Below are 105,074 nucleotides of genomic sequence, written 5' to 3'. Positions count from 1 at the left end.
CTGCACAGACGACGGTTCGGGTCGAACGGGAGGACGCACCCGTCGAGTGGTACGCCGACGCGACGCGGGTGGGGACGGTGACGCCCGACCAGCCGGTTCGCGTTCGCCCGGCCGGCGTCGTCCCGTTCGTGCGCCCGCCGGGGCAGTGATTTTGGAAAGGCTCTAATGGGTGTGTCTCCGGGTGTAGAGTATGGACGCGTTCGCCTCACTGTTCGGTGTGGTCGACACGGTGCTTCGACCGTACATCGGATTCGTCGTACTCGCGCTGGTGCTCGTCAACATGGGTGCCAGAGCGTTCGAGTACCGCTCTATCGTCAGCCAAGCACGTGACGGGGGTGTCGAGGCCGTCTCGCGGAACGCGATTCGCGTCGCGACGAACTTCCTGCTGGTCGTCGCTTCGTTCTACTTCGCCAGCGTCCAGTCCCACGCCGGCACCGTGCTGTCGGTGCTCGTCGTCGGCATGGTCATCACCGACCTGTTCGAGTTCGAGTCCCGACTCGTCGAGATTCGCCAGGAGTTCACCATCGACCGGCCGAAGGCCTCCATCGCCGCGTCGGTGCTCGTGTTGATGTACATCAGCTACCTGACGCTGTTCGACTTCGTCAAGCCGCTCTGGACGCAGGTCGTCTGAACGCGGCCCCGCGGTCCGCAGCGGTCCCCTCCTCTGCTCGTCCTCCGCGCCCCTCCACTCTCTCCACCCACCGCTGCTGCCCTCGCGCTCTCCACCCACTCTCGCTCTCCTCGCTCCTCCGTTGTCTCCGTTCTCCACCACTGCCCGCCGCCCCACTTCTCGCAGTCCCGTGCGTCCTCGTGCGCCGTGTCCCGACGCATCGCCCGAACGGAGGCCCAGTGTGGTCCAGAACTGACACGACGGATACAGCTATCTCTCGGGGCGGACAGGATGAGCCATGGACGACGCACAGACGACCGACACGTCCGGCAGACTCGTCGTCGGTGCCTTCCTCACGCTCGACGGCGTGATGCAGGCTCCGGGTGGTCCCGACGAGGACCGCGCGGGCGGGTTCGAACACGGCGGGTGGTCGGTCGACTACTGGGACGAGACGATGGGCGAGCGTATGGACGAGCAGTTCGCCACGGCCAACGCCCTCCTCCTCGGGCGACGAACCTACGACATCTTCGCCGGCCACTGGCCGAGCGTCGACAGCCGGGACGACCCCGTCGCGGCGAAACTGAACCGGATGCCCAAGTACGTCGCCTCGCGGACGCTCGACACCGTCTCCTGGGACAACAGCCGACTCCTGTCGGGCGACGTCGCGACGGCCGTCACCGACCTCAAGACGGAGCGGGGCGACACCATCCTCGTCCAGGGGAGTCACGACCTGTTGCAGACGCTGCTCGCACACGACCTAGTCGACGAGTTGTGGCTCTGGGTGTTCCCACTCGTACTCGGCGAGGGAAAGCGACTGTTCGGAGCGGGCACCGTCCCCGCCGCGTTCGACCTGACGAGCGCCGAGACGTCGAGCACGGGAGTCCAACTGCTCACGTTCGAACGTGCGGGCGAGATTCCCTACGGGTCGTTCGCACTCGACGAGGACGGAGCGACCTGAGCGACGAATCGCGGTCGAAACGAGACCGTGTTCGGAGACGAGGCGACAGAGAGAGAGCTGCGGGCCGGTTCAGGCGCGCATCCGGCGACTGATGGGGATGAGAACCCAGAACGTGAGCGGGCCGAGGATGGCCGCGTAGAAGAACCCCTCGCGGAGCGCGTAGCCGATCTGGTCGTAGACGGTCCCGGCACCCGACGTTTCGGCGAACAGCTGTGCCTCCTCGAAGCCGGCCGTGTTGTACCACCCGGCCAGCACCATCCAGAGGAGTCCGCAGACCATGAGCAACGCGAACCCCTTCATGAACTCGTCAGCCATTGTCGGAACTTAGTCAGCGTCGTCTTTAGGGTTTCCCATTCCCTCGGTGCGAAAGCGCGTGCCGAGGATGTAGACGCCCGCGCCGCCGGCGATGAGCGCCAGGCCGCTGACGCCGAACAGCACCTGATACTGGCTCTCGCTGAGCGCCGCCGCGTCCAGCGCCCCACGGACGAGTTCCGGGACGCCCGGCACGCCCGGGACACCGATACCGACGACGACGACCAGCACCGCGCCGACGAGCAGTCGTTCGAGCGTCCGGGCGTTCGAGCGCAGCGTCAGGTAGCCGAGGTAGCCACCGACGATGAGCGCGAGACCGACGAACCAACCTAGGAGGGCGACCTGTCGCACCGACCCGGTCGCCGCGTCGAGGAACAGGAAGCCGAGGACGACGAGCGCCACGGCGATGAGCGTCGAGAACACCGTGACGACCTTGTAGAGGGAGACGGGGACGACGACGTCCCCATCCGTGTCGCGGCGTGGCTGGTCGGTGTCGGAGGCCATAGAAGAATCGAGGGGTCGCGGTTACTTCACTTCGGCGGACGGAGCCGGTAGTACCGCCGGTTGAGTTCGAACATGTACCCCTCGCGCATCGTCCGCAGGACGGCGTAGGCGATGAAGCCCGCGACCGGCGGGAGCAGGAACGTCAGGTCGAACAGCAGGTGAGGGTCCATCGGGACGAGGTTCTTCACCGACAGCGCCGCGATGGTGATGGAGAAGACGACCCCGAACACACCGACGGCCGCCCAGAACGGCTGCTCGACGGGTCGACGGGCGCTTCCCTTGTTGAGGAACGGCACGATGGCGATGAAGCCGACGACGACGAGGTTCGCCAGCACGCCGTACGTCCGGTCGGCCATCAGCTTCTGCCCGCCGAGGATGGCGAGGTCGGGGTTGAGCGGGCCGAGCTTGAGCAGCCCGAACGACCAGTAGAGATACCAGTCGGGCAGGATGACCGCGGGGGTCTGACTCGGGTTCGCGGGGGCACCGATGTGCGGTGGTAGCGTCGCCGCGAGGAAGATCATCATCCCGACGAAGAACGAGGTGATGGCGAGATTCCGGATCATCTCGTGGGGCCACGTCGGGAAGCCGAGCACGTCACGCTCGACGTAGCTCGACTCCATCCGGAGGTCCTGGTCCTCTCGACGGGAGCGTTCGAAGTACTCGTAGGTCAGACGAGACAACCCCTGTGAGCGAGCCTTCCGCTCGCCCCACGTCGGGGTCTCGTCGTCCGGGGGGACGATACCGGTCCCGTCCGCCCGGACTTCCTCGTCCGTCTCGTCACTCGGCGCCATTACTACGCTATGCTAGCGACCGGCCGAGTATCAAGGTTGTGTTAGGCGGCTCGCCGGTTCCCGACGAAACGCCCGGCCACGGGCGGTTTTCGTGGGTCTGTCGAGGTCGAAAGAGGTGAAGAACACCGTCGATGTTCGGGTGGGGCGGAGAGACGTCGCGAGAAGGTGAGTCCGAAATCGGACGACCGGGCGACCGAATCAGTGGGGTTCGGCGATGCCCTGCATCCAGACGATGCCGATGTGGATGGCGATGAGCGTCGTCGTGATGAACGGCAGGAAGAACACGTGCAGGATGTAGAACCGCTGCAGCGTGGACTGGCTGAGCGAGAACCCGCCGAACAGCAGCTGGGCGACCCACTCGCCGGCCAGCGGGATGGAGAGGCTCATCTCGACGCCGATCTGGCCGGCCCAGAACGCCAGCTGGTCCCACGTCAGGATGTAGCCGGAGTACCCGAACACCATCGTCAGGCTGATGAGGACGATGCCGAGGATCCAGTTCAGCTCACGCGGCTCCTTGTACGCGCCGGTGAAGTACACCCGCAGCATGTGCAGGAACACCGCCGCGACCATCACCTGTGCGGACCACCGGTGGAGACTCCGGAGCAGGAACCCGAAGTTCAGCTCCGTCATGATGAAGTCGATGGAGGCGTACGCGACGGTGGCGCTGCCCTCCGCGCCGGCGGCGGCCGTCGACGGCGAGTAGTAGAAGCCCAGTAAGGCCCCCGATATCGCCGCGACGACGTACGCGATGGTACTGAACGACCCGAGTGCGTACAGGGGGTACCAGTACCAGAACTTGTTGTCGAGGTTGTACTGTTCGGTGTGACTCTTGGGCATCTGGAGGTTCGCCTTGTAGTAGAGGTCCTCCAGAATCTCCAGGTAGTCGACGAGGCGGAGGCGCTTGTCGAGCCAGATGAGCACCGTCAGGTACCCCCGCTCGACCGGCGAGAGCTCGCGGCTCTTCATCCAGCCGCCGTGGTCGTGGTCGTCTTTGCGTTCCAGACTCATTGTGTAGTACTAGGGTGGGTGTGGTTTGGTTATTCCGGACGTGGCAGCGCCACGAACTGCTTCTCGACGATACTGAACGGGTCGTAGATGGACTGGTGACACTGGCAGTACACCGCGTCGCCGGCACCGAACGTCTGCGAGCCCTCGTAGCCCTTGAACGCCGGCACACAGCAGAAGTGGGTACACTTGTCGAGCCACGCCATCACACCCTGGGAGGTCGCCGCCTCCATGAACGGGTCGTTGGCCGCCAGTTCCTCGACGCGCGGCGAGCGGAGGACCTGGACGGGGATGGTGTTCTCCGCCCCGTCGGAGCGCCACGTCGCCATCGCTGGCTTGCCGAGACCGCTCCGACCGATACCGTTGCCGTAGGTCTCGTAGTCCTCGAAGTCGTTGACGTTGAGCGCGTCGCCCTCGGAGTACACCTCGGTCTGCCACTCGTAGGCCGGCGGGGGTGAGGGTGCCGACTTCAGGACGTTCTCCTGGTCGGCGTCGGGCTTGATGCCCTCGTACGTCTGGACGCCACAGTACTGGAACCACTCGGTGCTGTAGGTGACGCCGCCGATGTCCTGTCGAGCGACCTGGATGGTCTGGCCACCCTGGTCGACCTCCTGGACCTCGGGCCAGACGCCCGAGATGGTGCCGTCGCTGGCGATCTCGATCGGGACGATGGGCATCCCGCGCGGGGCGGGGCCGTCGGTGTTCTCGATGCCTTTGAACGTCGTGATACCACCACCGGACCCGGAGCGGTTCGTCGCCGTGCCGACGGCGGCCGCCGCCCCCGTCGCGACACCGGCGAGTGCACCCGCCCCGACGACGCCCTTGACGAAGCGTCGGCGTCCGGTCTGACTCGGATACTTGTCGTCGTCTGTCATCGTTATTTCTTGTAGTAGGGGTAGACTGCGCGCTTCACGTTCTCCCACGCGTTACCGCCGAACTGGGTGCCCTCCATGTCGGACTCCTTGATGTAGAGGTCCTCCCACTTGCGTCGACGCTTCTTGACGATCATCACGTCCGGGAGGAACTCCTTGCGGTAGAGCAGGAGGATGAACGCGAGGTCGACGAAGATGACCGCGAGCAGCGCGCCGAGGAACATGTTCCCGAACTCGTCGAAGCCCCACCCGGTCGCCAGCCCGTAGCTGAACATCCCGACGAAGGCGACTTCGATGAGCGTCAGCAGGACGATGGCGATGGCTGCGGCGGTCGACTCTCGTGGCGGTTCGTAGCGGTGGATGTCACCGTAGCTGTTGTTGCCTGAACTCATTAGGTACCACCCTTGGTGTTGGCGCTCTCGCCGTACTTCAGGAGGAAGAAGGTGAAGATGAGCGACGAGACGATCATGAGCACCGTCGCGATGCCGACCCAGTGCGCCTGGATGGGCACGCCCATGTGCTCGGGGTTCGGGTCCGCCTCGGCGGCGGCCGCACCGCCGACCGGTGCGCGCGGCACGTCGGAACCGACGGCGAGCGCGCCGAGCATCCCGCTACCGGCGTGGGGGTCACACTGGTACTCGACGATGCCCGAGACGTCGTCGGGCACCGTCCACTCGAAGGTGCCGCTGCCCTGCAGCGGACTCTCGAACTCCGCACCACTGGTCGCGTGGACGTTGTGGCCCGACGACTGCCACTCCCAGACGATGGTCGTGCCGGGGTCGACGTGGACCGCTACCGGGTCGAACGAGTACTCGTTCGGCCCCACACCCACCTGGATGGCGACCTCCGACTCCCCGGTCGCGTCCGTCCCGCTCTCGGGACCGTCGTAGCCGTTGGCACCGGAGATGCCGTAGTCGACGGGGCCACCCCCGCCACCGCCGCCGCCACCGGACTCGTTACCGCTTCCGGAACTCGCGTTCCCGCCACTGGTGTTCCCACTGGCGTTCCCGCTCTGGTTACCCTCTTGTGCGAGGGTGGTTCCGGTGGCGGCGGCGAAGCCGGTCACACCGCCGGCCGCCAGGAGAAATTCCCGTCTATTCATGCACACGCAAACTCGGGACCGTGTTCGTATAAACCCACCGAACACGTTTACAGGGTCGCTACCGGCCTCAGGCGGCGTCCTCGGAGGTTTCGTCTTCGCCGCTCGGAAGCCGACCGTCGCCCTCCAACTCGTCGAGGAACGCCGGCCGCTCGTCGGAGTCGAGTCCCACCGCCCGCAGGCGGTTGCGGTACTCCTCGGCCCGGAACCTATCGGAGAGTCGGGCGTTGGCGACGACCACGAACAGCAGGAGGCCGATGACGACGAACCCGAGACCCGCGACGACCGAGACGATCCACGACTGGCCGAGGTCGACGACCAGCGGCGAGAGGACGAGACCGACGCCCATCAGCAGTTGGATGCCCGCGACCACCTGCAACACCTGGTGGCCGAGGTCGCCGCCGCCGTCGGGCACGTCCATCGGTCGCGGGAGAGTCTCGCCGTCGGGCATCTCGGGCACCTCGTACTCCTCCATCGACGCGAGCGCCACCGACGGTTCGACGTCCCGGAGCACGCGGCCCGTCCCTTCGACCGACCCGTCCTCGTAGACGACGGCGTACCCTTCGTCGTCGTACGCGACCAGTCGACCCGGCTCCTCGAACCGCTCGATGCGGGCGAACACGTCGCGGTCGACGACCCGACGTTTCAGGTCGGCTTCGAGGCGGTCGAGCAGTTCCGGCCCCGTGATCCAGGAGTCGGGGTCGAAGACGGCGTCCCACTCCTCGGCGGTCATCTCCGCCATGTCGCTGGGGCCGAAGTTGTCGAAGTCGTACTTCTCCTCGACCTGGGCTCGAAGCTCTTCGAGCGAGCGGTCGTCGGTGGAGTCGGGCGTGTCCACGGGAGCGCCCTCGCGCCCGTCGGCAGTCTCGTCCCCGCCGCCCGCGGCGCTCTCGGCGTCGTCGGAGCGGGCGGTGGACGGCCCTTCAGCCATACCCGCGGGTAGGGTCGGGCGGCCTAAAGACGTTGCGACGACGCCCGCTGTCGGTTTCTGGGGCCGGAGAAGACCGACAGTGGGGGACGGCGGGGCGACCGGCGGGCGCCGAATCCGGCACGCTGATGCGACCGCCGGTCGAATATCGAGTATGTTCGGTTTCAGCGAGACCCAGATCGCGACGCTGGTCGCCGTCTCCGTCTCGCTCAGCTTCCCCCTCCTGTGTTACGGCGCGTGGATCATGATCGACGCCGAGGCCGTGACGTGGGGGGTGCTCACCCACCACCTCTCGTTCATCTTCCCGGCGCTGGCGCTGACGACGGTCCCGCTGGTCGTCTGGATGCTCCCGCGACTGTTCGAGCAGTTCGGTGACGGCCTCGCGATGGTCCACGCGTTCCTCGGGTTGCAGGCGTACGCGATGCTCGCGTTCGGCGCGACAGGCATCGTCCGCATCTTCCGCGCGAAGTGGGAACACGACCTGTACCACGACTACGACGAGGACGTCCTGCTCGACGAGATCGGTGACGAGAACATGCGCTTCTGGCGACGCCGCCTCCGTATCGGCGTGTTCGGCTACCTCGTCTTCTGGATACTCGCGTACGTCGTCGGCATCGCTCGCTACTTCGTCCGGTACAACATCGTCGGCTGACCGGGTCGTCCCCCGCCGTCGCGACGTCGGTGACGCCCGGCCGCTCACCACGCCTCGCCGCTGGCGAGGTCGACGTCCGAGTCCAGTTTCGAGGAGGGACAGACGTCCTCGAGGACACACGCCGAGCAGTCGGGGTTGCGAGCGTCACACACCGCCCGTCCGTGGTCGATGAGCAGGTGGGTGAACTCCTGCCAGTGGGCCTCCGGAACCAGCGGGAGCAGGTCCCGCTCGATGGCCTCGGGGCGTTCCTCCTCGGTCAGCCCGAGTCGCCGCGAGAGGCGCTGGACGTGCGTGTCGACGACGATACCCTCGACGACGTCGTGGCCGTGCTGGAGGACGACGTTGGCGGTCTTCCGACCGACGCCGGGGAGGTCGGTGAGCGCGCTCATCGTGTCGGGCACCTCGCCGTCGTGCTCCTCGACGATCTTCTCGCCGATGCCCTGGAGGTAGCCGCCCTTGTTGTTGTGGAACGTGATGCCGTAGATGGCGTCGGCGAGTTCCTCCTCGGTCGCGTTCGCGTAGTCCGCCGGCGTCCGGTAGGTCTCGAACAGGTCGGCGGTGACCTGGTTGACCCGCTCGTCGGTGCACTGTGCGGAGAGCACGACCGCGACGAGCAGTTCCAGTCGGGTCGAGTAGCGCAGCGAGATGGTCGAGTCCGGGTACTCCTCCTGAAGTCGCTCGACGACTTCTTCGGCCTGTGCTTCGCGCGAATCGAGAGGGACGCCCATGTGGCAACCGAGGACGGCCGCGACTTCGGTGTTGTCGTTCCGAACTGTGACGAGCCTCGGGAGTGAAGCGACCGACCCGACAGTCGGACCTGTCGGATAGACCGACTGAAACCGACGTCAGCCATCGTGTCGCCCATGGGACCGTTGTTCCTCGCTGGCGACCGTGTCGAACTGCGAACCGTCGAGGAGGACGACCTCGACTTCCTCCAAGAGTGCACCAATCGCCCCGACGTTCGGCAGAACCTCGGTAGTTCGAGACCGACGAACGGTCACGCAGAACGCGAGTGGTTCGAGTCGACGAGCACCGACGAGGACGCGCAGTTCCTCGTCTGGGCCGACGACGAACGCGTGGGGACGGTCGGTCTCCACCGGTTCCACCCGGACTGGGGCCTCGCGGAGACGGGCTACTTCTTCCACCCCGACCACTGGGGCAACGGCTACGCCACCGAGGCCGTGGACCTCGTCTGTCGGTACGGCTTCCGCGAACGGCGGTTGAACAAGGTCGCCGCCCGGACGTTCGAGTTCAACGAAGCGTCGGGGCGCGTTCTGGAGAACGTGGGCTTCCAGCGAGAGGGCACCCACCGGAAAGAGGCGTTCGAGCGCGGCGAGCACGTCGACGTGCTGTACTGGGGTCTGCTCGCCGAGGCGTTCGACGGCTGACCGACGACCTCAGAGCAGGACGGTGCTCGGGCCGAGAGTGAAGGCGACTCCGAACAGTGCGATGAACGCGCCAACGATTCGCTGGACGAGCGCTCGTGTGTCGCTCGGTTCGACGTCGCCCTGCACGCCGTACTTGTTCTTCACGCTCCAAGCGAGCATCTCCTTCGGCCGGAGGACGTTCAGCACCCCGATGGCGACGAAGAGCAGACCGAACAGTCGAAAGACGAGTGGGGGGCCGCCACCGAACGGGAGAGCTATCGGGACCATACGTCCAACGGAGGGGACGACGACAAAAACGTGTCGGGAGTCGAGAACGAGACGGCGTTACAGGCCGAGTTGCCGACCGATGACGAGGCGCTGAATCTCGCTGGTCCCCTCCCCGATCTCCATCAGCTTCGCGTCGCGGTAGAACCGCTGTGGGGCGAAGTCGGTGGTGTAGCCGTAGCCACCGAGCACCTGCACGGCGTCCTCGGCGACCTCGCGGGCGGTCTCGCTGGCGTCGTACTTCGCCAGTGCGGAGGAGTGCGTGACGTCCTCACCGTCGTCGTACTGCGTGGCGGACTTGTGGGTGAGCAGGCGCGAACGCTCGATTTTCCGGTCCATCTCGACGACCATGTCCCGGACGGCGTCGAACTTCGAGATGGGCTTGCCGAACTGCTCGCGCTCGGTGGCGTAGGACTTGGCGGCTTCGAACGCGCCCTGTCCGAGTCCTACGGAGAGCGCGGCGATGGAGATGCGCCCGCCGTTGAGCGTCTTCATCGTCTGCGTCCAGCCCTCGCCCTCCTCGCCGAGCAGGCGGTCCTCGGGGATACGGCAGTCCGTGAACTTGATCTCGCAGGTCGGCGAGGCGTTGAGACCCATCTTCTCCCACTCGGTGACGACCTCGAACCCGTCGTCCTCCTCGGGGTCGACGATGAACGTCGAGATGCCGTCGTAGCCCGCGCCGGGGTCGGTGACGGCCTTCACGAGGATGGAACCGGCGACCGAGGCGTTCGTGATGAACTGCTTGGTGCCGTCGATGACGTACTCGTCGCCCTCCTTCTCGGCCATCGTGTCCATGTCGCTGGCGTCGGACCCGGAACTCGGCTCGGTGAGCGCCCACGCGCCGAGGTACTCGCCGGTCGCGAGCGGTTCGAGCCACCGCTCTTTCTGGGCGTCGGTGCCGAACATCTCGATGGGTTTCGTCGCGAGGCTGGTGTGGGCGGCGTACGAGAGACCGATAGAGCCCGATACCCGGCCGAGTTCCTCGGTGACGAGCGCGTACATCAGTTGGTCGCCGCCGAGCCCGCCGTACTCCTCGGAGACGGGGACGCCCATCATGTCGAGGTCGGCCAACGCGTCGAACACCTCCTCGGGGAAGCGGTGTTCCTCCTCGATGTCCCATGCGATGGGTTCGATTTCCTCGTCACAGAACTCCCGGACGGTGTCGCGAATCATCCGGTGTTCCGAGGGTAGCTCGAAGTCCATGGCAAAATTTGACCGGGGAACCGGCATAAACACTCCGACAAGCGGGACGGCGCGAAGGCACGAGGGAGAGAGGGTGCGACGCGACGAGGGCGCGAGCGAGGGGTGGACCGTCCCCGAAGGCGACGACCGGGCCGACGCTACGTGTCGAGGTCGAACCGGTTGCCGTGGGTGAGCGTCGTCCACCCGAGCAGTCGTTCGTCGCGGACCGGCCGTCCCGACGAGTCGATGGCGTCCTGATGCTGGGCGACGTACGTCGGTTCGTTCGTAATCTCGCTTCCGCCCGACTCGACGACCTCCAGATAGCGTTCGTCGCCCCAGTAGGAGTACGCCAGTTCGTACGCGGAGGTTCCCTCCTCACGTTCGCGGGCCGCGAAGCCGCCGGCCTCGCCGTACTGCTCGTCGAACGACTCGGGGTCGAAGAAGAACTCGGCGTGCGCGTCGAACATCAGCTTCAGCGCGCTCTGGCCGTGCCGTTCGTACTCGTAGAGCGACTCGCCGTAGTGCCGCCCGAGTTCGGCCGCGGTGACGAACGCCTTCAACGCGTACAGCGAGTACGAGAGGCCCTCCGCGCGCCCCAACTCCTCTTCGAGCAGGCCGTCCGAACGCAGTTGACCGAACGCGGTCTCGCGCAGGCGGTCGAAGCAGCCAGCGACCTGCTCGTCGTCGCCGACGAACACCGCACCGGCGGCGTGGGCGACCTCCCGCCATACGAACATGTTCTGAACCCAGTCGGGCGTCCCCGTCCCGAGTTCGCCGAGGTAGGTGTCGACCCAGTCGACGAGTTCGGAGTACTCCCCGTCGACCTGTTCCCACGCGGCGTGGTCGCCGACGAGTTCGGCCCCGTACCACAGTTTCGGGAGCGTGATGAACTGCTCGATGCTGTCGGTCAGTTCGGGGGTCATGTAGGTGTCCGACGCGAGGAACCAGTGGTCGAGGAACTCGACCGCACGCTCGGCGTAGGCGTCGTCCCCGGTGAGTTCGTAGGCCAATCCGAGGTCCCGCACACGGTCGCCCATCTCGATGGCGGCGACGTAGTCGGTCCGACTGTCGTCGTCGGGGTCGCTCGGTTCGAACGCGTGGCCGCCACCGTCGTCAGTGACGCTCTTGGGGCTGGCGTCGAGCGACTCGTCGGCGTCGGAGAGGAACGCTCCGTAGGCGCTGGCCCACGGCTCCTCGCCGGCGTCGACGCGGGCCGCGACGGCCGCGAGTTCGTCGCGGTCGACGAACATCGCCGGCCGACCCCCTCCGCGCTGGTGAGGGCCGGCCCGACCGTTCGCTTCGCGCGAGAGACAACCCGCGACGGCACCGACGCCTGCCGCGCCGACGGTCGTCAGCAGTCGCCGGCGCGACCACCGCCTACTTCGCCGCTCGTGTTGGTCGTCCGTCATTCGGTGTCGGACGGAGTTCGCGGACACGAATGGCCCTTGTGGTCGGGGGCAACACACTGATAGCGCCCGCCGGAGTGGGGATGAGTATGGCCTTCCGGCGGTTCCTGAGAGGGCAGGTCGAGTGGGACCGCCTCGAGAGCGTGATGCGCGAGGTGGCCCGCCGCTACGACCAGACCGACCTCCGCGTGGAGTTCCTCGACGCGGACAACTGGCTCTCGACGCCCTGCGTGGTCAACGACCGCTGGTTCGTGAAGGTGATGACGCCCCAGCACTCGCTGCTCCACGCCGTCCTCACGACGGGCCGGAACCTCGGAGCGTTCTCCAGCGGTCAGGAGGGGTTCTTCGAACACGTCGCCGACCCCGTCGAGATGGCCGACCGTGAACTGGAGGCGACCCGGCGGATGCGCTCGCTCGGCATCAACGTCCCCGAACCCGTCGAGGCGTTCGAACACGACGGACTGGGCGTGCTCGTCGTCGAGTACCTGCCCGCGTTCCGGACCCTCGGTGCTCTCGACCACCGGGAGGTCGTCCGCTACGCCCCCGACCTGTTCGACGCGCTCGCACGACTCCACGCCGCCGGCCTCGCCCACGGCGACCTGCGCGCGGAGAACGTCCTCGTGGCACGGGACTGCCTCTACCTCATCGACGCGACCAGCGTCCGCGAGGGAGCCATCGAGCAGGCCCGCGCGTACGACCTCGCGTGTGCACTGGCCGCGCTGGAACCGCTCGTCGGGCCGAAGACCGCCCTCGACGCGGCGCGCGAACACTACCCGACCGAGCATCTGCTGGCGGCCGAGGACTTCCTCGACTTCGTCAACATGCGTCCGGACCACGACTTCGACGCCGCGAGCGTCAAGGGCGAGATCGAGAAACAGGCGACCGCGGAGGGGGCCGAGGGCTGAGCGCGGCGAAGGTCGAACGCGACGGCTCGGATGGCGGCAGACCGCTCGTTCCGACTACTCGGTGACGTCGATACGGATGGGTCCGTCGTCGGCGTCCTCCGCGTCCCCTTCGGCCACCTCGGGTTCGGTCGGCGTCGGGCCGAACGCCCGCCGTTCGCGGTCACGGTGGTGTTCGGTCGCCAGGAACTCCTCGACGAGGTCGACGTTCCAGGCGTTGGCCTTCCAGAACGTGTCGAAGATGGTCCCGACGACGGGTATCGACCCCGTCGCCACGTCGACGGTGACGTTCGCGAGCATGCGGACCACCGTCGCGAACGGGACGCCGAGGTTCGCCGCTTCCAGCACGATGTACAGCGAGATGCCGGCCGACAGCGCGGTCCCGACTCCCGGGATGGCACTCACGAGCGGGTCCAGACCGACCTTCACGTCGGTGCCGGGGATGGTGACCGCCTCGTCGAGCAGGTCCGCGACCGTCCGCATCCGTCGCAGCGCGTCCTCGTCGACGGACTCGGGGACGTCGAAGTCGTCCTCGCCGATGTCGTTCAGGACGTCCTCGCCGAGCACCTCGCCCACGTCGGGCGACTCGTCACTCTCGTCGGTCGGGCTGTCGTCCATGCGCCCACCCACTCGCGGCGACCACAAAGCGGTGACGCCCGTCGCGCGGGCGGAGAGTCACGTGCACCGAGTAGTGCTGCCGCGAAAGACAGGGCTTTATACCACGTCTCGGTCAATCGCCAGTCGTTATGAGCCAGCAAGTCTCCGAGACGCACCGCCACTACATCGCCGGTGGCTTCGACGACGGCGACGGCGACGAGACGTTCGACTCCCGGAACCCCGCGACCGGCGAGTCCATCGCGACGTTCCGCCGCGGCACCGAGAGCGACATCGACCGTGCGGTCGCGGCCGCCGAGGACTCCTTCGAGGAGTGGCGCGCGCTCTCGCACATCCAGCGCGCGGAGTACCTCTGGGACATCTACCACGAACTGCGCGAGCGCACCGACGAACTCGCCGAAGCCGTCACCAAGGAGTGTGGCAAGGAGATTTCGGAAGGTCGCGCCGACGTCATCGAAGCGTACCACATGGTCGAGTGGGCCGCCGGCGACGCCCGCCACCCGAAGGGCGACGTCGTCCCGAGCGAGATTCCCGCGAAGGACGCCTACATGCGCCGCAAACCACGCGGCGTCGTGGGCTGCATCTCGCCGTGGAACTTCCCGGTCGCCATCCCGTTCTGGCACATGGCCGTCGCGCTCGTCGAGGGCAACACGGTCGTCTGGAAGCCCGCCGAGCAGACGCCGATGTGCGGCCAGATCATCGCCGAGATGTTCGAGGACGCCGGCATCCCCGAGGGCGTGTTCAACATGGTCCAGGGCTTCGGTGACGCCGGCGCACGCATCGTCGACCACGAGGACGTGAACGGCGTGCTGTTCACCGGGAGCGCCGAGGTCGGCCACGAGGTCGCCGAGAAGGTCGCCCAGCAGCCCGGCAAGCTCGCCGCCTGCGAGATGGGCGGGAAGAACGGTATCGTCGTCACCGAGGAGGCGGACCTCGACGTCGCAGTCCACTCCGCCGTGATGTCCTCGTTCAAGACGACCGGCCAGCGCTGTGTCTCCTCCGAGCGCCTCATCGTCCACGAGGACGTCTACGACGAGTTCAAGGAGCGCTACGTCGAGATCGCCAAGGAGGTCTCCGTCGGCGACCCGCTCGACGAGGGGACGTTCATGGGGCCGGCCATCGAGCCCGAACACGTCGAGAAGATTCAGAAGTACAACGACCTGGCCCGCGAGGAGGCGACCGAGGTGCTCGTCGACCGCACGGAGCTCGACGACAGCGAGATTCCCGACGGTCACGAGGACGGTAACTGGGTCGGCCCGTTCGTCTACGAAATCGAGTACGACGACGAGGGCGAACAGCGCTCCATCCGCGAGGAGGTGTTCGGCCCCCACGTCGCGCTCATGAAGTATAGCGGCGACATCGAGCGCGCCGTCGACATCCACAACGACACGCCCTACGGACTGGCCGGTGCCGTCATCTCCGAGAACTACCGCCAGATCAACTACTACCGCGACCACGCGGAGGTCGGCCTCGCGTACGGCAACCTCCCGTGTATCGGCGCGGAGGTCCAGTTGCCGTTCGGCGGCGTCAAGAAGTCCGGGAACGGCTACCCGAGCGCCCGCGAGGTCATCGAGGCCGTCACCGAGCGCACGGCGTGGACGCTCAACAACTCGAAGGACATCGAGATGGCACAGGGCCTCTCGGCGGACATCAAGACGTCCGAGGACTGAACGACTCGCCCCGCCCGACCAGTTCGACCACTCGACCGACTCCCGACCTTTTTGCGGCATCACGCGACCAGCGCCAGCCGTGAGCTGACCGCAGCTACGGGCGGTTCCGGGGCGTCGACCCGTACCGCGCGACACACCCGTCCGTGTCGAGCACCGGCCGCGCCGAGCGCGTGTCGGGTGTCGCCTGTCCGCCAACCGGTCGACTCCCGCGGACCTGTCGGTCCAGTGGGGCAACCAGATTAAGGTCTCGCCCGACGAACCGTCGGGTATGAGCGAATCGGACGACGCGGTCCGGGAGTACCTCCGGAAGGTCGACGGCGTGTTCCACGAGTACGAACAGGGCTACATGGACGCCGACGCGGCGATGGACGCCATGGAGCTGTACGTCGGCGAACTGCGCGAGGAGGTGGAGTGAGCACGAGGCACCGTCGACCGCTACTCGATTCCCACCGGACACCGGTGCCGTCCGGCCCTCAACCTTCTTGTCACGGCCCGTCTCGCTAGTGAGTATGACGACGTTCTCTCAGCGGGTCGAACAGGTCTCCATCAGCGGCATCCGGAAGGTGTTCGAGGCGGCGGGCGAGGACGCTATCAACCTCGGGCTGGGCCAGCCCGACTTCCCGACGCCCGAACACGCTCGAGCGGCCGCTATCGAGGCCATCGAGTCGGGGAAGGCCGACGCCTACACCTCCAACAAGGGGACCCGCGAACTCCGGGAGGCCATCGCGGCGAAACACGACCGCGACAACGGCTTCTCGGTCCACCCGCGGGACGTCATCGCCACCGCAGGAGGCAGTGAGGCGCTCCACCTCGCGCTGGAGGCCCACGTCGACCCCGGCCAGGAGGTCGTCTTCCCGGACCCCGGGTTCGTCTCCTACGACGCGCTGACGCGCATCGCCGGCGGGACGCCCAAGCCGGTCGAACTCCGCGAGGACCTGACGATGGACCCGGCGGCCGTCGAGGAGTCAATCACCGACGACACCGCCGCGTTCGTCGTCAACTCGCCGTCGAACCCCACGGGAACGGTCCAGTCCGAAACCGACATGCGCGAGTTCGCCCGCATCGCCGACGACCACAATGTGTTGTGCATCTCCGACGAGGTGTACGAGCGACTCGTCTTCGAAGGTGAACACCACTCGCCGATGCGCTTCGCCTCCTCGGACAACGTCGTCGTCGTCAACGCCTGCTCGAAGACGTACTCGATGACGGGGTGGCGACTCGGGTGGGTCACCGCCAGCGAGGACCGCATCGAGCGGATGCTCCGCGTCCACCAGTACGTCCAGGCGTGTACCTCCGCGCCGGCGCAGTACGCCGCCGAGGCCGCGCTCTCGGGACCACAGGACGTCGTCGAGGAGATGCGCGCGGCGTTCGAGGAGCGCCGCAACGTCCTGCTCGACGGGTTGAACGACATGGGCCTCGAGACACCCACGCCGGCGGGGGCGTTCTACGCGATGCCCCGCGTGCCCGACGGCTGGTGTGACGCGGTCATCGAGGACGGCGTCGTCGTCGTCCCCGGCGACGCGTTCGGCGACGGCGGTGCGGGTCACGCGCGGATCTCCTACGCGGTGAACGTCGAGACGCTGAAGGAGGCGCTCGACGTGATGCGTGGCGCGACCGCCAGTCTCCAGTGAGGCGGCGGACCGTCGTCGGTCGGCGGTCGGCGGTAGCCACCGGTTCGTCGACCCCAGAGCACTGAGGCGACGAAACCAAGCCCACAGACCCCCTACCGTGGCCGTGGACTCACTCGCACCGTCGAACGTCCCGCTGTACGAGACCGACGAGGAGCGAGCGCGACTCTGGACACGCTGTGGTGAACGCGGACTGCCGGTGGTCGCCGTCCGGGTCGGCGAGCGTGGCTACGTCGTTCGCTACGACCTCGGCACCGTCGACCGCCGGTTGACCGACGCCGCCCTCCAGCGACTTCGCGAACAGGTGCTCGCGTTCCACGACCGGGCGCCGGGCGTCGACCGCGACTCGCAGGTCGACCGCGTCGGCGGCGAGACCGGCCGCCACACCGGGGAACTCCACGCCGACACCGAGCGGACGGCACGGCGACTCGCCTCCCACGTCGCCGAGACGGTCCTCGACTCGTCGAGTTGGCACCGCGACTGAGCGGTCGCGACCGACCCCGACCGCGCAGCACCGAACATCCAAACGACCTGACGATTTATCCACCTGCCCGCCCACCCGTGGGTATGAGTATCGCTCGTCACGGTAGCGGAGTCGGGGCCGCCCTCGGGGCGCTCGCCTCACAGGTCCATCCGGTCTTCATGCTGCCGCCGGTCGCCGCGAGCGCGTTCGGGGCGGTGCTCGCCGAGTCGTTCGACCCGGTGGTGGCGACGCTGTACGCGGTGGTCGTGTTCAGCGCGCTGTACGTCGCCCACGTCAAGGACGGCTACGTCGACTTCCACGTGCGCGGCGAGGACGACGACCACCCGCTGACCGTCCGTGGCTGTCGCCTCGCGCTCGCCGGCGCGTCGACGGTGTTCTTCGTCGGTCTCGCCGGCGTGTACGTGCTCGTGGGGCCGGTCGGTGCGGCGCTCACGCTCCCGGGGTGGCTCATCGGCTACCTCCACGCCCCCCAACTGGACATGAACCCCGTCACGGCCACGACGGGCTATCCACTCGGCATCGGGTTCGCGTTGCTCGGTGGGTACTACGTCCAGGCGGAGGCGCTCTCGGCGACGGTCGTCGCGTTCGCCGCGGTGTTCGTCGTCGTCCTCTCGGGCATCAAGGTCATCGACGACGCGAAGGACTACGAGTACGACCGCTCCATCTCCAAACGGACCGTCGCGGTCGTCCTCGGTCGCGAACGCGCCCGGACCGCCGCCTACGCGCTGATGGCGACGGGGCTGTTGGTCGTCACCGCCCTGGCCGTCCTCACGCCCGTCTTCCCGACGAGCAGCGTGCTCGCGGTGGGGGTGTTCGCGGCCGTCGCGTCGCTCACCAGACGGATGGACCCTGCGACGTCGACGGCAGTGTTGATTCGCGGGTCGTACCTGTTTCTCGCCGTGCTGGTCGTCGCGGTGTGGCTCCGGCCGCTCGGGTGAGGTCGCGGAGACGTCGTCGGAGACCGAGGGCCGAAGAGCGTCAGCGGTGACCGAACGTGGCCGTCCGAAGGGGGAGGGGACCCGCCGGGTGCGAGCCCGTGTGCATCCATGGCACACGATTGAACCGAGGACCTCACCGGTCAAAAGCGTGTTTCAAACTCAGCGCCGAATCTCACCCGAATTCCGCTCCGACGGGCTGACAGTCGGGTCGAGAGGGTAGTTTCATCCCGCCCGCCGTGGTCGGTCCACCGATGACCGACTGGTGTGACGACCGCGAGGCGCTCGCCGAGCAGTACGGCGACGCCTCGAACCTCGACGCCCGTATCGCCCTCCACGAACGGTTCTCGACGGCCGACGTCGACCTGAAACCGTGGCTGTTCGAGCAGTTCGACCTGCCCGACACACCGCAGGTGCTCACCCTCGGTGGCGGCCCCGGCGACCTCTGGGTCGAGGTGGGTGTGCCCGACGACTGGACGGTCATCCACACCGACGCCGCACCCGGGATGGTCCGGGAGGCACGCGAGGACCTGGCGGCCACCGTCGCCGTGGCCGACGCCGCCTCGCTCCCGTTCACCAGCGACACGTTCGACGCGGTGACGGCCAACTTCATGCTGTACCACGTCCCCGAACTTCGTCGGACACTCCGCGAGATTCGGCGCGTCCTCCGGCCCGACGGTGCGCTGTACGCCGCGACCAGCGGGATGGACCACCTCGGTGAACTCAACGAGGTGATGACGGCCGTCTGGGGTGGCCCCATCGACCGGGCGGACGGGTTCCGACTCGGGACCGGTCGTGAACCACTCGAAACCGTCTTCGACCGCGTCGAGTGTCGTCGCCACGAGGACGCGTTGGTGGTCTCCGAGGTCGACGCACTGGTCGCCTACGCCGCCTCGCGCGAGGAGTTCGAGTCGGCTGACGAACCGGCGCTCCGGGAAGCGTTCGAGGAGCGATTCGAGGACGGCGTGTTCCACGCCGAGAAGGACGCTGGCCTGTTCGTCGCGCACGTCGGCGAGTGAGCGAGTCGCTCAGGACGCCGTCGAGACTATCTTCACGACGTCGCCCTCTTCGAGTTCGTGGTCCTCTGCGATACGGAGGTTCCGGCGGGCGTCGACGGCGTGGAGGTACCCGTCGCCGATGTCGGAGTGGACGGCGTACGCGAGGTCCTTGGGCGTCGAACCACGGGGGAGCAAGAACGCGTCGGGGAGGACGTTGCCCTGCCCGTCGGCCCACTTCGACTCGTTCTGGACGGGGTAGGCGGTGAAGTGGTCGAGGAAGTCGTAGACGGCGGTGTCGAGGGCGGTCTGGACGCCGGTCCCGCCCCACTCGTCCATCACGGTGCGAATCTGTTCGAGGCCGCGTTCTTGCTTCTCGGAGAGGTCGCCGGTGATGGTGAAGTCGGCGTCGCCGGGGTCGTAGTCGACGACGCCCGCCTTCGCGGCCTGCCGGAGCGCGAGTTCGCCTTCGGCGGTGGCCGGGACGACCACGTCGGCGGCCTCTCGGAGGCGCTCGAGGTTCTCTTGGGGGGCCACGTCGGCCTTGTTGGCGACGACGATGATGGGTTTCGAGCGCGCTCGGAGGTCCCGGGCGAGGCGTTCGTGGTCGTCGTCCTCCCACTGGATGGGGTCTGCGGGGTAGTCGACGCTCCGGAGCGTGGCGGCCACGTCGTGTTCGCTCGCGCCGATTCCAGTGAGGAGATCCGTGAGGGCCTCTTCGAGCGAGAAGTCCGGCGAGCGTGACTGGCGTTCGACGGACTCCCAGTTGCGCGAGACGATGCCCGCCAGCCAGAGGTCCATCTCCTCCTCGACGAAGTCGACGTCCTCGACGGGGTCGTAGCTGCCGACCTCGACCGGTTCGCCCTCGGCGTTCGTCCCGCCGGAGGCGTCGACGACGTTACAGATGACGTCGGCGTTCGACAGCGCGTCGAGGAACTGGTTGCCGAGGCCGCGCCCCTCGTGTGCGCCGGGGACGAGACCCGCGACGTCGAGCAGTTCGATGGGGACGTACCGCTTCCCGTCGCGGCAGTCCTCGTCGTCACAGCGCTCCTCCCGGTCCAGACAGGGGCAGTCGGTCCGAACGTAGCTCACCCCCCGGTTCGGGTCGATGGTGGTGAACGGGTAGTTGCCGACGTCGACCTCCGCGAGCGTCGCCGCCCGGTAGAACGTGGACTTGCCGGCGTTGGGCTTGCCCGCGAGCGCGACAGAGAGCATACCTCACACACCACAACGACGGTGGTGTGCCTTTCGGTCGCCGGTACCCGAACGTACTTAATTGCTGACTTCGCCGACCCTAGTTTTATTACAGGACGGTGTTTGTGATTGCCTGTTCCATGCCCCGGAATAACAAGACACGACGCAACGTGCTGAAGACCATCGGTGCAGGTGCGGCCGGGACGACGCTGCTCGGAACCGCGAGCGCGCAGGCTGCCGAGAAGGGTGACTACGTCGTCGGTGTCACCGACGGGAAGGCGAAGGGACTCGCGAAGCGGAAGGCGAACAGCGTCAAACACGAACTCGACTTCGGCGCACAGGGCGAGGCCGTCGCGGGTAACTTCCCCGAGCAGGCGGTGGAGGCTCTCCGGAAGAATCCCAACGTGAAGTACGTCGAACCGGACGGGAAGATGCACGCCATCGCCCAGTCGACGCCGTGGGGCGTCGACCGCGTCGACGCCGAGGTCGCCCACGCTAACGGGTCGACCGGGAACGGCATCGACGTCGCCATCGTCGACACCGGTATCGACTCCGACCACCCGGACCTGCAGGCGAACCTCGGCGAGGGCGTCGCCATCACCGGGTGTGGAGACGGCGGGTTCACCTGCTTCTTCTCGGGCAACTCGAACTCCTGTAACGAGGAGTGGGACGACGACAACGACCACGGCACCCACTGTGCGGGCATCGCCAACGCGGTGAACAACTCACAGGGCGTCGTCGGCGTCTCCACCGAGGCGACGCTCCACGCCGTCAAGGTGCTCGACTGCGCCGGCTCCGGAGCGTTCTCCGACATCGCCGCCGGCATCGAGGCCGTCGCGAACAAGGGCTGGGACGTCGCCAGCATGAGTCTCGGCGCGTCCTCCGGGTCGCAGGCCGTCAAGGACGCCTGCCAGTACGCCGCCGACAACGGCGTGTTCCTGGTCGCCGCGGCGGGCAACTCGGGGCCGTGTTCGGACTGCGTCGGCTACCCCGCAGCCTACGACACCGTGATGGCGGTCTCCTCGACCAACGAGAGCGACGGCCTGTCGAGTTTCTCCTCGACCGGTCCCGAAGTCGAAATCGCCGCGCCCGGGAGCAACATCAACTCCACCGTCCCCGGTGGCTACGCCGAGTTCTCCGGCACGTCGATGGCCTGCCCGCACGTCGCCGGCGCGGCCGGGCAACTGCTCGCCGACGGCTACACCGCCGGCGAAGCGCGCTCGCGACTGAAGAACACGGCCGAGGACATCGGCCTCGCGGAGAACGAGAGCGGGTCGGGCCTGCTCGACGTGGCCGCGTCGCTCGGCTACGACTCCTCGGACGACTGACTCGGTACGGACGTCCTGCTGGTCCCTGTCTCCTCCGCTCGCTACCCGGCGAGCGACGCATCGCGGGTCGAGCCGTCGGTCCGTCTCTCGGTCGGCGACACGTCGTCACCCACACGACCCACACGACCCACACGACCCACACGACCGCTAAGTAGTCACTCGGCGTACAGGACGGAGCGAGATGGCGACCGACCGACCCCCCGTCGACCCGACTCGACTCGTCGCACTGAGCGACGGCGTGTTCGCCATCGCCATCACGGTCCTCGTGTTGAACGTCGACCTGCCGAGCGAACCGGCCCGGACCGCCGTCACCGAGACGGTCGTCATCGGCGAGTGGCGCGACGTGTTCAGTTACGTCCTCAGCTTCCTCGTCATCGGGAACTTCTGGGTCGACCACCGCCACGTCTTCGACCACGTCACCGTCCACACCCAGCGCGTGACGTGGCTCAACATGGTGTTTCTCATGTCGGTCGCGTTCCTCCCGTTTCCGACGGCGCTGCTGGGCGACGACGGCGGCGTCGTCAGCGTCGTGTTCTACGCGGTGTCGATGACCGTGACCGGGGCACTGCTGTACGTCCTCTGGTGGTACGTCTCTCGACACGACGGGCACCTCGTCTCGGGAATCAGCCCCGACCGTGCGCGGCTCTACGGACTCCAGTACCTGCTCACACCACTCGCGTTCGGCCTGTCGATACCAGCCGCACTCTTCGTCGACCCAGCGCTCGCGTTCGTCTGTTGGGGTCTGCTGTTCGTCTCGCTCGTCGCGCTGAAGGTGTCCCTCGAAGGTAGTCGGTACGGCCGCACGGACGACTAGTCCGTCCTCACTCGAGTTCGCGGGCGAACTCGCGGACGATGGACATCTCGCCGCGAGCGCGAATCGCGCCGTCGACGGCGGCGTCGTCGTGCAACGAGAGGTCCTCGCAGGCGACGTCGCCCAGCACCTCCGCGCCGGGCGCGATGCGGACGGTTCCCTTGCGGGTCGTCACGTCGCCGTGGATGCGGGTGCCCTCGCCGACGGTGATGTCGCCCTTGGCGCGGAGGCTGCCGAAGACGTTGTTGTCCTCGCCGACGTCGAGGTCGGCGGCCCGGAGGTTGCCGTGGATGCGACAGCCGTCGCCGACGGTAGCGGGCGTCGAGACGCGCCACGCATCGTCCGAGACGGTCGCGCCGCGCGGGATGACGAGCGGACGCGGCCCCTCGGCCTCGTCGGTCGACTCGTCGTCCTCGGCGTCGGTATCGGCGTCGGAGGCGTCGGTATCGGCGTCGGAGGCGTCGGTCCCCTCCTCCTCCTCGTCGCCCAGCAGTTCGTTCGCGGCGCTCTGGGCGGCCTCCTCCTCGCCGATGCGTAGCAGGTGCGAGAGGTAGACGAAGAAGAACGTGATGGTGGGCATCGGGTTGCGGATGACGATCCAGCCGTTGGCCTCGAACCCGCGGTCGATGTCGACGTCGTCGCCGATGTCGAGGTCGCCCGACACCATCAACTGCCCGCCGATGTGGGTTCGCTCGCCGATGTAGGCGTCCTCGCCGACGAGGACGTTGCCGGCGACGTCACACCACATGTCGAGTCGGCAGTCGGCCTCGGCTTCGATGTCGCCGCCGAAGGTGACGCGCTCGCCGGCGACGACGCCTCGTCCGCGGACCCCGAACTCGACGGTGGACTGTCCCCCGATGACCACGTCTCCCGCGGTCACCAGGTCGCGCTCCTCGACGGTCGTCCCGTCGGGGATGGCGAGTCGGTCCAGCGGGTCCGAGCGGAGTGGCACGGCTACCCGTTACCGTAGCTGCTAATAAACCCCCGGAGAACGTCTGCCGGACGTCTGACGGCGCGTACGGCGAGTGACAGGTTCCGACGAGAGCGATGCGACTTTGGTCACCCCCGTGTTCTGGTGAGGTATGACGGTTCTCTCGTTCGACGAGTCGGGCGTCGACGTGGTGTACAAGGGCACCGAGTTCCGACTGGAGAAGGCGCTCGTCGAGGACGCGGTCGGCAAATCGTACCCCGACGTCACCGACCACGAGGTGCTGAAGATCGTCGAGGAGGACCCCTCGCCGACCGGCGAACCGCGACGCATCGGCGACATCGTGAACTGAGTCGTGAACCGAGCCCACGGAATCACGGGCGACGAACCGGCCGCCGTCGGGTTACAGGACCAACGATAGACCTTTAGACCGAGGCGCGCACTCGGCAGTATGGAACTCCCGCAGCGGTTCGCCGAGTACGAACACCCGACGTGGCTCACCGCCGTCGCGACCGCACTCAGCTACGGCCTCATCCTCGCGGCGATGACCGTCGTCCTGTTCGTCGTCCCGTACCTCCTCTTCACGCAGTTGGGCTGAGCGTCGACGCGTTCGACGCCGGTCTCGTCGACCCGTCACAACAGCAGGTTCACGACGGCCCAGAGCAACAGGAATCCGAAGTAGACCAACACGAGCGCGAGCGCCGCCTTCAGCCGGAACTTGCGCAGTTCCGCTTCCTCCTCGTCGAGCGCCGCGTCGTACGCCGCGCGCTGGTCGTCGTCCAGCGACGCCTCGTGGTCCAGTCCGTAGTGCAACGCCCGGTACTCCGCACGGGCGAACGGCCGGCCACAGAACCGACAGGCGAACACGTCGTCGGTCGTCTCGGGAGCGGCGCGCGTCTCAACCTCCTCGCCCCTCATAGGTAGGGCACCTCGACGGCCGGCTGGGAGACGATGAGCAGACTCGTCATCGTGTACAGTATCATCACCGCCGTCAGCGGGTACTGACTCCGGATGGCCTGCAACCGACTCGGGAAGACGTCGAATGCCGTCGTGTGGGCGACCCAGATTGCCAGGACGTGACCGAGCAGGACGAACGCCAACCCGACGCCGCCGAACCACGCCGGGAGGACGAGCGCCAGCGCGGGGGCGGGCGGCGACAGCGGGTTCGACAGCGCCCCGAACAGCGACGGCGACAGCGAGAGGAAGTACCCGAGGTAGTGGGCGACGTGGTAGCCCGCGGCGATGGCGAGCAGCGAGGGCGCGAACCGCCGGGCGAGTTCGTCGGTCGTGAGCAGCGAGTCGGCGTACCGTCGCCCGTACTTCGCCGCGAGGCGGTACGCACCGTAGAACACGCCGAACCCGACCGCGAGCGCGAGCGGATAGAGCACCGGCGCGGGGAGGCCGGCCTCGACCAGCGGCGTGACGACAGCCCGCCACGTCGGCGTGGCGACGAACCCGTCGTAGGTCGTCGCCCAGAGCAGCGCGACGACGAACGCCACGTCCCCCCGTCGGGTGAGCCACGACGCGTCGGAGAGCGCCGCACCGGGCAGGCGCGCTCGGACTCGACCGTCCTCGGCGTACAGCGGTGCGACCCGACCGTAGGCGGCGAACACCCGCGAGATGGGGTCGACCGTCCCGAACCACGTCTCCTCGCCGAACACGGCCGCCCCGACGAGCGTGACGGCGGTGTAGGCGGCCACGACCGTCGCCAGTTGCACCGGCTCATCGGCCAGCGGGCTGACGACCTCGACCCAGACGAACGCCAGCAGGAAGACGACGCTCGGCCACGATCCCAGCGACTCGGGGTAGTGACGGTCGAGCGAGGGCAGGGCGCGCGCGGCGGTCCGCCACGGGTTGAGTACGGGCCACGTGTTCCCGAGAAGGTACGTCGTCATGGTGAACCCGGCCCACCAACCCGCCCAGACGAGGACGACCGCGAGGTTCCGGAGCGGTTCGGTCGGGACGAGCAGGGCCGGCGGAAGGACGCCGGCGAGCGGTCCACCCTCGACGGCGAACCCTGTGTAGAGGACGGCGACCAGACCGAGCACGCCCAGCGTCCGCCCCGCGAGGACGAGGGGTCGAGTCGGAAACGAGACGGAGCGACGGACGTCGTGGAGCGAGGCGACGAACGCCCGGTCGGTGACGAAACTGGCGAGGATGAACGAGACGCCGACCGCCCCGCCGCCGGTCATCAACACGAGCCAGCGGGGTACCGAGAGGTTCTGTCGGGTGCCGCCGAGCGACCCGCCGTGGGCGAGCGCGGTGCCGACGAGCGCGACGGAGGCGGCGACGCAAGCGACGCCGAGGAGGGCGATGCGACGGGGCGACACGGCGCGGAGACGACGAGGGAGGGCCGGCCGGTCCATGGCGGTGGTAGGGGGAGCGTCGTGGAGTCGTTTTCGTCTCGCGACCGACGGCGCTTTGGGAGGGCTTTTGTCCCTCCGCTCGGTATCGCATCGTATGGCGACTGAAGAATCGGACGACCACGGTGGGCACCACCTGCCCGCCGTCGAGGACTGGCCTCGCGGCTTCGGTGAGGCGAGTTGGTGGCCGTTCGTCACGGCCATCGGTGGGGCGGGCTTCTACATCGGCGCGGCACTGTTCCTCCTCGGCACCGGCGAACAGCCACTCATCGGCTCGATGGTCGGGCCGGCGGTGTTCATCGCCTCGACGGTCGTCTTCCTCGTCGGACTGTACGGCTGGCTGTATCACGCGTTCATCGTCGACTTCTGGGGCGGCGAAGCGACCGAACACGGGTCGCCCGGACTCAGGATGGCGATGATACTGTTCCTCGGTACCGAGGTCGCGACCTTCGGTGCGGGGTTCATCTACTACTTCTTCATCCGCGCCGGGGCGTGGCCCCCCGCGGGTGCGGAACTCCCACACCTGGTCGGAAGCCTCGTGCTCATCAACACGGCGCTGCTGGTCGCGAGTTCGTTCACGCTCCACTACGCACACGTCGCGTTGCTGAACGACAACCGCTCGCGGTTCATCGGTCTGCTCGTCGCGACGCTCGTGCTCGGGACCATCTTCATCGGCGGGCAGGTGTACGAGTACTACGAGTTCATCGTCGGTGAGAACTTCACCATCACCGAGGGCGTGTTCGGGTCGGCGTTCTACGGCCTGACGGGGCTTCACGGCCTGCACGTCACCCTCGGCGCGGTGCTCATCGGCATCGTCCTCATCCGGGCGCTGTTCGGGCAGTACTCCTCGGAGCGTCACACGTCCGTCTCGACGGTCTCGATGTACTGGCACTTCGTGGACGTCGTCTGGATCTTCCTCGTCGTCGTGCTGTACGTCGGCGCGGAGTTCACCATCTGAGACGGCGCGACTCCTCTCCGTTCTCCCGACCCCCGAGCGACCGCCGTCACACACGACGTGCCCGACAGTCGCTTCCGTCACCCTTCTCAGCGAACCGCCACTCGCCGCCCGAGCACTCGCCGCAGGTCGTCTCGGTCCCGAACGTCGGGCGACGAGAGGCCGCACAGCTACCGCCGTCGCCTGCGGCCCGCCGTCCGCTCCGAGAGACGTGATGCTTCTTGCAGGCGACCGGACCCGTACACGCCGTGACGGCTCACGACCGCGCACGGTCGTCGAGTGCCGTCGGGACCGCTCCGACACAGCGAGCGCTCGGCGAGCAGGGACGACGGCCGCAAGTGCGGGCCACGACGGACGCCGGGGAACTCGCCTCGGCGACGAGAGGCGTCGCTCGTCTGTAGTCAGTGCGCGCCCGTTCGTGCGGCGGTCGTTCTCCCCAGAGCGGTCCGCCGTCGGACCCGTGTACCGCGCGGCGTGGCGAGTGCGAGGCCGTGGGCGCGAGACGGCCTCGGCGGTCGCGCGTGTCGTGGGCGACGACGTGCGCGGGCCACGCAAGTCCAGACGGAGTGGTGCCGGTGCCAGCGCCACCGACTCCGCGTGAAGCGGTACGGGTAGACGGTTGCCATCGCCCTGCGTGGATACACCCGGCGGAGCGACTCGACCAACATCCGCCGGTCCGACGCAGCTAGCGACGCGACCGTGCCATGTCACTACTACACACGTCGATAAAAGTGTTGTGGCAATGAACTGTCGTCGTGCAGAGAGAAACAGACGGCGCAGACAGTCCCGGCCCGGACCCAGTCGCGCCGCTCACGGGTCCTGAAAGACGGTGAGAAGTCGGCCGCTCAGGCCGCCACGAGGGACGCGCTGGTCGCGTTGCCCGACGCGTTGGTGCTGTTGCCCGTGCTGTTACCCGACGCGTTGCCGCCCGAACCGCCCGAACCGCTGTTCTCTTGGAGGTACTGCTGGTACTCCTCCTGGCTGACGACGCGCACCTCACCGAGCATGTTGGAGTGGCTGATGCCACAGTACTCGGCGCAGTAGAGCTGGTAGGAGCCCTTCTCGGTCGCTTCCGTGATGATGGTGTTGTACTGACCGGGGAAGGCGTCCTGTTTGAGTGCGAGCCCCGGCACGTGGACGGCGTGGAGCCAGTCCTTGGAGGTGACGTGGAGGTACACCGTCTGGTTTGCCGGTATGACGAGCGTATCCGTCGCGGTCACGTTCTGTCCACCGGGGTTCTGGTGGTTGATCTGCCAGAAGTACTTCTGGGCCTTCACCTCGACCTGGACGGCGTCGTCCGGGTTCTCCGGAGCCTTCGCGCCGGGCTTGTCGAAGCTGAGCTCCATCAGGCCGTCGTTGGTCGTCTCGGCGGTCGCGGTGCCGCCACCGATGAACGGCGTGCCGAGCACCTGGTAGGACGCGAGGCCGACGAACAGCAGGATGATGGCCGTCGCGACGGTCCACGTGATCTCGAGCCGGCGGTTCTCCTGGGTCGGCTTCGGGGTGTCGTTGTCCCGGAACCGATAGACGGTGTAGATGAGGATGCCCTCGACGAGCACGGTGATCGGCACTGCGACGTACAGCAGCTTCCGATTGAGCCCGAAGATGAGCTCCTCGTTCACTGACGACTGGGCAGCGACCGGGTCCGCGAGGATAACGAGCGCGAACAGCCCGGTCAGAACCCCCAGCATTCTCCGCGCCTGTTGCATGAAACCGAGTTAGCCGGTTCGACGTAAATACCTGCTGACTGCGGCCTCGTGGCGAAAAGCGCGGGGTCTAAGTGCGAACGCACCCGAGGTTCACCCAATCGTGTCTCGCCCTCGATTCACCTCCCTGCTCGCGGCGACGCTCGTCGGCGTCTACCTGCTGGTGGTGGTCGGCGCGACGACCTCGCTCGCGGACGCCGTCGCCGCCTGCGGGACGTGGCCCACCTGCTCCGGCCCCGTCACCGACCCGCAGGTCGCCGTGGCGCTCGGCCACCGCCTCGTGGCGGTCGTCGTCGGCCTCCTCGGCCTCGCGACGGCCGTCGTCGGCTGGTCGGTCGCCACCACGCGCGTCCGCCTCGCCCTCCTCGTCGCCGGCGTCGGCTACCCCATCCAGGCCGGCGCCGGCGCGTTCGTCGCGCTCGAAGGCGCACCCGACCTGCTCACCGGCACCCACCTCCTCGCCGGCACCGCCATCTTCACCGCGCTGGCGCTCGCACTCGCCTGGCAACTCGAAGCAGAGACCGGCGACAGTGACGAGTCGCCGGTGCACGCCGCCGACTCGTCCGTCGGCGACGCCTCGGACGACCCCGTCGACACCCCACCTGCGGCCGTCCCGACCGGAACGGTCCCACCGGTCGACCGCGCGAAGCGCGTCGTCTGGGCGTACTTCCAGTTGATGAAGCCGCGACTGATGTGGCTGCTCTGTCTCGTCGCCTCCGCCGGGATGGCGCTGGCCGCCGGGTCGAACCTCCGCCTCGACACCGTCGTCCTCACGCTCCTCGGGGGTGTCCTCTCCATCGGCGCGAGCGGGACGTTCAACCACGTCCTCGAACGCGACGTGGATAAGAAGATGAACCGCACTAGCGACCGCCCGCTCGCGAAACACGAGGTGCCCGTCCGCAACGCCCTGGCGTTCGGTGGAGCCCTGACCGTGCTCTCGCTCGTCGCGTTCCTGCAGGTGAACGTGCTGGCGGCCGCGCTCGGGTTCGTCGCCATCGTGTTCTACAGCGTCGTCTACACGCTCATCCTCAAACCGAACACCGTCCAGAACACCGTCATCGGCGGGGCGGCGGGCGCGCTCCCCGCGCTCATCGGCTGGGTCGCCGTCACCGGGACGACGAACGACGTCCTCCCGGGCCTCGCACTCGCCGGCGTCATCTTCCTCTGGACGCCCGCACACTTCTACAACCTCGCGCTGGCGTACAAGGACGACTACGCCCGCGGCGGGTTCCCGATGATGCCCGTCGTCCGCGGCGAGACGGTCACCCGGAAACACATCCTCTGGTACCTCGCGGCGACGCTCGTCGCGGCGACGGCGCTCACCGCGCTCACCGGCCTCGGCTGGCTCTACGCCGGCGCGACCGTCGTCTTCGGCGGCGTGTTCCTCTGGGCGGTCGTCAGACTCCACCACGAGCAGACCGAGTCCGCGGCGTTCCGCGCGTTCCACGCCTCGAACGCCTACCTCGGGACCGTCCTCGTCGCCGTCGTCCTCGACGCCATCGTCGTCTGAGCCGACGCCCTCATGAGCACCGCCCACCCACTCCGTCGGTTCGTCCCCCGCCGCGAGACGCTTCGCTACGGCGGCTTCCTCGTCGTCGCCGAGGTGCTCCTGCTCGCGGTGTACTTCGACACGACGGGCATCACCCCGACCAGCGCGACGAGGGACCTCTACCTCTACCCGTTCGTCTGGATCAACGTCGCGCTGTGGGGCGTCTGGCGTGCCGAAGTGCCGGACGCCCCCACGAGTCGGCGCGCGTTGGCCGCGCTCGTCGGCGTCGGCTACTTCCTCCTCCTGGGGTACGTCGGCGGTCTCTACGCCGTCGTCGACGCGCCGTTCACGACGGGTGTCGACGTGCGCTTCTGGACGCTCCCGCCGGGGTGGTCGCCCGCCATCCTCTACACCGGGTCGTGGCTCACCGTCGCGCTCGTCCCCTTCCGTGTCGTCGGCTACGCGGCGCTGGCGTACCTCGTCTACGGCGTCGTCCTCGACGCGACCGGGAGCGGCGGTGGTGCGATGGCCGGCGTCGTCGGCCTGTTCTCGTGTGTCTCCTGTACGCTCCCGGTCGTCGCGGGTATCGTCAGCGGGTTCGTCGGCGGGGCGGGCTTCCTCGTCTCTGCGACCGACAGCCTCACCTACGGTGCGTCGACGGTCGTGTTCGTCGTCACCGTCCTCCTCCTCGTCTGGCGACCGACGGCGGCAGACGTTTCACGCGCCCGGACGTGGCTCGGACGATGACAGCCGTCGAAATCGAGTACTGTGTCCCGTGTGGCTTCCTCGAACGCGCCGAACAGGTCCAACACGCCCTCTTGAGCAGTCTCGGCGAGCGTCTCGACCGGGTCGCGCTCGTCACCGGCGACCACGGCATCCTGGAGGTCAGAGTCGACGGGACCGTCGTCTTCGAGAAGGAGAGCGACGAGTTCGACGTCGACGCCATCGTGCGAGCGGTGCGTGCCGAGACGTTCTGACTCGACCTCGCGAACCGAGCGAACCCGGAACCCTTAGGCGGAAAACGGCCCGACTGGGCACATGGTCATCGTCGCCGAGGACGTCCGCCGGGAGTACGGCGACACCGTCGCGCTCGACGGCGTCTCCCTCTCCATCGACGACGGCGAGGTGTACGCGCTCATCGGCCCCAACGGCGCGGGCAAGACGACGCTCGTGCGAGCACTGCTGGGCACCACCGACTACGAGGGGCGGGTCTCGCTGTTCGGGACCGACCCACGTGACGCCGACCCCCAGCGCGTCGGTCTCCTCCCGCAGTCGTTCTCGCCACCGGAACGCCTCACCGCCCGCGAACTGGTCGACTACTACGCCGGCCTCTACGACAGCGCCCGTCCGACCGACGACGTGCTCGCCGACGTAGGGATGGCCGAGGACGCCGACACGTGGTACGAGAACCTCTCGGGGGGCCAGCAACGCCGGACGTGTGTCGCCATCGCGCTGGTCAACGACCCCGACCTGCTCGTGCTCGACGAACCGACGACGGCCATCGACCCGGCCGGCCGACGCGCGCTCTGGGACCTGCTCGACGCACTCGTCGAAGGCGGGACGACCGTCGTCCTCACGACGCACTCGATGGCCGAGGCAGAACGCCTCGCCGACCGCGTCGGGTTGCTCGCGGACGGCGACATCGTCGCCGAGGGCACCCCCCACGAACTCGTCGAGGCCTACGGCGGGCAGTCTCGGCTCAGCGTCGACACCGAGGGCGCGGCGACCGAGGCGGCCGCGAGCGCCGTCGAGTCGGCCGGCTACCGCGTCGTGACGACCGGTCGCGGTGTCGTCGTCCGCGACGCGATGCCCGAGGACGTCGGCCCCGTCGTCGACGCGCTGGGGGCGGCGGACGTCTCGTACCACGCGCTGCGCTGGGAGCGCCCGGACCTCGAATCGGTGTACCTCACTCTCACCGGTACGGGCGTCACCGAGACCGGTGAGGCGGTCGAGCGAGAGGAGGCCGCTGCATGACGCTGACGCGCCGCGTCCGTTCGGAGACCACCGCCGCCGCTCGCGGGTTCCTGCGTCGCCGGACGGCCGTGTTCTTCACGTTCTTCTTCCCGGTCATCATCATCCTCATCTTCGGAGCGCTGGTCCAGACGAACCCGACGGGTGGCGGCCTGTTCGCCGAACCGCCCGTCTACTACCTGCCGGCGTACCTCGCGGTCGTCGTGCTGTTCACGCCGCTGTCGCGGGTCGGCAGCGAGGTGGCTCGTCACCGCGACGGCAACCGCTTCGAGAAGCTAGCGACGACACCGCTCGCGCGCTGGGAGTGGCTGCTCGCCCAGACGCTCGTCAACGTCGCCATCATCGGGACGGCGGCGCTGCTCATCTTCGCGCTCGTCGTGTTCGTCACCGGCGCACAGGTCGCCGTCGGCCCGCAGTTGCTCGCGCTCGTCCCGTTCGTCGCCCTCGCGGTCGCGCTGTTCTGCGGCCTCGGCGCGATTCTCGGGCGGGTCGCGGACTCCCAGGACGGCGTCATCGCGGCGTCGAACGGCATCGCCATCCCCCTGCTGTTCCTCTCGGAGACGTTCGTCACGCCCGACCAGCTCCCCGAGTGGTTCCTGCCGGCACTGAACCTCTCGCCGCTGACGTACTTCTCGCGGGGCGTCCGCGCGGTGACGACCCCCCAGGCGACCATTCAGGTCGAGGGCACGGCCGGCGTCGCCCCGTGGCTCGTGAACCTCGGGGTCCTCGGAGCGCTCGCCGTCGGCTTCTTCGCCGTCGGCGCGTTCGCCCTGCCACGGACGGACTGAGCGGAGGCACCACGGTCACTCCGAGGAGGTCACGGCCGCTCGGTGGAGCAGTTCTGACAGTTCCGTGAGACGCTCGCGGACGCTTATAACAGCGGCCCTCGTGGCCCGACGCATGAGCCAGGACGACGAGGGGCCGTTGGCGACGATGCTCTCGCAGATGCAGCGAGCACAGGAGTACGCACAGGTCGACGAGGGCATCTTCGAACGCCTCCAGTACCCCGAACGGACGCTGAAGGTGACGCTGCCGGTGCGGATGGACGACGGCAGCGTCGAGGTGTTCGAGGGCTACCGGTGTCAGTTCGACAGCGCCCGTGGCCCGTACAAGGGTGGCGTCCGGTTCCACCCGAGTGTCACGATGGACGAGGTGTCGGCACTCGCGGGGTGGATGACGTGGAAGACCGCGCTCGTCGACCTCCCCTACGGGGGCGCGAAAGGCGGCGTCGTCTGTGAACCCAAGCGAATGAGCACAGACGAGATGCGCCGCCTGACCCGCCGTTACACCGAGGGCATCCGGCGGATGATCGGCCCGCACGTCGACGTCCCCGCTCCCGACATGAACACCAACCCCGAGGTGATGGCGTGGATGATGGACACCTACTCCGTCTACGAGGGTCACACCGTCCAGCAGGTCGTCACCGGGAAGCCCGTCTCGCTTGGCGGGACGCCGGGGCGCGTCGAGGCGACGGGGCGCGGCGTCGCCATCACGACCGAGAAGGTGTTCGACTACCTCGACCGCGACCTGGAGGACGCCAGCGTCGCCATCCAGGGGTTCGGGAACGTCGGCTCGTGGGCGGCCCGCCTCCTGAGCGAACGCGGTGCGAACGTCGTCGCCGTCAGCGACGTCTCCGGAGGACGCTACGACCCCGACGGCCTCGACGTGCTGGACCTCTACGGCCACGCCGCCGACGGCGGGCGGATGGCCGACTACGACGGGGAGGCCGACACCATCTCGAACAGCGACCTGCTCGAACTCGACGTCGACGTCCTCATCCCCGCGGCCGTCGCCGAAGTCGTCACCGAGGAGGTCGCGAAGAACCTCCGGGCGTCGGTGGTCGTCGAAGCCGCGAACGGCCCGACGACGACGCCCGCCGACGACGTCCTCATCGAGCGCGACGTCCCCGTCGTCCCCGACATCCTCGCGAACGCGGGCGGCGTCGTCGTCTCGTACCTGGAGTGGGTCCAGAACACCCAGGAGTACGCCTGGACGCTCGAACAGGTCAACGCCGACCTCGAACGTCGCCTCACCAGCGCGTTCGACGAGGTGGTGACCGCCTACGACGAGGACGGCATTCCGGACCTCCGGACCGCCGCCTACTCTATCGCGCTCGAACGGACCGCTCATGCCCACGAACTGCGGGGCCTGTTCCCGTAGCGAGGTCGGTCCTCACCGAATCGGGATGTCCGTTCCGCGCTGCCGGCGCTGTCCCCGGGGTCCTCGAGGCCCACGCGGCCCACCGGGACCTCTACCACGGCCCTCCTGGTCGCCGCGTCCGCCCGGCATCGGCCGTTCGCCGAGTCGGACTCGTTCTTCGACCCGCCGCCCACCGCGGAGCAGTTCCAGCGTCACCTCCTGGCCGGGCCGGGTCTCCAACAGCAGGTAGCGCATCAGTTGCTCGTGGGCGTCGACGGGTTCGCCGTCGATGCTGACGACGACGTCGCCACCGGCGGGGACGTCGTGGCCCCGGACGCGCCGCGAGTCACGCGAGCCACGGAGGATGCCGTGGGCGGGTCCGTCGTCCACGTCGACGACGAGGACGCCGCGCGGTCGGTCGAGGCGGTTGGCTTGCGCGACGCTCGGCGAGACGTCGAGCGTCCGGACCTTGAGGTAGGGGTGGCGGTACTCGCCGTCGCGGACGAGCGTCGGGACGACGCGGGCGGCGACCTCCGCGCTGACGGCGAAGCCGATGTTGTCGCCGCCGCGGGCGCGGTTGACGCCGACGACGCGCCCCGAGTGGTCGATCAGCGGACCCCCGGAGTTGCCGGGGTTGATGGGCGCGTCCGTCTGGACGGTGTCGGGGATGACGAACCCCGACTGAGTGACCATCGACCGCGACGCGCCGCTGACGACGCCAACCGACAGCGACCCGTCGAGACCCATCGGGTTGCCGAGAGCGGCGACGTGCGTGCCGGGGACGGGGTTCTCGGGGGCGAACACGAGCGGTTCGACGTCGTCTGGGAGGTTCGGGACGCCGACGACGGCGAGGTCCGTGTAGGCGTCGCTGCCGACGACCTCGCCGACGCGCCACCGGCCGTCGGCGAAGCGCACGTCGACCTCCGTCTCCCGGCCGACGACGTGCTGGTTGGTCACGACGACCCACTCGCCGTCGGCCGTCTCGTGGACGAACCCGGACCCCGCACCGCCCGGTCTGCGCCCGTTGCCCGCGATGTAGATGGAGACGACCGACGGGATGGTCGTCCGGTACAGTTCCTGGTAGCGTGTCTCCTCGCTCATGGTGTGCCACCGCCGCGGAGAATCGACCGCCGCCGGTGGACTAACCGGAGGTAAGCGACGTCGACTGATAACGAGCGTGCGAGTTGGTGTCACGCACGCACTGACGGTCCGGACGACAGGTCCGCAGTCGGAGCCGTCGACCTCCGAGCGCTACTCGTCGTCGCCGCGGCGCGTGGCGTACGCGGGGACGGCCAGCAGGAGGAGCATCGCCTCCTCGCCGCGGGGCACCCAGGAGTAGACGTGGTTGAGCATGACGTAGGTGACGACGCCGAGGAAGAGACTCAGCGACCACGAGGCGACGGCGATACGGCCGACGCGGGCGTGGGCCGTGTTCCGGAGCTCCTCGGGCGTGTGGGTCAAGCCGAGGACGATGGCGTACAGCACCACGGGCACCGCGAGCACGCTCAGGAGGATGTGGATGGCGAGCATCACGAGGTAGAGCGGTTCGATGACGCCGGCGTACCCCGCGAGGAACTGGCCCTCGCGGACGACGAACGACTTCTCGAAGCCGCCCCCGACCTTCCAGAGGTAGAGGACGAGGAACAGACAGATGAGTCCGAACGCGGTCAGCATCGCAGCGCGGTGTCTCCGGACCTCGCCGCGCCGGATGAGCCACCAGCCGACGAGCAGCGCGGTCAGCGCCAGCGAGTTGACGACGGCGATGAGGTCGGAGAACAGGATGACCGTCTCGCGCGAGAGTTCCGGGAACAGCGGGATGACGCCCGCGAACGCACCGAGGACGAGTGCGTAGCCGACGACGGAGAGCACCGCGGTGACGGCACGGGGGTACTCCTTGAGGACGCTCTCGGAGGAGGCAGTTGCCATACGTTCCCTCCGACCGGGGGAAGTATGGCCGCTTCGCTTCCGGTCGCCCCGCGGCCAGACCGCACGCTCGACGGTCGGACCTCGCGACTCGATGACCCTTAGTCGGTTCGTTAGAGTCAATGTCCCACCCCGTGAACCGGGTGCCATGAGCGCAGACGCTGACCAGCGGACCATCCGCTGCCTCGTAGCGAAAGTCGGACTCGACGGCCACGACCGCGGCGCACACGTCATCGCCCGCGCGTTCCGCGACGCCGGGTTCGAGGTCATCTACTCCGGTCTCCACCGCTCGCCGGACGAGGTCGTCCAGGCCGCCGTCCAGGAGGACGTCGACGTGCTGGGCATCTCCATCCTCTCGGGCGCGCACAACACGCTCGTCCCGAAGATTCTGGAGGGTCTCGACGAGTACGACGCGCTCGACGACACGCTCGTCGTCGTCGGCGGCATCATCCCCGAGGACGACCGCCCCGAACTGAAGGAGGCCGGGGTCGGCGGCATCTTCGGCCCCGGCGCGTCGATGGAGGAGGCCGTCGAGTTCGTCCGCGAGAACGCCCCACAGCGCGACTGATGGGCGACCTCATCGACGACCTGCTCGCGGGCAAGCACCGAGCGCTCGCCCGCGCCATCACGAAGATAGAGAACCGCTCGCCGGGCTATCGCGACCTCGTCAGCGACCTCTACCAGCACACCGGCGACGCCGACGTCATCGGCATCACCGGGTCGCCGGGGGCGGGGAAGTCGACGCTCGTCGACAAACTCGCGAAGACCTACCGCGACGAGGGCCTCACCGTGGGCGTCATCGCCATCGACCCCTCCTCGCCGTTCACCGGCGGGTCCGTGCTCGGCGACCGTATCCGCATGGCGTCGGTGTCGGGCGACATGGACGTGTTCTTCCGCTCGATGAGCGCCCGAGGCAGCCTCGGTGGCCTCTCGACGGCGACGGCGGACGCCGTGAAGGCCCTCGACGCCTTCGGCAAGGACAAGGTCATCGTCGAGACCGTCGGTGCGGGTCAGAACGAGATAGACATCGTGAAGACCGCAGACACGGTCGCCGTCCTCGTCCCGCCGGGGAGCGGCGACGACGTCCAGATGCTCAAGGCGGGCATCCTCGAGATCGGCGACGTGTTCGTGGTCAACAAGGCCGACCTCCCCGGTTCGGACCGCACCGTGATGGAACTGCGCGAGATGATCGACACGCGCAACGACTACACCCAGACCGCCGAGCACCACGACGCGGACGCCGCCAGCGAGGCCGCCGCCGTCGAGGCGATGGCGCGCGAGACCGACGACGAGGGCTGGACCCCGCAGGTCGTCGAGACGGTCGCCGAGGACGGCACGGGCGTCGAGGGCCTCATCGAGACGCTCGCGAACCACGCGACGTACCTCGAGGAGTCCGGCAAGGGCGAGGAGCGCGCCCGCCAGCGCTACGCCGAGGAGATTCGGACCCTGCTCCGCGAGGACGTCAACCAGTTGGTCGCGGGCGAACTGCGCTCGCGTGGCGGCATCGACGAGTACGTCGAACGGGTCCTCGACCGCGAGACCGACCCGTACGCCGTCGCCGACGAACTCGTCGCGCCCATCGAGGACTGCGTCGAGGCCGAGCGCGACGGCTGAGCTACGGACGACGCGTTCGTTGCCCACCGGAACCTGTCTTCGCGTGGACAGGGGTTAAGCGCCCGACGGTCGTACGGACCGCCATGCGCCTTCGCAACCTCCTCTACGGTGCGGTCGCCGGCCTCGGCGTGACCGCCGCGACGAACCGCGTCCTCGCCGGACAGGCGTCGACACCACACACGCCGCTCGGCCGCGCGACCCAGACGTACCGCTGGCGCGGGTTCGACGTCTCCTACACGGAGGCGGGCGACCCCGACGACCCGGACCTCGTCTTGCTCCACGGCGTCAACGCGGCCGGCTCCTCCGCGGAGTTCGTCCCCGTCTTCGACGCGCTGGCCGAGGACTACCACGTCCTCGCACCGGACCTGCCGGGGTTCGGTCTCTCGGACCGGCCGCCGCTGATGTACTCGGCGTCGCTGTACGAGACGTTCGTCACCGACTTCCTGCGCGACGCGGCGACCGACGCCACCGTCGTCGGGTCGTCGCTCACCTCGGCGTACGTCGCGACGGCCGCCACGAACGACGCCGTCGACGTGCGCGAACTCGTGCTCGTCTGCCCGACGGCGACGACGATGCCCGGCCGCCGGACGTGGCTGCGTTCGCTGCTCCGCTCGCCGCTGGTCGGCGAGGGAATCTTCAACCTGCTGGCGAGCGAACGCTCGCTCCGGTACTTCCAGGCCGACCACGGGTTCGCCGACACCTCCAACGCCGACGACGAGTGGCTGGAGTACCGCTGGCAGCTCACCCACCAGCCCGGTGCGCGGTTCGCACCCGCGTCGTTCGTCAGCGGCTTCCTCGATTCGGACCTCGACCTCGGGGAGACGCTCGCGGGTCTCGACGTTCCCACCACGCTCGTCTGGGGGCGTGACGCCGACATCCTCCCCGTCGAGGGGGGCCACGACCTCGCTGAGGTCGCCGACGCCCGCCTCGTGGTGTTCGACGACGCGTTGCTGCTGCCACACTACGAACACCCCGCGGAGTTCGCCGCACTCGTCCGTGGGGAAGTGGTCGACGACCTGGAGTACGTCGAAGCGTGAGTGGACGCTGCAGATAACCAGCGGGTCGTCTATCAACCGTTTCGACCGACACGCTCGATGCACGAGCGTGAGCGAGTGGGAATCAGCCACTGCGTAGATTGCCGGTAATGATAGACACAGAGCGTGCGTCTATCAGAACTTGTCGTCAATATCGAACTGGCTCTCTTCTTCGAGAGCGAGAGGGGTTCCGCGTGATTCTGTACTGTGGAGACAAAGCGATTGTGCGCCATCCTCTGCGTAAAACTCCTCGACGGTCGCCTCGGCACCGAGTTGCATCTCGTTGAACTCGGAGCGTTGTACCACTCCATTCATGCCATCTTTCTCCTCACCACGTTCGAGCCCGACGATGTATTCGATGTCGGAGAATCGCTGTGTTAGTGGCTCGTGTTGCTGGTCTGTGACCGAGAGACGGATGGACTCTGAATCGATTGTAACGTACTGTGGGTCGTACTCGACAATCGCTCGACGACCGCCCCCGCCAGTCACGAAGATTGCCAGACTCGCCCAGTAGGGCTGACCGCTGCTCGTCGGCTCAGCGACGTTGAGTGTCTTTCTGAACACAGTCCCAACTTCCCGGTCGAAGTAGCCAGAACAGCCAGCGAGACCCACAATTCCAGCAGTGGCGAATCCAGCGAGATAGTCGCGGCGGGAGGGCATAGTTTCAGCTTCGTGTGTCGGTGTATATGCTTTTGGAGAGTACTGTTAGACTCGCGGCACGGGTCTTTCAGCTGAACCACACAGAACCAGGCTGGAATCAACCTCGATCACTGATTGCCGCCTTTGATAGACAGAGAGCGTGCGTCTATCAGCAGGAGGTCTAACCTCTCGCGGTCTTGCCAGTTTCGTCGTGCTACGTACAGGGCGCGAGTCGGTCACCGATTCGGTTCTCGATGTGGGCTACTTGAGCGGGGCAACGGTGCCGTGTTACTAATGCTAGGTTAGTCTCGCTGCATACGAAGAACCTCAGAATGAACGCCATTCGTCTCTTGCCAGTACGTCTCCACGCGCTCAAATCCGAGGCACTCGTACGCCGAGATGGCCCGCTCGTCGAATGTTGCAACTCGGAGCTCGACGGAATCGGCGTCGTATGTCTCACGAGCGAACTCGAGGCCTGCCTCGATGAATTCGTACCTCGCGGCGGAAGTGCTGTTGCTCACCGATACAGGGGTCGAAAGAGTCGGCGGCATCGAGTCCCGGAAGGGGCTGTTCCCGAGGAAGTCAGAACGCGCCTTCGCCGAGCACTTCGAGCAGTTCAGCGCTCCCTTGGTCGGCGCCCGCGTCGAAGTCTGTGACGCGGACGCGGACTCTGGTGTCGGGTTCCACCGTCTCCCCGGGGAGCGAGAGGACGGTGTCTCCGACCCGAACGAGCGAGTGGCCGTTCAGACCGGTGACGAACGCCTCGAACTCTTCGCCCACCTCGAAGGCCGGGGTGTTCGAACGGAAGCCGAAACCGGCGAGGAACTGCTTCATACTCGGCTCACCTCCTTGCTGCGGCGGTCGGTGACGTACTCGAGTCCGAAGCCGGTGACCGCGGCGAAGACGAACACGCCGAACAGCAGCCAACCGTGGAAGACGAACGGCCAGACCTCGATGGGCGAGACGACCATTTCGGGCGTGAACCACTCGAAAGTGTCGGGCAGGGCCTGTAGCTGGGCGTAACCCACGAGCACACCGCCAGCCCAGGGGAAGATGTACCCGAGTGCCGAGGTGTTGGCGTCGAGGATGTTCGCGCGGCGGTAGCCGTTGATGTTGAAGCGCTGGCCGATGCGGGCGATGTAGGGCGAGATGGCGATCTCGGCGGCGGTGTTGATGGTGATCATCGCGTTGACCATCGCGGTTCCGAGGACCATCGTGAGTTCAGCACGGCGCACCGAGGTCGCGACGCGCTCGAGCAGGAGGTCTTGGATTGCGGCGAAACCGCCGCCACGGATCATCACCTGCGCACCGGCGACGATGAGCAGGACGAGGACGATGAGCGGGAAGAAGCCCTCGGCTCCCGTGTAGATGCTGCCGCCGACCGAGCCGACGAGGTCCGGGTTGTCGGGGATGACGACGAACGGGAGGAACTCGAGACTCCGCGCCGCGGGGTTGTCGGGCGCGAAGAACACGAGGACGTCCGCGACCGACGCGAGGCCGAACACGAGGTTAAACGCGATGGCGGCGATGAGGCCCCACGAGACCGCCTCTATGATGTGACGTCCGCGAACGGCGAGGACGATGACTGTGAGCATCGAGAGCAAGTGAACGAGACCGATGGCCTCGGCCTCCTCACCCAGCAGGGACGCGGCACCCTGGACGGGTGCCCCCGCCATCGCCGACCCGGCGACGAGGTAGGCGACGACCGCGAGGGCCGCCGCGACGAGCGCGTACTTGAAGCGGGAGGCGACGACGCCTCCGATGTCGGCGTCCTGCGTCACCGCCGAGACGATGGTCGTGTCGGAGACCGGCGCGAGGTTGTCACCGAACACCGCCCCCGAGAGGATAGCGCCGAACAGCAGTACGGGGTGGGCACCGAGCGCGACGCCCGCGGGGAAGAACAACGCCGAGAACGCGACCGTGGTCCCGTAGCCGGTGCCGATGCCCGTCGCGAGTAGCGCGGCGAGCAGGAACGTCGCGACGGGGAAGAGCGCCGCGCCGACGTCGAAGGCGTCCGCGGCCCAGACGAGGCCACCGACGAAGCCACCGGCCTGCAGAGTGGCAGCGAACATGCCAGCCCAGAGCCACGCGACCACGGCGGTCGCGGCGACCTTCTGGGTCATCCCCTCGAAGACGACGTTCGCGTAGTCCTTCCAGTCCCCCTTCACGAACAACATCCCGACTGTCAGGGAGATTAGCATCCCTGCAACCAGTCCAGTGGGGTCCCCGATACCGAGAACCCCGGACTGGAAGATCGCCCAAATAATGAACAGTGCGATTGGAAGTGCGCTCATCAGCCGGCCACCACGGAATTCGATGGCCGGAGCCGCGCCGGTGTCGAGCCCGGTGTCGAGCCCGGCTGGTGTGTCGGTGGTACTGTTCGTCATAGCTCTCCGTTCTCAAGGCTTTGACCACCCCCGATAAGTGCACCGCTTTTAAAGGTGATGAAAGAGCAACTAATGCAGCCATTTTAACGATGCCGCGAATGACAATACCGGCCGAATCAACCCTGAGAGTGCGAAACGAACCAGCTATCGGTGCTGCATACAGTCTCTATATTCAGTAGGTCGGTGAAGATATGCACGCAATCTGGTAGGGGTACCGGTGAAAGATTCGCGGCACGTATCTAACAGCTGAGCCACCGCACATCCGTGTGAAACAAACTCGGCGAGCTACCGAGGGGAGCGAACTGACCGGAGCGCTGGCCGGTCGTATCAGCCGACGACACGCGGACGCGTTCGAAGGAAGGTCGCGACTTACCGCGGGTCGAGTGTCAGCACGCGGTCGCCGGTCGTCTCGGTGCGCCCGACGCCGACCCCGACGGTCGTGCCGACCTCGACGGCCGTCGGGTCCGCGACGAACCCGGTGAGTCGCACTTCGCCGAAGTCCGCGACGGCCGTCACGTACGGGGCGTCGTCGGCGAACTGCGGTGTCGCGACGCGGACGACGGTGAACGTCTCGATGGTTCCCGAGTCGGGGAGTGGTTCTTCGGAGAGGTCCTGCGAGCCACAGTGCGGACAGACCCGTCGTGGCGGCAGCGAGCCGTGGCCGTTCGCACACGAGAGGTAGTAGCCAGCCCCCTCCTCGACGGCGTCGAGCAGGTCGTCGAAGCCGTCTTCGCGGGGAGCCTCGGTGTCGTCTCGGCTCATCGGTCCATCACCTCCAGGACGTGGACCGTCGCACTCGCGACCGTGCCACCGGCGTTGTGCGCCAAGCCGACTCGCGGGTCGTCGAGGTCCGACGAACGCGGGTGCGTCCCGCGCAGGAGCTTCGTCAGCGAGGCGATCTGAGCGACCCCCGTCGCGCCGACGGGGTGGCCCTTCGCCTTCAGCCCACCCGAGACGTTGACCGGGAGACGACCGTCGCGGGTCGTCTCGCCGTCGCGGGCGGCCGTGATGCCCGCACCGTCCTCGTAGAAGCCGAGCGCCTCGATGGCGAGCACCTCCGCGATGGTGAAGCAGTCGTGGACCTCCGCGAGGTCGACGTCGTCGGGGCCGATGCCCGCGTCGTCGTAGGCCATCTCGGCGGCCCGTTCGGTGGCGGGCGAGCGCGCCAGCCACTCGCGGTCGTGGAGTGCGAGTTTGTCCCCGCCCTGCCCGCTGCCGGTGATGGAGACCGGAGCGTCCAGGCCCTCGCGCTCGGCGAACTCGTCGCTGACGAGGACGGCCGCGCTCGCGCCGTCGGAGATGGGACAGGAGTCGAACAGCCCCAGCGGGTCCGCGATGCGCGGCGCGTCGAGCGCCTGCTCGACGGTGATGGCGTTGCGGTACTGGGCGTACTCGTTCGGGAGGGCGTTGTCGTGGTTCTTCACCGCGACGTGTGCGAGGTCCTCGACGCTGCCGCCGAACTCCTCGAAGTACGCCTGCGCCATCAATGCGTAGGCGGCGGGGAACGTCATGCCCGCGCGAATCTCGTAGAGGTCGTCGGCGGCGATGGAGAGACCGTCGGTCGCTCCCGCCGTCCCCATGTTCGTCATGCGTTCCATCCCGCCGACGAGCACCACGTCGGCCTCGCCGTTGCGGACGGTCTTGACGGCCTCGCGGACCGCGACGCCCGAGGAGGCACACGCCGTCTCGAAGCGCGTCGCGGGCGCGTTCACGCCCACCGCCTCGGCCATCAACGGACCCTGATGGCCCTGGTGTTCCGCCAGTTCGCCCATGAAGTTCCCGAAGAACAGGTGTTCGACGGCCGGCGGGACGACACCCGCATCGTCGAGCGCAGCCAACCCAGCCTCCGCGAAGAGGTCGCGGCCGGTCCGGTCGGGCATGCGACCGAACGGCGTCAGACCGACCCCCGCGATTCGTACCTCTGACATGTGCTGACGTACTCGGTTGCGCCGTAAATGTCTGCCGTGAGTCGACGCGAGAGCGCACGACCGAGCGGTTTACGACGTTGTGTAATTATCACCTAACACCTAACAGTGGCCGGGGAATCGCCGGTCGAGCCTCGACTCACATCCCCATGTCCGCCGCGGCGTCGGGCACTGGCAGGTCGTTCACCCCGACACCGAGTAGCTCCGCGACGTGGTCGAGCGCCATGTCGAATCCGTAGTAGCGTTCGAGTTCGTCGCCGTCGGCGGTCGGCCGCACCTTCAACATCGCGTATCCCTCGACGTTCTGGGCGACGGCCGCGGTTCGTCCGTCGCGGTCGTAGCTCAACACGCGCTCGGCGTCGGTCTCCTCGTAGCGTGCGGTGATGCCGTTGGCCTCGGCGGTGTCCGTGGCGTCGTGCTCGTCGGTCGCGTCGGCGTCGCTCATACCACCCGTTCGCACGCCACCCCGTCGTCTCTGTCGGTTCCAGGCCGGGCCCGACGTCCGCCTACGAACCACAACCGACGAGTCCTCCGCGACCGACCGGCGGGTATGCGCTGGCTGGAATCCGGCACCCGACGGGACATGTGCGTCGCCCTCCTCGCACTCGGGGAGGCACGCGGCCCGGAGCTGAAACGCCACCTCGAACGCCACTACGACGACCGCCTCGACTCCAAGCGGTTCTACGACCGCCTCTCGGCGCTCGAGACGTCGGGCCACGTCGAGCGACACGTCGACGGTCTGGACGACGTCTACTCGCTGACCGAGCGTGGCGAACGGGGCGTCCGCGCACAGCAGCAGTGGCTCGCCGACTGTGTGGAGACTGCCGAGGGAGACGAGGAGTAGCCGGACGGGGAATCAGTTCGCGGCCGCCTCGTCCATCATCGCTGCCATCGCCTCCTCGTCCATCTCGTGCGGTTCGACGAGGTCGAAGACGTTGCCGTAGCGGTCCTCGAACCGCGCCTCGACACCCCACGGGTTGTCCTCGGGTTCGCCGTGGAACTCGACGCCCGCCTCGCGCAACCGGTCGTACTCCGCCCGGCAGTCGTCGGTTCCGAGGACGAACGCGACGTAGCCGGGCACCTGCGCCCCGACTCGCTCGCGTTGCTCGTCGGTCTCCGGTTCCATCAGTGAGAACTGCGGGAGTTCCTGCGCACCGGGCGAGACGGTCAGCCAGCGGCCCATCTCCCCCATGTCCACGTCGTCTCTCTCGTGGAACCCCAGTACGTCGGTGTAGTACGCGAGCGCCTCGTCGAGGTCGTCGACCAGCAGCGTCACGTGCGAAAGTTCACCAATCATGGCCAGCTATCTGTTGGTCGTTTGAGGGTATGAACCTGTGCCGAGCGAGCAGAGCGGAACTGAACGTGAACCGCGTCGCCAGCCTCACGTCGCCCAGCGAACGCCGACAGCGAGAACCGCGACCGTCACACAGACCGCGACGGTGAACAGTCCGAGCAGTGGCGTCGGCACCGACCGTCCGAGGAGAAACAGTGTGACTGCGAGCGCGAACGCCACGACGGGCGCGAGTTTCCAGCCCAGTACCGCCCGCAAGAGCGCCATCGACTCAGTTCAGCAACTGCGCGGCGATGGTGTTGCGGAGCACCTCGCTGGTACCCTCGTAGATCTCGTTGAGTTTGGCGTCGCGGTAGAACCGCTCGGCGGGGAAGTCTTTGGTGTAACCGTAGCCGCCGTGAATCTGGATACCCTCGTTGGCGACCTCACGGGAGACCTCGCTGGCGTACAGTTTCGCCTGTGCGGCCTCCTTGATGAAGTCCTCGCCGCGGATCTTCTTGTCGGCGGCCTGGTGCATCAGCAGGCGGGCGGCGCTGGTCTTGGTGTCCATGTCGGCCAGTTTGTGCTGGATGGCCTGGAACCCGCTGATGGGCTGGTCGAACTGCTCGCGCTCCTGAGAGTACGCCAGCGCCTCGTCGAGGGCGGCCTGTGCGATACCGACACCGCGGGCGGCGATGGTGATGCGGCCGCCGTTGAGCGTCTTGAGGGCGTGGACGAACCCGCGACCCTCCTCACCGAGACGGCGGTGTTCGGGGATGCGCAGGTCGTCGAAGCGCAGTTCGGCGGTCGGACAGCCCTTGTCGCCGAGTTTGTCCTCCGTCCCCTCGACGATGAACCCGTCGTCCTCCTCGGGACGGACGATGAACGAGGAGATGCCCTTGTTGCCGGCGTCGGGGTCGGTCTTGGCGAACAGCGTCACCGTGTCGGCCTCCGAGCCGTTCGAAATCCACAGTTTGTTGCCGTTGATGACGTACTCGTCGCCCTCTTTCTCGGCGGTGGTCCCCATCGCGGGCACGTCGCTGCCGGCCTGGGCCTCCGAGAGCGCGAACGCACCGATGTCCGTCCCCTCGGCGAGCGGCGTGAGGTACTCCTGTTTCTGCTCCTCGTTCCCGAACTCGTAGAGCATGTTCCCAGCCAGCGAGATGTGGGCGGCGACGATGGTTCCCACGCCGCCCGACCCGCGGGCGATCTCGGAGAGACCCAGTGCGTAGGAGTGGTAGTCGAGGCCCGCACCGCCGTACTCCTCGGGGAACGGCATCCCCATCAGACCGAGGTCGCCCATGTCGGCGACGAGGTCGTGGGGGAACTCGTCGTCGTGGTCGATGTCCGCCGCACGAGGGACGATCTCCTCGTCGACGAACTCCGAGACCATCTCCTTGATCTGCTTCTGCTCGGGCGAGAGGCTGAAGTCCATACCCGGCATCCGGGCTATCCGGACTTCATTGTTGGCATCACCGCCGAAAATCGTGTCTCCGTTCGCGACGGTCTACCGGCTCTTCTGGTAGAGTCGGATGGCGAGTTCGAGCACCACGCCGACCCAACTGAACCGGTAGGCGAGCACCGCCGCGCCCGCGAGCATCGCCGCGACCTGCTTGTTCCCGCGATACAGTGCCAGTCCAGCCTCCGCGAGCATCGACAGCGCGCTCAGCGTCCGCGTGTTCTTGCTCGACAGGATGTCGGTCAGACTCATGTCCGTGACCTCGGGTGGTGGTCGCAAAAGGTCGCGGCCCGCGTGTGCCGGGACCGACCCGTACAGACCCCCGTCGCTCGCCCGCGCTCACAGTCGCTTCTCGTAGTAGAGGACGTCGACGCCCCACTCCGGGAGCGGGTGGCGATCGACCAGTTCGTAGCCAAGTGACTCGAGCGTCCGGTTGCGATTCGAGAGGTGTTCGTTGGTGTCGAGCGTGAGACGGTCGTACCCTCGAAGGTCGGCCAGACGTTCGAGTTCGACGAGGATACGGGCGAACGCGTCGCTGTCGCGCCACGTCGGGAGGACGCGACCGCGCTTCAGACCGGCCGTCGCCTCGTCTTCGGGGAGGAACCCCCCTGTCGCGACGACCGTCCCGCCGTGTTCGGCGACGAGGAAGTCCCCCGACCCGAGGTAGTGCCGCTCGACGTCGTGGAGGTCGGTCGCCCACGCCGACGAGAAGAACGGCATCGCATCGGAGAGGTCCCGCACGTGGACGTCCCACACCGCCGCTGCGTCGGTCGGACGGTACCGTCTGACGGTGAGCGAGTCCATTCCCTCTGGGTTGTCGCGGGAGGCCCAACAGTGTTGTGCCGGGTGTAACAACCCACCTCAGAGCGACCGCTCGAACACCACGCCGTCCGCCGCCGCGTCATCAGTGGCCGCGTGACGCTCCTCGTACCCGAGCGACCGGTAGAACGCCTGGGCGGCCGCGAGGGCCGGTTCCGTGTGCAGTGTCATCCGCTCGAACCCCCGGCGACGGGCGCGGTGTTCGAGGTCCCGGACCAGCGTCTTCCCGTAGCCACGACGCTGGGCGGAGGGGTCGACCCGGAGACTCCGGAGTTCGGCCGTTCGAACCGTGTCGGTCTCGATCGCGTCGTCTCGGGTACCACCGTCGTCGACCGGGAGGAACCCACCGATGGCGACGACCCGGCCGTCCGTGGTCTCCGTCTCCGCTCGACCGTCGCGCTCGGTCACCACGCCGACGAGGAACTCCCCACCAGCGTCGAGGAACGTCTCGGGAACGTGTCTGAGATAGCGGTTGTACCACGGGAAGAACTCCATCGGCGAGGCGCGGAACGCGCGGTCGTGGACCGTCCAGACGGCGTTCTCGTCGGGCGGTTCGTACCGGCGCACGTGGAGGGGCGGCGTCATACGAGCGGACCCACCGCCGACGAGGAGAAAACGGTTCGGGAGCCGTGTCACCCCGTCGCGGTTGGAGCCAGGTCGCCCGCTACTCGTAGTCGTAGAAGCCGCGACCGGTCTTCTTCCCGAGGTCGCCGGCGTCGACCTTCCGCTTGAGGAGGTAGGCGGGTTTGTAGCGGTCGCCCAACTCCTCGTACAGCGTCCGGGTCGCGTCGAGACAGATGTCGAGGCCGATGTGGTCGGCGAGCTGGAGCGGCCCCATCGGGACGTTCGTCCCGAGTTTCATCCCGCGGTCGATGTCCTCCTTCGTGGCGACGCCCTCGTCGAACGCCCGGACACCCTCGTTTATCCACGGCATGAGGATACGATTGGAGACGAAGCCAGGTTTGTCGTCGGACTCCCAGGTCTCCTTGTCGAGCGCCTCGGCGAACTCGTGGGCCAACGCGGTCACCTCGTCGCTGGTGTGCTCGCCGGTGACGACCTCGACGCCCTTCATGACCGCAACCGGGTTCATGAAGTGGAGTCCGACGACGAGTTCTGGTCGCTCGGTGGCGCTCGCGATGGTCGTGATGGAGAGCGTCGAGGTGTTGGTCGCGAGGACGACGTCCTCAGGAACCGCGTCGTCGAGGTCCGCGAAGATGTCCTGCTTGATGTCCATGTTCTCGACGGCCGCCTCGACGACGAGGTCACAGTCCGCGAGGTCGGACAGTTCGGTGGTTCCGGTCAGGCGCTCGCGGGCCGCGTCGGCCTCCTCGCGGGTGAGTTTCTCGGAGCCGACGAGGCGGTCGAGCGAGTCCTCGATGTTCTCGAACCCGCGGTCGAGGTACTCCCGTTCGATGTCCCGGACGACGACGTCGTAACCCTGCTGGGCGCACACCTGTGCGATGCCGCCACCCATGGTGCCCGCGCCGACGACGCCGATACGCTCGATGGAGTCGAATCCACGCATACTCGTCGCTCTCCGCGCGGTGGGTAAAACGTGCCGCTCTCTCGGTGCCGGGACGGTCAACGGTTGAGAGCGACGGCACGGCGAGGAGAGGTGGCCGACGTCAGACCAGCGCGGAGAGTTCGCCCAGGGACTCGATACGGTGGGTCGGTTCGCACTCCGGAACCTCGTCGTCGCGGACGACGAGCGCGGAGTCGACACCGGCGTTCGCGGCGGCCTCGATGTCCACCGCCGAGTCGCCGACGTACAGCGCGTCGCGAGTGCCCAGGTCGTCGAGCGCCGCGTCGAGGTAGTGGGGGTCGGGTTTCATCCGGCGCAGTCCCTCGGGGGTGTAGGGGTTGCCGTAGACGGCGTCGAAGCGCTCTTCGATGCCGAAGAATCGCAGGATGAACCGGATGGTCTCGTGCTGGTTGTCGCTGACGAGACCCAGCCGGGCGTTCAGGTCCCAGAGGGTGCTGGCGTCGTCGTACAGCGTCCGGAGGCCGTCGCGCATCTCGCGTTTCTGTTCGCGGACGGCGTGTGCGGCCGCCTCGTAGCAGAACGTGCCGGCGTCGATACGGTGTTCGGCACACAGCGTTCGGATGGCCTCGACGTTGCCCGCGACGAGCGCTCGGACCTGCTCGCCCGACGGCGCGGAGAGGTCGAAGCTCTGGAAGGTCCGCTCTGCGGCCCGCCACATCGTCTCGCGTTTGGGGAGCTCCGTGAGCACCCCGTCGTTGTCGAGGACGACTGCGGCGTAGGTCACGCGCGCACCTCGTCGTCGCTCTCGGTCATGGAACGTGGGATGGGTCTCCCACATATGAATCTGTCCGAACGCGCACGACGACTGTCAGACGCCTCGAACAGTGTGTGAGGCTGTCTGTCGTGCGCTCAGTGTAGCGACTGTCAGCGGACGGGAACGACGCGGACGGTGTACCAACAGTAAAATAGGCCGTCGATGAACACCCACCCGCATGATTCCTATCGACGATTCGCCGCTCTGTCGCGACGGCAAGGTGCTCATCCTCGCGTTCGACCACGGCCTCGAACACGGCCCGGTCGACTTCACGGGACTGCCCGAGAGCGCCGACCCCGAGCGAACCTTCGAGGCGGCGACCCACCCTGCCGTCACCTCCATCGCCGTCCAGAAGGGTATCGCCGAGGCGTACTACCCCTCCTACGAGGACGACGTCGACCTCCTGATGAAGCTCAACGGGACGTCGAACCTCTGGATGGGCGAACCCGACAGCGCCGTCAACTGCTCGGTCGACTACGCCGCCGAGGTCGGAGCGTCCTCCATCGGGTTCACCGTCTACGGTGGCTCGAACCACGAGATCGAGATGGTCGAGGAGTTCCGCGACGCACAGGAAGCCGCCCGCGAGTACGGTCTCCCCACCGTGATGTGGTCGTACCCGCGCGGCCAGGGTCTGAAGAACGACACCAGCGAGGACACCATCGCCTACGCCTCCCGCCTCGCGCTCGAACTCGGCGCGGACGTCGCGAAGGTGAAGTACCCCGGTAGCAAGGAGGGGATGGAACACGCCGTGCGCATGGCCGGCCCGACGAAGGTCGTCATGTCCGGCGGGTCGAAGACGACCGACCGCGAGTTCCTCCAGTCCGTCAAGGCCGTCATGGACGCTGGTGGGAAGGGTCTCGCCGTCGGCCGCAACGTCTGGCAGCGTGAGGACCCCACCGCACTCCTCGACGCGCTCGAAGCGGTCATCTTCGAGGGTGCCTCCGTCGACGCCGCCCTCGAATGAGCGCCGACCACGCGACGACCGACCACCCGGTCGTCGACGCGGTGTTCGAGACGGTCGCCAGCACCGCACCCGAGGTCCGCGAGAGCCTCGTCGGTCGCCGCAGCTACGAGGAGGGGGAGAACCCCTCGGGCGAGCAGCAACTGGAGGCAGACATATTCGCGGACCAGCTGTTCGAGGAAGCGCTCCTCGCGCTGGAGGGTGTGGGCAGCTACGCCAGCGAGGAACGCGACGACGTCGTCGAAGCGGACGAGCAGAGCGACGAGGACTACCACCTCGCGCTCGACCCGCTCGACGGCTCTTCGAACGTCAAGTCGAACAACGCGATGGGGACCATCGTCGCCGTCTTCGACGAGCCACTGCCCGCTGGCGGTGACGCGCTCGTCGCCGCGGGCTACGTGCTGTACGGCCCGCTGACGACGATGGTCGTCGCCTGCGACGAGCAGGTCTCGGAGTACACCGTCGTCGACGGCGAACGGACGGTCAACGAGGACGAGTTGACGCTCCCCGAGGAGCCCACCGTCTACGGCTTCGGTGGCCGCGTCCCCGAGTGGACCGACGACTTCGCGGGCTACGTCGGTCTCGTCGAGGACGAACTGAAGCTGCGCTACGGCGGCGCGATGATCGGCGACGTGAACCAGGTGCTCACCTACGGCGGTGTCTTCGGCTACCCCGGTCTGCGCCACCGTTCGGAAGGGAAGCTCCGACTGCTGTTCGAGGGCATCCCCATCGCCGCCATCGTCGAGGCGGCTGGTGGTCGCTCCAGCGACGGGGACGGCTCGCTGCTGAAGAAGACGCCCGAGGCGCTCCACGAGCGGACGCCGGTGTTCGTCGGCAACGACGAGTTCGTCGAGCGACTCGAACTCGCACTGGAGTAGTCGACCGCCCCGAACAAGACAATCGTTTTCACCCACCTCCGCGCAGTTCGGCGCATGAAGGTGCGCATCGCCGCAGGAGCGAGCGAGGAGGAGGCACAGGCCATCGCCGCCGCCCTCGCCCGACACGCCGTCGAGGAGGTCGAGGTGTACGTCGGCGAGGCCGACGAACCCGCAGTCATCCACGACGCCCAGCGCGTCGGGGACGCCGTCCCGAACGACGACATCGGCCCGACCGAGCGCGAGATAGCGCTGCTGGAGGAGATAGCCGCCATCGAACAGGGCGGCCACGAGAAGTACAAAGAGCGCCTGTCGGACCAGGGCAAGATGTTCGTCCGCGACCGGATGGACCTCTGGTTCGGCGAGGACGGCCTACTGTTCGAGGACGGCAAGTTCGCGGAGTTCGACGCCGAGGACCGACTTCCGGCAGACGGCCTCATCACGGGCGCAGCGGAGTTCGAGGGCCGCGACGTCCACTTCATGGCCAACGACTTCACCGTCAAGGCCGGGTCGATGGCCGCGAAGGGCGTCGAGAAGTTCCTCCGGATGCAACAGCGCGCGCTCAAGACCGGGAAACCGGTGCTGTACCTGATGGACTCCTCGGGGGGCCGTATCGACCAGCAGACCGGCTTCTTCGCCAACCGCGAGGGTATCGGGAAGTACTACTACAACCACTCGATGCTCTCGGGGCGCGTCCCGCAGATATGCGTCCTCTACGGGCCGTGCATCGCCGGTGCGGCGTACACGCCGGTGTTCGCGGACTTCACCGTCATGGTCGAGGGCATGAGCGCGATGGCAATCGCTTCCCCCCGGATGGTGAAGATGGTGACCGGCGAGGAGATATCGATGGAGGACCTCGGTGGCCCGCAGGTCCACGCGCGCCACTCCGGGAGCGCGGACCTCGTCGCCCGCGACGAGGAACACGCCCGCGAACTCGTCGCACAGCTCGTCGGCTACCTCCCGAACAACGCCGACGAGAAACCGCCACAGACCGAGGGCGTCGCGCCCGCAGCCTCTCCCGCGGGCATTGACCGCGTCATCCCCACCGAGCCGAACAAGGGCTACGACATGCACGACCTCATCGAACGGGTCGTCGACGCCGGCTCCGTGCTCGAACTCCAGCCCAACTACGGCGGGGAGATCGTCACCGCGTTCGCCCGCATCGACGGGCGACCCGTCGGTATCGTCGCCAACCAGCCCGCACAGCGCGCCGGGGCCATCTTCCCCGACGCCGCGGAGAAGGCCGCCGAGTTCATCTGGAAGTGCGACGCGTTCGACGTGCCCCTGCTCTACCTCTGTGACACGCCCGGCTTCATGGCCGGCTCCGACGTCGAGAAGGAGGGTATTCTCGAACAGGGCAAGAAGATGATCTACGCAACCTCCTCGGCGACCGTCCCCAAGCAGTCGGTCGTCCTCCGGAAGGCGTACGGCGCGGGCATCTACGCGATGAGCGGCCCCGCCTACGACCCCGAGAGCGTCATCGGCCTGCCCGCGGGTGAGATCGGTATCATGGGTCCCGAAGCCGCCATCAACGCGGTGTACGCCAACAAGCTCAACGCCATCGACGACCCCGAGGAGCGCGCCGAGCGCGAGGCCGAACTCCGCGAGGAGTACCGTGAGGACATCGACATCCACCGCATGGCCAGCGAGGTCGTCGTCGACGAGATCGTCCCGCCCGCGTCGCTGCGCGAGGAGCTCGTCAACCGCTTCGCGTTCTACGAGACCGTCGAGAAGGACCTGCCGAGCAAGAAACACGGCACCGTCCTCTAGCACCGCCTCACTCGTTCTTCACGGCTCACGCAACGCCTCCACCAGTACCGCCCACGCCAGGCCAGCCAGCCCGACGTCCCGCGCCAGAACGTCGCCGAACCGCCCCGACAGCACCCAGACGACCGCGAGATACGCGACGGTGGGGTCAGCGACACCGCCGCGACGAGGCTGGCGAAGGCGACGTACCGGTCGGCGAGCAGTGCGAGACCGAATCCGACCTCCAGCACGCCGTTCACCAGCATGAACTCGACCGGTGTGAGGACGAGCCACGGCGCGAGCCAGTCGACGACGTAGACGGCCCACACCCACGGAGCCAACAGTTTGTGGACGCCGGCGAGGAGTATCATCGCGCCGAGCGCGGCTCGTGTGAGCGTGGCGGTCGGCGGTGCCCGCGTGGCGAGTCGCCGACTTCGGGTTCGGACCGCCTCGAACGCATCCATAGCACGTGCTAGGCGTGTCGTACCCATAGCCCTACAGGGTCGGAGTCGCCCGAAACCGAGCGCAGTGGCCGTTTCCGCCCCGCCGACGAGTCACGCAGTCGACGGGGTGAGTTATCCACCCACTTGCCACCCGGTACGGCCTGATTTCCCCGCGTAAGCCACTGATAACAATGGACGGGGACGGTGTGGGAGGAGACAAGCCCGACCGGGCCGCTCGACTCATGTCACTCCAGACCGACCCACCAACACGAACGCAGACCGGGACGCTCCAGTTCGCCGCCCGCCACGAGCGAGCACTCTGGGCGTTCGCCATCGCCGCACTCGTCGCCGACGTCGCGCTGACCGCCTACGGTCTCGAACAGGGGGCAGTCGAACTCAACCCCGTCGCTGCGTGGGCCATCGAGGAGTTCTACATCGTCGGCATGACCGCGCTGAAACTCGGTGGCGTCGCCGTCGCGCTGCTCGGACGAAAGCTCATCCCCGACGAGTTCGGCGCGCTCGTCCCCCTCGCGCTCGGCGTCCCGTGGGCGCTCGCGGCCGGTCTCAACGTCCTCACTATCGCCTCGCTCTAGGGACACCACCGTTTTACTCGTCGGGTGGCGCTTCGCGCCACCACTCCTCGCAAAACCCTCTCCCAGCAAGCGCGCGGGACGTAGTCCCGCTTGCAGCCGGCGGCACCGCCGCCGGCGACGTTCACGAGAACTGTACTCTCGTGAGCCAGTCAGAACCGTAGATCTCGGCGACGACGCTTCTGGGAGCCTGTGAGACGCTTCACGTCTCACAATGGGACGAAAAAGGCCGACGGTCGGATTCGCCTCACTGTCGGTGAACCGCGCTCGCTTCGCTCGCGCGGACGCTTTTTCCCTCTGTTCTGCTCGGTTATGCCTCGACGTTCTCGCGCTTCAGCGACAGCGCCGTCCGGTCGAACGCACAGACCAGCACCTCCTCGCCGTCGTCGTCCTCGCGGTTGACGGCGAACGCCTCGACGTGCATCGTGACGACGCCGCGCTCGCCGTCGCTCGTCTCGCGCTTGTCGGTGACCGTCGACTGCGCGCGGACGGTGTCGCCGTGGAAGACGGGTGCCGGGTGGGACACGTCGTCGTACGAGAGGTTAGCGACGATGGTGCCGTCGGTGGTGTCGGGGATGGTGAGCCCGACGGCCAGCGACATCGTGTAGAGACCGTTGACGAGACGACGGCCGAACTGCGTCTCGGCGGCGAACTCCTCGTCGAGGTGCAACGGCTGCTGGTTCATCGTCATGTCACAGAACGTCTGGTTGTCGCTCTCGCTGACGGTGCGGCGCTTCTCGTGTTCGATGGTCTCGCCGACGGTGAACTCCTCGTAGTAACGGCCGGTCATGGCCGTGGCTCATCGGTGCGAGGCAAAGGTCTGTCGGGTCTGGTCGACCGCGAGGGGCGACCTCACGCGGGAATCCACGTCGCGACGGCCGCATCGGTCGTGTTCGAGTCGGCCGGACAGCGCACGACCCCCTCCTCGGTGCCGTCGGCCGGCACGTGCTCGAAGGTAACGTCCGGGGCGGGGTCGTCGCAGGCGACCTCGACGGTCGCCGATGCGAGGCCGCTCCCCTGCTGGTTCCGGAGTTCGACGGTGACGAGAACCTCGCCCGAGTCGGTCGTCTCCGTGGCGAGGACGCGGACGGTCGGGTCGGCCGCCATCGGAGTGGAGACGGTCTGGTAGAGGACGAACGCGAACAGCGCGACGGTGAACGCGACGCTGAGGACGCTGAGTGCGGTCTCCAGCGGGGAGACGTCGTCGCTCATCCCAGCACCACCCGTGCGCCGCTGGCCCCGACGGTCGCCGGGAACGCGAGGACGACGGTCTGCTGGACGACGACCGAGAGCGAGACCCCCTCCACGAGGTCGAACGCGGCGAGCAACGCCAGCGAGACGGTCACCGAGACGGCGTAGACCACGCCGGTGTGCCCGACCTGTTCGGCCACCGTCTCCCGGCGCCGACCGCGCTGGCCCCTGAACTCCAGTTCGTAGAGGACCAGGTAGGTGAACGCCAGGCTGGCGACGAGGAGACCGGTCAGCCGTCCCCACCCGGCGAGACTCGCGACGACCTGGACCTCTTCGGTCGGCGCGACGGGGAGTGCGAGGAACGACGCGCCGAGCCCGTAGAGCGCGAGGCGCTGACCGAGCGGTGGCATACCGCCGTCGTCGTCGTCGTCGTCCGTCTGCTCGTCGTCCGCGGCCCGCAGTACCTCGTTCGCGAGCGCCGACCCGAACGCCAGTGGGACGGTGAGCACCAGCCCCAGTCGGGCGACGACGGTCGGTGGAGTGGCGGGCTCGACGAGGCCGAACAGCACGAGGACGAGCAACCCGGTGAGAAAGCCCTGCAGGAGGAGTTCGGTGAAGTCGGTGACGAGTCGCACGGCCGACCGGTCGTCGCTGTCGCCGTCGTCGGTCTCTCTGAACCCGGCCCGGCGCGTCACGAGCAACACCAGCGTCAGCCCGACGGAAACGACGACGAGCAGTCGCCACGACGGCGTCTGCCAGCTGTACCACCACACCTCCACCGTGTAGAGCATCGGCACCCCCACGACCAGCAGCGCACCGCAGACGCCACGACCCTGGTCGCGAAGCACCCGTCCAGCAGTCATGTCATACTAACACATTGTCTGGAGCTTAACCGTGTCCCCGGGAGGTGACGGGCCTCGAACCGAGACGGCCGCCCAGAACGGGCCCCGCTCACCCGTGGTCACACCTATGGACCAGCCCTCGCGAGAACCGTCCTCTCGATGACGACACGATTCACCGACGAGGACGAGGACGAGCGCGTCGTGGACGTCCAGGACGACGTGGTCGGACGGGTCGTCGAGGTGGCCGGCGGCACCGCACACGTCGACTCGGACCCGGGGGTGACCGACACGCTCCGGTCGAAACTGGGTTCGGTGAGCGCCGACGGCGACACGTTCACCATCGACGAGTCGTTGGTCGAGGCCATCACCGACGACGTGGTTCGCATCCACCGCACCGTCTGAGCCGCCTGACGCGGGGACAGTCGGCGGGCCGGTGACGGGGTGGCCGCCGACCCGTCGAGCGACCGCTCAGTCCGTCCCCCCGAGTCGCTCGACGAGCGCGTCGAGGTGCGCCCAGCCGACGACTGCGACACAGAGGTCGCCGTCCACGTCGCGAAGCCGCTCGGTCATCCGACGCTCACGGGCGGTCGTCACCACCCCGACCGCCAGCGGGCGCTCGGTGACGCTCCGGAGCAGCGAACATCGCGAGACGTGCTCGGCCTCGTGTTCGGCGTGCTCGGCCGCCGTCGACCCGACGTCGTCGTACTCGGCCTGCTCGTCGGCGGTCGAGAGGTCGCCGAGTCCGCTCGCCGCGAGACGCTGCCGACCGATTCGGCGGGCGATGCCGACGGTCCGTCTCGCCACCGACCGCACCGTCTCGGTCGAGTGGCGCTCGGCGAGCAGGTCGTGGCCCACCGTGTGGAGAAAGCGGGCGTCCAGCGGGTCGATACCGACGACCGCCGCATCGGGCGAGGCGTCGATGGCCGCGCTCATCTCCCCGCCCGGCGGGGTCTCACCGTCGGCGGCGTGTCCGCGCTGCGCGGCCAGTCGCCGGTAGCACGAGACGGAGGCGGGGGGCAGTTCGAGCGCGAGCGTGTCGGGCGTGGTCGCCTGCAGAACGGCCCGTACCCGGGCGACGCTGGCCGGGTGGTCGTGGACGACGCCGACGAGCAGGAGGTCGGCGCTCTCGTCGCGTTCGACGAACGCACACCGGGACTCGTCGACGCGCGGGTCGTCGTGGGCGGCGACGGCGTCGAGTGGCGTGCTTGGAGTCGAGGACCGTACCGACGTGGCGACAGTGTAGCGGCGGGACATGTGTGACAACTCGTGTCACGTCTTCGTTCGGGGGACGAGGCGTCGCTTCGGCGGCTACGATGGTTCCGCGGGAGCGAGCGGTCGGCTACAGACATAGGGGTTTGAAGCCAACGAGCGTCGAGCGAGAACCATGGCTCGACGGAGTGTGCTGTTCTCGCCCGGCGACAAGCCGGCCCTGATGCGCAAAGCCCCCGGCACGGACGCGGACGTCGTCGTCTTCGACCTCGAAGACGCCGTCGCTCCCGGAGAGAAGACGGCGGGTCGCGAGGCCGTCCGCGAGGTGCTGACCGACCCCGAGTTCGACCCCGACTGCGAGGTGTGCGTCCGCGTCTCGACTCACGAGACCGGCGCGGACCTCGACGCGGTGGTCGGTGACGACGCGCGACTCGACGCGGTGATGCTCCCGAAGGCGGAGACCGCCGCCGACGTGGAGACGCTGGCGGCGCTGCTCGAGGAGCGTGACGCCGACGTGCCGGTGTTCGCGCTCTGTGAGACGGCCGCGGGCGTCCTCCACGCGGAGGCCATCGCGAGCGCCGAGGCGACCACGGCCGTCGCCTTCGGCGCGGAGGACCTCTCGGCGGACATCGGTGCGAACCGAACCACCGAGGGGACCGAGGTGCTGTACGCTCGCGAACACGTCGTGCTGGCGGCGAGCGCGGCCGGTGTGGACGCCATCGACACCGTGTTCACCGACATCGAGGACACCGACCGCCTCGCCGAGGAGACCCACTTCGCCCGCGACCTTGGCTACGACGGGAAGATGGCCATCCACCCCGCGCAGGTGCCGGTGATGAACGAGGGGTTCTCCCCGAGCGACGAGCAGGTCGCGTGGGCACGCCGCGTGCTCGCCGCCCGCGACGACCACGAGGGTGCGGGTGTGTTCCGCGTCGACGGGGAGATGATCGACGCACCGTTGCTCGCTCGCGCCGAGAACGTCCTCGACAGAGCGACCCCCGACCAGGACGGCGACCAGCGGTAGCAGCCTCCTACTCCACCGAATTGCGGGATAAGCGGCGTCTTAACTCCGACATACTTAACCGGTGCGTCACCGACTCGCAGGGTATGTCAGACGAGGCCAACCCGTTCGAGAGTCTGCAGGAGCAGGTCGACGACGCGGCCGAGTTCCTCGACGTCGAAGCGGACCTCCTGGAACGGCTCAAACACCCCGAGCGAATCCTCGAGACCAACCTCACCGTCGAGATGGACGACGGGTCGCTGGAGGTGTTCAAGGCGTTCCGGTCGCAGTTCAACGGCGACCGCGGCCCCTACAAGGGCGGCATCCGGTACCACCCGGGCGTCAGCCGCGACGAGGTGAAGGCGCTGTCGGGGTGGATGGTGTACAAGACGGCCGTCGTCGACGTCCCCTACGGCGGCGGGAAGGGCGGCATCGTCGTCGACCCGCGGGAGTACTCCGACGCCGAGATGGAGCGTCTCACTCGCGCGTTCGCGAAGGAACTGCGCCCCATCATCGGTCCGAACCAGGACATCCCGGCCCCGGACGTCAACACCGGCCAGCGTGAGATGAACTGGATCAAGGACACCTACGAGACACTGGAGAACACGACCGCGCCGGGCGTCATCACCGGGAAGGCACCCGACTCCGGTGGGTCGGCCGGTCGCGTCGAAGCGACGGGTCGGTCGACGATGCTCACCGCACGCGAGGCGTTCCGCTACCTCGGCAAGGACATCGAGGGCGCGACCGTCGCCGTTCAGGGCTACGGTAACGCCGGGTCCATCGCCGCCCGCCTCATCGAAGAGGAACTCGGCGGCACCGTCGTCGCCGCCAGCGACTCCTCGGGAGCCATCTACAACCCCGACGGGTTCGACGCCGCGGCCGCGAAGGACTACAAGGACGAGACGGGCAGCGTCACCGGGTTCGACGAGGCCGAGGAGGAACTCACCAACGAGGAACTCCTGACCCTCGACGTCGACCTGCTCATCCCCGCGGCGCTGGAGAACGCCATCGACGCCGACCTCGCCGAGGAAGTACAGGCAGACGTCGTCGTCGAGGCCGCCAACGGCCCCATCACGCCCGACGCCGACGACATCCTCACCGAGCGCGACGTGGAGGTGTTCCCGGACATCCTCGCGAACGCGGGTGGTGTGACGGTGTCGTACTTCGAGTGGGTCCAGAACCGCCAGCGGTTCTACTGGACCGAACAGCGCGTCAACGACGAACTCGAACGCGTCGTCACCGAGGCGTTCGACGCGCTCACCGACGCCTACGAGGAGAAGGGCACGCCGAACTTCCGCACCGCCGCCTACGTCGTCGCCATCGAGCGCGTCGTCAAAGCCTACCAGCAGGGCGGTACCTGGCCGTAACCGCACGGCCACGGCGAGTTCACCACACGCAGTTCTCGACGAGTCCGTCCTCACCGAGAGAGGCGGCGCTCTGCGCCCGGACAACGCAACTGCAAAGACCCGCCCCCCGGACCCTCGCGTATGAAAGCGACCGCACGTGCCCACCCGATTCAGGGGCTCGTGAAGTACCACGGGATGCGCGACGCCGACCTGCGCCTGCCGTACCACGACTCCATCAGCGTCTGCACCGCCCCCTCGAACACCACCACCACCGTCGAGTTCGACGAGTCGCTGGACGAGGACGTGGTCGTCATCGACGGCGAGGAGGTCGACGGCCGGGGCCGCGAGCGCGTCGACCACGTCGTGAACCACGTCCGCGAGCTGGCGGGCATCGACACCCGCGTGCGCTTCGAGAGCGAGTCGTCGTTCCCCACGAACATCGGCTTCGGGTCGTCTTCCTCGGGGTTCGCCGCCGCCGCCGTCGCGCTCTGTGCGGCCGCGGGCCTCGACATGAGCCACGAGGAGATGTCGACGGTCGCTCGGCGTGGGTCGTCCTCGGCGGCCCGCGCCGTCACGGGGGGCGTCTCCGTGCTCTACGACGGGTTGAACGACGAGGACTGCTACGCCGAGCGCATCCCGACGGACCTCGACGACGAACTGCGCATCGTCGCGTGTGAGGTGCCGGCGTTCAAACACACCGAGCAGGCCCACGCCGAGGCCGAGGACAGCCACATGTTCGAAGCGCGACTCGCACACATCCACGGCCAGATCGCGGAGATGCGCGACGCGCTCCACCGCGCGGACTTCGACGACGCCTTCGAACTCGCCGAGCACGACTCGCTGTCGCTCGCGGCGACGACGATGACCGGTCCCGCAGGCTGGGTGTACTGGCAACCCGAGACGCTCGAAATCTTCAACTCGGTCCGCGAGATGCGCGAGGACGGCGTTCCCGTCTACTTCTCGACGGACACGGGCGCGTCGGTGTACGTCAACACCACCGAGGAGTTCGTCGAGCGCGTCGAGTCCGAACTCTCCGAACTCGTCCCCACGCGCGTCTGGGAGGTCGGCGGTCCCGCACACGTGCTCGACGAGGACGAAGCGCTGTTCTGAGTCGGACGGAAAACTTATTCTCGGCTGTTACGTTCCCGACATAATGCCCTCCATCAGTCGTCGCCGGATGCTGGCCGCGAGCGCCGGCAGTCTCGCCACACTCGCGGGCTGTTCGGCGCTCGGCGACGGTGACGACCCGGACGAACCCGAACCGTATCGAGTCGGCGAAGTGGCGGTGTTCAACGACGACGAGGAGTCTCACGACGTGGACCTCCTGATTCGCCGTGACGACGAGGTGGTCCACTGGCAGACGTACGAGTTAGCCCCGAAAGACGGCGAAGGAGGGACGAACTGGGCGACCGTTCCGGCAACGGAGTTCGACGGCTGTACGCCCGGAATCTACCAACTCGCCGTCCGAGTCGACGGTGATGAGCGACGAGTCTTCTCGTCGGTGTCGAAACCGAGCGCAGACGGTAAGATGCGAATTCTTCGAATCTACGGCGACGGTGAGTTCCGGTTCCTCGCAGGAGACGAACACCAGTACTGTTCGTCACCGACGACGACCGAGTGACCGACGGCGTCGCTCGAAACGCTCACTGCTCGCTCGACACGCTGATGTTTCGCATCTCGCCGCCGCAGTTCCGACACGCGACCGGTTGGTGCTCCGCCTCGACGCGCTCGCCACAGTCCATACACTCGTAGGTGTACGGTGGCTCTCGCACCTCGGAGTGGCTGTCGTGCGTCATGGTCGAGATGAATCGGTGCGGAAGCACTAACCTGTCCCTTGCGTGGCGACGAAAATCGTCGCTACCGTCGCGAGGGAAGTCAGCCCTGGACGTTCCCGCACGTCCGGCAGGTCATCTCGAAGCGCCCGTCCTTCATCGCGAGGTCGTGGCCCGTCTCCTCGCCGCACTCGGGGCAGTGGACGATGGACTCGATGTCGTCCCAGTCGTGCATCGCGCCGGGGGCACCGAGCGCGAGGCCGACGACCTCCTCGTCGCCCATGTTGACGCCCTGCTGGAACTCGCCCGGTTCGAACCGGATGGCCTCGTCGGGGCCGACCTCGAGGTGTTCGGTGTCGTCGTCGACCGCCTCGCGGACCTGGAACGTCGCGGTCCCCTCCTGGATGTAGAACACCTCCTCCTGGTCGTGGTGGGTGTGCATCCCGCCCGAGAACGACTCGCCAGCGCCCAACTCGAAGTAGTTCATCGCGAACTCCTCGGTGCCGAGCACCTTCGAGACGGGTTTGCGGACCTCGTGGACCTTCAACGGGTTCGGTTCGTTGCGGACGTCCTCCAGCGCGACCTTCTTCATTACGTCCCACGCGAGGGAGCGACACGACAAAAAGCCCGCCGGGACTCGCGGTCGAGCGAGTCCCCACCCGCGTTCACTCCGGGAGCGCCACCGGCCCGGTCGTCTCGACGCGGTCGCCGGCGAGCGTGAACCCCCCGAGGGTCGCTCGTTCGACGTCGCCCCCCGAGACCGCCAGCGCCGGCAGTTCGCCGAACACCGTCGGGAGTCCCGACCGAACCGACTCGGCTTCGTCCTCGGGGACGAGCACCTCGACACGTTCGAGACGGGCGTCCTCACGGGGGCCGATCGACCGGGCCACGTCGCTATCGGCGCGGTGGACCTCGACACGGAACGTCCACGGCGTCATCACGAACGGGCGACGACCGTCGGGGTCGCGGACGCTCCACCCGGTCGCCTCGACGCGTACGACGACGTCGTCGAACGCGTTCGTGACGACTCCGAGGTGGTCGAAGCGCCGGCGCTGACCGGGGGCGAGCGTCACGTCCACCGCGCCGACGCGGTGGCTCTGGAGGCGGAGTCGCCAGCCGTCGGGGGCGTCCTCTCCGGGAGCGAGCGCGACGCTCTCACCGTCGAGGATACCGAACCGCTGGCGAAGCGGAACGCCGAGCGAGTCGAGCCACGACTCGAGTGCGGCGACGTCGGGCGTGTTGACGTGCAGGTGGAACAGGCGGGCCGGTGAGTCGCTGGAGGGCTTCACGCGTCCACCGAGACGGAGCACCGCGAAAACCGTGTCGGGAGTCGGGGCCGCGAGGGGGAGATGCGGCCTCAGTTCAGCGCGCCGTCGATGGCCCGTTCGAGGTCGGCACGCAGGTCCTCGACGCTCTCCAGGCCGACGCTCACTCGAATCAAGCCGTCGGTGAGACCGGCCGCCTCGCGTTCGGCCTTGGGGACCGCGGCGTGGGTCATCGGCGCGGGCTGTTCGATGAGGCTCTCGACGCCGCCGAGGGACTCGGCGAGGGTGAACACCTCGGTCGAACTGACGAGTTCGGAAGCCTCCTCCAGCGTGCCGTCGAGTTCGAACGAGAGCATCCCACCGAAGTCGTCCATCTGGCGGGCGGCGACGTCGTGCTGTGGGTGGCTGTCGAGACCGGGGTAGAACACCTCGCTCACGTCTGGGTGGTCGTCGAGCCACGCGGCGAGGTCGCGGGCGTTCTCGCAGTGGCGGTCCATCCGCACCGGGAGCGTCTTCGTCCCGCGCAGGACGAGGAAGCAGCCGAACGGGTCGGGCGTCGCGCCCACGGAGTTCTGGTAGAACGCGATGCGTTCGTCGAGGTCCTCGTCGTCGGTGACGAGCGCACCGCCGACGACGTCGGAGTGGCCGCCGAGGTACTTCGTCAGCGAGTGGCTGACGACGTCCGCGCCGTGTTCGAGCGGGCGCTGGAGGTACGGCGTGGCGAACGTGTTGTCGACCGCACACAGCGCGTCGCCCTCGTGGGCGACGTCTGCGACGGCCTGGACGTCGACGACCTGCATCAGCGGGTTCGTCGGCGTCTCCGCCCAGACCAGTTCGGTCTCGGGACGCATCGCCGACTCGACGGCGTCGAGGTCGGTCATATCGACGAACGAGAACTCGACGTCGTACTGGTCGTACACCTGCGTGAACAGGCGGTGGGTGCCGCCGTAGACGTCGTCACCCGTGACGACGTGGTCGCCCGCTTCGAGCAGGTTCATCACGGTGTTGATGGCTCCCATCCCCGAGGAGAACGCCCGACCGTACGCGCCGCCTTCGAGCGCCGCGAGGTTCGCCTCCAGCGCGGTCCGTGTCGGGTTGCCCGTCCGGGAGTACTCGTAGCCGCGGTGGTCGCCGGGGCCGTCCTGTACGTACGTCGAGGTGGCGTAGATGGGCGTCATCACCGCGCCCGTCCGTGGGTCCGGTTCCTGGCCGGCGTGGATGGCCTGTGTCTCGAAGGCGAACGCCTCGTCGTCGGGTGCGTCCTGGTCGTCCATACTCGGGGTCGGCGGGCCGCCGCCGTGATTCTTACCGTTCGTCGTCGGTCGCCGCCCGACCGGACCGTCGGTACGACGGGGTGTCAGGGCGCGCGTCGACCAGCGGCACCGACTCCCCGCCGACCGACCCGACCGCCCACACCAGCCCCGCACCGGCGACGACCAACCCACCCGCGACCCCGAACGCGACGAGGTAGCCGAACGTCGCTACCCACCCACCGAGCACGCCACCCACCCCACCCGCGACCGCACCGAGCGCGGTGTACACGCCGAGCACCTCGCCGCGGACGCCGGGGGCGGCGAGGCCCGTGACGATGGCCGTCCCCACGACGGCGATGACCGCCCACGTCACCCCGACGGCGGCGAGCACCAACGCGACCGTCCCGAGACCGAGCGCCGCACCGCCGAGGCCGACGACCAGCGCGACGAGCGGGAACAACAGGCCACGCGCTGTGAGCGCACCCGTCTGGAGGATACGCACGTCGAAGCGCGCCACCAGTCGGCCGGCCACCTCGTACAACACCGCGGACGCGAGACTGGAGACCAGATACAGCCCGAACACCGCCGCGGAGCCGAACTCTGCCTCGGTCAGGAACAGCGGCAGCGGTGCCCAGAAGGCGGCGAAACCGGTGAAGAAGAGCGTCGCGGCGACGAAGTACGTCGCGAGCGGGCCGTCGAGGCGACCGCGGAGGCGACCGAGACAGAGTCCGCTGGTCGCCCAGTACAGTCGGTTCGGCGAGAACGCGAACGCCGCTCCACGCACGCCGCGACGGGAGCGAGCGAGCAGGCGTGCGACCCGTCTGACCCGCCGGTCGTCGGTGACGTGGGCCTCGGGGTCGGGTGCCGGAAGCGTCCGCGTCGCACCGAGGACGCTGCCCGTGGCACACGCCGCGAGCACCCAGAACAGCGTTCGGGTCACGGCCGCGTCCGGGAGGAAGAGGCCGCCGACGAACGGCCAGACCGTTCCGAGGACGAGACCGCCCGCCCAGCCGTAGCCCTGGAACTTGTTCATCCGGCCGATGCGTTCGCCCCAGGCCGACTCGGGGGCGGCGTCGACGACCAGCATCGTCAGGACCGGGGCGACACCCCCGACGACGAGCCACAGCGCCGCGTTGGCGACGACGACCGCGGCGACGCCGTCGAGCGTGGGAATCGCGCCCAGTGCGAGCGCGACGGTTCCCAGCGTGAGGAGGACGAGCGTCCGCCGGTGTGAGACGTGGTTGGCGAACCGGCCGAAGGCGATGGCACCCGGTGCGCCGACGACGGCGGCGCTCGCCGCGAGGAGACCGAGGTCGACGGGCGTCGCACCCAGTTCGACGAGGTACAGCGGAACGAGCAACGACGCCCCGCCGAACGCGACCGACCCGAGCGCCCAGGCGTAGAGCCAGCGTTCTGTCACTGCCCGAGCGTGACGAGCAGCGGGAGGAAGCTCTGTCGGTCTCCGGAGGCCGTCGGGCCGACCGGACCGCCGACAGCGGGGGGGACGGCGTTCGCGTTTAGCCGAGAAGGCCCACTGTTAACTCCCCTTTGTCAAGACATCACAAGCGGGGAGACGAGCATGCACGAACGACCCGACACCGACACTCACGAGAATCGCCACGGTGACACCGACGACGAACGGGGAGACCGACCGGGGACACCGCTCACCGACGAGCGGCGACGGTTCCTCCTCCGCGACCTCACCGCTCACTACCACCCGGTGCCGACGTACGACCTCGCGGACCGACTCCGCGCGTTCGAACACACCGCAGATAGACCGATCAGCTTCGACGAGGTCCACCGACAGCTCGTCGAGGAGCACCTCCCGCGACTCGAAGCGGCGGGACTGGTCGAGACGGCCGGCGAGCGGGGCCGGTACGTCCCGACCGACGAGACGCTCGACACGGAGCTGACCGTCCGGCACCTCGAAGCGACCGACGAGTCGTAGGCCGAGTGGGTCGCCACCCGCTCGGGGCGCTGGCCCTCAGCCCGACCACTCCTCGAACGAGTCGTAGATACCCTTCGAGAGGTATCGCTCGGAGGAGTCGGGGAACACCGTGACGACCGAGTCGTAGGGCGCGTCGACCGTACCGTCGCGGATTCGCTCGGCGACCCGCAGGGCGGCGACGCTCGCCGCACCCGCGGAGGAGGCGACGAGGTGGCCCTCCTCGCGGGCGAGCCGCTTGAGTTCGTCCTGCGCGGCACGGTCGGGAACCGTGACGAGGTCGTCGACGAGGTCCGGGTCGAACAGTTCGTTCGTCGCGATGTCGCCAGTGCCGATGCCTTCGGTCTTGTACTCGCCGTGTGCGTCCTCGTCCTCGCCTTCGAAGAACCGGTGGTAGACACTACCCTCCGGCTGGACGGCGACGACGTGGGTGCTGGGGTGGTTCTCGCGGAAGTAGCGCGCGAGACCCATGAGCGTGCCCGCGGTGCCACAGCCGGCGACGACGGCTCCGACCTCGCCGTCGAGCGCCTCGTCGATCTCGGGAGCGGTCGTCGCGTAGTGGGCCTCGGCGTTCAGCGGGTTGGCGAACTGTTGTGGGACGACGCCGTCGCGCTCGTCGGCGATCTCGTCGGCGCGCTGGATGGCCCCCTGCATCCCGTCTTCGGTCGGCGTGTTGACGACCTCCGCGCCGAGCGCGCGCATCAACTGCTGTTTCTCCTGGCTGAACCGCTCGGGGACGACGAACACCGCCTCGACGTCGAGTTGGCCCGCCGCGAGCGCGAACCCGATGCCGGTGTTGCCGGCAGTCGGTTCGACGACGGTGTCACCCGGTTCGAGCGTCCCGTCGTCGAGCATCGATTCGAGCATGTAGACGCCGATGCGGTCCTTGATGCTCGCACCGGGGTTGAACGACTCCAGTTTGGCGTAGACGGGCACGTCGTCGGGCGCGGCGTGGACGCCGACCAACGGGGTCTCGCCGACGGTCTCCAGCACCGACGACAGCGGCTCGCGGTGGGTGGTCATCTAGGCAAATGTTGCACGGATACCGGTAATAAGCGGGGCGGTTCGGCGGGCCGGTCACACCGCCGCCCAGGTCGGAGGTCGGTTCACGCGGACCGGTCGGGAGGAACCGTCGTCGCGACGGAAAAATCCGAGGAGAACGGGGCTGATTCAGGCCGCCGGCGGGGCCTGGGTGGTCCGGTGCTCCCGGCGGGCGCTGAAGCGTTCGTACTCCTCGACGGCGACGAACGCGATAGCCCCGACGAGCACCACGTAGCCGACGGTCGTTCCGAGGCTCGACACGAGCGTCGGTGCCTGAATCGACGTGAGCGCGAAGACGGCCATCATCAGTCCCGCGGCCCACGCCCCGAAGCGCGACCCGAACGTCGCGAGGACGCCTCCGAGGACGATGCTCACCGAGAGCAGCGCCATCCCCGCGTAGTGCAAGAACGCGGCGTGTTCGTCCGTCGCACTCATCTGGAGACCCGCCTCCTGGACCGCGAACGCGAGCAACGGCACGGCTGCGACGACGGTCAGGAGTCCGAGGTACCGGTCGGCGGGCCGTTCGAGGCGGAGCGCGTCACGCCCGGCCGGGTGCAGCGCGAGCGCGAGAACCGGGAGGCCGTTGAGCAGCGTGAACAGCGGGTCGAACCCGTCGATGGCCGTCGAGACGAGGATGATGACGAGCCCGATGAACGCCGCGAGGACGAGCGCGGCCCCGCGTCGGAGCGGGCGATACAGCTGTATCGCCATCCCCGCGGTCATGACGAACAGCAACGCGCCGAACGCCATGTCGTGGACGTAGTGCATCTCGACGGGCAGGACGAACCACCCGATGAACGGTGCGAGCACGAACGGGCCGAAGAACACCGCCGCTAGCACGATGAACGCGACGATGGTCAGGTAGAACGCGACGTCCTTGGCACCGAGCGAGCGGACGCGAGTAGCGAGTGAACTGCTGTCAGTCGACATGGTCAACGTGAAGATTGGTCAGGGGACGGCTTAAACCAGCGTCCGGGCCGTTTTCGGGCCGTTCAGACCACCGGGACAGTTCGCCCGCCCGGTCGAACGTGGGCGGGTCGACCCCGACTCCTCTCACTCGCCGACGTTGTCGACCAGTCGCCGGACGAGCTCCTCGTCGACCGGGCCGGCGGGGTCCTCGTCCCGTTTGAGCGCAGTGCCGACGATGGCCCCGTCGGCGACGGTGAGAATGCCCGGTGCAGTCTCCGGGGTGACGCCGCTCCCGACGAACGTCGGGACCCCCGCCGCGCCGGCCGCACCGGCGACACTCGAAAGCTGTCCGGCGTGAATCGCGCGACCGGTGCCGGCCCCGGAGACGACGACGGCGTCGGCGAGGCCGCGTTCGACCAGGTCGTGCGTCGCGTGGACGACGTCCTCCTCGCCCAGCGGCGTGCTGTGTTTGACCGCGACGTCCGCGAGCACCGACGCGTCGCAGTCGAGGCGTTCGCGCAGGCGCATCGTCTCGTGAGCGCGGCCCTCGACGACCCCCTGGTCGGTGACGCGCGCGCCGGCGTGGACGTTGACGCGGATGGCCGACGCACCGGTCGCGGCCGCGACCGACAGCGCCGCCTCGGCGTCGTTGCGCAGGACGTTGACTCCGACCGGCAGGTCGACCTCCGCACGGACGGCCGCGACGAGCGCCGTCATCTCGGCGACGACGTGCTTCGGGACGTCGTCGGGGTAGAACGGCGCGTCGCCGAAGTTCTCGACCATCACGGCGTCGACGCCGCCGGCCGCCAGCGCGCGGGCGTCGGCCAGCGCCCGCTCGCGGACCGCCGCTCGGTCACCGTCGTACCGTGGCGCACCCGGCAACGGCGGGAGGTGGACCATCCCGACCAGCGTCGCATCGAGGAACGTGTCACTCATGCATTGCTCCGCGCGCCGTCGCGAAAAAAGGCCGTCGGTCGGCTCAGTCGTCGTTACAGCACCCACACGAGCACTGTTCGTCGGAACAGCAGTCACAGGTCGATTCGATCTGGGATGAGTCGTCGGGGACCATCGGTTCGGCAGAGGAACCGGACCACCGTGAACGGTGGTGACCGTCCGAATCGACGGTCAATCGAACGCGAGCGTCCTCCCACGACGGTACTCTCCGCTCGACCAGCCGAGAGTCGGAACCCGTCGGGCCGTACGGTTATGCCGGTCGCCGACGCCCGGTCGGTATGACCATCCGCACGTTCGACGGTACGGCCCCGACCATCGACGACAGCGCCCGCATCGACCCCGACGCCACCGTCGTCGGCGACGTCACCGTCGAGGCCGACGCGAGCGTCTGGCCCGGCGCGGTGCTCCGCGGGGACTCCGGACACATCCACCTCCACCGGGGTGCGAACGTCCAGGACGGCGCGGTCTGTCACGAGGACGCCGTCGTCGGCCCGTTCGCGACCGTCGGTCACAACGCCGTCGTCCACGGGGCGACCGTCGAGGAGCGCGCGATGGTCGGGATGGGCGCTATCGTCCTCAACGACGCCACCGTCGGCGAACGCGCGCTGGTGGCGGCGGGCAGCGTCGTCACCGAAGACACCGACGTCCCACCACGGACTCTCGTCGCCGGCACCCCCGCGAGCGTCGTCAAGGAGGTCCCGGACTCGCCGTGGGCCGCCGCCGGCGACCACTACGTCCACCTGGCGAACCGGCACACCGAGACCAGCGACCGCGTCGAGTGAGGCGGGAGCGCTAACACCCGGGCGGGCGTACCGCCGCGCATGACCGACGACGCCCCCGACCCCGCGGACGGCGACCCCGTTCGGACGTTCTCCTCGTTCCCCGACGGCGGCCTCACCGACGCGCAGTACCGCGCGCTGGACCGCGACGACCGGCTCTCGCTGGACTCCGTCGCCGGCTTCCCCGAGGAAGACCGCCTGACCCACGTCACCGTCGAGCGAGAGGGCGACCGCCGACTCTACGTCGTCGGCTGGGACCCCGCCGAACGACGATGGGAACAGCTCCTCACCGTACCGCTCGACGACGAGGGACGCTTCGGCGTCGAGGAGGACGAGGCGGGCGCGTACATCGACGTCGACGCCGTCACGGTCTACGACGACGACACTGGTGAGCCGCTGCTGTGGTTCGAACAGCGTCCGGGCGAGCGACCACGTGACACGATGGGACGGTACCTCCGCGGGTTCGTCGCCCACCGCTACGCCGACCACGGCGACCCCGTGTTCTTCTTCGCCGGGGGCCGGGACGACCCGGAGCGCGTCGAGACCGTCCGCGGCGAGACGCCGGACTGGGCGGAGTGAGTACGTCGACGAGCAGGACGGCCGTCTCTCGGACGGGCGCTGAGGGATTCGAACTCCACTCGGACGTACTCGCTTCGCCGCGTGCGTCCTCGCTATTCGAATCCACAGGTACTTTCCACTACTGCTCGCTGCCGCTCGCAGAAGTTACGGGCGCTGAGGGATTCGAACCCCCGACAAACTGGTCCGAAGCCAGTCACTCTGTCCAGGCTGAGCTAAGCGCCCTTCACTCCAACCGAGCGCCACGAGCGGTTTAACTCTATTCATCGCCGGCCACCGTGTCACCGCTTCTCCCGACCTTCCGAATCCCGCCAGGAACACTGACGAACCGACTTCCGGGCCGTTCGAGCAATCTTCATCGTGTCGCGGAGCGTGAGGATATCTGCCATGTCGAAGAGCACAGCGAAGCCGTTCGTCCGGGACACCGCCGCTGCGGGCGACTCGTACCACATGTTCGGGATGCTCACCGAACTCCGGGCGACGGGAGAGGAGACCGACGGTCTCGTCGGCCTCACCGAGCAGGTCGGAAACCGCGGCGTGATGACGCCGCTGCACGTCCACCACGCCGACGACGAACTGTTCTACGTCCTCGACGGGGCGGTGACGTACTACATCGACGGCGACCACTACGAGGCGACGCCGGGGACCGTCGTCTACGGCCCGAAGGGCGTCCCCCACGCGTTCCGCATCGACGAGGACGGGACGCGTGTCCTCGACGTACGCGCCGCCGGCGGCGAGCGGTTCTTCCGCGACGTCGGGACGCCCGTCGAGGAACGGGAGCTGCCCGCCTCTCCGGCCCCGACGGAGGAGGAACAGGAGCGCCTCGGAGCCGTCAGCGAGGCGTACTCGCTGGAGATACTCGGGCCGCCACCGTTCGACGACGCCCCCTGACCGCGCTCGTCGCGGTCTCACTCCTGCGCCTCCATCGCGCGGTTTCGCGCCTTTTATCGCCCGGCACTCACTCGACCATCGTATGCGCGAGACGCTCCGAGGGCTGCTCGACCTCACCCGCCCAGTCAACGCCGTCGCCGCGGGTGCGCTCACGCTCATCGGAGCCTACGTCGCCGGCGTCGAGTTCGGTGGCGTCGCCGTCTACCCCTGGCAGGCGGCGGCCGCCACGCTCGCGACGGTGCTCGCCGTCGGCGCGGGCAACGCCATCAACGACTACTTCGACCGGGACATCGACCGCATCAACGCTCCCGACCGGGCCATCCCGCGGGGGGCCGTCTCCGCGCGCGGTGCGCTCTGGTTCAGCGTCGCACTGTTCCTCGCGGCCGTCGTGCTTGCGCTCACCCTCCCGGTGTTCGCCATCGGTATCGCGGCGTTCAACCTCGTCGCGCTGGTGCTCTACACGGAGGTGTTCAAGGGCCTCCCCGGAGTGGGCAACCTCATCGTCGCCTACCTCACGGGGAGTACGTTCCTGTTCGGCGGCGCGGCGGTCAGCGCCGACGAGGCGGGCATCGTCACGGTCGGCGTGCTGGCCGCTCTGGCCGCGCTCGCGACGTTCACCCGCGAGGTCGTCAAGGACGTCGAGGACCTCACGGGCGACCGCGAAGAGGGGTTGAACACCCTGCCCATCGCCGTCGGCGAACGACCGGCACTGCTCGTCGGGGCACTGGCACTCCTCGTCGCGGTGGCCGCCAGTCCGGTGCCGTACCTCCGCGAGACGTTCGGGACGGCGTACCTGCTGGTCGTCGTCCCCGCCGACCTCGTGATGCTCGGTGCGGCCGTCGAGAGCTTCAGGGACCCGACGGCCGCCCAGGAGCACCTGAAGTACGGCCAGTTCCTCGCCGCTGCGGCGTTCCTCGTCGGGCGAGTCGCACCGCTGGGCGTCTGATTCGGTCGTCCGCGGTGGCACACGGTCCGGCCGGCGCTCGCACACCCCCACGACGCTTTTCTCCGCGCCGGCAGTAGCTCGACACGTGCCAATCCACTCCAACGAGCGACTCCGCGACCTCCTCGAATCGACCCGGACCATCGCCGTCGTCGGCTGTTCGGGGACCCCCGGGAAGGACGCCCACGGCATCCCGAAGTACATGCAACGGCACGGCTACGACGTCGTTCCCGTCAACCCGTTCGCCGACGAGGTGCTCGGAGAGGCGGCGTACGACTCGCTCGCGGACGTCCCCGAGGGTGTCGACATGGTGAACGTGTTCCGACCGAGCGACGAGGTGGCGGGCATCGTCGACAGCGTCCTCGACCGCGAGGACGTCGACACCGTCTGGTGCCAACTCGGCATCACCGACGACGAGGCGGGCGAGCGCGTCGAAGCCTCCGGTCGGAACTTCGTCCAGAACAAGTGTCTGAAGGTCGAACACGCGAAGCTCGTCGCCTGAGCCGACCGAGAACGCAGCCGAGACGGCTCGGCGTCAGTTGCTCGGTGCGGTGTCGTCGGTGCCGGTGGTGCCGTCGGTGCCGTCGGTGTCGGCGGTCGTCGTGTCGGTCGACGACTCGGACGCGGCGGACTCCGTTGCCGCTCCGTCGGTCGTCCCGCCCGTCGTGTCGGCCGCGTCCGACGTCTCACCGGCCGACTCGGTCGTCGACTCGACGTCCTCGGCCTCCTCGATGGCCGTCTCGGTGAGGACGGCGTCGACGTCGACGCCCTCCTCGGCGGCGAGCGCCTCGAGCAGTGCGCGGTTCTCGGCGGTCCGGCGGTCCATCCGGTCGACCGTCTCGCGCAGCGCGTTGATCTGATCGCGAAGTTCGTTGAGCTTCGCGTAGACGTCTTCGGCCATGCTGGCGACCTTCTGGAGCTTCTGCGTGGTCCCTCCGAATCCCATGGTTCGACTCCCTCGCCGGAGCCACGAGTGTGTTGCGTTCTCGGTGCGAGTCCGGTCACCGCCGCCTCCGCCGACGCGTCGCACGAGAGCGGCGGCTTGAAGCCCCCTCCGGACGCGAGTAGGGGCAATGGAGCGGACGCGTCTCGCCCCCACCGTCGGTATCGTCGCCTGTGTCGTCCTCCTCGTGGCCCTCGTCGTCCCGTACCTCCTCGTCCGGACGCCGGGTATCGTGGCGACGTACTACGGGACGAGTCTCATCAACCCGCTGTTCGCGGGGCTGTTCGCGGTAGTCGCACTGCTCGGGTTCGCCGCCGGCCGGGAGGAGCGCACCGACCCCGTCGTCGCCGCGGCCGTCTCGCTCGTCTTCGGCGCGTTCGGGCTGCTCATCTGCGTGCTGTGGGTGGCGAGCGACCCCGGAGTCATCATCTTCAACCTCGACCTCTCGCCCGAGTCCGGCGCGGGCGAGTCCTCGCTGGTGCGGAGCCTCGAGTACCACCCCTACGTCGTCGCTCTGGTCGCGCTCGTCGTCCCCGTCAGCGCCGGGTGGTACGCGCGGGAACTCGGACTGCTCTGAGACCGACGAGATGCGGGCGGTTCGACACCCGTGAGCGAGTGACGAAACCCACCCACGGCGAACGGACGACCGAAAGCGGTTTACGTGGCAGTGGTCTACCGAGTTGATGGACTAGGTCGGGCAGTTAGGCCCTGCCCCTTCCCGCACTACGGTCTTCAGCGGGAGCCGAAACACGGGCGCGTCCGGACCGACCGGTGCGGGCCCTGCAAGCCAACGTAGAAGCCTCGTCCTTCGGGGGCGGCGGTCCGGGTCGTGACATCTGCAGGGATGGCTCGACCCGGTTAGTCGTGGACAGTTCGCCAGGCGCGGAAGCGAGCAGCGAATCCGCGGACATCCGTCGCTCGAAGGGTCGCGGGGTGGAGACGGTACGCAGGATTCCCCGTATCGGAACGACCGGGCAACCCCGCCCGTCCGCTCTTTCGACACTCCCGAGCCGGCGGCTCGCCGGTCTCTGCGCTCCAGAACCGACCAGCAGTGACTACTCCGAACAGGCGACGAGCGTCCCGTCCGCCGCTGCCGTCGAGTCCGACGCCCCGGTCCGCAGCGCGAACCGTCCGGTGACGAGGTACCGGGTCGTCGGCAGTACACCGAGGCCGGACGTGGCCGTCCCGGACTCGTTCCCGGGCGGGTAGTCGAAGACGAACTCGCCGCTCGTCGTCACGACGAACCCGACCCCGTCCGAGCGGGGAGCGACGTCGTCGACGAGGACGGTGACGCCGAGGTTCCCGACGGCCGACCGGTCGTCGAGGACGTCGTTGTGCCACCACGCCCGTTCGAACTGCTTCGCGAACGTCGCGGCACGCTCGTCGTCGAGTTCGGACGGGAGGTCGGGGTACGGCAGCGATTCGACGCCGTGGTCCGACGGGTTCGCGTCCGGCAGTTCGAGGGCGGAGCAGTCGCCGGGCGGCGTCGAGACCGGGGTCGGCGTCGGAGACGGAGCCGACGATGGCGATGCGTCCGCCGGTGGGTCATTCGAGGCGAGGCAGCCGGCGAGCATCGTGGCCGTCGCTCCGGCGACGGCGGTCAGGAGGGACCTGCGAGCGGGCATACCTCGACGAGTGCGAGATCGCGGTAAGTGTCTTCTGTCGGGAGGGGTCGAGGACCTGCCGTGGACCCGTGGGACTAGTCGTCGCCCTCCGCTGGGAGCGTCTGTGCGTTCCCCACCTGAATCCCGCCCGAGAGGTCCATCTGCGGGAACGGAATGGAGATGCCCTCCGCGTCGAAGCGACGCTTGACGTCCGTGACGTACTCGCCGCGGATGCGCATGAAGTCCGCGCGCGAGGGGTTCGAGATCCAGATGCGAGACTGGAGACCGACGTAGGAGTCCGCGAGCTCGGTCAGCCGGACCGACGGCGCGGGGTCGTCCATGATCTCGGGGTGGTCCTCGGCTTCGGCCATGATGATGTCCGTCGCCTGCTGGATGTCGTCGGTGTAGTCGATGCCGAACGTGAACTTCAGCCGGAGCTTGTCCTTCGCGACGGGGTTCTTGATGACGCCGTCGGTGAGTTGGGAGTTCGGCACCGTCAGCAGTTCGTTGTCGAACGTCCGGACGCGCGTGACGCGCAGCGAGATGTCCTCGACGATGCCGGAGTTGCCGTCCCACTCGATCCAGTCGCCGATGCGGAACGGCTTGTCCGTGTAGATGAACACGCCGGCGACGAAGTTCGCCAGCACGTCCTGCATCGCCAACCCGATGGCGAGCGTGGCGGCCGCGGCGATGGTCGCCAGCGAGGTGAGGAAGTTGCCGAACCCGGCGAGGCCGAACGACACCGAGACGGTGACGAACAGCATGGCGAACGTCACCAGTTTGAGCAGCGGCGTCTTCGCGTGTTCGTCAAGTTCGCGCGAGTCCATCACCCGCCTGGCGACGGGAACGACCGTCGCGCGGCCGACGAGGTAGAGCAACACGAACGCGGCGACGAAGACGAGCGCACCGCTCATCGTCCCTGCCAACTGTTCGGGAACCCCGGCGTTCTGGAGGAACCTGGAGACGCCCTCCGAGGCGGTGGTCGTGTTCCCTCCGGTCTGGAACGCCGCGGACTGGCTCATCGGTGGTACACCGCGGTGTGGCCGCGCACGTCGACCACGTCCGCGTTCACCCGGTCCGCGAGGTCCTCGGCCAACTCCTCGGTCGTCGTCCCGCCGCGCGAGGCGCGCAGGAACTTCGTCTTCACGACGGTCCGCTCTTTCAACTGGTCGTCCAACTCCTCGGCGACCGACTCGATACCGCTCTTGCCCACCCAGACGGTGACCTCCGCGTCGTGTGCGAGCGTCTTCAAATCGTCTGCCATTGTGACGCGGCTAGCGAAGCGGTGCGGTTCAACGTTTCCACTCGGAGGCGTCGTTCCTGATAACCGTCGTTTCGTCGTGAAGGTCCTCGCCGACGGCGGGTCAGCCACCGTCGCGGTACGGGTAGCGCTCGTGTGTGCCGCAGTCGCAGGTGACGACGACGTGGCCGTCCTGCGTCCGGACGCGGGCGTTGCGACCGGGGCGGAGGTAGACGTCACAGCGGTCACAGGTGAACCGCTTGAACTGTCGGGGGAGTCCACACCGGTTGCGCTCGGCGATGCGTCGGGCGAGACGCACGTACTCTCGCGAGCGCTCCTCGTCGCCGTCGGCCACCGCTCGGCGCGCGAGCGTGTGGAGTCGGTCGATGCGTTCCTCCGCGATGCTGGTCATGGCGCGTGTGCTCGACGGGAGGTTGCTGGCAGGGGCGTATAGCGGTTGTCGTTCGGCGTGACGGCGCGACGGGCCTGTCGTCCACGCCGTGAGCGAGCGTCCCCGACGCCCGTCGTCTCGCACGGCCGCACCCGGTCGTAAACCCGTGACGGCGATAGCAAACTCCACCACACGGCCCATTCCGGCACTCCTAACACCCGCTCCCCACTCTCCTCGACCAATGCGGGTCCTCAACTACCTCGAACTGGAAGGGCCGCTCCGCCGCTCCGGGTGGGCCACCTCCGTGAACGCCCAGCGCAAGGCGCTCGCCGACACCGACGTCGACCTCCTCACCTCGCCGTGGCGCGGCGGGTCGCTGTCGAGTGCCGCCGCCCACACGCTCGTCGGCGACGGACCGGTCGTCGACTTCGACGTCGCCCACACCAACGCCATCGGCCCGGGCTCGGTCGCCGTCGCACAGCACGCCAGGTACCACGGCATGCCGCTGGTCGCTCACGCCCACATCACCCGCGAGGACTTCGCCGAGTCGTTCCGCGGGTCGAACCGGGTCGGACCGTACCTCGAACGCTACCTGCGGTGGTTCTACTCGCAGGCCGACCTCGTGCTCTGTCCGAGCGAGTACACGAAGGGCGTCCTCGAATCGTACCCCGTCGACGCGCCCGTCCGCCCCATCACGAACGGCGTCGACATCGAGTCCCTGCAGGGGTACGAACAGTTCCGCGAGGAGTACCGCGAGCGCTACGACCTGGAGGGGATGGTCGCGTTCGCCGTCGGCAACGTCTTCGAGCGCAAGGGGCTGACGACGTTCTGCGAACTCGCTCAGCAGACCGACTACGAGTTCGTCTGGTTCGGCACCGTCGACGACGGCCCGCAGACCAGCGAGACGGTCAGACGCTGGACCCGCGACCCGCCCGAGAACGTCACGTTCACCGGCTGGGTGGAGGACAAGCGCGGCGCGTTCGCCGCGGGCGACGTGTTCTGCTTCCCCGCGAAGGTCGAGAACCAGGGCATCGTCGTGCTGGAGGCGATGGCCTGCGGGAAGGCCGTCGTCCTCCGGGACATTCCCGTCTTCCGCGAGTTCTACACCGACGGCGAGGACTGCCTCATCTGCGAGACCGACGCGGAGTTCCGCGAGGCGCTCGACCGCCTCGCCGCGGACCCCGACCTGCGCGAGCGACTCGGCGAGAACGCCCGCGAGACGGCCCGCGAGCACTCGCTGGACCGCGTGGGGGAGGGCCTCCGCGCCGCGTACGAGGACGTGCTGGCCGGACGGGTCTGAGCGGGCGCTGGCCCGACTCGGGGAGCGTCCCGCCGGGGAATCGGTCCCCTCGGCTCCCGTGTGCGAGCGACTCCCGCGGGGACGGCGAAGTCACAACGGCTTAGGCGTCGGGCACGTCAGGATGGGAAAATGCGTCCCGACGTCGCCGTCTTCACCGACACGTACCTCCCCACGGTGAACGGCGTCACCTACACCATCCAGACCTGGCGGGACCGCTGGGTCCGGCGCGGTGGCTCCATGGGTGTCGTCTACCCCGACAGCGCCCACGACCCCGACCCGTTCGAGTACCCCGTCGCGAGCCTCCCGTTCCCGTTCTACGACGGCTTTCGCATCGCCGCGCCGTGGATTCCCGACGGCGTCGACGACGTCGACCTCGTCCACTCCCACACGCCGTTCTGTCTGGGGCTGTCGGGCCTCGCGCTCGCGCGGCGTCGGGACCTCCCGTTCGTCGCCTCGTTCCACACGCCGACCTCCGAGTACGCCAACTACCTGTCGAACTCCGGTCTGGCGACGGTCATCTCCTCGGTGGCCGACGGCTACGAGAACGTCTACCTCCGCCGCGCCGATCGCATCGTCACGCCCTCGCCGAGCGCCAAACGGCGACTCCGCGACCGGGGCATCGACGTCCCCGTCAGCGTCGTCCCCAACGGTATCGACGTCGAACGGTTCGCCCCGGCCGACGGCGAGGCGTTCCGCGAGCGCCACGACCTCTCGGGGACCCTCGTCGGCTACATCGGTCGACACGGCTACGAGAAGCGTCTCGAAGACGTCGTCGACGCCTGTGAACGACTGGACCGCGAGGTGACCGTCGTCATCGCCGGTGACGGCCCCGCTCGTGCCTCGCTGGAGGAGCGAGCCGAGGAGTCGCCCCTCGACGTGCGGTTTCTCGGCTTCCTCGACCGCGAGGAGATGCCGGCGTTCTACACCGCCCTCGACGTGTTCGGCCACCCGAGTCCCGTCGAGACCGAGGGGCTGGTCGCGCTCGAAGCCAACGCCTGCGGGACGCCCGTCGTCGGCGTGAACGCGGGAGGCCTCGGCGACACCGTCCGCGACGACGAGACCGGCTTCCACTACCCGCTCGACGACATGGACGCGTTCGCCGACGGCATCGAACGGGCGCTCGACGAGCGCGACCGCCTCCACGAGAACTGTCTCGCTCGGCGCGACGAGATGAGCGTCGAACACGCCGTCGACCGACTGGAGACAGTGTACGCCGACGTCCTCGACGAACACTCGGAGTGAGCGTCGAGGCCGGACGACGTGACAGGCCGTTGATTGAGACCGTCACTCAGGGCTAGCATCGTTGGGAGAATGTCTTTTTATCGTGGCTCCATGGTCGACCCATGAGCATTCGGGGGAAACTGTTCGGAAGGAAGGTCCGGGCCGTACTGGCGGTCGTCGTGCTCCTCGTGGCGAGCGTCGCCGGGGCGTACGTGCTCGGCGTCGTCGGCGCGCCGGCGGTGACGGACGTCGAGAACCGCTTCGGGGCGGTCGACGAGAACGAGACGACCATCCAGACGGACCTCGCACTGCAGAACCCGAACCCCGTCGGCGTTCAGTTGGGCGGCGCGTCGGTCGCTTACACCGTCTACATGAACGACGTCGACATGGCTGAGGGCGGTCGGGAGGGCGTCAGCGTTCCCAAAGGCGACTCCAGCATGGCGTTCACCACCCAGATGAACAACGAACGGATTCCGGCGTGGTGGGTGAGTCACATCGAGAACGGTGAACGGACAGAGGTGAACATCGACGCCAGCGTCCACTCCTCGCTGCTCGGACGGTCGTTCGACCTCCCCCAGCGCCGGACCATCCAGACCGACATCATCGAGCAGTTCCGCTCGACCGAGGACCGACCGGTGAACGCGAACCGCCCGCTGGTCTCGGACCCCGTCCTCGTCGTCCGTGAGACGAACGCCAGTTGGGGGGACGTCTCCGAACGCCGGACGCCCATCGACATGTCGTTCACCGTCTACAACCCCAAGACCGTCCCCTACGCCGTCACCGAGATCGGCTACAACATCACGATGAACGACGTGGCCGTCGGGAACGGCACGACCGACGAGGGGTACGTCATCCCCGGCGGCACCGAGAAGACCCTCCGGGCGACGACTGCCATCGACAACCAGCGTCTCGACGAGTGGTGGGTCACTCACCTCCAGAACGACCAGCAGACCGAGTTGCAGATCGACTTCTTCGCACGCATCGAACTGCCCAGCGGGTCGACAATCCGCGTCCCGCTCGACGCGTTGACCTACACGAAGACCATCGAGACGGACATCTTCGGCACGAAGAACGCGACGGCGGCCGACGGCACCGCCGAACCCACCGCGACCGGGGGTGACGGGACGACTACCACGGAGCCCGCAGGCGACGACTCCACGCCGACTGCGAGCGCCACGGCGACCGACGACGACGGCGGTCTGCTCGGCGCGGGGGAGACGGAGACGCCGACCGACGGTGAGGCGACCAGCGCGCCGACGCCGACGCCCGACCGGACCGCCACGCCGACCGCGACACCGACCGACGGTGGCGGCGGTCTCCTCGGCGGCGGGAGCAACGACACGACGAGCGACGGGCGGACCACCGACGGCCCGACCGACGGGACGCCGAGCGACGACGGGACCGAGACCGACGACGGCGGCCTGCTCGGTGCGCTCCGTGGTGCCGCCACTCACGGCATGTTTAACCCACTCGTCGCGTAGAGTTGGGTATGTCGCGGAGCCCCCACACTCCTGGTCGCGTTCTCCACTGACCGGACCGACAGCGTCGTCGAAGTCACCATCGACGGCGACACCTACTCGCTCTCTCCCGTCGCCGCTCGCGAACTGGCCGACGGCATCGCCGACGCGCTGACCGAACGGCGCGCGTTCGTCCACACCCGCTACGAGCGCCGCGGCGACGGCCGCGTCGTCGTCGCCCGTCGCCGCGCCGAGTCGGCGGGTAACGAGGTGGTGTTCGACTCCCGGACGGACCTGCGTGCCACCTACGACGCGTTGCCCGACCGCTTCGCCGCGAGCGACGTCACCCGCGTCTCGGGGTCGAGACGCCACCTGTTGGTGCGCTTCTTCGCCGAGTCGTCCGACTTCGACTGCACGATGGTCTCGGAGAACCCACTGTGTGCGGCGAAGGGAGCCTCGACCGGTGACGATTGACCCGTCGCTGGTCCGACGACCACTCCCCTCTCGGTATGGGTACCGCTTCGACCCCAGCACGAACGCGAACCGAACGTAGTACCGAAACGGGCAATGAGAAACAGGCCGACCGCGTCGCCTTCACTCGATGGTGACGTGCTCGCTCTCGGCGTTGAGCGCGAGGTTCGTTGCGATTTCGGCGTTCCGGACGGCGTACTGGGCGGTCTGGGCGAGACTCACCAGCACCTCGCGCACTTCGAGCAGGTCGTCGTTCGACATCTCGGGGAGGTCGTTGAGGATTTCGCGTTCGCGGTCGTTGATCTCGCTGAACAGGCGGCGAACTTCGATGGCGAGGTCGTAGTCCCGTTCGACGGCCGCTCGGACGCCCTTCTCCGTGATCTCGTTGACGCTGTCGGTGAAATCGCGGATCTTGCGCATCGTCGAGTCGTCGACGTCGAGGGTGTGGCCCTCCGCCGACAGCGCGATGTCGGCGATGTCCTCGGCGTTGTCCGCGGTGAGTTCGAGGTTCTTCGCGATGGAGCGGTAGCCGATGAGCGCGAACCCGTCGTCCAGTCCCAGCGCGCTCGTCAGGTTCGGGTTCTGGTAGGCGGTGAAGATGAGGCGCAGGAGGAGGACGAATATCTTGTTCGCCTGGCGCTCGCGGTTGAGCGCGCGCTGTGCGAGGTCCGGGTTGCTGTGTGCGAGGGCTTTGATAGCCTCGTTGCGCATCGTCGACCCGGTCGATTCGAGGCGTTCGAGCAGGTTGTCGAGCGTGAAGTCCTCGGGGTCGACGCTACAGCGGATGGCGATGCGCTCGGGACGCTCCTCGATGACGCCCAGCCCCATCAACTGCGTCTCGGCGTTGTAGACGGCGTTGATGGTCGCGCTGTCGAGGCTCTCGCCCTCCGGTGCCTCGATGTGGATGACCCGCCGGCCGAGCACGTACTGGGCGACGATGGCGCGCTCGATGGCGTCGGCGTCGAGGCTGTCGGCGTGGATGGTCGCCTCCGACTCCTCCTGCTGGACGGACTCGGGCATCACCGTCAGCATCCCTTTCTCGCCGATGCGAATCGACACCTCGTCCCCTTTCTCGACGTCGTAGGCCTTCGCCCACTCCGCCGGGAGCGTCATCGCCAGCGTCGACGGCCCTAGCCGCTGGACTTTCCGCGTTTCCATGGTAGCCGTACCGTCTCGCCCGACCTTAAGGATATCTCAAGATGCTTCCTCAGAGGGGAATGCGTATCAGGGGCAGGATTTCACACGGTCTTTAGCAATCGATGTTCGAACCGGCCGACACGGACCTTCTGCCACCCGCGAAGCTCCTCGTCGAGGTCGGGGTCGCCCGTGTCGACCCGGAGTTCCCCGACGGTGTCGAGTTTCGACGGCGAGGCGACGACCACCACAGAGCACCGGCGGATCACGTCGGGCGAGAGCTGCTGGTTGCCACGGCCGAAGACGAACCCCTGGCCACCGATGGGCGAGACGACGACGACGTTCTCCTCGCCCAGCGCGTCGAGGATCTCCCGCTCGCTGCCGTCGCGGACGAGCAGTTCGCCGGGGTCGTCCCCGCGGGGGTCCTCGCTCGCGCGCCAGACGTCCACGCCCAGCGGCGACCCGTCGAACCCGAGGTCGCGTTTGATGGCTCCGACCGTGCTCCCCGGCCCGAGGACGTAGGTGACGCCCGGTTCGACCGCCGCGGCGACGCCGGCCGCCAGCGCCTCGACGCTCCCGCCGCCCAACTGCTTCGAGGACTGGACCTCGCTCGCGACGGGCACCGAGACGATGGCCTTCAGTTCGGTGCGGACCTCCCCCTCTCGGTACGCCGCCTCGTCGATGTCGTTGACCTCCCGCTCCTCGGTGCGGTCGAACGTCGCGGCGATGCGACCCGCAGAGCGGGGGGTGACGCCGAACACCGAGGAGTATATCTTGACGCCGGCGGGGACCCCGAGCATCGGCGTGTCGCTCCCCGTCGCGTCGATGGTCTCGGCGACGTCGACGGCGGTGCCGTCGCCGCCGGCGAACAGCAGGAGGTCGACGCCCGCATCGAGGATAGTCCTGACCGCCGCCCGCGTGTCGTCGGCGTCGGTCTCGTCCGCGTTGGGGCGACCAAGCACCTCGTAGTCGAGGCCCGCGGCGTCGGCTTCGCTCTCGCCCATCTCGCCGCCCCACGTCAGCAGTTCGACGGGGCCGGTCGCGGCGTTCGAGAGGGCATCGAGCGCCTCGCGGGCGCGCTCGGGAGCGCGCGGTTCTGCGCCGCGGGCGCGGGCCTCCTCGACCATCCCGTCGGTGCCCTTCAGTCCGACACGACCACCCATCCCGGCGACGGGGTTGACGACGAATCCGATGCGTCTCACGGTCGGGAGTTCCGGCGCGACGCCCAAAGCGTCGCCGGTGGACGACGGACGCGTGGTCGGCGACTGGGTCGCGACGGGTATCAACGCTTATACGACCGCCAACGGAACCGTACTGCATGAACGCACTCCTGCAAGAAGGGGTCCAGACCGGTCTCATCGACGCGTCCGGGTGGATAGTCGGCATCGGTGGCCTCCTCCTACTCGTCGGCTGGGTCGCCTACCTCACGCGCTGAGGCACCGACGGGACCGCCGACTCACTCCTCGACCGTCTCCGAGCGCTCCGCGAGCCACGCCAGCGCTCGCTCGACCTCCTCGGGGTCCTCCCCCCGGAGTCGAACGGTGACGTTCTCGCCGGGGTAGCTCCCGACGGTCACGTCGAACCGGTCGCGGACCGCCTCGAAGCGCTCGACCAGCGCGCTCTCGGGTTCGGCGACGGTGACCGCCTCGACGTGGAGGACGGTGCCCTCGAACTCGTCGACGACCGCCTCGAACATCGCCTTCATCTCGCCGGGGACGCCCGGCAGCACGTAGACGGAGCCGAGGACACAGCCGGGAGCGACGCCGACCTCGTTGTGCAACGGACGGGCACCCTTCGGGAGGTCCGCGGTGCCCCTCGCGAGGTCCTCGTTGCTGTAGCCGCCCTCGGCTTCGAGCCACTCCAGAGCCTCCTCGTTGCGTTCGAGCGGGACGCCGAAGGCAGCGGCGACGCCGGCCATCGTCAGGTCGTCGTGGGTCGGGCCGAGACCACCGGTGACGACGACGGCGTCGTACTCCGCGCGGTACTCGTTGACCGTGCGGGCGATGTCGCCCTCGCGGTCGGGGAGCGTCACGACGCGCTCGACGCTCGCACCGCGGGCCGTGAGCCGTTCACCCAGCCAACTCGCATTCGTGTTCACCGTCTCTCCGGCGAGCAGTTCGTCACCGACGGTCACCACCGCGACACGCATGGCTCGGGGTTGGCGTGGCACGAGTAAAACGCCGTGGGTCGCGGGTGGCGAACCGTGGTACCGAGCGGGGGCGGACCGGTGGAGCGTGGGGACCGCTACTCCTCGCGGTTCACGTCCAGTGCGACCTCCTCGCGGCGGCGTTCGAGTTCGCGGATCTGCCGGAGGTAGTAGACCCCTCCGACGACGCCCGCGACGACGAGCAGGCCCGCAAGCGACCCGAAGATGAGCAGGTCGCGGTCGAGGTAGTACCGCACCGAGACGTCACGGGAGACGGAGTCCCAGTAGATGTGGGTCCGACCGGCCTCGTCGAACGTCCGGGTGGGACTCGGGTCGACGTTCGACAGCAGCGGCACCGCCACGTCCACGCCGGGCGGCAACGCCGCCTCGTAGGACACGTCCTGGATGAACGCCGGGACGCTGAACGACTTGCCGCCCTTCGGGGCGGTGAACGCCAGCGACCCGTTCTCCTCGGGGACGGTGATGGTCAACTGCTCGCGCCCCTGCTCGACGGTGAAGTTCGAGTGGTTGGCCGGGCTGACGACGGTGCCGTTGTCGAACCGGAACCGGAGACCGCTGACGTCGAGCGGCCGTTCGAGGCCGAACCCGGTCCGGCCGTACACGTCGAGCGTCGTGCGGTTCTCGCCGAGGTCGTAGACGGCGCGGTAGTCGTCGGTCCGGACGTCGATGTAGACGCTCGGGGGCTGGTCGCCCGTCGTCGTCCGGTTCCACACGTCGTCGTACGTCGTGTTCTCGTTCAACTGGTCGTCGCTCAACTCGCCGGGCCCGAACAGGCTGGTGCAGCCCGCGCTCACCGCCAGGAGGGCGAGCAGACAGAGCGCGAGCGTCCGCCTCATGGGACCACGCAGAGCAGCTCGGCGGGGAGGTACCCGCCGACGCTGGCGAGCAGCCCCGGCGGGTCGGTCCCCTCGGTGCAGACGACCGACTGTTCCAGCAGACCGAGGCGTTCGACGGTGACGACGTCCTGGGCGTGCCCCGCACGGTTCATCGTCGCGCGGACCTCCGCCCGCGTCGCACTGTTGACGTTGAGGCGACCCGTCTCGGCGCGCGTCCAGTCGTAGAGGCGGTCGCGCTCGCTGTCGGCGAGGCGCGGCGCGTCCTCGTCGTAGACGAACCGCATCGGGAGGTGCTGGACCAGCCCGAACCGTTTGCGAATCTGGATGGGCGACCCCTGACCGAGACCGAGTTCGCTCGCGGGGATGCGGACGCGCTCGCCCGCGTCGAGGACGAACCCCTCCTCGTCCCAGCGGTCGAGGGTCCCGACGTACTCCTCGCCGGCCTCGAAGCTCGGCGTGATGGCTCCCCACTCCTCGCGGAGCAGGTTGCGCGCGACGACGCTATCCTCACCGTCGATGGTCACCGACGGGAAGTCGTCGTCGCGCAGTCCGAGTGTCCACTCGACGTCGAGGTCCGCGAGGTCGTTGCCGACGAGCGAGCGGAGGCTGTCGAGCGCTCGCTCGCGGGCGTCACCTTCGACGTACAGCTTGGTCGCGAGGACGACCATCTACGCCGGTGCCTCGTCCTGGGACTCGACGTTGAGTTCGTCGCGGAGTTGCTCGATGCGCTCGTTCATCGCGCGGACGAGCTGGTCGTTGCTCATCGACTCCAGGTCGGCCCCACAGGAGGGGCACTCGAAGGTGAACTCCATCGCCTCGCCGAACTCGAAGCGGATGGACTCCTCCGGGCAGAGGTAGAACTCGTTGTCCGCCTCGTACTGACGACGCGACTCTAGCGCGTCGAGCAGGCGGTACATCTCCGATTCGAGCACCTCGGGGATCTGGTCGTACTCGAACGTCCAGAGGTACGTCAGCCACCCCGAGTCCTCGTCGCGCACCCGGCGGTACGACGCGAGGTCGTTCTCGTACAGGATGAACAGCGCACGGCGGACGTCGTTGAGTTCGAGTCCCAGTTCCTCGGCCAGTTCCTCGTCGGTCACCTCCCCGTCCGGGGGTGCAGCAGCGACCGGCATCCCCGTCGGTCCGACCAGTTCGTGAAGATATTTCTGGATGACGGGGTCGTTCAGAAGCTCCTCGAAAGCCATTACGGAAACGTGCGCGAGACTCGTGCCTAAAGGTTGCGCTCTCGCGGGCCTACCGGCCACAGCGTCGCCCGTACGGACGACGAGCGGCCCGCGACGCGACGGCCCCGACCGGACCGGAGCGGGGAGACGGTTTTTGTCCGACGAGTGGCAACTATCCGCATGGACGAGCCGACACCGCCCGAGGACCTCCCGACCCACGCTGCCGACGCGCTCCGCGGTCTCGACGGCCACGACCTGCGAGAAGCCATCGTCTACGCGCAGGAGCTGTTGCGCGCCCGTCAAGAGCCGCTTCCGACCGTCGAGCCACAGGAGGGTGAGGAGGTCGTCCGCGTCGACGAACGCGACGGCTACCTCGAAGTACACAAGCGCCACCGCGGCGAGGACGGCACACTCGGCGGTCGGTACGTCTACCACGTCGCGCGCGTGCGCCACCCCGACGGCACGGTCCGCCACCGCTGGACGCTCATCGGTCGGGAAGACGGGTAGGACGACGACCGAGCGTCGCGAGAGCCGTCGGCCCGACGGTCGGAGTCAGTCACGGCGTGCTTCGCCGCCGGCTTCATCGACCGTCGTCTCGACGACGGCCAGGTCGTCGCCGACGCGGAGCGAGAGCGTGTCGCCGTCGACCGCGAACGTGAACCGAGCCTCGAACGGGTCGGTCGAGAGCACCTCCTCCTCGTAGTCGACCATCGCGCCGATGGCCGACCGTGCCGACGGTTCGACCGGGTTGATGCCCCGAGCGGTGAGGAACGCGAGGAGGTCGGTGTTCGTGAGGAGTTTCACCCCGAACGCACCGCCGCGGTCGTAGATACAGTTCGTGCACTCGAAGTGGATTCCGACGGCGTACCGTTCGACACACTCCTCACACGGCTCGGAGCGCGCCTCGTGGTCCGCACAGACGGAGACCGACTCGTCGAGGACGGCCGAACACCGTGGACAGACGCCGCTGGCCGACGCCATCCCGGTGAGTTCACCCCAGACGTACGCCGCCTGGAGCGACTCCGCGGGGGTTCGGTGCTGGACGCCCGCGGGCGGCAGGGGGAGCGTTCCGAGGTGGCCGTTGCCGTCCGCCCGCTCGTCGGCCCCGTAGATACCCTCGCAGTCGGTACAGTGGACGCGAATTCGGTCCTCGTGGTACCGGACCTCGACGGGCGCGCCGCAGTAGTGACAGGGCCGGTCGACCGCCGTCGCGTCGCGGACGGGCGACTCGGTCACCGCCCCCGAGAGGACCGCCTCGATGACCCGCTCGCCCGCCCGCCGAATCTCGTAGCCGTCGGGCGTCTGCCGGACGAAGTGGCCGACGAGTTTGTTCAGGTGGTAGCTGAACTGGCCGCTGTCGCGGGTGCCGACGGCCGCCCGGAGGTCCGAGAACGCGAGCGGTCCGTCCGCTTCGCCGAGCGCGCGCAACATCGCGATGCGGTGGTCGCTCCCGAGCACCGCGAACGCCTCCTCGGGCGACAGCATCTCGTCGGTCGGCACACCGTCGCGCGACGGGTCCGACTCGGTGTCGTCGGGAGTCACACGCGACGGAACGCGGTTCCCGCCCGTCGCGCGGTCACGGCGTCGCTGTCGGAGTCACCGACGAACAGGGTCGTCGCCGGACTGGCCCCGAGACGCTCGACGGCCGTCAGCAGGGGCCGAGGGTGCGGTTTGCGCTCGGCGACGGTGTCACGACCGACGACGACCTCGGCAGTGACGCCGTGGGCACCCAGCGCCTCCCGGCAGGCCGCCTCGCAGTTGAGCGAGCAGACGCCGACCGGAACGTCCGCCTCGACGAACTCGGTCAACAGCGGGAGGCGTTCGGCGTCGGCCGCGCCGGCCCGCTCGGCGCGCGCGAGGTGCGGTTCGACCTCGCCGGCGACGCCGAGCGATTCGGCGACGGGCAGCAGGTCGAGCGCGTCGTCGGCCGACGCGTCGCCCCCGTGAGCGCGGACGATGGGCTTGATCGGCTCGGCAGCGGCCTCCCAGTCGACCGCGAGGCGCACGAGCGTCCCGTCGAGGTCGTAGACGACCGCGTCGTACTCGTGTGTGTCCGATTCCATACCCGGGCGTTGGACGGTCGCCGTGAAATACGTGTGCTGAAGGATGTTTCAGTACGGCATGCTACCGGTGACGACCCACAGGTGTCACGAGGCCGCCCGCGAGTCGCGCTGGTCGGACACGTCGCCGGGAGATTCGTATAGCAGTATCCGATTCACGGCACGTCGACCGACGCCGTCGCTCGTCGTTCGGAGAACGGGTCGAGAACGGCTTACTCCTCCGAATCGGTGGGGACGACCTTCTTGCCGGTCGCCATGGGGACGACCCGTCGGTCCGCGTCGGTCCACTCGCGGTCGAGTTCCCGGCCATCGAACAGTCGGTCGAGGAAGACGGCGAGGCCGGCGACCTCGGAGTGGGGCTGGTTCGTCACGCCGACGTTGTAGTCGGCGGCCTCGTAGACGTCGAACGTCACCTTCTCCGCACCGACGACGACGAGGACGGCTTCGTCGGCGTGCGCCTCGCGAATCTCGGCTTCGACGTCCTGGACGGGCAGGCCGTACATCGTCAGGTGGACGACCGTTCCGGGGAACTCCCGGACGACGCGGTTGGGTTCGTCGGTCTGTTCGACGGTGAACGGGCCGCCGAAGCGGTCGGTGATGTCCTCGATGGTGTCGCGAGACTTCGTGGCGTCGCCGGCCAGCAGCACGCGGTCGGCACCGAGCGCCCGCGCGGTGAGGCCGACGTGGGTCGTCATGCGGTTGTCGCGGCCCGGGCGGTGGCCCAGTCTGAGCACCCACACCTCGTGTTCGTCCATAGCGCGCGTTCGCGTCGCGGCGGGAAGGGGTTTCGACTCCGCGCTCGCCGGCGAGCGGAAGGCACTTGCCCCGTCTCCGACGAGCGCACGCATGCAACTCGCGGACAAACGGCTCGTCGTCACGGGCGGCGCGGGACTCATCGGCTCGCAGTTGGCGAGCGACCTCGCCACCGAGAACGACGTCGTCGTCGTCGACGACCTCTCGAACGGCCGACTCGACAGCGTCCCCGACGACGCGACGTTCGTCGACGGCGACCTGCTCGACGAACGGGACGTGGCGAGCGCCATCACCCCGGACGTGGACGCCGTGTTCCACCTCGCCGCGGCCGACAAGTACGTCGACACCGACTCGCCGCGACGGCAGTTCGAGGCGAACACGCGGATGACCCACAACGTCCTCGAACGGATGGACGAGGTCGGCGTCACGAACCTCGCGTTCACCTCCTCGTGTACGGTGTACGGCGAGGCCGGCGAACCCACCCCCGAGGAGTACGGCCCGCTCGAACCCATCAGCAGCTACGGTGCGACGAAACTCGCCGAAGAAGCGGTCTGTTCGGTGTACGCCCACTCCAACGAGTTCACCGTCTGGACGTTCCGCTTCGCGAACATCGTCGGGCCGCGCTTCGGGGCGGGCGTCGTCCCGGACTTCGTCGAGAAACTCGACGAGAACCCCGAGACGCTCACCATCCTCGGCAACGGGCGACAGGAGAAGTCCTACATGCACGTCACGGACTGCACCGCCGCGATGCGCCACGTCGTCGAACACACCGACGACGCACACAACGTCTTCAACCTCGGCACCCGCGAGACGACCGACGTCAACCGCATCGCCGACATCGTCAGCGAGCAGATGGGGCTGGACCCCGACTACGAGTACACCGGCGGCGACCGGGGCTGGACCGGCGACATCCCGGTCGTCTTCCTCCCCATCGACAGACTGCTCGCGACCGGCTTCGAACCCGAGTACGGCTCCGACGAGGCCGTCCGGAAGGTCACCGACCAGCTACTCGCCTCACTCGACTGAGAACGTCGTCTCGCACTCGCACGCCTCTTCTTGCGCCCGGAGTTCCGCACGCGCTGTGTACTCGCCAGGGGCGGGAGCGTCCCACTCGAAGCCGAACTCGCTGGTGTCGCCCGGCGCGAGCGTCTCGTGACCGATCGCCTGCGTGAACATCCGGCCCGCCGACCAGCGCCACACCTCCTCCTCGCCGTCGAACACCGCACAGTCGGCGTGCCCGCCGTCGCGGAACGTCAACTCGACCGCCTCCTCGCCCGTGTTCTCGACCGTGTAGTGGAACCGAACGCTGTCGCCGGTCTCGACGGCCAACTCGCCTGTGAGCATGGTCGCTCGTACCGGCCGCCCCGGGAAACCGTTACGGGTCGTAAATCGTATACCACGATAGCAAATCGAATCGGTATCCGCGTAGTTATCCGTCTCGGCGCGCGAAGTGGCTACCAATGCAGGAGACGGCGATATCGGTCGCCGACGAGGCCGTCGGCGGCGCGATGCCCCAGACCGACGGCCAGCGGTGGCTCGTCCTCAACCCGACGAGCGGGAGCGCAGACCACACCGACCACGTCCGGTCGCTCGCCGAGGAACGGGACTACCACGTCGAGGAGACGCAGGGCGAAGGCCACGCGACAGACCTCGCGACCATCGCCGCCGACGAGGGGGTGAACCTGCTCGCGGTCGCGGGCGGCGACGGGACGCTCCACGAGGTCGTCGCGGGACTCGCCGCCGCCGACGCCCTGGACCGGACCACCGTCGCCGTCGTCCCGGTCGGCACCGAGAACATCTTCGCGACGAACATCGGCATCCGGGACGCCGAACACGCCTTCGACGTCGTCGAGACCGGAGCGCGGCGGCGCGTGGACGTCGGGATGGCCGACGGCGAACCGTTCGTGATGTCCTCCATCGCGGGACTCGTCGCCGACGCCAGCGTCTCGACGTCCAGCGAGTTGAAAGAGCGCTTCGGGTCGCTGGCCTTCCTCGCCAACGGCGTCCAGGAGGCGGCCTCGTTCGACGGGTTGCACATCGACCTCACCGCTATCTCGAACGGCGAGGAGGTGACGTGGTCGGGTGACGCGCTCTGTGCGCTGGTCGGTAACTCCCGGCGGTTCGTCGAGGAGGGCGGGCAGGCCGACCTCGAAGACGGCCTACTGGAAGTCGTCGTCATCGAGCACATGCCCGCGGGGAGCATCGTCGCCGAAGCGTTCATCCAGCGCGTCCTCGGGCGGACGACGGACAACGTGTTCCACACGCAGGCCGCCCAACTGGAGATCAGCAGCACCGACGGCGACCCCATCGGGTTCAGCCTCGACGGCGAGTCGCGATACCACGACCGACTCGCCATCCACACCGAACCGCTCGCGCTCAGGGTATGCGTCGGGCCGGAGTACACGGTCTCACCGCCACCGTGAGTCGGGCGGCGACGCGGGCGAGACGAGTCGTCACCACCGAGTCGAACCGGGACGACTAACCCACCGACCGCGGAACCGTCACGGGTGACCACGCTCCTGTTCGTCCGCCACGCACACTCGCCGTGGGTCCCGAACCGCGAGGCCGAGCGACCGCTGTCCGCGAGCGGCTACGCGGCCGCCGAACGGGTCGCCGACCAACTGGCCGACCACACCGTCGACGCCGTCGTCTCCAGCCCATACGAACGCGCCGTCCAGACCGTCGAACCGCTGGCCGAGCGTCGAGGCCTCGCCGTCGAACGCGACGACGGCTTCCGCGAGCGAGCGTTGACCGACGGCCCCGTCGAGACCATCGGCGAGACGTTCGAGAGTGCCGTGCGCGCGGTGTGGGACGACTGGTCGTTCGCGTGGCCGGCGGGCGAGTCGAGCGACGAGGCCCAGACCCGCGGCGTCGCGGCCGTCGAGCGTACTCTCGACCGCCACGCCGGCGAGACCGTCGCCGTCGGCACACACGGCCAACTACTGACGGCAACGCTGAACCGCTACGACGACCGGTTCGACGTGACGTTCTGGCGCGAGGAACTGACGACGCCGGACGTCTACGAGGCCCAGTTCGAGGACGGCGACCTGCTCGCTATCGAGCGCGTCTACACGCCGCAGGAGTGAACGGAGCGGGGAGACGGCCACCGAGCGAGGACTACTGCGCGGTGAACGTGACGTCGGGCATCCCGCCCATCAGGCCGCCGAAGGCCGTCTCGTAGCCCTCGTGGCGGGCGGTCTGGGGCTGTGTCGTCACCGACAGTGTCACCTCGTCGCCGGCGTCGACCCCGTCGACGGTCGCGCCGTAGTGGTAGCCCAACTCGGGGTCGAACGTCCGGACGAGGTCGCCGTCGAACGTCGGGTCGCCACCGCCACCGACCGTCGCGGTGAGGCCCATCGCGGGGACGACCAGTCGGTTGTACGGCGTCCGTGCCGACACCGCGAGGTAGGCCCCGTCCTCGTCGATGCCCTCGGGCGGGGCGTCAAGGACCGTCGCGACGAGGACGGCGTCGTTGCTGTTGCCCTCCCCGACGACGCGGCCCGGCAGGTCCTCGACGGCCGGTGCCGTCGAGTCGGCCTCCATCATCATCGTGTTCGCTTCGAGCGCCCCCGGTTCGCCCGCGTCGTCTCGAATCTGGAAGGAGAGGTTGTCCTTGCGCTGGCGGCTGTAATCGAACTCGATGGTCGCGCTCGCAGGGTCGGCGAACCGTCCCTGGAACGCCCCGGTCCGACGCGTGCTCATCCCGCCGACGCTCACCTCGACCTCGTAGACGCCGTCGCCGTCGAACTCGAAGTTCGCCCCGTAGTGAAACCCCATCACCTGACTGAGCATCGGGTAGATGACCTCCTGTTGGCCCACCGGGTCGCCGTCTTTCGTGATGTCGACGCTCAGGCCGGTCTCCGGGAGCGCGAGTTTCGTCTCGGGGTCCCAGACGGACGCCATCAGGTGGACGGCGTCCGCGCCGCTGGACTCGACACCTGTCTTCTCGACGGTGTCGCCGTTGACGTTCCAGAACCGGTGGGCGAAGCTGTACATCAGGCCGAACTTGTAGTCGCCGGCCATCCCCATCCCCGGCATCCCCATCCCCTCCTCGTGGCTGGGGATGTAGACGCCGTCGGGGCGGTTCTCGGGAATCGGTGGGATGCCGGCGGCCTGCGTCTCGAACACGCCGAGACAGCCAGCGGTCAACGCCGCGCCCGCGACCCCGGCACCCGCCTGGAGGAACGTCCGTCGTCTCATTGTTCGTACTCGGTGATTCGGAGGAAAGGGCGTTGTGGTGCGACCGTCGAACGCCGGCGTTCGGGACGGAGCGCGTGTCACACCGCCCCACCGTCCGCCCGCCTCACTCCTCCAGCAGGCGGTCGACCAGGCGGGTGAACCGGTCGACCAGACGGCCGGGCAGCGACGAGGTCGCCCGGCGGAGGAGCCACGCCGTCTCCTCCGGTCGAGCGAGGACGAGCGTCACCCGGTTGCGCGCGTCGCGCTCCTTCCGGACGAGGTCCTGTTCGACCAGGCGGCCGAGGTGCCACTCCAGCGTGCTCCGGGCGATGCCGACCGTCTCGGCGACGTCTGCGGGTCGTGCCCGACGCTCGTCGAGTAACACGGCGACGACGTCGGCGGCCGTCTCGCGGGCGAGCAACGCCAGCGCCCGCCGCTCCCAGGGGTCGTACGACGGCGGGTAGTAGTGCGTCCGCCCGTAGAGGCGGAGTTCGGCGACGCTGTCGGTCTTCCGGAGGCGGTCGAGGTGGTACTGCACCTGGCCGGGCGCAAGGTCCAGCACCCGCACGAGTTCGTTGAAGTGGATGCCGGGGGTGGCGTGGACGCGCTCGGCGACCCGACTGCGGGTGTCGCTCATCGGCGCTCACCCGTCGCTCGCGTGCGGTCGGAGCGGACCGTGTAGACGGCGACGAGGAGGAACCCGACGAGCGCCACGTCGAGACCGTGTTCGAGCGTGTGGTGGACCGCGTCGTCGACGAGTCCGTTGACCATCAACAGGCCGGTGGCGCTGCGGACGAGCAGCGTCGCCAGCGCGAGGAAGACGAGCAGGTACGACCGGGAGCGCCGCTGGACGAACGCCGCTGCCGCAAGCCCCACGAGGAGCACCGACCCGCCCCCCGCGAGCATCAGCGACAGCGCCAACCCCGACCCGTGACCTGCACCCATCGGTAGCGTCGATAGGTGACCGTGAGGTATTCCGGTTGTGGTTCGACGGTCGAACGCGCAGGCGAGGCGTCGCGGTGGGGGCGACGGACCGCCCTCGACGGTCGACGGTCGGCGGTTCAGAGGTCGTCGACCATGTTGCTCACGACGGCGACCTCCTCCTCGTTGACGCCGTGGCCCATCCCCTCGTAGATGCGCTCGTCGACGTCCGCGCCGAGGTCCGCGAACACGTCGCGGGTCTCGTGGACCCGTTCGAGCGGGATGTGCGGGTCACGGTCCGAACAGCCGAGGAAGACGGGCGTCCCGTCGAACGACCCCTCGTACTCTCGGGGCGTCCCCTCGGGACCGATGACGCCGCCGGAGAGCGCGGCGTGCCCGCCGTAGCGGGTGGCGTTGCGCGCCAGGAACTCGCTGGCGAGACACGCGCCCTGCGAGAAGCCGACGGTCACGATGCGCTCGGTCGGGATACCGGCGTCCGTGGCCGTCGCGACGGCGTCGCCGAGCGCCCGGAGCGCCGAGTCGAGGTGGGGCTGGTTCGACGCCATCGGAGCCATGAACGAGTTGGGGTACCAGGTGTTGCGGGCGGCCTGTGGCGCGAGCAGTGTCGCGTCGTCGCGCCCTCGACTCACCTGCTTCGCCAAATCGACGATGCTGCGTGCGGTCGCGCCGCGGCCGTGGAGCGCGACGACGGCCACGTCGGCGTCGGCGGGGTCGAGTCCCGCGGTGACGAGTTGCTGGGACTGGTGGGGACCGTCGGCGTCTGTCATCGGGCACGCACCTCGGTCGATAGCGTGGAGCGGGCAGTGACACGAGCGACGGTGGCGACCGGTCGGCGTCGTAGTTGCATCGGTACACCTGGTTACCAGCCGAACTGCTTTAACGACTCGCGAACGAACGGACACCAGGTGACATCGATGTCAGGTGAGCGGTACAACGAGGAGGCGTGTGTGGTCATCGACTCGATAGAGCAGATCGGGTCGCAGTGGCGACTCATCGTCCTGCACGACCTGCAGGACGGCGAGAAACGGTTCAACGAACTCAAGCGGTCGACGGGGGCGTCCTCACGGACGCTGTCGCGCGTACTGGACGACCTCCAGGAGACGAACTTCGTCGACCGGCGACTCGAAGAGGACGCGCCGGTGGCGACGTTCTACTCGCTGACCGAGAAGGGCTGTTCGCTCAAACCGGTGTTCGAGGAGATCGAGTGCTGGGCCGACGAGTGGCTCGACGGGAGCGTCGTCGACCCGGAGACGCCGCCGGCGGACCCCGAAGCCGAGGCCGACATCACCGCCGAGTGAGCGTCTCGGTCGCTCACTCCGGGCGTTCGAGTCGGAACCGGTCGTCGGTGCTGGCGTAGTAGTTCCCGGCGAGTCGCCCGACCGCGTCGAGTTCTCTGACGTCCGGCTTCCCGTCGGTGAGCAGGTCGTCGTCGACGTGGGCGTACACCACCTCGCCGAAGACGAGGGTCTGTGCGCCGATCTCCTGGGTGTCGTACAGGTCACACTCCAGGACGACCGGCGCGTCCGCGATGCGCGGGGCGTCGACGTGGGTCGCGTCGACCCGGTCGAGGTCGGCGTGTTCGAACTCGTCTTCCTCGGGCGCGAGCGTCGCGCTCGTCGCGTTCATCGCCTCGGCGAACGCGCGGGTGACGACGTGGACGGTGAACGCCTCGCTCTCGATGGCGTTGTTCGCGCTGTCCTTGCGGTGCTCGCCGGTGCCGCCGGGCGCGAAGTAGACGACCGGTGGCGACGACGAGACGACGTTGAAGAACGAGTACGGTGCGAGGTTCGGCGTGCCGTCGGCGTCGTAACTGCCGACCCACGCGATTGGCCGGGGGACGACGACGCTCGACAGCAGGCGGTAGCCCGACCCGAACTCCTCGGGTGGCCCCTCCATTCAGCGACCCTCCATTCAGCGACCCTCCATTCAGTCTCGCTCCGGCGAGACGTCCGTCCCGGTCGGCGCGTCGGGCAGGTCGTTGGCCTCGACGGGGAGGTCGAGCGCCTCCAGCGCCGCTCGCAGGTCCTCGCCGCGGACGAACTCCGCGCCCGCCTCGACGCGCAGGGCGTGGGCACGAGCGAGAATCTCGGCGCGGCGGTCGTCGGGGACGACGAACTTGTCCGCGACCAGTTCGACGATGAGGCCGTTGTGGTCTTTCGTGTAGAGGCTGTGGAACGCCCCGCGGTCGAACTCCGAGAACCGCCGTCCCGACTCCTTCAGGTTCTCGCGGGTCTCGCGGAACCGGTCCGGGTCGAGACGGAACGCGAGGTGGTGGACCGCGCCGACGCCGGGGTCCTGGTCGTCGGCGGACTCGCGGTCCTCCTCGCAGAAGAACGTCACCATGCGGCCGTCGCCCGCGTCGAAGAAGAGGTGGGTCACCTCCGAGCGGTCGAGGTTCGGCTGGCGCATCACGAGGCGCATCCCGAGCACGTCGCGGTAGAACGCGACGGTGTCCTCGACGTTCGACCCGACGAGCGTGACGTGGTCGGTCCCCTCGACGTGGACGGTGCTGTCCGGTCGGTCCGCGCTGACGGCGATGTCGTCGGTCACGTGTTCACGTACGTGCCGGGGGTGTATAGCCTCCCGCGGACGCGGCAGTCAGCGGGTGACACGCGTGTCACCTGCGCACCCCGACAGCGCGCCGACTCCGGCCCTCTCACCCGAGGTTCAGGACGTCGCGGGCTTCGTCGGGCGTCGCGACCGGCCGACCGAGCGTCTCGGCGACCGAGACGACCCGCTCGACGAGTTGTGCGTTGCTCTGAGCGAGCTCGCCACGGCGGTAGTAGACGTTGTCCTCCAACCCGACGCGGACGTGCCCGCCGAACAACAGCCCCATCGTCGCGAACGGCAGTTGGTGCGGGCCGAACCCGAGCGTGTTGAACGTCGCGCCCTCGGGCAGGTCGTGGATGAGCGCGAGGAAGTTTTCGGGTGTCGGGCGCGTCAGACTGCCGGACCCGAAGATGAGCGTCGCGTGGACCGGGTCGGCCAGGTCACGCCGTTCGAGAAGCTGGTAGGTTTCGGTCACCTGCCCGCCGTTGAACAGTTCGAGTTCGGGTTTGATTTCCCGCTCGGCCATCTCGTCGTACAGCGTGTCGACCGTCGCCCGCGTGTTCTCGCTGGTGAGGTGGTGGTAGCGGTTGACCGGCCCCATGTCGAGACTCGCCATCTCCGGGGCGGGGTCGGTGCGGAGCGGTTGGAGGCGCTTCTCGTCGGGCGCACCCGTCGCACCCGTCGAGTGCTGAATCACGAGGTCCGGTGCGCGAGCGCGAATCTCGTCGTCTATCTCCTGGAAACGCTCGGTCGAGAAGGAGCGCTCGCCGTCGTCCTCGCGGGCGTGGACGTGGACCACGCTCGCCCCCGCCTCGCGACAGGCGGCGGCGGCCTCGCCGATCTCTTCGGGCGTCTCGGGGAGGTTCGGGTTGGCCTCCTTACCGTGGATGCCGCCGGTGAGCGCCGCGGTGACGATGGCGGGGTCGCCGTCGAGGAACGACTGGTAGCTCACAGCCCTTCCGCCTCGCGGTAGAACTCGCAGTCGGTCTCGTGGTGGAGGTCGTAGCGGTCGTTACAGATGTCGGCGCGCATCGGCTGGACGAACGCGTCGACGGCGGTGCAGTACGCGCGCTCGGTGTCGAACGAGTGCGCCTCGTCCGCGTCGCGGTACTCCAGATACGGGCAGGCCATGGGACTCCGACGCACGAGTCGGGCAAAAGCGTTCGCGGACGGCGGTGACATCGGGTGACGCGAGGGTGACCGGTACGACGACCGCTCGGCAGTCGAGCGGGAGTCACGAGTAGAAGGGGTGCGCGAGTCAGTTCCCGCGGGCGATGGGGTTGACCCGGTCGGGGTCGACGCGCTGGGTGACCCAGTAGACGCCGGCGGCGAAGACGGCGGCGGCCACCGCGTCGGTCAGCCAGTGGATGCCGAGGTACAGCGTCGACAGCACGATGATGAACGCCAGCGCGCCGACGACCCGAGCGTACTTCTCGGTCGCGTTGCGGGCGTACAGCGCCGCGAGCACCGACAGACCGGTGTGGAGGCTGGGGAACGCCTTGACGAGCGTGTCCGTCGCCATCACGCCGGCGCGGATGATGGGGTTGAAGTCCAGCATCAGCGGCCGCACTTCCAGCAGGTACAGCCCCGGAATCCCGACCGGGAACAGCAGGAAGAACGGCACGGCGAGGATGACGAGCGCACAGTACGCCATCGCGTAGCGTCGGGCCTGCTGTTCGTCGTGTGCCTTCAGTTTGAAGTACGTGAACAGCACGATGAACGGGAAGGCGACGAGGTACGCGACGGTGAAGAACGCCGTCAGCCCGAACGCTACCCACTCGGGGACGACGGCCGTCACCGACTGGAACGTCGCGACGGCGGGGCCTTCGAGTTCGTAGACGTAGTTCGTGAACGTGCGGTCGGCGTGGAACCGGTGGGCGAGTTCGTTGACGCAGAACGTGACGACCCACGCGAGGCCGATGTACCGCCAGTCGGTTCGGAGGAACTCTCTGATGAACGCCATAGGGCGCAAGTCGGGGAGGAAGACGCGAGCACCGACGAGGAAGGCGAGCAGCGCGGCCGCTGTCATACCCACCATGTACTGCGTCTCCGGTTGGAGGGGGACCATGATTGCGAGTCCTACGTAGCCCAATAGAGGCTAAAAATCTTGTCTTATCGCTTTACTTCCAGTTATGCCGTCATTAACTCGCACTCGATACCGGTTCACACGCGACGAAGGCGCACACGTCGCACGGCGAGCGAGACAGCGTTTTGCTCCCTCGAATCGAACCACCGAGCGTGCAAGTCGTGGGCTACGACCGCGCCGACCCCGCCCTCCGACTCGCCAGCGACGGCGACATCAGCCGTCTGTCACTCGCACCCGGGACCGACCTCGCGTACGCGCTCGGCGAGCGCCACTGCGCCGGACGCGTCGACTACGAGACCGAGGGTCACGAGTCGTGTTCCGACCCGCGAACGCCGTACTGTCCCGTCCACACGACTCCGTGGTCGGTGCAGTCGAACGCCGACTCCACCGAGGAGCACGCCGTCTACCTCGCCGCGTTCGCCCCCGACGTGTTCAAGGTCGGCGTCACCCGCTCGTGGCGACTGGAGACCCGCCTGCGCGAGCAGGGTGCGGACCGCGCCGCCCAGATCCACACCGTCTCCGACGGACGCATCGCCCGTGACCTCGAGGCCGACATCGCCGAGACCGTCGGCGACCAGGTCCGGGTCGCGACGAAGGTCGCGGGTCTCCACGAGTCCGTCGACGAGGCGGCGTGGGAGTCGCTTCTCGCGGACCACCGCGTCATCGAGCGTTTCGAGTTCGACTACGGCACCGACCTCGACGCCCGGCCCGTCGCCGAGACGCTCCTGACGGGCACCGTCCGGACGACGAAGGGCCGCCTGCTACTGCTCGACCGCGACGGGACGACCTACGCCGTCGACCTCCGCGACCTGTTGGGCTACGACCTCCGCGAGGGGGCCGACGACCGGACGCTCCAGTCGAGTCTCGGGAGCTTCTGAGGCTCACCAGGTCGGACGGAGTCGCGTCGCTACTCGTCGACGAGAGAACGGAAAGAACGCGGTCGTCGGCTCAGTTCCGGCCTTCGAGCGCGTCGGCGATGCGCTCGAGTTCGCGGCGCACGTCGTGGACCTCGTCGCGGACCTTCCGGACCTCGCGGACGAGTTCCTCGTTGGCGCGAGCGTTGTCGCCCTGCTCGCGCGGGTCGGGACCGCCCATGCCGCCGGGACCGCCGCCCATGCCGGGCGGGCCACCGCCCATCCCGCCTGGGCCGCCGCCCATCCCGCCACCGCCGCCCATCATGCCGCCCATCATCTGGGCGAACGGGTTGCCGCCGCCCATCCCGCCGGGGCCGCCCTCGCCACCGCCGCCGAACGCCTCTTCGAGACGTTCCTCGGGCGAGCGCTCGCCCTCCTCTCCCTCGCGCTGTTCGGCGCGCTGTTGTCGGATCTCCTCGACGCGCTCGCGGAACGACTTCTCCTCGCCCGCGTCCGCGCTCTCGTCGGCCGGTTCCTCGTCCGCCGCCGATTCCTCCGGCGTCTCCTCTGTGGGGTCGTCGTCGCTCATGGCGCGGAGTTCACGGCCCCGCCACAAAAGGGTGTATGACTAGCGAGACTACAGTCGGTGGACGAGCAGCGAGATGCCGACGCCAGTGGCCAGCAGGACCGCGAGGTTGAACGCCGCCTGGTACAACGGCTGGTAGCGCTCGCTGACCCAGACGTCGATGGCCGACGAGGCGCTGCCGTAGAAGTTCACCGTCGCCACCAGCGCCAGCAGGACGCAGACGCCGAGCGCGCCGTACAGCAGGTACGTCCGCAGGTCGTCGCCGTCGAGCGTCGACCGTGTGCCGGGCGCGCGGTACTCGGTGTTCGGTCGTGGCTCCTCGCCGTCGCCGGCACCGGAGGGTTCGGAGCTCACGCCGACCGCCTCCGGGCGAGCAGCGCCGTGGCGACGAGTGCGACGAGCGCGACGCCGACGCCGAAGCCGGGTTGCCCGCCGTCGTCGGCGGGGGTCGCGGGTGCTGTCTGTCGGTTCGGTGCGTCGTCGGACTCGAAGTCGCTCACTTCGAGGCCGGTGTCGGTGGTGGTCTGGTTCATGGGGACGGTCTTCGTGGGGTCGAGCGCCGCGGGGGCGCGGACGGTGTCGACGACGACGCCGTCGCGCAGCAACACGGCGTCGAGGTAGTAGTTGTACTCGGTGGGGACGGTGAGGTCCAGCGACGCGGTCGCGGTGCGACCGGGCCGGACCTCGCTCACACCGACGCGGGTCCGGTCCGCGACGATACCGGAGTCGACCTGCCGGGCCTTGACCAGCAGTTCGACGTCGCCGGCGGACTCGTCGCCGGTGTTAGTCACCAGCGCGTCGACGGTGAGCGTGGTCCGATTGTCGGCGCTGGAGGCAATCTCGAACTCGACGGCCGGCATCGGCCCGTCGAACCGGTGGAAGCGGAGGTCGCTCCGCGTGTACGCCGGTTCGAGCGACCCGACGCCCGCCACGGACCGTGCGCTCTCGACGACGCGACGGTCGTCCTCGTAGACGACCGACTCGATGCGGTAGTCACCCGAGCGCGGGACGGTGACGTTCGCGGCCACCGCGTACTCGCGGTCGCCGTCGAGCGTGCCGACGTCGACGGTCTCGTCGGTCGCGACGAGGCCGGACGTGGCGTCGACCGCACGCACCCGGACGGTGACGTTCTCGGCGGGACCGCGGCGGTGTTCGAGGCGGGTCTCGACGCGGAAGGTCGCCGTCTCGCCGGTGACCGCTCCGGTCGCGATGGCGAGGTCGCTCACGGCGAGCGAACTGGGGGGTTCGGGGTCCTGTGGTGGGGCCGCGATGATCCCCGGAACGACCGCCATCCCGAGGGCGGCGACCAGCGCCACCGCGACGAGGCCGCCGGCGAGGACCAGGTTCCTGTCCATGCCTCGACACTGAAGGAGGGTGTAATGTGCTTTGTGTTCAACAGGTCGCGATCGGGAACGATTCGGAACTCGAGGTCGGGTTCACGAGGCGTCACGCCCGGGGAGTGACGCAGGTCGGCGGACGCTCACGCGAACCGACGGGGTTTATCCGGTCGCTCCCCGACCCACCGGTATGGACACGTCTACGGGTTCGGACATGGGCCTCGGCCTCGGGTTGCTGTTCGGTGCGCTCGGGTTCGGCGGGGCGCTCGTGATGCTCGTCGCCGCGTTCGACGAGATGAAGGTGCTGTCGGGGTGGGGGTTCGCCGCGGCGATGGTCGCCGGCGCGATTCTCATCGCGGCGCTGCACCTCGCGGAGTGACGCTCGCGGACGCCGACCGCCGGCCGTAACCGTTAATCCGCCGAGTCGCTTAGCGGTGGCTATGGCAGAGATGAGCGAGGAAGACCAGCAGATTCTCGATTACCTTCGCGACAGCGTCGCGAAAGGCGATCAGTACTTCCGCGCTAAACGTATCGCGAAGGGGGTCGGACTCACCGCGAAGCAGGTCGGCGCGCGCCTGCCACGACTCGCCGACAGCGCCGACGACGTCGAGATAGAGAAGTGGGGTCGCGCGAAGTCGACGACGTGGCGCGTCACCCCCGGTGCCTAGCCGCAACCCCACTGTAGTTTTTACCTGCGGTCCGTAGGGTCGGTATGACCGTACGAGTCGAGCGGACGTTCGACCTCGACGCCGCCCCCGAGGCGGTGTGGGCGTTCATCGCCGACCCGCGCAAGCGCGCCGAACCCATCAGCGTCGTCGACGAGTTCGAGGAGACCGGTGAGGGGACCGCGACGTGGCACGTGAAACTCCCCATCCCGCTGATCAACCGGACCGCGACCGTCGAGACCCGCGAGACGGACGTCGAGCCACCCGAGTACGTCCGGTTCGTCGGCCGCTCGAAGGTGATGCGCGTCGTCGGGGAGCACGAGTTGGTCCTCCACGAGAACGGCACCAGACTCGTCAACCGCTTCACCGTCGACGGGAAGCTTCCGGGCGTCGAGAAGTACTTCGAGCGCAACCTCGACGGCGAACTCGACAACCTCGAAGCCGCGTTACGTCGCGAACTCGCGACGACCGAGTGACCGCATGCGACTGGCACTCGCGCAACTCGACGTGGAACCGACCGACGTTCGGGAGAACGTCGAGCGGGCCGTCTCGGCCGTCGCCGACGCGGCCGACCGCGGCGCTGACCTCGTCGTCCTCCCGGAGCTGTTCACCGTCGGCTACTTCGCGTTCGACAGCTACGCCCGGACCGCGGAGTCGCTCGACGGCCCGACGCTGACGGAACTGGCGGAGGCCGCCCGCGACCACGAGGTGGGAATCGTCGCCGGGAGCATCGTCGAGGACCTCGCGACGACGAGCGACGGACCGGCCGAAGAGGGCCTCGCGAACACCTCGGTGTTCCTCGACCGTGCGGGCGAGCGCCGCGCGGTGTACCGCAAGCGACACCTGTTCGGGTACGACTCGGCGGAGTCCGACCTGCTCGTCGCCGGCGAGTCGCTCCCGACGGTCGAGTTCGAGGGGTTCACCGTCGCGACGACGACCTGCTACGACCTCCGATTCCCCGAGTTGTACCGACGGCTGGTCGACGCGGGCACGACGCTCGTGGCCGTCCCGAGCGCGTGGCCCTACCCACGGGTCGAACACTGGCGACTCCTCCCGCGAGCACGGGCCGTCGAGAACCTGCTGTACGTCGGTGCGGCCAACGGGGTCGGGCAGTTCGAGGACGCGCGTCTCTGCGGGCGCTCGACGGTGTTCGACCCGTGGGGGACGACGCTGGCGTCCTCCGACGACGAGGGGACGGTCGTCCTCGCCGACTGCGACCCCGAACGCGTCGCGTCGGTGCGCGCGGAGTTCCCCGCGCTCGGGGACCGTCGACTGTAGCGGCCGCTCGGTCGGAGCAGACGCTGGAAGAGACGAGCGCGTGAAGAACGTGGACCGGAACGACGTCCGCCCGCTTCAGGCGGCGACGACGAGTCGGAACGGACTGTCGGTCGACTCGACCCGGAGGTCGTGGCGTCTCGCGACCGTCTCGACGGTCGACCGGAACGAGTCGGCGTCGAACGTCAACGGCACGGGGTCGTGAACCTCGAAGCGGCCCGCCCCCGTGTCAACGTCTGACGTGGTGATGTACAACGACGTCCGGAGCATTCGCTCGCATTCGGACAGTCGTTCGGACTTCGAGCGGACGTTCGTGTGGCCAATCGCCATACCCTCACGAATCTCCCACACATCATAGTTGTTCCGCCGTTACTCTCGTTTGCCGTCAGTTAACCCGGTGCAACGGTGACCGTTCGGTACGTTCGGAGGACTGTTTTCGAACGTTGGTACAGTTTGTTTCGTGTTAACAGTCTGAATCTGCGAACGGCGAGTCAGTCGAGGGGGACTCGGCGGCCCGTCGCCGCCGACTGTAGCACGCCGGCGAGCGCCCGCACGTCGGTCAGGCCGTCCTCGCCGTCGGGTTCGACGTCGCCGTCGGTGGCGACCTGGTGGGCGAAGTAGTCGAACTCCTCGCGCAGTTCATCGGTGGCGGGGACGGTCAGTTCGACGGTCCCGTCGTCGCGCTCGACCGTGATTTGGCGCTCGCGTTTCGGCTGGAAGGCGTCCTCGATACGGACGCGTCCCTCGCTACCGACGACGGTGAGCGTCGCCCCCGCCTGTCCGGAGAAGTTGGCCGTGAACAGGCCGGTGCAGTCGGCCCACTCGACGCCGAAGCCGACGTGTTCGTCCGCGGCGCGGTACGCGCCGTCGTCGTCCTGTCGGGGCGTCCCGTCGAACGGGTCCTCGCCGCGCGTCCGCCCCCAGACGGCGACGGGGTCCTCGCCGAGCAGGAATCGAGCGGTGTTGAGCGGGTAGACGCCCACGTCGAACAGCGCCCCGCCGCCGGCGAGGTCGGGGTCGATGCGCCACTGGTCGGGGCCGCGCGACCCGCCCATCACGTCGAACGTGAAGTCGCCGTGGAACTGGACGGGGTCGCCGACGAGGTCGTCGAGGGAGTCACGCAGGCGACGCATCGCGGGGTCGAGTTGCATCCGATAGGCCGTCATCAGCGGGACGCCGGCGTCCTCGCAGGCGGCGACGACTGCTTCGGCGTCGGCGACGGTGTCGGCCAGCGGCTTCTCCGAGACGACTGCTTTCCCGAGGTTCGCGGCCGCCTCGACGTGCTCGCGGTGGAGCGCGTTGGGCGTGGCGACGTACACCGCGTCGTAGGCGTCGCTCGCCTCGCCGTCGGCGAAGGCGTCGTAGTCGACGACGTGGTCGACGTCGTGGTCGGCGGCGAGGTCACGGACCTCGTCGGCCGACCCGGTGACGAACACGGTCGGGTCGCAGTAGTCGGCGTCGGCGATGGCCGGGAGCGCCGCCTTCTTCGCGAACCCGCCGAGCCCGACGAGCGCGAATCGCAGGGTGGTGTCGACGTCGGTGTCCCAGTCGCGGTCGCCGAACGAACGCAGGTCGTCTCGAATGTGCATGGCGACACCGACGGCCACGACCCCCATAGGTCGTTTCCCGACGTAGACCCCATCATGTTTATATGAGGAGCCTCGTACTATCTAATGCCGGCAAACGACGCTTTTCTCGTCTACACCGGCAGAATCCAATCGGCCGCCGCCGCGACGCCGTCGGGTTTGGCCCGGAACCCGACGGCCATCCGCGCCTCGAAGGGGAGCGTTTTGCCGAGACAGAGACTCCAGTTGCTCGGTCGCCACGTTCGTCACGGGCGAGTTCGAGAACACACGC

General features: G+C 68.3%; 131 protein-coding genes, 1 tRNA gene, 1 other RNA gene and 2 pseudogenes (1 of these 135 cut by a window edge). 58 read left to right on the top strand and 77 right to left on the bottom strand.

Annotated elements, in window-relative coordinates; all coding sequences use genetic code 11:
* The 3 genes from M1L36_RS02690 to M1L36_RS02680 form a co-directional block, all read left to right on the top strand.
* Positions 1-149: the end of an NAD(+)/NADH kinase gene (locus M1L36_RS02690; protein ID WP_250872174.1), read on the top strand. 571 nt of this gene lie to the left of the window's left edge; only the last 149 of its 720 coding nucleotides appear in the window; its start codon lies off the left edge, out of view; the stop codon is at positions 147-149.
* Between the two features lie 41 nt (positions 150-190).
* Positions 191-631 (top strand): DUF7313 family protein, encoded by a 441-nt coding sequence (locus M1L36_RS02685; RefSeq protein ID WP_250872173.1) that lies wholly within the window; start codon positions 191-193, stop codon positions 629-631.
* A gap of 277 nt (positions 632-908) precedes the next feature.
* The gene (locus tag M1L36_RS02680; protein WP_250872172.1) at positions 909-1,568 is read left to right on the top strand and encodes a dihydrofolate reductase family protein; all 660 of its coding nucleotides are present in this window, start codon (positions 909-911) and stop codon (positions 1,566-1,568) included.
* A gap of 69 nt (positions 1,569-1,637) precedes the next feature.
* Here the strand turns inward: M1L36_RS02680 and M1L36_RS02675 are convergent, their stop codons facing one another.
* From M1L36_RS02675 to M1L36_RS02640, 8 genes are all read right to left on the bottom strand, one after another.
* Positions 1,638-1,883 carry a DUF7314 family protein gene (locus tag M1L36_RS02675; protein ID WP_250872171.1) on the bottom strand — a complete coding sequence of 82 codons (246 nt, stop codon included), beginning with the start codon at positions 1,881-1,883 and terminating at the stop codon, positions 1,638-1,640.
* 9 nt (positions 1,884-1,892) lie between these two features.
* The gene (locus M1L36_RS02670; RefSeq protein WP_250872170.1) at positions 1,893-2,384 is read right to left on the bottom strand and encodes a DUF7315 family membrane protein; all 492 of its coding nucleotides are present in this window, start codon (positions 2,382-2,384) and stop codon (positions 1,893-1,895) included.
* A 26-nt stretch (positions 2,385-2,410) separates the two neighbouring features.
* Positions 2,411-3,175: a cytochrome b family protein gene (locus tag M1L36_RS02665; RefSeq protein ID WP_250872169.1), complete on the bottom strand. Its 765-nt coding sequence runs from the start codon at positions 3,173-3,175 to the stop codon at positions 2,411-2,413.
* A 198-nt stretch (positions 3,176-3,373) separates the two neighbouring features.
* Complete coding sequence (locus M1L36_RS02660) at positions 3,374-4,183, bottom strand: cytochrome b (protein WP_250872168.1); 810 nt, start codon at positions 4,181-4,183, stop codon at positions 3,374-3,376.
* 29 nt (positions 4,184-4,212) lie between these two features.
* Positions 4,213-5,055 (bottom strand): Rieske (2Fe-2S) protein, encoded by an 843-nt coding sequence (locus M1L36_RS02655; RefSeq protein ID WP_250872167.1) that lies wholly within the window; start codon positions 5,053-5,055, stop codon positions 4,213-4,215.
* Positions 5,056-5,057: 2 nt separating this feature from the next.
* Positions 5,058-5,444: a DUF7318 family protein gene (locus tag M1L36_RS02650; RefSeq protein WP_250872166.1), complete on the bottom strand. Its 387-nt coding sequence runs from the start codon at positions 5,442-5,444 to the stop codon at positions 5,058-5,060.
* Positions 5,444-6,154 carry a plastocyanin/azurin family copper-binding protein gene (locus tag M1L36_RS02645; protein ID WP_250872165.1) on the bottom strand — a complete coding sequence of 237 codons (711 nt, stop codon included), beginning with the start codon at positions 6,152-6,154 and terminating at the stop codon, positions 5,444-5,446. Before M1L36_RS02645 ends, M1L36_RS02650 begins: the two co-directional genes overlap by 1 nt.
* 67 nt (positions 6,155-6,221) lie before the next feature.
* Entirely contained in the window at positions 6,222-7,082 is an 861-nt protein-coding gene (locus tag M1L36_RS02640; protein ID WP_250872164.1) for a DUF7319 domain-containing protein, read from the bottom strand.
* A 151-nt stretch (positions 7,083-7,233) separates the two neighbouring features.
* Here M1L36_RS02640 and M1L36_RS02635 point away from each other — a divergent pair, with 151 nt between their 5' ends.
* Complete coding sequence (locus tag M1L36_RS02635; protein WP_250872163.1) at positions 7,234-7,731, top strand: DUF7321 family protein; 498 nt, start codon at positions 7,234-7,236, stop codon at positions 7,729-7,731.
* A gap of 44 nt (positions 7,732-7,775) precedes the next feature.
* Here M1L36_RS02635 and nth read toward each other — a convergent pair whose 3' ends face one another.
* Positions 7,776-8,459, bottom strand: coding sequence for an endonuclease III (nth, locus tag M1L36_RS02630; RefSeq protein ID WP_250872162.1), 684 nt, complete (start codon positions 8,457-8,459; stop codon positions 7,776-7,778).
* A 135-nt stretch (positions 8,460-8,594) separates the two neighbouring features.
* On the opposite strand from nth, the gene M1L36_RS02625 reads away from it, so the two are divergent.
* On the top strand, positions 8,595-9,119 hold the full coding sequence (locus M1L36_RS02625; RefSeq protein ID WP_250872161.1) for a GNAT family N-acetyltransferase: 525 nt from the start codon (positions 8,595-8,597) through the stop codon (positions 9,117-9,119).
* Positions 9,120-9,128: 9 nt separating this feature from the next.
* On the opposite strand, the gene M1L36_RS02620 is transcribed toward M1L36_RS02625, so the two are convergent.
* The 3 genes from M1L36_RS02620 to M1L36_RS02610 all read right to left on the bottom strand — a co-directional run bounded on the left by M1L36_RS02620 (position 9,129) and on the right by M1L36_RS02610 (position 11,974).
* The gene (locus M1L36_RS02620; RefSeq protein ID WP_250872160.1) at positions 9,129-9,386 is read right to left on the bottom strand and encodes a DUF6199 family natural product biosynthesis protein; all 258 of its coding nucleotides are present in this window, start codon (positions 9,384-9,386) and stop codon (positions 9,129-9,131) included.
* A 57-nt stretch (positions 9,387-9,443) separates the two neighbouring features.
* On the bottom strand, positions 9,444-10,586 hold the full coding sequence (locus M1L36_RS02615; RefSeq protein WP_250872159.1) for an acyl-CoA dehydrogenase family protein: 1,143 nt from the start codon (positions 10,584-10,586) through the stop codon (positions 9,444-9,446).
* A gap of 137 nt (positions 10,587-10,723) precedes the next feature.
* Entirely contained in the window at positions 10,724-11,974 is a 1,251-nt protein-coding gene (locus M1L36_RS02610; protein WP_250872158.1) for an alginate lyase family protein, read from the bottom strand.
* An 86-nt stretch (positions 11,975-12,060) separates the two neighbouring features.
* Between M1L36_RS02610 and M1L36_RS02605 the strand changes: the two genes are divergently transcribed.
* Positions 12,061-12,876, top strand: coding sequence for an RIO1 family regulatory kinase/ATPase domain-containing protein (locus M1L36_RS02605; protein WP_250872157.1), 816 nt, complete (start codon positions 12,061-12,063; stop codon positions 12,874-12,876).
* A 54-nt stretch (positions 12,877-12,930) separates the two neighbouring features.
* On the opposite strand, the gene M1L36_RS02600 is transcribed toward M1L36_RS02605, so the two are convergent.
* The gene (locus M1L36_RS02600) at positions 12,931-13,491 is read right to left on the bottom strand and encodes a DUF4112 domain-containing protein (RefSeq protein ID WP_250872156.1); all 561 of its coding nucleotides are present in this window, start codon (positions 13,489-13,491) and stop codon (positions 12,931-12,933) included.
* A gap of 128 nt (positions 13,492-13,619) precedes the next feature.
* On the opposite strand from M1L36_RS02600, the gene M1L36_RS02595 reads away from it, so the two are divergent.
* From M1L36_RS02595 to M1L36_RS02570, 6 genes are all read left to right on the top strand, one after another.
* Positions 13,620-15,158 carry an aldehyde dehydrogenase family protein gene (locus M1L36_RS02595; protein ID WP_250872155.1) on the top strand — a complete coding sequence of 513 codons (1,539 nt, stop codon included), beginning with the start codon at positions 13,620-13,622 and terminating at the stop codon, positions 15,156-15,158.
* 268 nt (positions 15,159-15,426) lie between these two features.
* The gene (locus tag M1L36_RS02590; RefSeq protein WP_250872154.1) at positions 15,427-15,573 is read left to right on the top strand and encodes a hypothetical protein; all 147 of its coding nucleotides are present in this window, start codon (positions 15,427-15,429) and stop codon (positions 15,571-15,573) included.
* Positions 15,574-15,667: 94 nt separating this feature from the next.
* Positions 15,668-16,789, top strand: coding sequence for a pyridoxal phosphate-dependent aminotransferase (locus M1L36_RS02585; RefSeq protein ID WP_250872153.1), 1,122 nt, complete (start codon positions 15,668-15,670; stop codon positions 16,787-16,789).
* 103 nt (positions 16,790-16,892) lie between these two features.
* A complete protein-coding gene (locus M1L36_RS02580; RefSeq protein WP_250872152.1) occupies positions 16,893-17,270 on the top strand; it encodes a hypothetical protein in 378 nt (125 codons plus the stop codon).
* 83 nt (positions 17,271-17,353) lie between these two features.
* Positions 17,354-18,208: a UbiA family prenyltransferase gene (locus M1L36_RS02575; RefSeq protein ID WP_250872151.1), complete on the top strand. Its 855-nt coding sequence runs from the start codon at positions 17,354-17,356 to the stop codon at positions 18,206-18,208.
* Between the two features lie 251 nt (positions 18,209-18,459).
* Positions 18,460-19,224 carry a class I SAM-dependent methyltransferase gene (locus tag M1L36_RS02570; protein ID WP_250872150.1) on the top strand — a complete coding sequence of 255 codons (765 nt, stop codon included), beginning with the start codon at positions 18,460-18,462 and terminating at the stop codon, positions 19,222-19,224.
* Positions 19,225-19,233: 9 nt separating this feature from the next.
* Here the strand turns inward: M1L36_RS02570 and M1L36_RS02565 are convergent, their stop codons facing one another.
* Positions 19,234-20,415 (bottom strand): redox-regulated ATPase YchF, encoded by a 1,182-nt coding sequence (locus tag M1L36_RS02565; protein WP_250872149.1) that lies wholly within the window; start codon positions 20,413-20,415, stop codon positions 19,234-19,236.
* Positions 20,416-20,534: 119 nt separating this feature from the next.
* On the opposite strand from M1L36_RS02565, the gene M1L36_RS02560 reads away from it, so the two are divergent.
* Together M1L36_RS02560 and M1L36_RS02555 are read left to right on the top strand one after the other, a co-directional pair.
* Positions 20,535-21,722: a S8 family peptidase gene (locus M1L36_RS02560; protein ID WP_250872148.1), complete on the top strand. Its 1,188-nt coding sequence runs from the start codon at positions 20,535-20,537 to the stop codon at positions 21,720-21,722.
* A gap of 181 nt (positions 21,723-21,903) precedes the next feature.
* Complete coding sequence (locus M1L36_RS02555; protein ID WP_250872147.1) at positions 21,904-22,536, top strand: TMEM175 family protein; 633 nt, start codon at positions 21,904-21,906, stop codon at positions 22,534-22,536.
* Positions 22,537-22,543: 7 nt separating this feature from the next.
* Here M1L36_RS02555 and M1L36_RS02550 read toward each other — a convergent pair whose 3' ends face one another.
* A complete protein-coding gene (locus tag M1L36_RS02550; RefSeq protein WP_369694198.1) occupies positions 22,544-23,485 on the bottom strand; it encodes a polymer-forming cytoskeletal protein in 942 nt (313 codons plus the stop codon).
* Between the two features lie 130 nt (positions 23,486-23,615).
* Here M1L36_RS02550 and M1L36_RS02545 point away from each other — a divergent pair, with 130 nt between their 5' ends.
* Together M1L36_RS02545 and M1L36_RS02540 are read left to right on the top strand one after the other, a co-directional pair.
* On the top strand, positions 23,616-23,813 hold the full coding sequence (locus M1L36_RS02545; protein WP_250872146.1) for a DUF5800 family protein: 198 nt from the start codon (positions 23,616-23,618) through the stop codon (positions 23,811-23,813).
* A 99-nt stretch (positions 23,814-23,912) separates the two neighbouring features.
* Complete coding sequence (locus M1L36_RS02540; protein WP_250872145.1) at positions 23,913-24,059, top strand: hypothetical protein; 147 nt, start codon at positions 23,913-23,915, stop codon at positions 24,057-24,059.
* Between the two features lie 35 nt (positions 24,060-24,094).
* On the opposite strand, the gene M1L36_RS02535 is transcribed toward M1L36_RS02540, so the two are convergent.
* Positions 24,095-24,379, bottom strand: a complete 285-nt coding sequence (locus tag M1L36_RS02535; RefSeq protein WP_250872144.1) for a DUF7410 domain-containing protein — start codon at positions 24,377-24,379, stop codon at positions 24,095-24,097.
* Positions 24,376-25,791, bottom strand: a complete 1,416-nt coding sequence (locus M1L36_RS02530) for a hypothetical protein (protein ID WP_250872143.1) — start codon at positions 25,789-25,791, stop codon at positions 24,376-24,378. The genes M1L36_RS02535 and M1L36_RS02530 overlap by 4 nt, the downstream gene beginning before the upstream one ends.
* Positions 25,792-25,921: 130 nt before the next feature.
* Here M1L36_RS02530 and M1L36_RS02525 point away from each other — a divergent pair, with 130 nt between their 5' ends.
* Positions 25,922-26,782 (top strand): cytochrome c oxidase subunit 3, encoded by an 861-nt coding sequence (locus M1L36_RS02525; protein WP_250872142.1) that lies wholly within the window; start codon positions 25,922-25,924, stop codon positions 26,780-26,782.
* Positions 26,783-27,624: 842 nt separating this feature from the next.
* On the opposite strand, the gene coxB is transcribed toward M1L36_RS02525, so the two are convergent.
* Complete coding sequence (gene coxB / locus M1L36_RS02520) at positions 27,625-28,488, bottom strand: cytochrome c oxidase subunit II (protein ID WP_250872141.1); 864 nt, start codon at positions 28,486-28,488, stop codon at positions 27,625-27,627.
* Positions 28,489-28,588: 100 nt separating this feature from the next.
* Here coxB and M1L36_RS02515 point away from each other — a divergent pair, with 100 nt between their 5' ends.
* The 6 genes from M1L36_RS02515 (at position 28,589) to M1L36_RS02490 (ending at position 34,105) form a co-directional block, all read left to right on the top strand.
* Positions 28,589-29,995, top strand: a complete 1,407-nt coding sequence (locus M1L36_RS02515) for a heme o synthase (RefSeq protein WP_250872140.1) — start codon at positions 28,589-28,591, stop codon at positions 29,993-29,995.
* 12 nt (positions 29,996-30,007) lie between these two features.
* On the top strand, positions 30,008-30,721 hold the full coding sequence (locus M1L36_RS02510; protein WP_250872139.1) for a DUF7546 family protein: 714 nt from the start codon (positions 30,008-30,010) through the stop codon (positions 30,719-30,721).
* The gene (locus tag M1L36_RS02505) at positions 30,718-30,951 is read left to right on the top strand and encodes a SelT/SelW/SelH family protein (RefSeq protein ID WP_250872138.1); all 234 of its coding nucleotides are present in this window, start codon (positions 30,718-30,720) and stop codon (positions 30,949-30,951) included. Before M1L36_RS02510 ends, M1L36_RS02505 begins: the two co-directional genes overlap by 4 nt.
* Before the next feature lie 61 nt (positions 30,952-31,012).
* Positions 31,013-31,948: an ABC transporter ATP-binding protein gene (locus tag M1L36_RS02500; RefSeq protein ID WP_250872137.1), complete on the top strand. Its 936-nt coding sequence runs from the start codon at positions 31,013-31,015 to the stop codon at positions 31,946-31,948.
* On the top strand, positions 31,945-32,733 hold the full coding sequence (locus M1L36_RS02495) for an ABC transporter permease (protein WP_250872136.1): 789 nt from the start codon (positions 31,945-31,947) through the stop codon (positions 32,731-32,733). Before M1L36_RS02500 ends, M1L36_RS02495 begins: the two co-directional genes overlap by 4 nt.
* A gap of 112 nt (positions 32,734-32,845) precedes the next feature.
* Positions 32,846-34,105 (top strand): Glu/Leu/Phe/Val family dehydrogenase, encoded by a 1,260-nt coding sequence (locus tag M1L36_RS02490; protein ID WP_250872135.1) that lies wholly within the window; start codon positions 32,846-32,848, stop codon positions 34,103-34,105.
* Between the two features lie 12 nt (positions 34,106-34,117).
* Here the strand turns inward: M1L36_RS02490 and M1L36_RS02485 are convergent, their stop codons facing one another.
* Both M1L36_RS02485 and M1L36_RS02480 read right to left on the bottom strand, forming a co-directional pair.
* On the bottom strand, positions 34,118-35,185 hold the full coding sequence (locus tag M1L36_RS02485; RefSeq protein ID WP_250872134.1) for a S1C family serine protease: 1,068 nt from the start codon (positions 35,183-35,185) through the stop codon (positions 34,118-34,120).
* A 150-nt stretch (positions 35,186-35,335) separates the two neighbouring features.
* Positions 35,336-36,010 (bottom strand): DUF420 domain-containing protein, encoded by a 675-nt coding sequence (locus tag M1L36_RS02480; protein ID WP_250872133.1) that lies wholly within the window; start codon positions 36,008-36,010, stop codon positions 35,336-35,338.
* A 145-nt stretch (positions 36,011-36,155) separates the two neighbouring features.
* Between M1L36_RS02480 and M1L36_RS02475 the strand changes: the two genes are divergently transcribed.
* From M1L36_RS02475 to M1L36_RS02465, 3 genes are all read left to right on the top strand, one after another.
* Positions 36,156-36,575 (top strand): cobalamin B12-binding domain-containing protein, encoded by a 420-nt coding sequence (locus M1L36_RS02475; RefSeq protein WP_250872132.1) that lies wholly within the window; start codon positions 36,156-36,158, stop codon positions 36,573-36,575.
* Positions 36,575-37,621, top strand: a complete 1,047-nt coding sequence (gene meaB, locus M1L36_RS02470; RefSeq protein ID WP_250872131.1) for a methylmalonyl Co-A mutase-associated GTPase MeaB — start codon at positions 36,575-36,577, stop codon at positions 37,619-37,621. Before M1L36_RS02475 ends, meaB begins: the two co-directional genes overlap by 1 nt.
* A gap of 83 nt (positions 37,622-37,704) precedes the next feature.
* Positions 37,705-38,658, top strand: coding sequence for an alpha/beta fold hydrolase (locus tag M1L36_RS02465; RefSeq protein ID WP_250872130.1), 954 nt, complete (start codon positions 37,705-37,707; stop codon positions 38,656-38,658).
* A gap of 132 nt (positions 38,659-38,790) precedes the next feature.
* On the opposite strand, the gene M1L36_RS02460 is transcribed toward M1L36_RS02465, so the two are convergent.
* From M1L36_RS02460 to M1L36_RS02435, 6 genes are all read right to left on the bottom strand, one after another.
* Positions 38,791-39,315 carry a hypothetical protein gene (locus M1L36_RS02460; protein ID WP_250872129.1) on the bottom strand — a complete coding sequence of 175 codons (525 nt, stop codon included), beginning with the start codon at positions 39,313-39,315 and terminating at the stop codon, positions 38,791-38,793.
* A gap of 561 nt (positions 39,316-39,876) precedes the next feature.
* Positions 39,877-40,128 (bottom strand): DUF7513 family protein, encoded by a 252-nt coding sequence (locus M1L36_RS02455; protein ID WP_250872128.1) that lies wholly within the window; start codon positions 40,126-40,128, stop codon positions 39,877-39,879.
* Positions 40,125-41,681, bottom strand: a complete 1,557-nt coding sequence (locus M1L36_RS02450; RefSeq protein ID WP_250872127.1) for a Na+/H+ antiporter NhaC family protein — start codon at positions 41,679-41,681, stop codon at positions 40,125-40,127. The genes M1L36_RS02455 and M1L36_RS02450 overlap by 4 nt, the downstream gene beginning before the upstream one ends.
* 369 nt (positions 41,682-42,050) lie before the next feature.
* The gene (locus tag M1L36_RS02445; protein WP_250872126.1) at positions 42,051-42,443 is read right to left on the bottom strand and encodes a Zn-ribbon domain-containing OB-fold protein; all 393 of its coding nucleotides are present in this window, start codon (positions 42,441-42,443) and stop codon (positions 42,051-42,053) included.
* Entirely contained in the window at positions 42,440-43,609 is a 1,170-nt protein-coding gene (locus M1L36_RS02440) for a thiolase domain-containing protein (protein WP_250872125.1), read from the bottom strand. Before M1L36_RS02440 ends, M1L36_RS02445 begins: the two co-directional genes overlap by 4 nt.
* A gap of 136 nt (positions 43,610-43,745) precedes the next feature.
* Positions 43,746-44,051: a DUF7111 family protein gene (locus M1L36_RS02435; protein WP_250872124.1), complete on the bottom strand. Its 306-nt coding sequence runs from the start codon at positions 44,049-44,051 to the stop codon at positions 43,746-43,748.
* Between the two features lie 105 nt (positions 44,052-44,156).
* On the opposite strand from M1L36_RS02435, the gene M1L36_RS02430 reads away from it, so the two are divergent.
* Positions 44,157-44,450, top strand: a complete 294-nt coding sequence (locus M1L36_RS02430; RefSeq protein ID WP_250872123.1) for a helix-turn-helix transcriptional regulator — start codon at positions 44,157-44,159, stop codon at positions 44,448-44,450.
* A 12-nt stretch (positions 44,451-44,462) separates the two neighbouring features.
* Here the strand turns inward: M1L36_RS02430 and M1L36_RS02425 are convergent, their stop codons facing one another.
* The 8 genes from M1L36_RS02425 to M1L36_RS02390 form a co-directional block, all read right to left on the bottom strand.
* A complete protein-coding gene (locus M1L36_RS02425; RefSeq protein ID WP_250872122.1) occupies positions 44,463-44,903 on the bottom strand; it encodes a VOC family protein in 441 nt (146 codons plus the stop codon).
* Positions 44,904-44,987: 84 nt separating this feature from the next.
* Positions 44,988-45,164, bottom strand: a complete 177-nt coding sequence (locus tag M1L36_RS02420; RefSeq protein WP_250872121.1) for a hypothetical protein — start codon at positions 45,162-45,164, stop codon at positions 44,988-44,990.
* Positions 45,165-45,168: 4 nt separating this feature from the next.
* Positions 45,169-46,311, bottom strand: coding sequence for an acyl-CoA dehydrogenase (locus M1L36_RS02415; RefSeq protein WP_250872120.1), 1,143 nt, complete (start codon positions 46,309-46,311; stop codon positions 45,169-45,171).
* 72 nt (positions 46,312-46,383) lie between these two features.
* Positions 46,384-46,587 carry a hypothetical protein gene (locus M1L36_RS02410; protein WP_250872119.1) on the bottom strand — a complete coding sequence of 68 codons (204 nt, stop codon included), beginning with the start codon at positions 46,585-46,587 and terminating at the stop codon, positions 46,384-46,386.
* 87 nt (positions 46,588-46,674) lie between these two features.
* Complete coding sequence (locus M1L36_RS02405; RefSeq protein ID WP_250872118.1) at positions 46,675-47,139, bottom strand: GNAT family N-acetyltransferase; 465 nt, start codon at positions 47,137-47,139, stop codon at positions 46,675-46,677.
* A 57-nt stretch (positions 47,140-47,196) separates the two neighbouring features.
* The gene (locus M1L36_RS02400) at positions 47,197-47,739 is read right to left on the bottom strand and encodes a GNAT family N-acetyltransferase (RefSeq protein WP_250872117.1); all 543 of its coding nucleotides are present in this window, start codon (positions 47,737-47,739) and stop codon (positions 47,197-47,199) included.
* 79 nt (positions 47,740-47,818) lie between these two features.
* Positions 47,819-48,679: a 3-hydroxyacyl-CoA dehydrogenase family protein gene (locus M1L36_RS02395; protein ID WP_250872116.1), complete on the bottom strand. Its 861-nt coding sequence runs from the start codon at positions 48,677-48,679 to the stop codon at positions 47,819-47,821.
* A 100-nt stretch (positions 48,680-48,779) separates the two neighbouring features.
* Positions 48,780-49,421: an HAD family hydrolase gene (locus tag M1L36_RS02390; protein ID WP_250872115.1), complete on the bottom strand. Its 642-nt coding sequence runs from the start codon at positions 49,419-49,421 to the stop codon at positions 48,780-48,782.
* A gap of 208 nt (positions 49,422-49,629) precedes the next feature.
* On the opposite strand from M1L36_RS02390, the gene M1L36_RS02385 reads away from it, so the two are divergent.
* From M1L36_RS02385 to M1L36_RS02375, 3 genes are read left to right on the top strand one after another with little or no spacing between them, the layout of a single operon-like run.
* On the top strand, positions 49,630-50,415 hold the full coding sequence (locus M1L36_RS02385) for a class I fructose-bisphosphate aldolase (protein ID WP_250872114.1): 786 nt from the start codon (positions 49,630-49,632) through the stop codon (positions 50,413-50,415).
* Positions 50,412-51,290 carry a class 1 fructose-bisphosphatase gene (locus tag M1L36_RS02380; protein WP_250872113.1) on the top strand — a complete coding sequence of 293 codons (879 nt, stop codon included), beginning with the start codon at positions 50,412-50,414 and terminating at the stop codon, positions 51,288-51,290. Before M1L36_RS02385 ends, M1L36_RS02380 begins: the two co-directional genes overlap by 4 nt.
* A 54-nt stretch (positions 51,291-51,344) precedes the next feature.
* Complete coding sequence (locus M1L36_RS02375; RefSeq protein ID WP_250872112.1) at positions 51,345-53,057, top strand: acyl-CoA carboxylase subunit beta; 1,713 nt, start codon at positions 51,345-51,347, stop codon at positions 53,055-53,057.
* 18 nt (positions 53,058-53,075) lie between these two features.
* Here M1L36_RS02375 and M1L36_RS02370 read toward each other — a convergent pair.
* A pseudogene (locus tag M1L36_RS02370) lies at positions 53,076-53,497 on the bottom strand (DoxX family membrane protein).
* Between the two features lie 185 nt (positions 53,498-53,682).
* On the opposite strand from M1L36_RS02370, the gene M1L36_RS02365 reads away from it, so the two are divergent.
* A complete protein-coding gene (locus tag M1L36_RS02365; protein ID WP_250872110.1) occupies positions 53,683-54,069 on the top strand; it encodes a DUF5658 family protein in 387 nt (128 codons plus the stop codon).
* Positions 54,070-54,376: 307 nt separating this feature from the next.
* On the opposite strand, the gene M1L36_RS02360 is transcribed toward M1L36_RS02365, so the two are convergent.
* From M1L36_RS02360 to M1L36_RS02350, 3 genes are all read right to left on the bottom strand, one after another.
* Complete coding sequence (locus M1L36_RS02360; RefSeq protein ID WP_250872109.1) at positions 54,377-54,856, bottom strand: MaoC family dehydratase; 480 nt, start codon at positions 54,854-54,856, stop codon at positions 54,377-54,379.
* A gap of 62 nt (positions 54,857-54,918) precedes the next feature.
* Positions 54,919-55,278 (bottom strand): hypothetical protein, encoded by a 360-nt coding sequence (locus M1L36_RS02355; protein ID WP_250872108.1) that lies wholly within the window; start codon positions 55,276-55,278, stop codon positions 54,919-54,921.
* The gene (locus M1L36_RS02350; protein WP_250872107.1) at positions 55,275-56,120 is read right to left on the bottom strand and encodes a DUF2391 family protein; all 846 of its coding nucleotides are present in this window, start codon (positions 56,118-56,120) and stop codon (positions 55,275-55,277) included. Before M1L36_RS02350 ends, M1L36_RS02355 begins: the two co-directional genes overlap by 4 nt.
* Before the next feature lie 138 nt (positions 56,121-56,258).
* On the opposite strand from M1L36_RS02350, the gene M1L36_RS02345 reads away from it, so the two are divergent.
* Positions 56,259-56,501 (top strand): DUF8593 domain-containing protein, encoded by a 243-nt coding sequence (locus tag M1L36_RS02345; RefSeq protein WP_250872106.1) that lies wholly within the window; start codon positions 56,259-56,261, stop codon positions 56,499-56,501.
* Between the two features lie 66 nt (positions 56,502-56,567).
* On the opposite strand, the gene M1L36_RS02340 is transcribed toward M1L36_RS02345, so the two are convergent.
* Positions 56,568-57,353, bottom strand: coding sequence for a TraB/GumN family protein (locus M1L36_RS02340; RefSeq protein ID WP_250872105.1), 786 nt, complete (start codon positions 57,351-57,353; stop codon positions 56,568-56,570).
* 130 nt (positions 57,354-57,483) lie between these two features.
* On the opposite strand from M1L36_RS02340, the gene M1L36_RS02335 reads away from it, so the two are divergent.
* The 4 genes from M1L36_RS02335 (at position 57,484) to M1L36_RS02320 (ending at position 61,275) form a co-directional block, all read left to right on the top strand.
* Positions 57,484-58,332, top strand: a complete 849-nt coding sequence (locus M1L36_RS02335; protein WP_250872104.1) for an HpcH/HpaI aldolase/citrate lyase family protein — start codon at positions 57,484-57,486, stop codon at positions 58,330-58,332.
* A gap of 83 nt (positions 58,333-58,415) precedes the next feature.
* Positions 58,416-59,675 carry a Glu/Leu/Phe/Val family dehydrogenase gene (locus M1L36_RS02330; protein WP_250872103.1) on the top strand — a complete coding sequence of 420 codons (1,260 nt, stop codon included), beginning with the start codon at positions 58,416-58,418 and terminating at the stop codon, positions 59,673-59,675.
* Between the two features lie 120 nt (positions 59,676-59,795).
* Positions 59,796-60,764: a phosphomevalonate decarboxylase MvaD gene (gene mvaD / locus M1L36_RS02325; RefSeq protein ID WP_250872102.1), complete on the top strand. Its 969-nt coding sequence runs from the start codon at positions 59,796-59,798 to the stop codon at positions 60,762-60,764.
* Positions 60,765-60,807: 43 nt separating this feature from the next.
* A complete protein-coding gene (locus M1L36_RS02320; protein ID WP_250872101.1) occupies positions 60,808-61,275 on the top strand; it encodes a hypothetical protein in 468 nt (155 codons plus the stop codon).
* A 22-nt stretch (positions 61,276-61,297) separates the two neighbouring features.
* On the opposite strand, the gene M1L36_RS02315 is transcribed toward M1L36_RS02320, so the two are convergent.
* The 5 genes and pseudogenes from M1L36_RS02315 to M1L36_RS02295 all read right to left on the bottom strand — a co-directional run.
* Positions 61,298-61,450: a rubrerythrin-like domain-containing protein gene (locus M1L36_RS02315; RefSeq protein WP_250872100.1), complete on the bottom strand. Its 153-nt coding sequence runs from the start codon at positions 61,448-61,450 to the stop codon at positions 61,298-61,300.
* A 79-nt stretch (positions 61,451-61,529) separates the two neighbouring features.
* Positions 61,530-62,018 carry a cupin domain-containing protein gene (locus M1L36_RS02310; RefSeq protein WP_250872099.1) on the bottom strand — a complete coding sequence of 163 codons (489 nt, stop codon included), beginning with the start codon at positions 62,016-62,018 and terminating at the stop codon, positions 61,530-61,532.
* Between the two features lie 73 nt (positions 62,019-62,091).
* Positions 62,092-62,715, bottom strand: a complete 624-nt coding sequence (locus tag M1L36_RS02305) for a hypothetical protein (RefSeq protein WP_250872098.1) — start codon at positions 62,713-62,715, stop codon at positions 62,092-62,094.
* Between the two features lie 68 nt (positions 62,716-62,783).
* Positions 62,784-63,965, bottom strand: coding sequence for a cystathionine gamma-synthase (locus tag M1L36_RS02300; protein ID WP_250872097.1), 1,182 nt, complete (start codon positions 63,963-63,965; stop codon positions 62,784-62,786).
* Positions 63,966-63,996: 31 nt separating this feature from the next.
* Positions 63,997-65,391: pseudogene (locus tag M1L36_RS02295) on the bottom strand (MFS transporter); the annotation flags it as partial.
* Between the two features lie 132 nt (positions 65,392-65,523).
* On the opposite strand from M1L36_RS02295, the gene M1L36_RS02290 reads away from it, so the two are divergent.
* Entirely contained in the window at positions 65,524-65,892 is a 369-nt protein-coding gene (locus tag M1L36_RS02290; RefSeq protein ID WP_250872095.1) for a DUF7344 domain-containing protein, read from the top strand.
* Between the two features lie 36 nt (positions 65,893-65,928).
* Here the strand turns inward: M1L36_RS02290 and M1L36_RS02285 are convergent, their stop codons facing one another.
* The 3 genes from M1L36_RS02285 to M1L36_RS02275 all read right to left on the bottom strand — a co-directional run bounded on the left by M1L36_RS02285 (position 65,929) and on the right by M1L36_RS02275 (position 68,775).
* Positions 65,929-66,912 carry a PLP-dependent cysteine synthase family protein gene (locus M1L36_RS02285; protein WP_250872094.1) on the bottom strand — a complete coding sequence of 328 codons (984 nt, stop codon included), beginning with the start codon at positions 66,910-66,912 and terminating at the stop codon, positions 65,929-65,931.
* A 147-nt stretch (positions 66,913-67,059) separates the two neighbouring features.
* On the bottom strand, positions 67,060-67,860 hold the full coding sequence (locus M1L36_RS02280) for a hypothetical protein (protein WP_250872093.1): 801 nt from the start codon (positions 67,858-67,860) through the stop codon (positions 67,060-67,062).
* 123 nt (positions 67,861-67,983) lie between these two features.
* The gene (locus tag M1L36_RS02275) at positions 67,984-68,775 is read right to left on the bottom strand and encodes a BtpA/SgcQ family protein (protein WP_250872092.1); all 792 of its coding nucleotides are present in this window, start codon (positions 68,773-68,775) and stop codon (positions 67,984-67,986) included.
* Positions 68,776-69,071: 296 nt separating this feature from the next.
* Here M1L36_RS02275 and M1L36_RS02270 point away from each other — a divergent pair, with 296 nt between their 5' ends.
* Both M1L36_RS02270 and M1L36_RS02265 read left to right on the top strand, forming a co-directional pair.
* The gene (locus M1L36_RS02270) at positions 69,072-69,575 is read left to right on the top strand and encodes a gamma carbonic anhydrase family protein (protein ID WP_250872091.1); all 504 of its coding nucleotides are present in this window, start codon (positions 69,072-69,074) and stop codon (positions 69,573-69,575) included.
* A gap of 39 nt (positions 69,576-69,614) precedes the next feature.
* A complete protein-coding gene (locus M1L36_RS02265; RefSeq protein ID WP_250872090.1) occupies positions 69,615-70,151 on the top strand; it encodes a DUF7964 domain-containing protein in 537 nt (178 codons plus the stop codon).
* 147 nt (positions 70,152-70,298) lie between these two features.
* Here M1L36_RS02265 and M1L36_RS02260 read toward each other — a convergent pair.
* Positions 70,299-70,373: transfer RNA gene (locus tag M1L36_RS02260), tRNA-Arg, on the bottom strand.
* Between the two features lie 162 nt (positions 70,374-70,535).
* Between M1L36_RS02260 and M1L36_RS02255 the strand changes: the two genes are divergently transcribed.
* From M1L36_RS02255 to M1L36_RS02245, 3 genes are all read left to right on the top strand, one after another.
* Entirely contained in the window at positions 70,536-71,039 is a 504-nt protein-coding gene (locus tag M1L36_RS02255; protein ID WP_250872089.1) for a quercetin 2,3-dioxygenase, read from the top strand.
* An 82-nt stretch (positions 71,040-71,121) separates the two neighbouring features.
* Positions 71,122-71,985 (top strand): geranylgeranylglycerol-phosphate geranylgeranyltransferase, encoded by an 864-nt coding sequence (locus M1L36_RS02250; RefSeq protein ID WP_250872088.1) that lies wholly within the window; start codon positions 71,122-71,124, stop codon positions 71,983-71,985.
* 85 nt (positions 71,986-72,070) lie between these two features.
* Complete coding sequence (locus M1L36_RS02245; protein ID WP_250872087.1) at positions 72,071-72,484, top strand: CoA-binding protein; 414 nt, start codon at positions 72,071-72,073, stop codon at positions 72,482-72,484.
* A 33-nt stretch (positions 72,485-72,517) separates the two neighbouring features.
* Here the strand turns inward: M1L36_RS02245 and M1L36_RS02240 are convergent, their stop codons facing one another.
* Positions 72,518-72,928 carry a DUF5798 family protein gene (locus tag M1L36_RS02240; protein ID WP_250872086.1) on the bottom strand — a complete coding sequence of 137 codons (411 nt, stop codon included), beginning with the start codon at positions 72,926-72,928 and terminating at the stop codon, positions 72,518-72,520.
* A 127-nt stretch (positions 72,929-73,055) separates the two neighbouring features.
* On the opposite strand from M1L36_RS02240, the gene M1L36_RS02235 reads away from it, so the two are divergent.
* Complete coding sequence (locus M1L36_RS02235; RefSeq protein ID WP_250872085.1) at positions 73,056-73,502, top strand: DUF7548 family protein; 447 nt, start codon at positions 73,056-73,058, stop codon at positions 73,500-73,502.
* A 104-nt stretch (positions 73,503-73,606) separates the two neighbouring features.
* An RNA gene (gene ffs / locus M1L36_RS02230) (signal recognition particle sRNA) lies at positions 73,607-73,919 on the top strand.
* Positions 73,920-73,980: 61 nt separating this feature from the next.
* Here the strand turns inward: ffs and M1L36_RS02225 are convergent.
* The 4 genes from M1L36_RS02225 to M1L36_RS02210 all read right to left on the bottom strand — a co-directional run bounded on the left by M1L36_RS02225 (position 73,981) and on the right by M1L36_RS02210 (position 76,181).
* A complete protein-coding gene (locus M1L36_RS02225) occupies positions 73,981-74,550 on the bottom strand; it encodes a hypothetical protein (protein WP_250872084.1) in 570 nt (189 codons plus the stop codon).
* A gap of 74 nt (positions 74,551-74,624) precedes the next feature.
* A complete protein-coding gene (locus M1L36_RS02220) occupies positions 74,625-75,551 on the bottom strand; it encodes a mechanosensitive ion channel family protein (protein ID WP_369694197.1) in 927 nt (308 codons plus the stop codon).
* The gene (locus tag M1L36_RS02215; RefSeq protein WP_250872083.1) at positions 75,548-75,793 is read right to left on the bottom strand and encodes a YhbY family RNA-binding protein; all 246 of its coding nucleotides are present in this window, start codon (positions 75,791-75,793) and stop codon (positions 75,548-75,550) included. Before M1L36_RS02215 ends, M1L36_RS02220 begins: the two co-directional genes overlap by 4 nt.
* A 100-nt stretch (positions 75,794-75,893) precedes the next feature.
* Positions 75,894-76,181 carry a ribonuclease P protein component 4 gene (locus M1L36_RS02210; protein ID WP_250872082.1) on the bottom strand — a complete coding sequence of 96 codons (288 nt, stop codon included), beginning with the start codon at positions 76,179-76,181 and terminating at the stop codon, positions 75,894-75,896.
* 220 nt (positions 76,182-76,401) lie between these two features.
* Between M1L36_RS02210 and M1L36_RS02205 the strand changes: the two genes are divergently transcribed.
* From M1L36_RS02205 to M1L36_RS21715, 4 genes are all read left to right on the top strand, one after another.
* The gene (locus M1L36_RS02205; RefSeq protein ID WP_250872081.1) at positions 76,402-77,460 is read left to right on the top strand and encodes a glycosyltransferase; all 1,059 of its coding nucleotides are present in this window, start codon (positions 76,402-76,404) and stop codon (positions 77,458-77,460) included.
* A 129-nt stretch (positions 77,461-77,589) separates the two neighbouring features.
* Complete coding sequence (locus M1L36_RS02200; RefSeq protein WP_250872080.1) at positions 77,590-78,702, top strand: glycosyltransferase; 1,113 nt, start codon at positions 77,590-77,592, stop codon at positions 78,700-78,702.
* A gap of 101 nt (positions 78,703-78,803) precedes the next feature.
* A complete protein-coding gene (locus M1L36_RS02195) occupies positions 78,804-80,162 on the top strand; it encodes an LEA/WHy family protein (RefSeq protein WP_250872079.1) in 1,359 nt (452 codons plus the stop codon).
* A 30-nt stretch (positions 80,163-80,192) separates the two neighbouring features.
* Positions 80,193-80,612: a DUF7528 family protein gene (locus M1L36_RS21715; RefSeq protein WP_439954811.1), complete on the top strand. Its 420-nt coding sequence runs from the start codon at positions 80,193-80,195 to the stop codon at positions 80,610-80,612.
* 120 nt (positions 80,613-80,732) lie between these two features.
* On the opposite strand, the gene M1L36_RS02185 is transcribed toward M1L36_RS21715, so the two are convergent.
* From M1L36_RS02185 to M1L36_RS02160, 6 genes are all read right to left on the bottom strand, one after another.
* Positions 80,733-81,767: a phosphate uptake regulator PhoU gene (locus M1L36_RS02185; protein WP_250872077.1), complete on the bottom strand. Its 1,035-nt coding sequence runs from the start codon at positions 81,765-81,767 to the stop codon at positions 80,733-80,735.
* Positions 81,768-81,847: 80 nt separating this feature from the next.
* Entirely contained in the window at positions 81,848-82,945 is a 1,098-nt protein-coding gene (locus M1L36_RS02180) for an ATP-NAD kinase family protein (RefSeq protein ID WP_250872076.1), read from the bottom strand.
* A gap of 254 nt (positions 82,946-83,199) precedes the next feature.
* Entirely contained in the window at positions 83,200-83,892 is a 693-nt protein-coding gene (locus M1L36_RS02175; RefSeq protein ID WP_250872075.1) for a competence/damage-inducible protein A, read from the bottom strand.
* A 95-nt stretch (positions 83,893-83,987) separates the two neighbouring features.
* On the bottom strand, positions 83,988-84,746 hold the full coding sequence (locus M1L36_RS02170) for a DUF5803 family protein (protein ID WP_250872074.1): 759 nt from the start codon (positions 84,744-84,746) through the stop codon (positions 83,988-83,990).
* Complete coding sequence (locus M1L36_RS02165; protein ID WP_250872073.1) at positions 84,743-85,414, bottom strand: DUF2110 family protein; 672 nt, start codon at positions 85,412-85,414, stop codon at positions 84,743-84,745. Before M1L36_RS02165 ends, M1L36_RS02170 begins: the two co-directional genes overlap by 4 nt.
* Positions 85,415-85,951: a transcription factor gene (locus M1L36_RS02160; protein ID WP_250872072.1), complete on the bottom strand. Its 537-nt coding sequence runs from the start codon at positions 85,949-85,951 to the stop codon at positions 85,415-85,417. It lies immediately after the preceding gene.
* A gap of 159 nt (positions 85,952-86,110) precedes the next feature.
* On the opposite strand from M1L36_RS02160, the gene M1L36_RS02155 reads away from it, so the two are divergent.
* Positions 86,111-86,437 (top strand): hypothetical protein, encoded by a 327-nt coding sequence (locus M1L36_RS02155; RefSeq protein WP_250872071.1) that lies wholly within the window; start codon positions 86,111-86,113, stop codon positions 86,435-86,437.
* A 45-nt stretch (positions 86,438-86,482) separates the two neighbouring features.
* Here the strand turns inward: M1L36_RS02155 and M1L36_RS02150 are convergent, their stop codons facing one another.
* The 3 genes from M1L36_RS02150 to M1L36_RS02140 all read right to left on the bottom strand — a co-directional run bounded on the left by M1L36_RS02150 (position 86,483) and on the right by M1L36_RS02140 (position 88,745).
* Entirely contained in the window at positions 86,483-87,472 is a 990-nt protein-coding gene (locus tag M1L36_RS02150; protein ID WP_250872070.1) for a DUF7351 domain-containing protein, read from the bottom strand.
* Positions 87,469-87,993, bottom strand: coding sequence for an HAD family hydrolase (locus M1L36_RS02145; RefSeq protein ID WP_250872069.1), 525 nt, complete (start codon positions 87,991-87,993; stop codon positions 87,469-87,471). Before M1L36_RS02145 ends, M1L36_RS02150 begins: the two co-directional genes overlap by 4 nt.
* A gap of 209 nt (positions 87,994-88,202) precedes the next feature.
* Positions 88,203-88,745, bottom strand: coding sequence for a tRNA (cytidine(56)-2'-O)-methyltransferase (locus M1L36_RS02140; RefSeq protein ID WP_250872068.1), 543 nt, complete (start codon positions 88,743-88,745; stop codon positions 88,203-88,205).
* Between the two features lie 91 nt (positions 88,746-88,836).
* Between M1L36_RS02140 and M1L36_RS02135 the strand changes: the two genes are divergently transcribed.
* Positions 88,837-89,769 carry an NAD-dependent epimerase/dehydratase family protein gene (locus M1L36_RS02135; protein ID WP_250872067.1) on the top strand — a complete coding sequence of 311 codons (933 nt, stop codon included), beginning with the start codon at positions 88,837-88,839 and terminating at the stop codon, positions 89,767-89,769.
* On the opposite strand, the gene M1L36_RS02130 is transcribed toward M1L36_RS02135, so the two are convergent.
* The gene (locus M1L36_RS02130) at positions 89,758-90,087 is read right to left on the bottom strand and encodes a BsuPI-related putative proteinase inhibitor (RefSeq protein WP_250872066.1); all 330 of its coding nucleotides are present in this window, start codon (positions 90,085-90,087) and stop codon (positions 89,758-89,760) included. The two genes, M1L36_RS02135 and M1L36_RS02130, sit on opposite strands and share 12 nt — an antisense overlap.
* A gap of 116 nt (positions 90,088-90,203) precedes the next feature.
* On the opposite strand from M1L36_RS02130, the gene M1L36_RS02125 reads away from it, so the two are divergent.
* A complete protein-coding gene (locus M1L36_RS02125) occupies positions 90,204-91,166 on the top strand; it encodes a diacylglycerol/lipid kinase family protein (RefSeq protein WP_250872065.1) in 963 nt (320 codons plus the stop codon).
* Between the two features lie 84 nt (positions 91,167-91,250).
* Entirely contained in the window at positions 91,251-91,829 is a 579-nt protein-coding gene (locus tag M1L36_RS02120) for a histidine phosphatase family protein (protein WP_250872064.1), read from the top strand.
* A gap of 31 nt (positions 91,830-91,860) precedes the next feature.
* Here M1L36_RS02120 and M1L36_RS02115 read toward each other — a convergent pair whose 3' ends face one another.
* From M1L36_RS02115 to M1L36_RS02100, 4 genes are all read right to left on the bottom strand, one after another.
* Positions 91,861-92,943: a DUF7350 domain-containing protein gene (locus M1L36_RS02115; RefSeq protein WP_250872063.1), complete on the bottom strand. Its 1,083-nt coding sequence runs from the start codon at positions 92,941-92,943 to the stop codon at positions 91,861-91,863.
* A 103-nt stretch (positions 92,944-93,046) separates the two neighbouring features.
* Positions 93,047-93,559 (bottom strand): winged helix-turn-helix transcriptional regulator, encoded by a 513-nt coding sequence (locus tag M1L36_RS02110; RefSeq protein ID WP_250872062.1) that lies wholly within the window; start codon positions 93,557-93,559, stop codon positions 93,047-93,049.
* Entirely contained in the window at positions 93,556-93,867 is a 312-nt protein-coding gene (locus tag M1L36_RS02105) for a DUF7471 family protein (RefSeq protein ID WP_250872061.1), read from the bottom strand. The genes M1L36_RS02110 and M1L36_RS02105 overlap by 4 nt, the downstream gene beginning before the upstream one ends.
* 116 nt (positions 93,868-93,983) lie before the next feature.
* A complete protein-coding gene (locus M1L36_RS02100) occupies positions 93,984-94,631 on the bottom strand; it encodes an alpha/beta hydrolase (protein WP_250872060.1) in 648 nt (215 codons plus the stop codon).
* A 147-nt stretch (positions 94,632-94,778) separates the two neighbouring features.
* Between M1L36_RS02100 and M1L36_RS02095 the strand changes: the two genes are divergently transcribed.
* A complete protein-coding gene (locus tag M1L36_RS02095) occupies positions 94,779-95,162 on the top strand; it encodes a winged helix-turn-helix transcriptional regulator (protein WP_250872651.1) in 384 nt (127 codons plus the stop codon).
* 13 nt (positions 95,163-95,175) lie between these two features.
* Here M1L36_RS02095 and M1L36_RS02090 read toward each other — a convergent pair whose 3' ends face one another.
* From M1L36_RS02090 to M1L36_RS02070, 5 genes are all read right to left on the bottom strand, one after another.
* On the bottom strand, positions 95,176-95,760 hold the full coding sequence (locus M1L36_RS02090; RefSeq protein WP_250872059.1) for a flavin reductase family protein: 585 nt from the start codon (positions 95,758-95,760) through the stop codon (positions 95,176-95,178).
* Between the two features lie 30 nt (positions 95,761-95,790).
* Positions 95,791-96,414: a VOC family protein gene (locus M1L36_RS02085; RefSeq protein WP_250872058.1), complete on the bottom strand. Its 624-nt coding sequence runs from the start codon at positions 96,412-96,414 to the stop codon at positions 95,791-95,793.
* A gap of 106 nt (positions 96,415-96,520) precedes the next feature.
* Positions 96,521-97,366, bottom strand: a complete 846-nt coding sequence (locus M1L36_RS02080; RefSeq protein WP_250872057.1) for a beta-keto acid cleavage family enzyme — start codon at positions 97,364-97,366, stop codon at positions 96,521-96,523.
* On the bottom strand, positions 97,363-97,545 hold the full coding sequence (locus M1L36_RS02075; RefSeq protein ID WP_250872056.1) for a hypothetical protein: 183 nt from the start codon (positions 97,543-97,545) through the stop codon (positions 97,363-97,365). Before M1L36_RS02075 ends, M1L36_RS02080 begins: the two co-directional genes overlap by 4 nt.
* Positions 97,546-97,672: 127 nt before the next feature.
* A complete protein-coding gene (locus M1L36_RS02070; RefSeq protein ID WP_250872055.1) occupies positions 97,673-98,482 on the bottom strand; it encodes a phosphatase PAP2 family protein in 810 nt (269 codons plus the stop codon).
* A 170-nt stretch (positions 98,483-98,652) separates the two neighbouring features.
* Here M1L36_RS02070 and M1L36_RS02065 point away from each other — a divergent pair, with 170 nt between their 5' ends.
* Positions 98,653-99,378, top strand: coding sequence for a DUF2797 domain-containing protein (locus M1L36_RS02065; RefSeq protein ID WP_250872054.1), 726 nt, complete (start codon positions 98,653-98,655; stop codon positions 99,376-99,378).
* A 70-nt stretch (positions 99,379-99,448) separates the two neighbouring features.
* On the opposite strand, the gene M1L36_RS02060 is transcribed toward M1L36_RS02065, so the two are convergent.
* From M1L36_RS02060 to M1L36_RS02050, 3 genes are read right to left on the bottom strand one after another with little or no spacing between them, the layout of a single operon-like run.
* The gene (locus tag M1L36_RS02060) at positions 99,449-99,943 is read right to left on the bottom strand and encodes a hypothetical protein (RefSeq protein WP_250872053.1); all 495 of its coding nucleotides are present in this window, start codon (positions 99,941-99,943) and stop codon (positions 99,449-99,451) included.
* A 48-nt stretch (positions 99,944-99,991) separates the two neighbouring features.
* Positions 99,992-100,294, bottom strand: a complete 303-nt coding sequence (locus M1L36_RS02055) for a DUF8060 family membrane protein (RefSeq protein WP_250872052.1) — start codon at positions 100,292-100,294, stop codon at positions 99,992-99,994.
* Positions 100,291-101,295 (bottom strand): DUF7490 domain-containing protein, encoded by a 1,005-nt coding sequence (locus tag M1L36_RS02050; protein ID WP_250872051.1) that lies wholly within the window; start codon positions 101,293-101,295, stop codon positions 100,291-100,293. The genes M1L36_RS02055 and M1L36_RS02050 overlap by 4 nt, the downstream gene beginning before the upstream one ends.
* A 172-nt stretch (positions 101,296-101,467) precedes the next feature.
* Between M1L36_RS02050 and M1L36_RS02045 the strand changes: the two genes are divergently transcribed.
* From M1L36_RS02045 to M1L36_RS02030, 4 genes are all read left to right on the top strand, one after another.
* Positions 101,468-101,656, top strand: a complete 189-nt coding sequence (locus M1L36_RS02045) for a DUF7525 family protein (RefSeq protein WP_250872050.1) — start codon at positions 101,468-101,470, stop codon at positions 101,654-101,656.
* A 61-nt stretch (positions 101,657-101,717) separates the two neighbouring features.
* Positions 101,718-101,945 carry a DUF7123 family protein gene (locus M1L36_RS02040; RefSeq protein WP_250872049.1) on the top strand — a complete coding sequence of 76 codons (228 nt, stop codon included), beginning with the start codon at positions 101,718-101,720 and terminating at the stop codon, positions 101,943-101,945.
* Between the two features lie 44 nt (positions 101,946-101,989).
* Positions 101,990-102,418: an SRPBCC family protein gene (locus M1L36_RS02035; RefSeq protein WP_250872048.1), complete on the top strand. Its 429-nt coding sequence runs from the start codon at positions 101,990-101,992 to the stop codon at positions 102,416-102,418.
* A 4-nt stretch (positions 102,419-102,422) separates the two neighbouring features.
* Positions 102,423-103,220, top strand: coding sequence for a carbon-nitrogen family hydrolase (locus M1L36_RS02030; RefSeq protein WP_250872047.1), 798 nt, complete (start codon positions 102,423-102,425; stop codon positions 103,218-103,220).
* 75 nt (positions 103,221-103,295) lie between these two features.
* Here the strand turns inward: M1L36_RS02030 and M1L36_RS02025 are convergent, their stop codons facing one another.
* Together M1L36_RS02025 and gfo6 are read right to left on the bottom strand one after the other, a co-directional pair.
* Positions 103,296-103,547, bottom strand: coding sequence for a hypothetical protein (locus M1L36_RS02025; RefSeq protein WP_250872046.1), 252 nt, complete (start codon positions 103,545-103,547; stop codon positions 103,296-103,298).
* 161 nt (positions 103,548-103,708) lie between these two features.
* The gene (gene gfo6, locus M1L36_RS02020) at positions 103,709-104,806 is read right to left on the bottom strand and encodes a D-xylose 1-dehydrogenase Gfo6 (protein WP_250872045.1); all 1,098 of its coding nucleotides are present in this window, start codon (positions 104,804-104,806) and stop codon (positions 103,709-103,711) included.
* Positions 104,807-105,074 lie beyond the last annotated feature (268 nt).

The organism is Halomarina rubra, from assembly GCF_023699475.1.
Lineage (GTDB): Archaea > Halobacteriota > Halobacteria > Halobacteriales > Haloarculaceae > Halomarina > Halomarina rubra.
This window is presented reverse-complemented; position numbering and strand designations above follow the sequence as displayed.

What these genes read in the sequence shown, in the direction of transcription:
- M1L36_RS02285 (WP_250872094.1), bottom strand. Translation starts at nt 66,912, where the DNA reads ATGACCACCCACCGCGAGCCGCTGTCGTCGGTGCTGGAGACCGTCGGC.
- M1L36_RS02340 (WP_250872105.1), bottom strand. Translation starts at nt 57,353, where the DNA reads ATGTCCCGCCGCTACACTGTCGCCACGTCGGTACGGTCCTCGACTCCA.
- M1L36_RS02225 (WP_250872084.1), bottom strand. Translation starts at nt 74,550, where the DNA reads ATGCCCGCTCGCAGGTCCCTCCTGACCGCCGTCGCCGGAGCGACGGCC.
- M1L36_RS02280 (WP_250872093.1), bottom strand. Translation starts at nt 67,860, where the DNA reads ATGTCGACTGACAGCAGTTCACTCGCTACTCGCGTCCGCTCGCTCGGT.
- M1L36_RS02665 (WP_250872169.1), bottom strand. Translation starts at nt 3,175, where the DNA reads ATGGCGCCGAGTGACGAGACGGACGAGGAAGTCCGGGCGGACGGGACC.
- M1L36_RS02300 (WP_250872097.1), bottom strand. Translation starts at nt 63,965, where the DNA reads ATGGACGACCAGGACGCACCCGACGACGAGGCGTTCGCCTTCGAGACA.
- M1L36_RS02125 (WP_250872065.1), top strand. Translation starts at nt 90,204, where the DNA reads ATGCAGGAGACGGCGATATCGGTCGCCGACGAGGCCGTCGGCGGCGCG.
- M1L36_RS02655 (WP_250872167.1), bottom strand. Translation starts at nt 5,055, where the DNA reads ATGACAGACGACGACAAGTATCCGAGTCAGACCGGACGCCGACGCTTC.
- M1L36_RS02290 (WP_250872095.1), top strand. Translation starts at nt 65,524, where the DNA reads ATGCACGAACGACCCGACACCGACACTCACGAGAATCGCCACGGTGAC.
- M1L36_RS02525 (WP_250872142.1), top strand. Translation starts at nt 25,922, where the DNA reads ATGGCGACTGAAGAATCGGACGACCACGGTGGGCACCACCTGCCCGCC.
- M1L36_RS02170 (WP_250872074.1), bottom strand. Translation starts at nt 84,746, where the DNA reads ATGAGGCGGACGCTCGCGCTCTGTCTGCTCGCCCTCCTGGCGGTGAGC.
- M1L36_RS02610 (WP_250872158.1), bottom strand. Translation starts at nt 11,974, where the DNA reads ATGACGGACGACCAACACGAGCGGCGAAGTAGGCGGTGGTCGCGCCGG.
- M1L36_RS02465 (WP_250872130.1), top strand. Translation starts at nt 37,705, where the DNA reads ATGCGCCTTCGCAACCTCCTCTACGGTGCGGTCGCCGGCCTCGGCGTG.
- M1L36_RS02445 (WP_250872126.1), bottom strand. Translation starts at nt 42,443, where the DNA reads ATGAGCCGAGACGACACCGAGGCTCCCCGCGAAGACGGCTTCGACGAC.
- M1L36_RS02235 (WP_250872085.1), top strand. Translation starts at nt 73,056, where the DNA reads ATGGAGCGGACGCGTCTCGCCCCCACCGTCGGTATCGTCGCCTGTGTC.
- M1L36_RS02165 (WP_250872073.1), bottom strand. Translation starts at nt 85,414, where the DNA reads ATGGTCGTCCTCGCGACCAAGCTGTACGTCGAAGGTGACGCCCGCGAG.
- M1L36_RS02435 (WP_250872124.1), bottom strand. Translation starts at nt 44,051, where the DNA reads ATGAGCGACGCCGACGCGACCGACGAGCACGACGCCACGGACACCGCC.
- M1L36_RS02455 (WP_250872128.1), bottom strand. Translation starts at nt 40,128, where the DNA reads ATGAAGCAGTTCCTCGCCGGTTTCGGCTTCCGTTCGAACACCCCGGCC.
- M1L36_RS02025 (WP_250872046.1), bottom strand. Translation starts at nt 103,547, where the DNA reads ATGGCGATTGGCCACACGAACGTCCGCTCGAAGTCCGAACGACTGTCC.
- M1L36_RS02680 (WP_250872172.1), top strand. Translation starts at nt 909, where the DNA reads ATGGACGACGCACAGACGACCGACACGTCCGGCAGACTCGTCGTCGGT.
- M1L36_RS02400 (WP_250872117.1), bottom strand. Translation starts at nt 47,739, where the DNA reads ATGACGCCGCCCCTCCACGTGCGCCGGTACGAACCGCCCGACGAGAAC.
- M1L36_RS02570 (WP_250872150.1), top strand. Translation starts at nt 18,460, where the DNA reads ATGACCGACTGGTGTGACGACCGCGAGGCGCTCGCCGAGCAGTACGGC.
- M1L36_RS02135 (WP_250872067.1), top strand. Translation starts at nt 88,837, where the DNA reads ATGCAACTCGCGGACAAACGGCTCGTCGTCACGGGCGGCGCGGGACTC.
- M1L36_RS02255 (WP_250872089.1), top strand. Translation starts at nt 70,536, where the DNA reads ATGTCGAAGAGCACAGCGAAGCCGTTCGTCCGGGACACCGCCGCTGCG.
- M1L36_RS02205 (WP_250872081.1), top strand. Translation starts at nt 76,402, where the DNA reads ATGCGGGTCCTCAACTACCTCGAACTGGAAGGGCCGCTCCGCCGCTCC.
- M1L36_RS02185 (WP_250872077.1), bottom strand. Translation starts at nt 81,767, where the DNA reads ATGGAAACGCGGAAAGTCCAGCGGCTAGGGCCGTCGACGCTGGCGATG.
- M1L36_RS02545 (WP_250872146.1), top strand. Translation starts at nt 23,616, where the DNA reads ATGACGGTTCTCTCGTTCGACGAGTCGGGCGTCGACGTGGTGTACAAG.
- M1L36_RS02040 (WP_250872049.1), top strand. Translation starts at nt 101,718, where the DNA reads ATGGCAGAGATGAGCGAGGAAGACCAGCAGATTCTCGATTACCTTCGC.
- M1L36_RS02100 (WP_250872060.1), bottom strand. Translation starts at nt 94,631, where the DNA reads ATGACAGACGCCGACGGTCCCCACCAGTCCCAGCAACTCGTCACCGCG.
- M1L36_RS02395 (WP_250872116.1), bottom strand. Translation starts at nt 48,679, where the DNA reads ATGCGTGGATTCGACTCCATCGAGCGTATCGGCGTCGTCGGCGCGGGC.
- M1L36_RS02195 (WP_250872079.1), top strand. Translation starts at nt 78,804, where the DNA reads ATGAGCATTCGGGGGAAACTGTTCGGAAGGAAGGTCCGGGCCGTACTG.
- M1L36_RS02110 (WP_250872062.1), bottom strand. Translation starts at nt 93,559, where the DNA reads ATGAGCGACACCCGCAGTCGGGTCGCCGAGCGCGTCCACGCCACCCCC.
- M1L36_RS02480 (WP_250872133.1), bottom strand. Translation starts at nt 36,010, where the DNA reads ATGGCAACTGCCTCCTCCGAGAGCGTCCTCAAGGAGTACCCCCGTGCC.
- M1L36_RS02430 (WP_250872123.1), top strand. Translation starts at nt 44,157, where the DNA reads ATGCGCTGGCTGGAATCCGGCACCCGACGGGACATGTGCGTCGCCCTC.
- M1L36_RS02310 (WP_250872099.1), bottom strand. Translation starts at nt 62,018, where the DNA reads ATGAAGAAGGTCGCGCTGGAGGACGTCCGCAACGAACCGAACCCGTTG.
- M1L36_RS02595 (WP_250872155.1), top strand. Translation starts at nt 13,620, where the DNA reads ATGAGCCAGCAAGTCTCCGAGACGCACCGCCACTACATCGCCGGTGGC.
- M1L36_RS02460 (WP_250872129.1), bottom strand. Translation starts at nt 39,315, where the DNA reads ATGCCCTCCCGCCGCGACTATCTCGCTGGATTCGCCACTGCTGGAATT.
- M1L36_RS02050 (WP_250872051.1), bottom strand. Translation starts at nt 101,295, where the DNA reads ATGGACAGGAACCTGGTCCTCGCCGGCGGCCTCGTCGCGGTGGCGCTG.
- M1L36_RS02200 (WP_250872080.1), top strand. Translation starts at nt 77,590, where the DNA reads ATGCGTCCCGACGTCGCCGTCTTCACCGACACGTACCTCCCCACGGTG.
- M1L36_RS02420 (WP_250872121.1), bottom strand. Translation starts at nt 45,164, where the DNA reads ATGGCGCTCTTGCGGGCGGTACTGGGCTGGAAACTCGCGCCCGTCGTG.
- M1L36_RS02510 (WP_250872139.1), top strand. Translation starts at nt 30,008, where the DNA reads ATGAGCACCGCCCACCCACTCCGTCGGTTCGTCCCCCGCCGCGAGACG.
- M1L36_RS02070 (WP_250872055.1), bottom strand. Translation starts at nt 98,482, where the DNA reads ATGGTCCCCCTCCAACCGGAGACGCAGTACATGGTGGGTATGACAGCG.
- nth (WP_250872162.1), bottom strand. Translation starts at nt 8,459, where the DNA reads ATGGGCGTCCCTCTCGATTCGCGCGAAGCACAGGCCGAAGAAGTCGTC.
- M1L36_RS02640 (WP_250872164.1), bottom strand. Translation starts at nt 7,082, where the DNA reads ATGGCTGAAGGGCCGTCCACCGCCCGCTCCGACGACGCCGAGAGCGCC.
- M1L36_RS02130 (WP_250872066.1), bottom strand. Translation starts at nt 90,087, where the DNA reads ATGCTCACAGGCGAGTTGGCCGTCGAGACCGGCGACAGCGTTCGGTTC.
- M1L36_RS02375 (WP_250872112.1), top strand. Translation starts at nt 51,345, where the DNA reads ATGAAGGTGCGCATCGCCGCAGGAGCGAGCGAGGAGGAGGCACAGGCC.
- M1L36_RS02440 (WP_250872125.1), bottom strand. Translation starts at nt 43,609, where the DNA reads ATGTCAGAGGTACGAATCGCGGGGGTCGGTCTGACGCCGTTCGGTCGC.
- M1L36_RS02565 (WP_250872149.1), bottom strand. Translation starts at nt 20,415, where the DNA reads ATGCTCTCTGTCGCGCTCGCGGGCAAGCCCAACGCCGGCAAGTCCACG.
- M1L36_RS02345 (WP_250872106.1), top strand. Translation starts at nt 56,259, where the DNA reads ATGACGACACGATTCACCGACGAGGACGAGGACGAGCGCGTCGTGGAC.
- M1L36_RS02500 (WP_250872137.1), top strand. Translation starts at nt 31,013, where the DNA reads ATGGTCATCGTCGCCGAGGACGTCCGCCGGGAGTACGGCGACACCGTC.
- M1L36_RS02620 (WP_250872160.1), bottom strand. Translation starts at nt 9,386, where the DNA reads ATGGTCCCGATAGCTCTCCCGTTCGGTGGCGGCCCCCCACTCGTCTTT.
- M1L36_RS02160 (WP_250872072.1), bottom strand. Translation starts at nt 85,951, where the DNA reads ATGGCTTTCGAGGAGCTTCTGAACGACCCCGTCATCCAGAAATATCTT.
- M1L36_RS02535 (WP_250872144.1), bottom strand. Translation starts at nt 24,379, where the DNA reads ATGAGGGGCGAGGAGGTTGAGACGCGCGCCGCTCCCGAGACGACCGAC.
- M1L36_RS02385 (WP_250872114.1), top strand. Translation starts at nt 49,630, where the DNA reads ATGATTCCTATCGACGATTCGCCGCTCTGTCGCGACGGCAAGGTGCTC.
- M1L36_RS02600 (WP_250872156.1), bottom strand. Translation starts at nt 13,491, where the DNA reads ATGGACGACAGCCCGACCGACGAGAGTGACGAGTCGCCCGACGTGGGC.
- M1L36_RS02555 (WP_250872147.1), top strand. Translation starts at nt 21,904, where the DNA reads ATGGCGACCGACCGACCCCCCGTCGACCCGACTCGACTCGTCGCACTG.
- M1L36_RS02450 (WP_250872127.1), bottom strand. Translation starts at nt 41,681, where the DNA reads ATGACGAACAGTACCACCGACACACCAGCCGGGCTCGACACCGGGCTC.
- M1L36_RS02425 (WP_250872122.1), bottom strand. Translation starts at nt 44,903, where the DNA reads ATGATTGGTGAACTTTCGCACGTGACGCTGCTGGTCGACGACCTCGAC.
- coxB (WP_250872141.1), bottom strand. Translation starts at nt 28,488, where the DNA reads ATGCAACAGGCGCGGAGAATGCTGGGGGTTCTGACCGGGCTGTTCGCG.
- M1L36_RS02155 (WP_250872071.1), top strand. Translation starts at nt 86,111, where the DNA reads ATGGACGAGCCGACACCGCCCGAGGACCTCCCGACCCACGCTGCCGAC.
- M1L36_RS02060 (WP_250872053.1), bottom strand. Translation starts at nt 99,943, where the DNA reads ATGAGCGACGACGACCCCACAGAGGAGACGCCGGAGGAATCGGCGGCG.
- M1L36_RS02265 (WP_250872090.1), top strand. Translation starts at nt 69,615, where the DNA reads ATGACCGACGACGCCCCCGACCCCGCGGACGGCGACCCCGTTCGGACG.
- M1L36_RS02175 (WP_250872075.1), bottom strand. Translation starts at nt 83,892, where the DNA reads ATGCGTGTCGCGGTGGTGACCGTCGGTGACGAACTGCTCGCCGGAGAG.
- M1L36_RS02250 (WP_250872088.1), top strand. Translation starts at nt 71,122, where the DNA reads ATGCGCGAGACGCTCCGAGGGCTGCTCGACCTCACCCGCCCAGTCAAC.
- mvaD (WP_250872102.1), top strand. Translation starts at nt 59,796, where the DNA reads ATGAAAGCGACCGCACGTGCCCACCCGATTCAGGGGCTCGTGAAGTAC.
- M1L36_RS02090 (WP_250872059.1), bottom strand. Translation starts at nt 95,760, where the DNA reads ATGGAGGGGCCACCCGAGGAGTTCGGGTCGGGCTACCGCCTGCTGTCG.
- M1L36_RS02210 (WP_250872082.1), bottom strand. Translation starts at nt 76,181, where the DNA reads ATGACCAGCATCGCGGAGGAACGCATCGACCGACTCCACACGCTCGCG.
- meaB (WP_250872131.1), top strand. Translation starts at nt 36,575, where the DNA reads ATGGGCGACCTCATCGACGACCTGCTCGCGGGCAAGCACCGAGCGCTC.
- M1L36_RS02625 (WP_250872161.1), top strand. Translation starts at nt 8,595, where the DNA reads ATGGGACCGTTGTTCCTCGCTGGCGACCGTGTCGAACTGCGAACCGTC.
- M1L36_RS02115 (WP_250872063.1), bottom strand. Translation starts at nt 92,943, where the DNA reads ATGAGACGACGGACGTTCCTCCAGGCGGGTGCCGGGGTCGCGGGCGCG.
- M1L36_RS02495 (WP_250872136.1), top strand. Translation starts at nt 31,945, where the DNA reads ATGACGCTGACGCGCCGCGTCCGTTCGGAGACCACCGCCGCCGCTCGC.
- M1L36_RS02405 (WP_250872118.1), bottom strand. Translation starts at nt 47,139, where the DNA reads ATGGACTCGCTCACCGTCAGACGGTACCGTCCGACCGACGCAGCGGCG.
- M1L36_RS02575 (WP_250872151.1), top strand. Translation starts at nt 17,354, where the DNA reads ATGAGTATCGCTCGTCACGGTAGCGGAGTCGGGGCCGCCCTCGGGGCG.
- M1L36_RS02540 (WP_250872145.1), top strand. Translation starts at nt 23,913, where the DNA reads ATGGAACTCCCGCAGCGGTTCGCCGAGTACGAACACCCGACGTGGCTC.
- M1L36_RS02270 (WP_250872091.1), top strand. Translation starts at nt 69,072, where the DNA reads ATGACCATCCGCACGTTCGACGGTACGGCCCCGACCATCGACGACAGC.
- M1L36_RS02045 (WP_250872050.1), top strand. Translation starts at nt 101,468, where the DNA reads ATGGACACGTCTACGGGTTCGGACATGGGCCTCGGCCTCGGGTTGCTG.
- M1L36_RS02275 (WP_250872092.1), bottom strand. Translation starts at nt 68,775, where the DNA reads ATGAGTGACACGTTCCTCGATGCGACGCTGGTCGGGATGGTCCACCTC.
- M1L36_RS02095 (WP_250872651.1), top strand. Translation starts at nt 94,779, where the DNA reads ATGTCAGGTGAGCGGTACAACGAGGAGGCGTGTGTGGTCATCGACTCG.
- M1L36_RS02410 (WP_250872119.1), bottom strand. Translation starts at nt 46,587, where the DNA reads ATGAGTCTGACCGACATCCTGTCGAGCAAGAACACGCGGACGCTGAGC.
- M1L36_RS02330 (WP_250872103.1), top strand. Translation starts at nt 58,416, where the DNA reads ATGTCAGACGAGGCCAACCCGTTCGAGAGTCTGCAGGAGCAGGTCGAC.
- M1L36_RS02660 (WP_250872168.1), bottom strand. Translation starts at nt 4,183, where the DNA reads ATGAGTCTGGAACGCAAAGACGACCACGACCACGGCGGCTGGATGAAG.
- M1L36_RS02475 (WP_250872132.1), top strand. Translation starts at nt 36,156, where the DNA reads ATGAGCGCAGACGCTGACCAGCGGACCATCCGCTGCCTCGTAGCGAAA.
- M1L36_RS02215 (WP_250872083.1), bottom strand. Translation starts at nt 75,793, where the DNA reads ATGGCAGACGATTTGAAGACGCTCGCACACGACGCGGAGGTCACCGTC.
- M1L36_RS02105 (WP_250872061.1), bottom strand. Translation starts at nt 93,867, where the DNA reads ATGGGTGCAGGTCACGGGTCGGGGTTGGCGCTGTCGCTGATGCTCGCG.
- M1L36_RS02485 (WP_250872134.1), bottom strand. Translation starts at nt 35,185, where the DNA reads ATGAGCGAGGAGACACGCTACCAGGAACTGTACCGGACGACCATCCCG.
- M1L36_RS02675 (WP_250872171.1), bottom strand. Translation starts at nt 1,883, where the DNA reads ATGGCTGACGAGTTCATGAAGGGGTTCGCGTTGCTCATGGTCTGCGGA.
- M1L36_RS02035 (WP_250872048.1), top strand. Translation starts at nt 101,990, where the DNA reads ATGACCGTACGAGTCGAGCGGACGTTCGACCTCGACGCCGCCCCCGAG.
- M1L36_RS02315 (WP_250872100.1), bottom strand. Translation starts at nt 61,450, where the DNA reads ATGACGCACGACAGCCACTCCGAGGTGCGAGAGCCACCGTACACCTAC.
- M1L36_RS02145 (WP_250872069.1), bottom strand. Translation starts at nt 87,993, where the DNA reads ATGGAATCGGACACACACGAGTACGACGCGGTCGTCTACGACCTCGAC.
- M1L36_RS02240 (WP_250872086.1), bottom strand. Translation starts at nt 72,928, where the DNA reads ATGGGATTCGGAGGGACCACGCAGAAGCTCCAGAAGGTCGCCAGCATG.
- M1L36_RS02355 (WP_250872108.1), bottom strand. Translation starts at nt 55,278, where the DNA reads ATGAGCGACGACGTCTCCCCGCTGGAGACCGCACTCAGCGTCCTCAGC.
- M1L36_RS02635 (WP_250872163.1), top strand. Translation starts at nt 7,234, where the DNA reads ATGTTCGGTTTCAGCGAGACCCAGATCGCGACGCTGGTCGCCGTCTCC.
- M1L36_RS02670 (WP_250872170.1), bottom strand. Translation starts at nt 2,384, where the DNA reads ATGGCCTCCGACACCGACCAGCCACGCCGCGACACGGATGGGGACGTC.
- M1L36_RS02415 (WP_250872120.1), bottom strand. Translation starts at nt 46,311, where the DNA reads ATGGACTTCAGCCTCTCGCCCGAGCAGAAGCAGATCAAGGAGATGGTC.
- M1L36_RS02650 (WP_250872166.1), bottom strand. Translation starts at nt 5,444, where the DNA reads ATGAGTTCAGGCAACAACAGCTACGGTGACATCCACCGCTACGAACCG.
- M1L36_RS02605 (WP_250872157.1), top strand. Translation starts at nt 12,061, where the DNA reads ATGGCCTTCCGGCGGTTCCTGAGAGGGCAGGTCGAGTGGGACCGCCTC.
- M1L36_RS02685 (WP_250872173.1), top strand. Translation starts at nt 191, where the DNA reads ATGGACGCGTTCGCCTCACTGTTCGGTGTGGTCGACACGGTGCTTCGA.
- M1L36_RS02360 (WP_250872109.1), bottom strand. Translation starts at nt 54,856, where the DNA reads ATGACCGGCCGTTACTACGAGGAGTTCACCGTCGGCGAGACCATCGAA.
- M1L36_RS02350 (WP_250872107.1), bottom strand. Translation starts at nt 56,120, where the DNA reads ATGACTGCTGGACGGGTGCTTCGCGACCAGGGTCGTGGCGTCTGCGGT.
- M1L36_RS02030 (WP_250872047.1), top strand. Translation starts at nt 102,423, where the DNA reads ATGCGACTGGCACTCGCGCAACTCGACGTGGAACCGACCGACGTTCGG.
- M1L36_RS02560 (WP_250872148.1), top strand. Translation starts at nt 20,535, where the DNA reads ATGCCCCGGAATAACAAGACACGACGCAACGTGCTGAAGACCATCGGT.
- M1L36_RS02615 (WP_250872159.1), bottom strand. Translation starts at nt 10,586, where the DNA reads ATGGACTTCGAGCTACCCTCGGAACACCGGATGATTCGCGACACCGTC.
- M1L36_RS02590 (WP_250872154.1), top strand. Translation starts at nt 15,427, where the DNA reads ATGAGCGAATCGGACGACGCGGTCCGGGAGTACCTCCGGAAGGTCGAC.
- M1L36_RS02645 (WP_250872165.1), bottom strand. Translation starts at nt 6,154, where the DNA reads ATGAATAGACGGGAATTTCTCCTGGCGGCCGGCGGTGTGACCGGCTTC.
- M1L36_RS02505 (WP_250872138.1), top strand. Translation starts at nt 30,718, where the DNA reads ATGACAGCCGTCGAAATCGAGTACTGTGTCCCGTGTGGCTTCCTCGAA.
- M1L36_RS02320 (WP_250872101.1), top strand. Translation starts at nt 60,808, where the DNA reads ATGCCCTCCATCAGTCGTCGCCGGATGCTGGCCGCGAGCGCCGGCAGT.
- M1L36_RS02075 (WP_250872056.1), bottom strand. Translation starts at nt 97,545, where the DNA reads ATGGCCTGCCCGTATCTGGAGTACCGCGACGCGGACGAGGCGCACTCG.
- M1L36_RS02585 (WP_250872153.1), top strand. Translation starts at nt 15,668, where the DNA reads ATGACGACGTTCTCTCAGCGGGTCGAACAGGTCTCCATCAGCGGCATC.
- M1L36_RS02335 (WP_250872104.1), top strand. Translation starts at nt 57,484, where the DNA reads ATGGCTCGACGGAGTGTGCTGTTCTCGCCCGGCGACAAGCCGGCCCTG.
- gfo6 (WP_250872045.1), bottom strand. Translation starts at nt 104,806, where the DNA reads ATGCACATTCGAGACGACCTGCGTTCGTTCGGCGACCGCGACTGGGAC.
- M1L36_RS02380 (WP_250872113.1), top strand. Translation starts at nt 50,412, where the DNA reads ATGAGCGCCGACCACGCGACGACCGACCACCCGGTCGTCGACGCGGTG.
- M1L36_RS02220 (WP_369694197.1), bottom strand. Translation starts at nt 75,551, where the DNA reads ATGAGCCAGTCCGCGGCGTTCCAGACCGGAGGGAACACGACCACCGCC.
- M1L36_RS02490 (WP_250872135.1), top strand. Translation starts at nt 32,846, where the DNA reads ATGAGCCAGGACGACGAGGGGCCGTTGGCGACGATGCTCTCGCAGATG.
- M1L36_RS02140 (WP_250872068.1), bottom strand. Translation starts at nt 88,745, where the DNA reads ATGGACGAACACGAGGTGTGGGTGCTCAGACTGGGCCACCGCCCGGGC.